Annotated in this window: 99 protein-coding genes, 1 tRNA gene and 1 pseudogene (2 of these 101 cut by a window edge); 36 read left to right on the forward strand and 65 right to left on the reverse strand. The window is 67.9% G+C overall.

The genetic code is table 11. The features are described from left to right. On the reverse strand, positions 1–172 hold the 5' end (the start) of the coding sequence (locus ACWDPV_RS09735; RefSeq protein ID WP_449742784.1) for an NADH:flavin oxidoreductase. The gene continues 908 nt to the left of window position 1, outside the view; only the first 172 of its 1,080 coding nucleotides appear in the window; it begins with the start codon at positions 170–172; its stop codon lies beyond the left edge, outside the window. 138 nt (positions 173–310) lie between these two features. Here ACWDPV_RS09735 and ACWDPV_RS09740 point away from each other — a divergent pair, with 138 nt between their 5' ends. The 3 genes from ACWDPV_RS09740 to ACWDPV_RS09750 all read left to right on the forward strand — a co-directional run bounded on the left by ACWDPV_RS09740 (position 311) and on the right by ACWDPV_RS09750 (position 4,439). Continuing rightward, positions 311–535, forward strand: coding sequence for a dodecin (locus ACWDPV_RS09740; protein ID WP_348806853.1), 225 nt, complete (start codon positions 311–313; stop codon positions 533–535). Positions 536–612: 77 nt separating this feature from the next. After that, complete coding sequence (locus tag ACWDPV_RS09745) at positions 613–1,734, forward strand: NAD(P)/FAD-dependent oxidoreductase (RefSeq protein ID WP_449742785.1); 1,122 nt, start codon at positions 613–615, stop codon at positions 1,732–1,734. A 467-nt stretch (positions 1,735–2,201) separates the two neighbouring features. Beyond that, positions 2,202–4,439 carry an NADP-dependent isocitrate dehydrogenase gene (locus ACWDPV_RS09750; RefSeq protein ID WP_449742786.1) on the forward strand — a complete coding sequence of 746 codons (2,238 nt, stop codon included), beginning with the start codon at positions 2,202–2,204 and terminating at the stop codon, positions 4,437–4,439. A 92-nt stretch (positions 4,440–4,531) separates the two neighbouring features. Here the strand turns inward: ACWDPV_RS09750 and ACWDPV_RS09755 are convergent, their stop codons facing one another. The 4 genes and pseudogenes from ACWDPV_RS09755 to ACWDPV_RS09770 all read right to left on the reverse strand — a co-directional run bounded on the left by ACWDPV_RS09755 (position 4,532) and on the right by ACWDPV_RS09770 (position 6,308). Next, the gene (locus ACWDPV_RS09755; protein WP_348806850.1) at positions 4,532–5,086 is read right to left on the reverse strand and encodes a hypothetical protein; all 555 of its coding nucleotides are present in this window, start codon (positions 5,084–5,086) and stop codon (positions 4,532–4,534) included. Positions 5,087–5,143: 57 nt separating this feature from the next. After that, complete coding sequence (locus ACWDPV_RS09760; protein ID WP_348806910.1) at positions 5,144–5,614, reverse strand: M15 family metallopeptidase; 471 nt, start codon at positions 5,612–5,614, stop codon at positions 5,144–5,146. 77 nt (positions 5,615–5,691) lie between these two features. Then, positions 5,692–5,838: pseudogene (locus ACWDPV_RS09765) on the reverse strand (X-Pro dipeptidyl-peptidase domain-containing protein); the annotation flags it as partial. A 329-nt stretch (positions 5,839–6,167) separates the two neighbouring features. Further along, a complete protein-coding gene (locus ACWDPV_RS09770; RefSeq protein WP_348806849.1) occupies positions 6,168–6,308 on the reverse strand; it encodes a hypothetical protein in 141 nt (46 codons plus the stop codon). A gap of 170 nt (positions 6,309–6,478) precedes the next feature. Here ACWDPV_RS09770 and ACWDPV_RS09775 point away from each other — a divergent pair, with 170 nt between their 5' ends. The 4 genes from ACWDPV_RS09775 (at position 6,479) to ACWDPV_RS09790 (ending at position 9,084) form a co-directional block, all read left to right on the forward strand. Then, on the forward strand, positions 6,479–7,099 hold the full coding sequence (locus ACWDPV_RS09775) for a TetR/AcrR family transcriptional regulator (RefSeq protein ID WP_449742787.1): 621 nt from the start codon (positions 6,479–6,481) through the stop codon (positions 7,097–7,099). A 172-nt stretch (positions 7,100–7,271) separates the two neighbouring features. After that, entirely contained in the window at positions 7,272–7,952 is a 681-nt protein-coding gene (locus ACWDPV_RS09780; RefSeq protein WP_449742788.1) for an MFS transporter, read from the forward strand. A gap of 202 nt (positions 7,953–8,154) precedes the next feature. Next, complete coding sequence (locus ACWDPV_RS09785; protein ID WP_348806847.1) at positions 8,155–8,508, forward strand: VOC family protein; 354 nt, start codon at positions 8,155–8,157, stop codon at positions 8,506–8,508. 159 nt (positions 8,509–8,667) lie between these two features. Beyond that, on the forward strand, positions 8,668–9,084 hold the full coding sequence (locus ACWDPV_RS09790) for a DUF5313 domain-containing protein (protein ID WP_449742789.1): 417 nt from the start codon (positions 8,668–8,670) through the stop codon (positions 9,082–9,084). Between the two features lie 145 nt (positions 9,085–9,229). On the opposite strand, the gene ACWDPV_RS09795 is transcribed toward ACWDPV_RS09790, so the two are convergent. The 3 genes from ACWDPV_RS09795 to ACWDPV_RS09805 are packed head-to-tail and all read right to left on the reverse strand — an operon-like array spanning position 9,230 to position 14,840. Continuing rightward, positions 9,230–12,571, reverse strand: coding sequence for an ATP-binding protein (locus ACWDPV_RS09795; protein WP_449742988.1), 3,342 nt, complete (start codon positions 12,569–12,571; stop codon positions 9,230–9,232). Next, positions 12,568–13,368 (reverse strand): DUF4194 domain-containing protein, encoded by an 801-nt coding sequence (locus ACWDPV_RS09800; RefSeq protein WP_449742790.1) that lies wholly within the window; start codon positions 13,366–13,368, stop codon positions 12,568–12,570. The genes ACWDPV_RS09795 and ACWDPV_RS09800 overlap by 4 nt, the downstream gene beginning before the upstream one ends. Then, positions 13,365–14,840: a DUF3375 domain-containing protein gene (locus ACWDPV_RS09805; RefSeq protein ID WP_449742791.1), complete on the reverse strand. Its 1,476-nt coding sequence runs from the start codon at positions 14,838–14,840 to the stop codon at positions 13,365–13,367. Before ACWDPV_RS09805 ends, ACWDPV_RS09800 begins: the two co-directional genes overlap by 4 nt. 387 nt (positions 14,841–15,227) lie before the next feature. Here ACWDPV_RS09805 and ACWDPV_RS09810 point away from each other — a divergent pair, with 387 nt between their 5' ends. Beyond that, on the forward strand, positions 15,228–16,220 hold the full coding sequence (locus ACWDPV_RS09810; RefSeq protein ID WP_449742792.1) for an isopenicillin N synthase family dioxygenase: 993 nt from the start codon (positions 15,228–15,230) through the stop codon (positions 16,218–16,220). 103 nt (positions 16,221–16,323) lie between these two features. Here ACWDPV_RS09810 and ACWDPV_RS09815 read toward each other — a convergent pair whose 3' ends face one another. Next, a complete protein-coding gene (locus ACWDPV_RS09815; protein WP_449742793.1) occupies positions 16,324–16,635 on the reverse strand; it encodes a hypothetical protein in 312 nt (103 codons plus the stop codon). A 78-nt stretch (positions 16,636–16,713) separates the two neighbouring features. On the opposite strand from ACWDPV_RS09815, the gene ACWDPV_RS09820 reads away from it, so the two are divergent. Beyond that, the gene (locus tag ACWDPV_RS09820; protein WP_449742794.1) at positions 16,714–17,121 is read left to right on the forward strand and encodes a nuclear transport factor 2 family protein; all 408 of its coding nucleotides are present in this window, start codon (positions 16,714–16,716) and stop codon (positions 17,119–17,121) included. A 1-nt stretch (position 17,122) separates the two neighbouring features. Here the strand turns inward: ACWDPV_RS09820 and ACWDPV_RS09825 are convergent, their stop codons facing one another. Then, positions 17,123–17,710 (reverse strand): PadR family transcriptional regulator, encoded by a 588-nt coding sequence (locus tag ACWDPV_RS09825; RefSeq protein WP_449742795.1) that lies wholly within the window; start codon positions 17,708–17,710, stop codon positions 17,123–17,125. Between the two features lie 159 nt (positions 17,711–17,869). Here ACWDPV_RS09825 and ACWDPV_RS09830 point away from each other — a divergent pair, with 159 nt between their 5' ends. Further along, entirely contained in the window at positions 17,870–18,910 is a 1,041-nt protein-coding gene (locus tag ACWDPV_RS09830; protein ID WP_449742796.1) for an LLM class F420-dependent oxidoreductase, read from the forward strand. Between the two features lie 55 nt (positions 18,911–18,965). Beyond that, the gene (locus ACWDPV_RS09835; protein WP_449742797.1) at positions 18,966–19,505 is read left to right on the forward strand and encodes an FKBP-type peptidyl-prolyl cis-trans isomerase; all 540 of its coding nucleotides are present in this window, start codon (positions 18,966–18,968) and stop codon (positions 19,503–19,505) included. A gap of 24 nt (positions 19,506–19,529) precedes the next feature. Here the strand turns inward: ACWDPV_RS09835 and ACWDPV_RS09840 are convergent, their stop codons facing one another. From ACWDPV_RS09840 to ACWDPV_RS09855, 4 genes are read right to left on the reverse strand one after another with little or no spacing between them, the layout of a single operon-like run. Then, on the reverse strand, positions 19,530–21,908 hold the full coding sequence (locus ACWDPV_RS09840) for an ATP-binding cassette domain-containing protein (RefSeq protein ID WP_449742798.1): 2,379 nt from the start codon (positions 21,906–21,908) through the stop codon (positions 19,530–19,532). Positions 21,909–21,936: 28 nt separating this feature from the next. Continuing rightward, positions 21,937–22,350, reverse strand: coding sequence for a VOC family protein (locus ACWDPV_RS09845; protein ID WP_449742799.1), 414 nt, complete (start codon positions 22,348–22,350; stop codon positions 21,937–21,939). A 13-nt stretch (positions 22,351–22,363) separates the two neighbouring features. After that, entirely contained in the window at positions 22,364–22,825 is a 462-nt protein-coding gene (locus tag ACWDPV_RS09850; protein WP_449742800.1) for a helix-turn-helix transcriptional regulator, read from the reverse strand. 18 nt (positions 22,826–22,843) lie between these two features. Continuing rightward, entirely contained in the window at positions 22,844–23,314 is a 471-nt protein-coding gene (locus ACWDPV_RS09855; protein ID WP_449742801.1) for a MaoC/PaaZ C-terminal domain-containing protein, read from the reverse strand. A gap of 521 nt (positions 23,315–23,835) precedes the next feature. Between ACWDPV_RS09855 and ACWDPV_RS09860 the strand changes: the two genes are divergently transcribed. From ACWDPV_RS09860 to ACWDPV_RS09875, 4 genes are all read left to right on the forward strand, one after another. Next, a complete protein-coding gene (locus ACWDPV_RS09860) occupies positions 23,836–25,341 on the forward strand; it encodes a class I adenylate-forming enzyme family protein (protein WP_449742802.1) in 1,506 nt (501 codons plus the stop codon). A 199-nt stretch (positions 25,342–25,540) separates the two neighbouring features. After that, positions 25,541–27,406, forward strand: a complete 1,866-nt coding sequence (locus ACWDPV_RS09865; RefSeq protein WP_449742803.1) for a DUF3556 domain-containing protein — start codon at positions 25,541–25,543, stop codon at positions 27,404–27,406. Then, complete coding sequence (locus tag ACWDPV_RS09870) at positions 27,403–28,869, forward strand: phytoene desaturase family protein (protein ID WP_449742804.1); 1,467 nt, start codon at positions 27,403–27,405, stop codon at positions 28,867–28,869. Before ACWDPV_RS09865 ends, ACWDPV_RS09870 begins: the two co-directional genes overlap by 4 nt. After that, positions 28,866–30,227 carry a PucR family transcriptional regulator gene (locus ACWDPV_RS09875; RefSeq protein ID WP_449742805.1) on the forward strand — a complete coding sequence of 454 codons (1,362 nt, stop codon included), beginning with the start codon at positions 28,866–28,868 and terminating at the stop codon, positions 30,225–30,227. Before ACWDPV_RS09870 ends, ACWDPV_RS09875 begins: the two co-directional genes overlap by 4 nt. Here the strand turns inward: ACWDPV_RS09875 and ACWDPV_RS09880 are convergent. Continuing rightward, positions 30,174–30,506, reverse strand: coding sequence for a hypothetical protein (locus ACWDPV_RS09880; RefSeq protein WP_449742989.1), 333 nt, complete (start codon positions 30,504–30,506; stop codon positions 30,174–30,176). The genes ACWDPV_RS09875 and ACWDPV_RS09880 overlap by 54 nt on opposite strands. 85 nt (positions 30,507–30,591) lie before the next feature. Between ACWDPV_RS09880 and ACWDPV_RS09885 the strand changes: the two genes are divergently transcribed. Then, a complete protein-coding gene (locus ACWDPV_RS09885; protein ID WP_449742806.1) occupies positions 30,592–31,851 on the forward strand; it encodes an esterase/lipase family protein in 1,260 nt (419 codons plus the stop codon). Between the two features lie 33 nt (positions 31,852–31,884). On the opposite strand, the gene ACWDPV_RS09890 is transcribed toward ACWDPV_RS09885, so the two are convergent. The 6 genes from ACWDPV_RS09890 to ACWDPV_RS09915 form a co-directional block, all read right to left on the reverse strand. Then, positions 31,885–32,241, reverse strand: a complete 357-nt coding sequence (locus ACWDPV_RS09890; RefSeq protein WP_449742807.1) for a hypothetical protein — start codon at positions 32,239–32,241, stop codon at positions 31,885–31,887. A gap of 40 nt (positions 32,242–32,281) precedes the next feature. Then, on the reverse strand, positions 32,282–33,049 hold the full coding sequence (locus ACWDPV_RS09895) for a VOC family protein (RefSeq protein WP_449742808.1): 768 nt from the start codon (positions 33,047–33,049) through the stop codon (positions 32,282–32,284). Then, positions 33,046–33,351 carry a hypothetical protein gene (locus ACWDPV_RS09900; RefSeq protein ID WP_449742809.1) on the reverse strand — a complete coding sequence of 102 codons (306 nt, stop codon included), beginning with the start codon at positions 33,349–33,351 and terminating at the stop codon, positions 33,046–33,048. The genes ACWDPV_RS09895 and ACWDPV_RS09900 overlap by 4 nt, the downstream gene beginning before the upstream one ends. Positions 33,352–33,451: 100 nt before the next feature. Then, positions 33,452–33,676: a DUF3263 domain-containing protein gene (locus ACWDPV_RS09905; RefSeq protein WP_449742990.1), complete on the reverse strand. Its 225-nt coding sequence runs from the start codon at positions 33,674–33,676 to the stop codon at positions 33,452–33,454. A gap of 251 nt (positions 33,677–33,927) precedes the next feature. After that, positions 33,928–34,746 carry an adenylate/guanylate cyclase domain-containing protein gene (locus tag ACWDPV_RS09910; RefSeq protein WP_449742810.1) on the reverse strand — a complete coding sequence of 273 codons (819 nt, stop codon included), beginning with the start codon at positions 34,744–34,746 and terminating at the stop codon, positions 33,928–33,930. Then, positions 34,743–35,009 (reverse strand): hypothetical protein, encoded by a 267-nt coding sequence (locus ACWDPV_RS09915; RefSeq protein WP_449742991.1) that lies wholly within the window; start codon positions 35,007–35,009, stop codon positions 34,743–34,745. Before ACWDPV_RS09915 ends, ACWDPV_RS09910 begins: the two co-directional genes overlap by 4 nt. Positions 35,010–35,264: 255 nt before the next feature. Here ACWDPV_RS09915 and ACWDPV_RS09920 point away from each other — a divergent pair, with 255 nt between their 5' ends. After that, complete coding sequence (locus ACWDPV_RS09920; protein WP_348803878.1) at positions 35,265–35,609, forward strand: RNA polymerase-binding protein RbpA; 345 nt, start codon at positions 35,265–35,267, stop codon at positions 35,607–35,609. A gap of 86 nt (positions 35,610–35,695) precedes the next feature. On the opposite strand, the gene ACWDPV_RS09925 is transcribed toward ACWDPV_RS09920, so the two are convergent. From ACWDPV_RS09925 to cobN, 5 genes are all read right to left on the reverse strand, one after another. Beyond that, on the reverse strand, positions 35,696–36,496 hold the full coding sequence (locus tag ACWDPV_RS09925) for a polyprenol monophosphomannose synthase (RefSeq protein WP_449742811.1): 801 nt from the start codon (positions 36,494–36,496) through the stop codon (positions 35,696–35,698). Next, on the reverse strand, positions 36,493–38,073 hold the full coding sequence (gene lnt, locus ACWDPV_RS09930) for an apolipoprotein N-acyltransferase (RefSeq protein WP_449742992.1): 1,581 nt from the start codon (positions 38,071–38,073) through the stop codon (positions 36,493–36,495). Before lnt ends, ACWDPV_RS09925 begins: the two co-directional genes overlap by 4 nt. A 248-nt stretch (positions 38,074–38,321) precedes the next feature. After that, on the reverse strand, positions 38,322–39,947 hold the full coding sequence (locus ACWDPV_RS09935) for an amidohydrolase (protein ID WP_348803875.1): 1,626 nt from the start codon (positions 39,945–39,947) through the stop codon (positions 38,322–38,324). Positions 39,948–39,983: 36 nt separating this feature from the next. Then, on the reverse strand, positions 39,984–40,484 hold the full coding sequence (locus ACWDPV_RS09940) for an FxsA family protein (RefSeq protein ID WP_348803874.1): 501 nt from the start codon (positions 40,482–40,484) through the stop codon (positions 39,984–39,986). 164 nt (positions 40,485–40,648) lie between these two features. Continuing rightward, positions 40,649–44,275 (reverse strand): cobaltochelatase subunit CobN, encoded by a 3,627-nt coding sequence (cobN, locus tag ACWDPV_RS09945; RefSeq protein WP_449742812.1) that lies wholly within the window; start codon positions 44,273–44,275, stop codon positions 40,649–40,651. Between the two features lie 234 nt (positions 44,276–44,509). Between cobN and cobG the strand changes: the two genes are divergently transcribed. Genes cobG through ACWDPV_RS09960 form a run of 3 tightly spaced genes read left to right on the forward strand, consistent with a single transcriptional unit; the run spans position 44,510 to position 47,862 of the window. Beyond that, on the forward strand, positions 44,510–45,703 hold the full coding sequence (gene cobG, locus ACWDPV_RS09950) for a precorrin-3B synthase (RefSeq protein WP_449742813.1): 1,194 nt from the start codon (positions 44,510–44,512) through the stop codon (positions 45,701–45,703). A 12-nt stretch (positions 45,704–45,715) separates the two neighbouring features. After that, a complete protein-coding gene (locus ACWDPV_RS09955; RefSeq protein ID WP_449742814.1) occupies positions 45,716–46,339 on the forward strand; it encodes a precorrin-8X methylmutase in 624 nt (207 codons plus the stop codon). Between the two features lie 2 nt (positions 46,340–46,341). After that, positions 46,342–47,862 carry a precorrin-2 C(20)-methyltransferase gene (locus ACWDPV_RS09960; RefSeq protein WP_449742815.1) on the forward strand — a complete coding sequence of 507 codons (1,521 nt, stop codon included), beginning with the start codon at positions 46,342–46,344 and terminating at the stop codon, positions 47,860–47,862. 12 nt (positions 47,863–47,874) lie between these two features. On the opposite strand, the gene ACWDPV_RS09965 is transcribed toward ACWDPV_RS09960, so the two are convergent. The 4 genes from ACWDPV_RS09965 to ACWDPV_RS09980 are packed head-to-tail and all read right to left on the reverse strand — an operon-like array spanning position 47,875 to position 51,491. Then, complete coding sequence (locus tag ACWDPV_RS09965; protein ID WP_449742816.1) at positions 47,875–48,630, reverse strand: cobalt-precorrin-6A reductase; 756 nt, start codon at positions 48,628–48,630, stop codon at positions 47,875–47,877. A gap of 13 nt (positions 48,631–48,643) precedes the next feature. Continuing rightward, positions 48,644–49,432, reverse strand: coding sequence for a cobalt-precorrin-4/precorrin-4 C(11)-methyltransferase (locus tag ACWDPV_RS09970; protein ID WP_449742817.1), 789 nt, complete (start codon positions 49,430–49,432; stop codon positions 48,644–48,646). Beyond that, positions 49,429–50,718: a precorrin-6y C5,15-methyltransferase (decarboxylating) subunit CbiE gene (gene cbiE, locus ACWDPV_RS09975; protein ID WP_449742818.1), complete on the reverse strand. Its 1,290-nt coding sequence runs from the start codon at positions 50,716–50,718 to the stop codon at positions 49,429–49,431. The genes ACWDPV_RS09970 and cbiE overlap by 4 nt, the downstream gene beginning before the upstream one ends. Beyond that, complete coding sequence (locus tag ACWDPV_RS09980; RefSeq protein ID WP_449742819.1) at positions 50,715–51,491, reverse strand: SDR family NAD(P)-dependent oxidoreductase; 777 nt, start codon at positions 51,489–51,491, stop codon at positions 50,715–50,717. The genes cbiE and ACWDPV_RS09980 overlap by 4 nt, the downstream gene beginning before the upstream one ends. A 68-nt stretch (positions 51,492–51,559) precedes the next feature. Here ACWDPV_RS09980 and ACWDPV_RS09985 point away from each other — a divergent pair, with 68 nt between their 5' ends. Beyond that, positions 51,560–51,961: a pyridoxamine 5'-phosphate oxidase family protein gene (locus ACWDPV_RS09985; RefSeq protein ID WP_449742820.1), complete on the forward strand. Its 402-nt coding sequence runs from the start codon at positions 51,560–51,562 to the stop codon at positions 51,959–51,961. Positions 51,962–51,995: 34 nt separating this feature from the next. Here ACWDPV_RS09985 and ACWDPV_RS09990 read toward each other — a convergent pair whose 3' ends face one another. Next, positions 51,996–53,117 (reverse strand): M24 family metallopeptidase, encoded by a 1,122-nt coding sequence (locus tag ACWDPV_RS09990; protein WP_449742821.1) that lies wholly within the window; start codon positions 53,115–53,117, stop codon positions 51,996–51,998. A gap of 137 nt (positions 53,118–53,254) precedes the next feature. Between ACWDPV_RS09990 and ACWDPV_RS09995 the strand changes: the two genes are divergently transcribed. After that, entirely contained in the window at positions 53,255–54,193 is a 939-nt protein-coding gene (locus tag ACWDPV_RS09995) for a 5'-3' exonuclease (protein ID WP_449742993.1), read from the forward strand. An 83-nt stretch (positions 54,194–54,276) separates the two neighbouring features. On the opposite strand, the gene ACWDPV_RS10000 is transcribed toward ACWDPV_RS09995, so the two are convergent. The 11 genes from ACWDPV_RS10000 to dop form a co-directional block, all read right to left on the reverse strand. After that, positions 54,277–55,284, reverse strand: coding sequence for a DUF4333 domain-containing protein (locus tag ACWDPV_RS10000; RefSeq protein ID WP_449742822.1), 1,008 nt, complete (start codon positions 55,282–55,284; stop codon positions 54,277–54,279). Between the two features lie 183 nt (positions 55,285–55,467). After that, positions 55,468–58,287 carry a DEAD/DEAH box helicase gene (locus tag ACWDPV_RS10005; RefSeq protein ID WP_449742823.1) on the reverse strand — a complete coding sequence of 940 codons (2,820 nt, stop codon included), beginning with the start codon at positions 58,285–58,287 and terminating at the stop codon, positions 55,468–55,470. A 75-nt stretch (positions 58,288–58,362) separates the two neighbouring features. Next, the gene (tatC, locus tag ACWDPV_RS10010) at positions 58,363–59,352 is read right to left on the reverse strand and encodes a twin-arginine translocase subunit TatC (RefSeq protein ID WP_449742824.1); all 990 of its coding nucleotides are present in this window, start codon (positions 59,350–59,352) and stop codon (positions 58,363–58,365) included. A 12-nt stretch (positions 59,353–59,364) separates the two neighbouring features. Continuing rightward, positions 59,365–59,631: a Sec-independent protein translocase subunit TatA gene (tatA, locus tag ACWDPV_RS10015; RefSeq protein ID WP_449742825.1), complete on the reverse strand. Its 267-nt coding sequence runs from the start codon at positions 59,629–59,631 to the stop codon at positions 59,365–59,367. 85 nt (positions 59,632–59,716) lie between these two features. Further along, positions 59,717–60,685: a helix-turn-helix transcriptional regulator gene (locus ACWDPV_RS10020; protein ID WP_449742826.1), complete on the reverse strand. Its 969-nt coding sequence runs from the start codon at positions 60,683–60,685 to the stop codon at positions 59,717–59,719. After that, a complete protein-coding gene (locus ACWDPV_RS10025; RefSeq protein WP_449742827.1) occupies positions 60,685–61,689 on the reverse strand; it encodes a helix-turn-helix transcriptional regulator in 1,005 nt (334 codons plus the stop codon). The genes ACWDPV_RS10020 and ACWDPV_RS10025 overlap by 1 nt, the downstream gene beginning before the upstream one ends. Before the next feature lie 16 nt (positions 61,690–61,705). Next, the gene (gene pafA, locus ACWDPV_RS10030; protein ID WP_348803854.1) at positions 61,706–63,064 is read right to left on the reverse strand and encodes a Pup--protein ligase; all 1,359 of its coding nucleotides are present in this window, start codon (positions 63,062–63,064) and stop codon (positions 61,706–61,708) included. 47 nt (positions 63,065–63,111) lie between these two features. Continuing rightward, positions 63,112–63,930: a proteasome subunit alpha gene (prcA, locus tag ACWDPV_RS10035; protein ID WP_449742828.1), complete on the reverse strand. Its 819-nt coding sequence runs from the start codon at positions 63,928–63,930 to the stop codon at positions 63,112–63,114. Beyond that, on the reverse strand, positions 63,927–64,805 hold the full coding sequence (gene prcB, locus ACWDPV_RS10040; RefSeq protein WP_449742829.1) for a proteasome subunit beta: 879 nt from the start codon (positions 64,803–64,805) through the stop codon (positions 63,927–63,929). The genes prcA and prcB overlap by 4 nt, the downstream gene beginning before the upstream one ends. Next, positions 64,802–64,993: a ubiquitin-like protein Pup gene (locus tag ACWDPV_RS10045; protein ID WP_348803851.1), complete on the reverse strand. Its 192-nt coding sequence runs from the start codon at positions 64,991–64,993 to the stop codon at positions 64,802–64,804. The genes prcB and ACWDPV_RS10045 overlap by 4 nt, the downstream gene beginning before the upstream one ends. A 258-nt stretch (positions 64,994–65,251) precedes the next feature. After that, on the reverse strand, positions 65,252–66,751 hold the full coding sequence (dop, locus tag ACWDPV_RS10050) for a depupylase/deamidase Dop (RefSeq protein ID WP_348808632.1): 1,500 nt from the start codon (positions 66,749–66,751) through the stop codon (positions 65,252–65,254). 160 nt (positions 66,752–66,911) lie between these two features. Here dop and glgP point away from each other — a divergent pair, with 160 nt between their 5' ends. Then, positions 66,912–69,470 (forward strand): alpha-glucan family phosphorylase, encoded by a 2,559-nt coding sequence (gene glgP / locus ACWDPV_RS10055; RefSeq protein ID WP_449742830.1) that lies wholly within the window; start codon positions 66,912–66,914, stop codon positions 69,468–69,470. A 153-nt stretch (positions 69,471–69,623) separates the two neighbouring features. On the opposite strand, the gene ACWDPV_RS10060 is transcribed toward glgP, so the two are convergent. The 3 genes from ACWDPV_RS10060 to ACWDPV_RS10070 all read right to left on the reverse strand — a co-directional run bounded on the left by ACWDPV_RS10060 (position 69,624) and on the right by ACWDPV_RS10070 (position 75,103). Beyond that, complete coding sequence (locus ACWDPV_RS10060) at positions 69,624–72,125, reverse strand: FHA domain-containing protein (protein WP_449742994.1); 2,502 nt, start codon at positions 72,123–72,125, stop codon at positions 69,624–69,626. A 184-nt stretch (positions 72,126–72,309) separates the two neighbouring features. Next, the gene (arc, locus tag ACWDPV_RS10065; protein WP_449742831.1) at positions 72,310–74,097 is read right to left on the reverse strand and encodes a proteasome ATPase; all 1,788 of its coding nucleotides are present in this window, start codon (positions 74,095–74,097) and stop codon (positions 72,310–72,312) included. A 175-nt stretch (positions 74,098–74,272) separates the two neighbouring features. Next, on the reverse strand, positions 74,273–75,103 hold the full coding sequence (locus ACWDPV_RS10070) for a tRNA (adenine-N1)-methyltransferase (RefSeq protein WP_449742832.1): 831 nt from the start codon (positions 75,101–75,103) through the stop codon (positions 74,273–74,275). Positions 75,104–75,248: 145 nt separating this feature from the next. Between ACWDPV_RS10070 and ACWDPV_RS10075 the strand changes: the two genes are divergently transcribed. Next, positions 75,249–76,136, forward strand: a complete 888-nt coding sequence (locus tag ACWDPV_RS10075) for a RecB family exonuclease (protein WP_449742833.1) — start codon at positions 75,249–75,251, stop codon at positions 76,134–76,136. Positions 76,137–76,142: 6 nt separating this feature from the next. On the opposite strand, the gene ACWDPV_RS10080 is transcribed toward ACWDPV_RS10075, so the two are convergent. Further along, complete coding sequence (locus ACWDPV_RS10080) at positions 76,143–77,768, reverse strand: PE-PPE domain-containing protein (protein ID WP_449742834.1); 1,626 nt, start codon at positions 77,766–77,768, stop codon at positions 76,143–76,145. Positions 77,769–78,040: 272 nt separating this feature from the next. Between ACWDPV_RS10080 and ACWDPV_RS10085 the strand changes: the two genes are divergently transcribed. Continuing rightward, the gene (locus tag ACWDPV_RS10085; protein WP_449742835.1) at positions 78,041–78,880 is read left to right on the forward strand and encodes a thioesterase family protein; all 840 of its coding nucleotides are present in this window, start codon (positions 78,041–78,043) and stop codon (positions 78,878–78,880) included. Between the two features lie 4 nt (positions 78,881–78,884). Here the strand turns inward: ACWDPV_RS10085 and hisG are convergent, their stop codons facing one another. The 5 genes from hisG to ACWDPV_RS10110 all read right to left on the reverse strand — a co-directional run bounded on the left by hisG (position 78,885) and on the right by ACWDPV_RS10110 (position 82,606). Continuing rightward, a complete protein-coding gene (hisG, locus tag ACWDPV_RS10090; protein ID WP_449742836.1) occupies positions 78,885–79,730 on the reverse strand; it encodes an ATP phosphoribosyltransferase in 846 nt (281 codons plus the stop codon). Between the two features lie 71 nt (positions 79,731–79,801). Further along, the gene (locus tag ACWDPV_RS10095; RefSeq protein WP_449742837.1) at positions 79,802–80,065 is read right to left on the reverse strand and encodes a phosphoribosyl-ATP diphosphatase; all 264 of its coding nucleotides are present in this window, start codon (positions 80,063–80,065) and stop codon (positions 79,802–79,804) included. 6 nt (positions 80,066–80,071) lie between these two features. Then, entirely contained in the window at positions 80,072–80,749 is a 678-nt protein-coding gene (locus ACWDPV_RS10100; protein ID WP_449742838.1) for an HAD family hydrolase, read from the reverse strand. A 7-nt stretch (positions 80,750–80,756) separates the two neighbouring features. Continuing rightward, on the reverse strand, positions 80,757–80,936 hold the full coding sequence (locus ACWDPV_RS10105; RefSeq protein WP_449742839.1) for a hypothetical protein: 180 nt from the start codon (positions 80,934–80,936) through the stop codon (positions 80,757–80,759). Between the two features lie 116 nt (positions 80,937–81,052). Next, a complete protein-coding gene (locus ACWDPV_RS10110) occupies positions 81,053–82,606 on the reverse strand; it encodes a hypothetical protein (protein ID WP_449742840.1) in 1,554 nt (517 codons plus the stop codon). 221 nt (positions 82,607–82,827) lie between these two features. On the opposite strand from ACWDPV_RS10110, the gene ACWDPV_RS10115 reads away from it, so the two are divergent. After that, a complete protein-coding gene (locus ACWDPV_RS10115) occupies positions 82,828–83,175 on the forward strand; it encodes a hypothetical protein (protein ID WP_449742841.1) in 348 nt (115 codons plus the stop codon). 103 nt (positions 83,176–83,278) lie between these two features. On the opposite strand, the gene metH is transcribed toward ACWDPV_RS10115, so the two are convergent. Beyond that, complete coding sequence (gene metH / locus ACWDPV_RS10120) at positions 83,279–86,890, reverse strand: methionine synthase (protein WP_449742842.1); 3,612 nt, start codon at positions 86,888–86,890, stop codon at positions 83,279–83,281. A gap of 50 nt (positions 86,891–86,940) precedes the next feature. On the opposite strand from metH, the gene ACWDPV_RS10125 reads away from it, so the two are divergent. Beyond that, positions 86,941–87,822: a PAC2 family protein gene (locus tag ACWDPV_RS10125; protein ID WP_449742843.1), complete on the forward strand. Its 882-nt coding sequence runs from the start codon at positions 86,941–86,943 to the stop codon at positions 87,820–87,822. Between the two features lie 33 nt (positions 87,823–87,855). Here the strand turns inward: ACWDPV_RS10125 and ACWDPV_RS10130 are convergent, their stop codons facing one another. From ACWDPV_RS10130 to ACWDPV_RS10155, 6 genes are all read right to left on the reverse strand, one after another. Beyond that, positions 87,856–88,164 carry a hypothetical protein gene (locus ACWDPV_RS10130; RefSeq protein ID WP_348803833.1) on the reverse strand — a complete coding sequence of 103 codons (309 nt, stop codon included), beginning with the start codon at positions 88,162–88,164 and terminating at the stop codon, positions 87,856–87,858. A 67-nt stretch (positions 88,165–88,231) separates the two neighbouring features. After that, positions 88,232–89,476, reverse strand: a complete 1,245-nt coding sequence (gene mshC / locus ACWDPV_RS10135) for a cysteine--1-D-myo-inosityl 2-amino-2-deoxy-alpha-D-glucopyranoside ligase (protein ID WP_449742844.1) — start codon at positions 89,474–89,476, stop codon at positions 88,232–88,234. A 99-nt stretch (positions 89,477–89,575) separates the two neighbouring features. Continuing rightward, positions 89,576–90,373, reverse strand: coding sequence for an SCO1664 family protein (locus tag ACWDPV_RS10140; protein WP_449742995.1), 798 nt, complete (start codon positions 90,371–90,373; stop codon positions 89,576–89,578). A 98-nt stretch (positions 90,374–90,471) separates the two neighbouring features. Beyond that, entirely contained in the window at positions 90,472–91,161 is a 690-nt protein-coding gene (locus ACWDPV_RS10145) for a DUF3090 domain-containing protein (protein ID WP_449742845.1), read from the reverse strand. A gap of 31 nt (positions 91,162–91,192) precedes the next feature. After that, positions 91,193–91,933 carry an MSMEG_4193 family putative phosphomutase gene (locus ACWDPV_RS10150; RefSeq protein WP_449742846.1) on the reverse strand — a complete coding sequence of 247 codons (741 nt, stop codon included), beginning with the start codon at positions 91,931–91,933 and terminating at the stop codon, positions 91,193–91,195. A gap of 32 nt (positions 91,934–91,965) precedes the next feature. Next, the gene (locus tag ACWDPV_RS10155) at positions 91,966–92,808 is read right to left on the reverse strand and encodes an undecaprenyl-diphosphate phosphatase (RefSeq protein WP_449742847.1); all 843 of its coding nucleotides are present in this window, start codon (positions 92,806–92,808) and stop codon (positions 91,966–91,968) included. Between the two features lie 111 nt (positions 92,809–92,919). Here ACWDPV_RS10155 and ACWDPV_RS10160 point away from each other — a divergent pair, with 111 nt between their 5' ends. Genes ACWDPV_RS10160 through ACWDPV_RS10170 form a run of 3 tightly spaced genes read left to right on the forward strand, consistent with a single transcriptional unit; the run spans position 92,920 to position 95,515 of the window. Beyond that, entirely contained in the window at positions 92,920–94,089 is a 1,170-nt protein-coding gene (locus ACWDPV_RS10160) for a YncE family protein (protein ID WP_449742848.1), read from the forward strand. Then, positions 94,086–94,418, forward strand: coding sequence for a DUF5703 family protein (locus ACWDPV_RS10165; protein WP_449742849.1), 333 nt, complete (start codon positions 94,086–94,088; stop codon positions 94,416–94,418). Before ACWDPV_RS10160 ends, ACWDPV_RS10165 begins: the two co-directional genes overlap by 4 nt. Next, positions 94,412–95,515, forward strand: coding sequence for a quinone-dependent dihydroorotate dehydrogenase (locus tag ACWDPV_RS10170; protein ID WP_449742850.1), 1,104 nt, complete (start codon positions 94,412–94,414; stop codon positions 95,513–95,515). The genes ACWDPV_RS10165 and ACWDPV_RS10170 overlap by 7 nt, the downstream gene beginning before the upstream one ends. A gap of 43 nt (positions 95,516–95,558) precedes the next feature. On the opposite strand, the gene ACWDPV_RS10175 is transcribed toward ACWDPV_RS10170, so the two are convergent. Further along, positions 95,559–96,104: a YbhB/YbcL family Raf kinase inhibitor-like protein gene (locus ACWDPV_RS10175; protein ID WP_449742851.1), complete on the reverse strand. Its 546-nt coding sequence runs from the start codon at positions 96,102–96,104 to the stop codon at positions 95,559–95,561. A 29-nt stretch (positions 96,105–96,133) separates the two neighbouring features. Continuing rightward, positions 96,134–97,480 carry a M20/M25/M40 family metallo-hydrolase gene (locus ACWDPV_RS10180; RefSeq protein WP_449742852.1) on the reverse strand — a complete coding sequence of 449 codons (1,347 nt, stop codon included), beginning with the start codon at positions 97,478–97,480 and terminating at the stop codon, positions 96,134–96,136. Positions 97,481–97,573: 93 nt separating this feature from the next. On the opposite strand from ACWDPV_RS10180, the gene ACWDPV_RS10185 reads away from it, so the two are divergent. Beyond that, positions 97,574–97,659: transfer RNA gene (locus tag ACWDPV_RS10185), tRNA-Leu, on the forward strand. A gap of 79 nt (positions 97,660–97,738) precedes the next feature. Here the strand turns inward: ACWDPV_RS10185 and ACWDPV_RS10190 are convergent. Next, the gene (locus ACWDPV_RS10190) at positions 97,739–98,665 is read right to left on the reverse strand and encodes a mechanosensitive ion channel family protein (RefSeq protein WP_449742853.1); all 927 of its coding nucleotides are present in this window, start codon (positions 98,663–98,665) and stop codon (positions 97,739–97,741) included. 71 nt (positions 98,666–98,736) lie between these two features. Between ACWDPV_RS10190 and ACWDPV_RS10195 the strand changes: the two genes are divergently transcribed. Both ACWDPV_RS10195 and ACWDPV_RS10200 read left to right on the forward strand, forming a co-directional pair. Next, on the forward strand, positions 98,737–99,780 hold the full coding sequence (locus tag ACWDPV_RS10195; RefSeq protein WP_449742854.1) for a nucleoside hydrolase: 1,044 nt from the start codon (positions 98,737–98,739) through the stop codon (positions 99,778–99,780). A 10-nt stretch (positions 99,781–99,790) separates the two neighbouring features. Next, on the forward strand, positions 99,791–100,744 hold the full coding sequence (locus tag ACWDPV_RS10200; RefSeq protein ID WP_449742855.1) for an LLM class F420-dependent oxidoreductase: 954 nt from the start codon (positions 99,791–99,793) through the stop codon (positions 100,742–100,744). 112 nt (positions 100,745–100,856) lie between these two features. Here ACWDPV_RS10200 and ACWDPV_RS10205 read toward each other — a convergent pair whose 3' ends face one another. Then, complete coding sequence (locus ACWDPV_RS10205) at positions 100,857–102,209, reverse strand: lysine N(6)-hydroxylase/L-ornithine N(5)-oxygenase family protein (protein ID WP_449742856.1); 1,353 nt, start codon at positions 102,207–102,209, stop codon at positions 100,857–100,859. Positions 102,210–102,483: 274 nt separating this feature from the next. Here ACWDPV_RS10205 and ACWDPV_RS10210 point away from each other — a divergent pair, with 274 nt between their 5' ends. Next, positions 102,484–103,695 carry an isochorismate synthase gene (locus tag ACWDPV_RS10210; protein ID WP_449742857.1) on the forward strand — a complete coding sequence of 404 codons (1,212 nt, stop codon included), beginning with the start codon at positions 102,484–102,486 and terminating at the stop codon, positions 103,693–103,695. Here ACWDPV_RS10210 and ACWDPV_RS10215 read toward each other — a convergent pair. The 3 genes from ACWDPV_RS10215 to ACWDPV_RS10225 are packed head-to-tail and all read right to left on the reverse strand — an operon-like array spanning position 103,634 to position 106,824. After that, entirely contained in the window at positions 103,634–104,983 is a 1,350-nt protein-coding gene (locus tag ACWDPV_RS10215; protein ID WP_449742858.1) for a cation:proton antiporter, read from the reverse strand. The genes ACWDPV_RS10210 and ACWDPV_RS10215 overlap by 62 nt on opposite strands. 45 nt (positions 104,984–105,028) lie before the next feature. Continuing rightward, positions 105,029–106,558 carry a tryptophan 7-halogenase gene (locus ACWDPV_RS10220; protein WP_449742859.1) on the reverse strand — a complete coding sequence of 510 codons (1,530 nt, stop codon included), beginning with the start codon at positions 106,556–106,558 and terminating at the stop codon, positions 105,029–105,031. Further along, positions 106,555–106,824 carry a phosphopantetheine-binding protein gene (locus tag ACWDPV_RS10225; RefSeq protein WP_348808637.1) on the reverse strand — a complete coding sequence of 90 codons (270 nt, stop codon included), beginning with the start codon at positions 106,822–106,824 and terminating at the stop codon, positions 106,555–106,557. Before ACWDPV_RS10225 ends, ACWDPV_RS10220 begins: the two co-directional genes overlap by 4 nt. 212 nt (positions 106,825–107,036) lie before the next feature. Here ACWDPV_RS10225 and ACWDPV_RS10230 point away from each other — a divergent pair, with 212 nt between their 5' ends. Both ACWDPV_RS10230 and ACWDPV_RS10235 read left to right on the forward strand, forming a co-directional pair. Next, complete coding sequence (locus ACWDPV_RS10230; protein WP_449742860.1) at positions 107,037–110,177, forward strand: amino acid adenylation domain-containing protein; 3,141 nt, start codon at positions 107,037–107,039, stop codon at positions 110,175–110,177. Then, on the forward strand, positions 110,174–115,343 hold the 5' portion of the coding sequence (locus ACWDPV_RS10235; RefSeq protein WP_449742861.1) for an amino acid adenylation domain-containing protein. Its footprint extends 2,438 nt past the window's final position; the window shows 5,170 of its 7,608 coding nt (coding positions 1–5,170); the start codon lies at positions 110,174–110,176; its stop codon lies beyond the right edge, outside the window. The genes ACWDPV_RS10230 and ACWDPV_RS10235 overlap by 4 nt, the downstream gene beginning before the upstream one ends.

Consider the following 115,343-nt stretch of genomic DNA (forward strand, 5'->3'; position numbering starts at 1 on the left):
ACGTCATCACCAGACCGAATCCACCCTCGGCGCGGCGAACCAGCCACCGGTATTCGTCGTCGGACAACGTTCCGTCGGCATTGCTCTGCAGGTTGGTCAGCGGTGCGAGCGCGACCCGATTGCGCCACGGGCGACCGTGAGCGAGCTCGAGGGGCGAGCCGAGATACTGCATGGACCTGTCCTTGGGTGCCGAGGGGATGGACCAATCAGTTGTAGCGCACCGACGGTGGCGCGGTGGCGGCGACCATGCCGGCGGACCGGATGGTCGAACTTCGCCCGCGTGCGATGGGGTCGGTGCCAGAATCGCGGTATGAGCGAACATGTATACCGGGTCATCGAGGTTGTCGGTTCATCGGCGGAGGGTACCGATGCGGCGATTGCCAATGCCATTGCGCGCGTGACGAAGACGACGCGGAACGTCGACTGGTTCGAGGTCGTCGGAACGCGTGGGCATGTCGTCGACGGCGCCGTCGCGCACACGCAGGTGACCCTGAAGGTCGGCTTCCGGATCGACGAGGACGACGCCGCGTCGTGAATTCGGCTCGCCCGGAGGTGGCGACGCTATCCTGACGGCGGGCGGACGAGCGGGCCGCGGCATCCGAAGGGAGTCCGGTGACAGACGAGGTCGAATGCGTGGTGGTCGGCGCCGGCGTCGTCGGGCTGGCGGTGGCGCGGCGACTGGCGCGCGACGGTCGCGAGGTGGTGATCGTCGAATCCGAGGACGCCATCGGGACAAAGACCAGCTCCCGCAATTCCGAGGTCATCCACGCCGGGATCTACTATCCGCGCGGCAGCCTGAAGGCACGTGCGTGCGTCGCGGGTCGCGAAATGCTCTATCGCTACTGTGCCGAGGCCGGTGTGGCCCACCGACGCATCGGCAAGCTGATCGTGGCCGCCACCGAGGATCAGCGTCCACAACTTCAGCGCATCATCGCCGCCGCGCACGCCAACGGGGTCACCGATCTCCGTCTCGTCGAGGGTCCCGAACTGGCCGAGATGGAACCGGACCTGTCAGCGGTCGCGGCGGTGCTGTCCCCGTCGACGGGCATCGTCGACGGGCACGGCTTGATGCAGGCGCTGCGCCGAGACGCCGAGGACGCCGGAGCCTGGGTGGTCGTCCACAGCCCGCTCGTCGCCGGCGAGATCGGCGCCGACGCGACGATCACGGTGGAACTCGGCGACTCGTTCCGGGTCCGGTGCACGACACTCGTCAACTGCGCCGGGCTGGGGGCGTGGGATGTCGCCGCCGCACTGGACGGGTTCCCGCCCGGGCAGATCCCGTCGCGCCGTTTTGCCAAGGGCAACTACTTCGGACTGGACCACGGCACCGCGCCGTTCTCCCGCCTGATCTACCCGGTGCCGGTGGCCGGCGGCCTCGGTATCCACCTGACGCTCGACCTCGACGGTCGGGCGCGATTCGGCCCCGACGTCGAGTGGCTGGGGGACGTCGATCCCGCGCAGGTCGACTTGTCCGTCGATCCCCACCGCGTGGATACGTTCACCGAAGAGATCCGGTGGTACTGGCCCGGACTCCCCGACCACGCGCTGCATCCCGATTACTCGGGCGTCCGCCCCAAGATCAGTGGTCCCGGTGACCGGGACGCGGACTTCGCGGTGCGCGGACCCTCGGATCACGGGATACCGGGCCTGGTCCACCTGTTCGGCATCGAATCGCCCGGACTGACGTCGAGCCTCGCGCTCGCCGACGAGGTGGCGGCGAGACTGCGGCCGTAATCGGACGGCGCTTTCTCCGACGTTGACGGCGCTCTCTCAAATCGCTAGTCGAGCCCGACGAGGCGCCGGCCGAGGAGGTGTCGAGGCCTGGTGGGGTGAGGCTGGAACGTGCCGGGGCGTCGGGTGCAACGACATCGAGCGCTGTCAACGGGAAAGCCGAGCGCTGTGAACGCGGAGACGGGCGAAGTCGATGTGAGCAGGAGCGCGGTCGACGAGCGGGCGATTGCGGCGTCTGAACAACCCGCTCGTTGATGTGATCCCTGTCGCCCGATCAGATCCGTGTGACGTGTCGGTGGCCGGAGCCGGGGTCGTAAGCTCGGAGAGGACCCCGACCCGCGGGCCGCGGATGCGGCGACAGCAAGACAACGCATCAACACGCACGATGTCGCCGCGACCGCGATACTGGTAGCGCCGAGACAACACGAATCCCGGTGCTGCGTGACCACGACTGGAGAGTAAGGCGGATTATGAGCGCGGAAAAACCGACCATCATCTACACGCTGACCGACGAAGCGCCCATGCTGGCGACCCACGCTTTTCTGCCGGTGATCCGAGCGTTCGCCGATGCCGCCGACATCAACGTCGCGACGACTGACATCTCCGTCGCAGCCCGCATCCTGGCCGAGTTCCCCGACTACCTCACCGACGAGCAGAAGGTTCCCGACAACCTCGCCGAACTGGGCAAGCTCACCCAGGACCCCAGCACCAACATCATCAAGCTGCCGAACATCTCCGCGTCGGTGCCGCAGCTGCTGGCCGCGATCAAGGAACTGCAGGCCAAGGGATACAAGATCCCCGACTTCCCGGGCAGCCCGAAGACCGACGAGGAGAAGGCGATCCGCGACCGCTACACCAAGTGTCTGGGTAGCGCAGTCAACCCCGTTCTGCGTGAGGGAAATTCGGATCGACGCGCCCCGAAGGCGGTCAAGGAGTACGCCCAGAAGCACCCGCATTCGATGGGTGACTGGTCGATGGCGTCGCGCACCCACGTCGCGCACATGCGCCACGGCGACTTCTATCACGGCGAGAAGTCGATGACCGTCGACGGTGATCGTGACGTCAAGATGGAACTGGTGACCACCGGCGGCGAGACGATCGTCCTCAAGCCGAAGGTGTCGCTCACCGACGGCGACGTCATCGACGCCATGTTCATGAGCAAGAAGGCCCTCATCGACTTCTACGAGGAGCAGATGGAGGACGCCTACAAGACGGGCGTGATGTTCTCGCTGCACGTCAAGGCCACGATGATGCGGGTCAGTCACCCGATCGTGTTCGGCCACGCCGTGCGCACCTTCTACAAGGATGCCTTCGCCAAACACGGTGACCTCTTCGACGAACTCGGCGTCAACGTCAACAACGGGCTCTCGGATCTGTACGCGAAGATCGAGTCGCTGCCGGCGTCGAAGAAGGAAGAGATCATCGACGACCTGCACAAGTGCCACGAGCATCGCCCGGAGCTGGCGATGGTCGACTCGGCGCGCGGCATCTCCAACTTCCACTCCCCCAGCGATGTCATCGTCGACGCGTCGATGCCCGCGATGATCCGCGCCGGTGGCAAGATGTACGGCGCCGACGGCCGGCCCAAGGACACCAAGGCGGTCAACCCGGAATCCACCTTCTCGCGGATCTACCAGGAGATGGTCAACTTCTGTAAGACCAACGGCGCCTTCGATCCGACGACGATGGGAACGGTCCCCAACGTCGGCCTGATGGCGCAGCAGGCCGAGGAGTACGGCTCCCACGACAAGACCTTCGAGATCCCCGAGGCCGGTTCCGCCAACATCGTCGACGTGGCCACCGGCGAGATCCTGCTGTCCCAGGATGTCGAAGAGGGCGACATCTTCCGTCTGTGCATCGTCAAGGACGCCCCGATCCGGGATTGGGTGAAGCTCGCGGTCACCCGCTCCCGTGATTCCGGCATGCCGGTGGTGTTCTGGCTCGATCCGTACCGCCCGCACGAGAACGAGCTGATCGGCAAGGTGCGGACCTACCTGAAGGATCATGACACCGAGGGTCTCGACATCCAGATCATGTCGCAGGTGCGCGCGATCCGGTACACGATGGAACGCCTGATCCGGGGTCTGGACACCATCTCGGCAACCGGCAACATCCTGCGTGACTACCTCACCGACCTCTTCCCCATCCTGGAACTCGGCACCAGTGCCAAGATGCTGTCGATCGTGCCGTTGATGGCCGGCGGTGGTCTCTACGAGACCGGTGCCGGTGGGTCTGCGCCCAAGCACGTGAAGCAGCTGCTGGAAGAGAATCACCTGCGCTGGGATTCACTGGGTGAGTTCCTCGCGCTGGCGGTGAGCCTGGAGGATCTGGGCCGCAAGAATGGCAATGCGAAGGCGACGATTCTCGCCAAGACGCTCGACGCGGCCACCGGCAAGCTCCTGGAGAACAGCAAGGGTCCGTCGCGGTCGACCGGTGAGCTCGACAACCGCGGAAGCCAGTTCTATCTCGCCATGTACTGGGCGCAGGAACTCGCCAACCAGACCGACGACGCCGAGTTGGCGAAACACTTTGCGCCGCTGGCGAAGTCGCTCGCCGAGAACGAGGACGCCATTGTCGCCGAGCTGAACGACGCTCAGGGCGGTGCCGTCGACATCGGTGGCTACTATGCACCGGATTTCGAGCTGACCGACAAGGTGATGCGCCCCAGCGCCACGTTCAACGACGCCTTGGCTGCCGTCAGCGGCTGACCGCCGGTCACAACGATCAGGGGTCGTCGCCGGATGCGACAAGCACCGGTGGCGGCCCTTCGTCGTGTTCGGGCGCTGTCGGTGTGGCGGGGCTACATCGATTCGAAGGCGCGGCCCAGCTCGGTGGCGACGTCGATGATGCGTGCCTTGGTGATGGCCGGATCGTTGATGCGCACGGCGACGTCGGCGGCGATGAACCGGCGGATCTCGTCGTCGACCTGGCCCACCATCCGGATGATCTCGCCGCGCAGGTTGCGGGCCGCCACACCCACTGTCACGTCCCGCGGACGTGGTTCGGCGACGTCGATGTGCAGTTCCAATGGCTCGATCGCCCGAGCGGTCAGGGCGAGGGCCACCGAGCCGTCGACGTCGTAGCGGATGCGATCGACCTTCAGATCGACCAGCAATCGGATACTCAGCGGTATCTGGACGGCAAAGGTGATGACGTCGGAGACCTCACGCACGATGTGGGGTTCGTCAATGCGCACCCGGGCGCGGACCTTGGCGATACCGCCGGGGCCCGACGGGATCGGTCCGACCTCGAAGGAATCACCCGTCAGCGTGGAGAATGCGCTGGCCACGCGGTCCTCGGTGACCGCCACCTCGAAGAAGCGGCGGCCGAACTCCTCGTACGTCAGCTCTGGCATCTCTCCATGGTGGCAAATCTCACCGAACTCGGGGGCGATCAGGGTCAACAAGCGTGGTCAGTGCCTGCCGTGCGCGTCGGCGCGGGCAGCCGCGTCCGGCCACATCCGGGGACATGGCGTGCCCGGGATGGTCGCGACCTCGAAGTGCCACCACTCGTTGGCGAATGTGCGGCACAGCCCCCACCGGTTGCCGTTGCGCTCGAGCCAGGCCGCCCCGGCCTGCGGCCCGACGTCGATCGCGTGACCGCCGACGTGGGTGGACTCATCCGGCGGTAGCACCCAGCGGCGTGCCGCCTCGGGGCTGCCGTAGGTGCCGATCGCGTCCCGCCACAGTTGCTGCTGCTCGGCCCGGGTGCGGGCGCCGGAGGTGATGTGCAGCGGAACCCCGTCGTCGTGTGCGGCCGCGGCGGCCTGCGCGTACGCGGTCGCCAGGACCGGGTCGAGGCCGGCGGTGCCCGACTCTGCGTGTGCCGGGGCCGCGGTCCCCGACCAGAGCAGGGCCAGCGCCCCGAGGACGGCCGACAGCATTGCGAGGCGGGCGGTCAGTGGTGTGCGACGGGCAGTTGGCGGCATCAGGGAGAACGACACCCGACCCAGTATGCCGTCTACTCTCGGCCGGTCGTGGTGAACGGCAACACCAACCGCGAGGGGTGGGCGGCGTCGCGGAACACCTTATGGGTGACCGGACGGCCGACCGGCAGGTGGAAGGCATCCGGTGGCAGCAGCGAGTTGTGGTCGTCGACCAGCGGCTCGTCGCCGCCGTGGGATTCAACGTCCCGGCGGCGGTGCCGGCATGTTCACCAGCACCTTGGCGATCTCGGGATGCAATGCCATCGCTCATGCCCCCGCGGTCTGGGATGTCGACTGTGCTGCCGGCTTCTGACCCGGGAAGGCGTCGTTGAGTTCACCCTCGGTCCAGCCGGACCGCGAAATACGTTGCAGCTCATCGGTGCCGGGCTTGCGGACGGCCTGATACTGCGCCAGCGCGGCCGGGACGGACGCCGCGTCACGCAGTGCGTTGGCGAGTTCGCCGGCATCGAAGATCGCCGAGTTCGCGCATCTCCTCGTTGGACACCACCGGTCACCAGGTGGGGATCCCGTTGTGGAACAGCGCTATCGAACAGGCGAAGGTGGCCGCGACGACGTTGCTGCTCGGCGCGGATGCGCCCGCGCTGGTGCATCGGCCGTACTTCTGGACCGAACAGTTCGGGCTGTCACTCAAGGCGGTCGGTGATCTTCCCTTCGTCGGCGAACCCGAGCGTCTCGACGGGGACCCGGACACCGATTCCGCGTCTGCGTCGACTGTGCGCGTCCTCGCGGGGCCGCGCCGGTGGACTGAGCAGGACGCGTGCCCAGGACCCCGATGGTCACCGGGCCAATACAGTAATGCCCATGACCAGTCTGCGCGAGGCCCAGAAGCAACTCACCCGCCGTCGACTCCTGACGGCCGCGCTGGAGACCTTCCAGGCCAAGGGATACGCAGCCACCACGGTCGATGACATCGCCAAGGCGGCCGGCACCACTCGGGTGACGTTCTATGCCTACTTCCCCAACCGCAGCGATCTGATGAGTGCCCTCGTCGACGAACAGCTCAACGAGTCATTGCAGCGCGATCGGTCCGATGACCACGGGTCGACCGCCACCGATCTGGTCGCGGTGGTGGCGGCGGGGACTCGCGACAGCATCGAGGCGTGGATGCGTGAACGCGTGACCATCTGGCCGGAGATCCGGCCGATCATCCGCATCGCCCGGCAGGCGGCCGGGGTAGATCCCGATCTCGGTGACATCGTCGAACGGTGGATGGAGGAGGCCGTGGCCGACATCGAGGAGGGACTCGAGCGGGCCGGCCGGTTCGAGAAACACCAACGCCACTTCCGGGGCGTCCTGGCCATCGCCGAACTCGACTACGTCGCCCAGAACTGGGGCAGCTCCGACTGGAAACTCGACGAGGAACAGATGATCACCGAACTCGTCGACAGTTGGGTTCGGCTGCTCGCACCGGCCGCGCACTGAACGTCCGCCGTGGTTGTGCCCGACGATCCGGACGAGTCGGAGTCTGGTGTCGGCAGGCGCGTCCTGGTGGTCATCAGTGCGCTGTTGGCATTCGGCCCGATCTCCACCGATCTCTACCTTCCGGCGCTCCCCCGGGCCATCGTGGGCCGATCGGTGTTCGGGATCGGCACTGGTGTCGGTCTTTGCGCTGCTCACCGTCGTCGTAGGGCTCGGCCCGGTACTGGCCCCGCTGCTGGGTAGCGCCATCCAGCTGGTCGGTTCGTGGCGCACGATCTTCGCCTTGCTCGCCGTCATCGGTGCGCTCCTCGTCGTGGCCACCGCGATGTGGATCCCGGAAACGCTGCCGCCGGGACACCGAGTGTCCGGCGGGGTGCTGGCCGGCGCCTCGGCGTCGTATGGGCGGCTGCTCAGCGATGGCCGTACCTGGCTGGTCATCACCACCGGCGCCGTCGGTTTCGGGGCGCTGTTCGCCTACATCACCGGCTCCCCCTTCGCATTCCAGGAGGTGCACGGACTGAGCCCCTCGGAGTTCGCGGTGGTGTTCGCGGTCGACGGTCTGTGCCTGATGGCGTGTGCACGGTGGGTGCGATTCTCCCGAGCGCTCCACCAGATCGCCTGTGGTGCTGCGTTTCTCGTAGCCGGTTCGGCGCTTCTGGTCGTGGCCGCGGGAACAGATGGCCTGGCGGCTGCTCGTCGGCTGTGCGGTCATCGCAGCGTTGTGGGGTGTGATCGGCCGAGCGTCACCGCCCTGGCATTGATGCGCCATCCCGAACGCGCCGGCGCGGCGGCGGCACTGCTCGGCGCACTGCAGTTTCGTGGTGGGCGCGGTGACGGGCTCGCTGGTGGGGCATAGAGCCACCACGGGGATCCCGTCATCATCCCGCGTCGCATGGGCCGATTGCATCGAAATGACAAGCCATGTCCGGCAGCGCTTCTCGTCGCCGGTCCGGGGACAGGCGAGGTTCCTGTCCCCGCGTCGGAGGCCTATGGTGGAGGTGCCTGCGAATGAAGTCGGAGGCCTATGCTGGGGGTGCCTGCGAGAAAAGGAGTCAGTGGTGAGTGAGCATGAGGTCAAGATGATCGTGCTGTCGACCGATGATCTCGACGCATCCATCGAGTTCTACAGCGAGACCCTGGGTTTCGCGCTGAAGTTCCGTGACGGTGCGCATTTCGCGGCATTGAACGGCGGGGCCGTCACCCTGGCGCTGGCCACCGAGGTCGATCACCCGATCCCGGGACAGGTGGTGGTCGGGATCAAGACCGACGACGTCGACGCGGCCGCCAAGGCCATCGAGGCGAGTGGCGGCGGCATCGTCAAGGGTCCCTACGACGATGCGCATGAACGTCGCGCCGTGGTCTACGACAACAAGGGCAACGGACTGGTGTTCTACAGTCCGCTCGCACGCTGATCGTGCCGACCGGGGGTAGCGCTTGCGCATCAAAGTGAATACAATTAAATCGTGCACTACTTATCGGCGCCGGGTGGATCGCCCGGTGTACGCGGGTAGCCGACACCCGAGCCGTACACCCCAGAGCCATACACCACAGCCGAGACAAGGAAGACCCCGATGAGCAAGACGTCCACGGTCACCACGACCAGCACGGCCACCGAGCGCCCGCACGGCTGGCAGTACGTGAAGTATTGCTACGGCGCTCGCCTGCCCGATTCGATGCGCGACTGGGTGACCAACGATCTCGCCGGGCCCGGCGCGGCCACCCGGATGGTCGCGCGCTGGGCGATACCCTGCATCATCGTTCTCGTCCCGCTGCTGTTCGCGCCCGCCGACTGGCTCGTGCGCGCGAACATGACGGTACCGATCCTCATCCCGTACATCTTCTTCTCGATCGCGTTGAACCGGGTGTACCGGCGTTTCCGGCTGACCCAGCACGGACTCGATGCCGATCTCGTCAACAAGCTCGAACGTGAGAAGAACGCCGACCTCTACGACGAGTACCGGCGCAAGTACCGCGGCACCGGACACTGAGCCCGGCGCTTCGGCGCAATCCCGACCCACGAAGTGGGGGAAGCATCGTCTTCCCCCACTTCTTCTGTTGTGTCGTCTTCTGTTGTGTCGTCGGTCGGCTGTTCTGGTGGGTCGGCGTTGTCAGATTTCTGGTGGGTCAGCCGTGTCAGATCAGCCGGTTGCGGCCCGATGACCGCCGCAGTTCGGTGAACGCACCGATCGACTTCGAGGTCGCGGTGGCGACCGGCCGCCCACCCGTCTCGGTCTTCGACACCATGATCACGTTGTCGATGTAGGGCTGGATGGTGCTGGTGTTCTGCACGGTGGCCACGATGATCAGCTGGAACCCGAACTTGCGGAACGCCGAGAGGGCCTGCTGGGCGAACTGCGGATCGGACTTGGAGAACGCCTCGTCGAGCATCAGCTGCGCGAAGATCGGCCGATTGTCGTCCCCGTCGGGACTCGCGAGGTTGAAGCTGAGCGCTCCGGCCAGACAGAACGCCATCAGTTTCTCCTGCTCACCACCGGAGTTGTCGCCGGCGTTGCTGTAGGTCCGGATCGTCTCGCCGGTCGTGGCGTCGTGCTCCTCGCAGTAGAAGTCGAAACGGTTGCGCACGTCGAGGGCATCGCGGGTCCACTGGCGATCCTCCGGGGTGGCACCCGCGAGACGTTCGCGCAGCAGCAGGATGTCGGCATACTGCTCGAGGATCGCCTGCTCGTCGCCGAAGGCGACCGCGGTCGACCGCCGGGAGATCTGACGGGCCTTCTCGGTCAGTTCGGCCGCGGCGGCGAGGTGCTTGCGCCCGGGCTGCAGACGCAGCCGGGTACCGCGGTTGAACGCGACGGCCCCGAGGCCGGTGTTGACGCGTTCGATCTGTTCGACGATGCGGCGTTCCTCGGCGTCTGCGGCCATGTGCAGGTTGAGGATCGCTCCCGGCGCCTGCTCGGTGATCAGTCGACGCATCCGTTCGTAGGCCGACGGCAGTTCCCGTTCGTCGATGCGGCGGCACATCGCGACGTAGTCGTAGACCCGCTCGTCGAGGTCGTCGCTGTCGTTGGGGATGGCGTCGGGGAACTCCTCGTCGTAAGTCCGCACGATCCGTGCGAGTTCGTCCCGGGAACGCCGGGCATCGGCGCGCATGCGGTCACGGTCCCGGCCGACCGCCTTCACCAGTTCCGCGCGGTACGGTTCGGGTGCGAGGACGTCGAGGATGGCCGGCGACTCCTCCCGGAATCCGTCGAGCGCCACCTCGATGCCCTCACCGACCTGTTCGGGCGTGAGTCGGTCGGTGAGGTCGAGCAACTGGGTGCGGCGCTCGTCGTGGGAGGCGATGCGGTCGCGCACCAGCGCCGCCTTGGAGATCGCCGCGCGCACCTGTTCCCAGATCTCTTCGGCCTTGCGTTGCAGGGCCTCGACGTCGGGATGCTCCTCCATCAGCAGTTCGTACTGGGCGGACAGGCGCTCGGCGCGGTCCTCGGCCGACTCGACATCGATCTCGGTCCACTGGGTGAACTGTTCGCAGACACTGCGATACGCGTCGCGTCGCCGTTGTTTGTCGGATCGGTCGGCCTCGATCGACGCCGTCGCCGCGCGGGCCGACTCATAGTTGCTCTCGTGCTGATCGAGTTCGTCGCGCAGGGCGGCGAGTTTGGCATCGACGTTGCCGACGAAGATGAACTGCGACGCCCGCAGGGTCTGACGGTCATCCTTGATGGCGAGTCTGGCCGAATCCTTGCGCAGCCCGCGATCGGTGACTGCCTTCGCGTGCCGGGAGAACTCGGCGGGATCGTCGACGCAGACGTAGTTGCCCAACCGGTTGAGGATGGTCAGGGCCTCCGCCGAACTGGGATGGGTGGGGTCGACCGGACGCAGCGTCGCGGCGAGCGTACCGGGATCGGCGGCCCCGGCGTCACGGGACTGGACCTGGTGCAACTGGATCCGGCCACGCATGTCGTGGGTATTGACGAAACGCAGTGCGGCATGGAAATGCCTGTCGGGCACCAGGAGTCGTAATCCTGCGGTGCGCAGTACCTTCTCGACGGCCGGCCGCCACCGTTCCTGACCGGGATCGAGTTCGACGAGTTCGGCAACGTAGCGCAGTTCGGTGTCGTCGACCTGCAGGGCGTCGGCGATCACCCGGCGCATCTCGTGCTCGGAGCGCGGCAGCGCCGAACCGGCGTTCTCGACGCGGGTGAGTTCGTCCCTCGCGGCGTCGCGCCGGGTCCGGGCGGCCACCTCCTGGGCGAGAACCTCGGCGTAGTGTCCCTTTCCGGCGTCGAGGAGCCCGTCGATCCGGGTGGCCTCCTCGATCAGGAACTCGCGTGATTCCCAGAAATCCTCTGCGGTGTCCGGGATCTCGACGTCGAGCGCGGACAGTTTCGCCTCATACGAGGAGAACCGGATCGACACCTCGTTGGCGGCCTTCTGGGCGGCGGTGAGCTGCTCGGACAGCGGGGCGAGATCCGCTGTGCTCGAAGCGATCCGGGACAGTAGGTGACTGTGATCGGTCCGCAGCTGATCGTGTTGGGCGGTCAGCGCCTCGAGGTCGCCGTCGAGGCGTTCGATCTGATCGTCGAGGTCGGCGATCTCCGGTTGTGCGTGCCGGATTCGCAGATTGGTCAGGTAGGCGCGTACGGCGGCGGTGTCGATGGTGTCGAGGACCGAGAACTTCGCCGCCTCGGTCGCGTAACGTTCCTGGATCGCCTCGATGTCACCGAGAATGGTGCGTTTACGCCGGGCGATGTCGAGGAGTTCACGTGCGTCGACCAACGGATCGATCTGCTCGAGAGCATCCTTGATGCCGACAATGCTCGTCGGTTCGTCGAGCATGAACTCGCGGACGAACTGCGCCAGGCCACCGACGCTCTTGAGCGACTTGGCCTTTCCGAGAAGTTGTTGGGCCGCATCGGATCCGCGGATGCCGATCAGTGAGTACAGGGATGCGAGGTACTTGCCCTCACCGGGACCACCGCGCCAGCCACGTTCACGGAGTCGGGCGGCGTTGTGATTGCCCTGCGCCCACTCGTTGCAGGCCTCGACGATGTCGGCGTCACCCTCGGTCAGGAAGTAGGCGCTGTGCGCATCTGTCATCTTGCCTGCGGCAAGCCATTTGAGCACCAGCCCGGTGATCGCGGCACCCGAATCGGAGGTGTAGGTGACCGCGATGGCCGCCCACGCCGGACCCGTGCCGCGCAGATACATCACCTCGCGGGTGGAATTGACCCCGTCGCGGCGCTCGCCCCACGCGCCGCGGACGTACTTGCCGACCGTGCGTTTGCCACTGGCCGAACCGGCGGCCGTGGCGTCGCCGGAGGCGTTGAAGTTGCGCCGATGATCGGGCAGGAAGGCCAGCGAGATCGCGTCCAGCAGTGACGACTTACCACTGCCGGACGAGCCGGTGACCAGAGACCCGTTGACGCTGAACGGAATCGAGTGGTACCCGTCGAAGACACCCCAGTTGATCAGTTGCAGCCGGGAGAGGTGGAACTGATCGACGCGGCTGCTCACCATTGGTCATCCCCCTCGTCGTCGATATCGTCGGCATCGAGATCCACCGGATCGGCGCCGTCGTGATCCGACGGCGTGTCCTCCGCGTCTTCGTCACCGACTTCGCCGGAACCGATGAACACCTCGAACTGGTGTTGGAGATCGGTGATGACCGAGGCGGTCATCACCGCGGTGATCACCGGGCTGACGGTGAAAGTGTCGGGGTCGTCGCGGTGACGACGCAGGAACTCGAGCTCCTCGAGTTTGTCGATGGCCTTGTCGATGCGCTTGTCGAACAGTGTCAGGTCCCGGTCGATCGTATTCGACACGCCCGCGAACAATTCGTGGATCTCCTCGTGGGTGATCAGCACTTGTTCCTCGCGCGCGGCCCGCATGTGTTTGGCCAGATGCAGAGCCAGGATCGCATCATAGGTCTGGATGGTCTCTCGTTTGAGAAGCCTTCTACCCCAGCGTGAGTCATAGCCCACCTGCTCGACGAAGGCGACCTCGAGTTCGGTGACCAGCCGCAGGCGCAGATCGAGTTCGGACAGCCGTACACGCAGCCGATCCTGATACTCGAGGACCCACGACCACAGCTGCGGGGTGCGATCGGCACTCACGTAGCGGCGGGTCACCAGGTTCTGCAACGCCCAGCACGCACGGTCGGGCATCTCGCTGAGGTCGCCGTCGAAACGCGGCACCTTCGGGCTGTCGTCGACGGTGGCGGTCCGGGCGACGGCGGGCAGGTCGTCGTAGCCGCGGAACTCGTCGGTGGTGGCAGGGTCGACGGCGGTGCCGTGGTCGCGATTGTCGGTCACAGGGTGTCGGCCTCCGCGGTCGGAATCGGTTCGGTGAAGGTGAGGCTCGGTACCTCGATGAAGCGGTCGTCGCCATCGAGCGAGCGGAAGCGGAGGACCGAGGTCGGCGTGGATGCGGTTGGGGGAGGCGCCGACGCCCCGGGTTGGCGCAACGCCCACGACCACAACACGATCACATGGGCCAGATACGGTTCGTCGAGCGAGTCGATGGCCTCGGCGAGGGTGACCGGACCGGTGTGCAGGGCGTCGTTGACGCGCTCGGTGAGTTCGACGGTGTCGACCTGGCCGGCCAGCGACACGAACGAGTCGAGATCGGCCTGTCCGTCGGCGATGAGCGCCGGGGTCGGTGGTTCGGGATTGCGGATCTCGAACGCCAGTCGGCCGATGGAGGTCAATGACGTTGTGGCCAGGGGCAATTCGTAGCCGAGGCGACGATCCGACAGCGATGTCGACAGCAACTCGTTCGCCGTCGACAACGCGTCGTTGAGCTGGCGGGCGATGCCGCGGCTCTGTTCGAGGGTGCCGGAGGCGACGAATCGGCGGATGCGGCGGGCGCAGCGCCGACGGATCCGGCCGACCTCACCGATCTGCTGGGTGACGAGGACGAAGAAGTTGTCCATCACCGACCGCAGCGCCGGATCGATACCGGGGAGACGGGCGATGACGGTGTCGATGTCGGCGATCAGCTTCGCGCGTTGTGCGGGGTCGCCGATCATCGTCGTGAAAGCGTGGTAGGAGGCGCTCTGTGACGACTCCAGCAGCGATTCGTAGTCGTCGAACATCTGCCGTTGCCGATCCCGGTAGGCGAGGTCGGAATCGCCGGGATCGTCGAGCAGCGCGGTGGTGATGCGATCGAGCATGCTGCCGTACTGACCGATGTCGGAGATGACCTGTTCCATCTGATAGGCGATGGCGCGGGCCTCGTCCTCGGCGGCGGCCAGGTCGGGCTCGCGCCGACGACCGGCATCGAGGTCCGCCAGTTCGGCGTCGAGTTCCTCGATCTGTTGGGTGAGGTCCTCGCGCAGTGCGTCCGCGTCGTCGCTGACCTGTCCGGCGACGCGCCGCAGGCCCGCGGCGATGCCGTTGATGGACCCACCGGTGGCCACCGAATCCTCACGACGCAACCGGCGGGTGTAATCGAGGACCGAGCGAGCCTCGGGCGTCAGGTGGCACAGATTCTGCCCGGTGACCGCCGGATCGGGCATCCGGTGCAGCCATCCGTTCTTGGCCCACAGTTTGATGAGGTCGAGTCCTTGGGGCTGGTCGGTGAGACCGAGGTCGGCGATGTCGCGATCGAGGCGGACCGCCAGGTCGGTCTCCGACCGTCGCGAGCCGAAGTCGAGGTGGCGCTCCATCAGGGTGACGTAGAGAGCGGAGTTGGTGGCCGCGAAGAGGCGCACGGCGGCAGACTTCTGGATCGAGCGATTGGCCTCCCACGCCTGCGCCAGCGCCGGCTGTTGCACACTCTCCATGGCCGCCTCGTGGGTTCGTCGGGAAACAGTTCGTCGGGGACACTTCGTCAGGGACATTCGGACCCGAGGTAGTGTCCCACGGCCGGGTCGCCTCGCCCGCGTCGCCCGGTGGCACGTGTGGAGGCATCGAGGTATCCGCAGGTCGATCGGCTGGGGTCGATGCCCGCGCACGTCGTTGACGGCGCTCTCGCCCGCATCGACAGCGCTCTGCCGGACGTTGACGGCGCCCCGATGACAGAAGCCAACGACGCACAGAGCGCCGTCGGTGAGGAAAGGGCGCCGTCAGTGAGGAGCAGAGCGCTGTCGGTGAAGCGGTGTTGACGCCGCGGTGGGTCGAAGGGGTCAGCGGCCTGGCATGGTTGCGACGGCGGTGCCAGAGTGGAGCACATGCTGCCGATCCTGGATCTCGCCGACGCCGATACCGATCCGGAGGGTTTTCGGCTCGCGCTGCGCGAGGCCACGCATGTGCACGGATTCTTCTACCTGACCGGCCACGGGATACCCGCCGAACAGATGTCGGCCGCGGTGGGAGTGGCCCGCGAGTTCTTCGCCCTCGACGATGCGGAGAAGGACGAGATCAGCCAGCTGGACAGCCCGCATTTCCGCGGCTACTCGCGACTGGGCGGAGAACTCACCAACGGGCGGGTCGACTGGCGTGAACAGATCGATCTGGGTCCAGATCGACCGGTCATCGACAACGCTGACGGCTATTGGAACCTTCAGGGCCCGAACCTGTGGCCGACGCGACCCTCGCGGTTTCGTGAGGTGTTCGGATCGTGGAGTGACTCCCTGTCCGAGGTCGGGCTGCGGCTGCTGCGGCAGTGGTCGTTGTCGCTGGGCGCCTCGGAGGACCACTTCGACGAGGCGTTTGCCCACGCGCCGGCCACCTTGCTGAAGGTGGTGCGCTACCCGGGCACCGCCGATCGTGAGCAAGGCGTTGGGGCGCACAAGGATTCGGGTGTCCTGACGCTTCTGCTCGTCGACCCGGGATCGGCGGGACTGCAGGTTGAGACCACCGGCGGTGAGTGGATCGATGTGCCGCCGGTGCGCGGCGCGTTCATCGTCAATGTCGGTGAACTGCTCGAAGTCGCGACCGGAGGCTATCTGCGAGCCACCCGTCACCGGGTGCGCGCACCGAAACCGGGAACCGATCGCATCTCGATCCCGTTCTTCCTCAATCCCGCCCTCGATGCGGTGATACCGATCATCGACCTGCCTCCGGAACTCGCCGCCCGCTCACGCGGCGTCGAAGCCGATCCGGCCAACCCGATCTATGCCACCTACGGGGAGAACGCGTGGAAGTCGCGTACCCGGGCGCATCCCGATGTCGCACAACGTCATCACGGGATCACCCCGACGGGCCCGGCCGCGTCGTACTGACCGGAGGGGGCAACTGTCGTCACGGGACGGACTCATCGGCAGCCACTCCGGACGGCAGGAACCACGCGGCACCAGGATGGTGCGTTCGCCCCGGGCGTGCCGCTCATCCGGACCTGATGGGTGACGCCCTGATAGGCACCGAGTGCGGTGTCGGCGGTGAAGGCCTCCGGATCGAGGTAGCGATGCGCACCGCCACCGGCGACACATGCACCCGATAACTGCCGCCGCGCTCTACCCGGCGGGCCAACGCCTCGGTGACCCCGGCGCCGTGCAACGCCGGCGCCCGCCCGACGCCCGCACTGGCGACGACGTCGCCCATCCCGAGCGCGCGGATGCCGTCGAAGGGCTGGTCTGCCCCGCCGGACAGCGGAATCGGGTCACCGTCTCCGATGCGGGTGATCTCGATCAATGGCATATCGGCGAGGACGTCACGGTAGTATCCCCGTCATACTCAATTTCATGACCATAGGTGTTCCATGATCAGGAGTGTTCGATGAAGGAATTCCGCGAGGCCGTCGAACGCGGCGACACGACGGCGATCGAGGCGTTGCTCGCCGACGACGTGGTGTTCACCAGTCCCGTGGCGTTCGCGCCGTACGAGGGCAAGGCGATCACCGCGGCGATCCTGCGTGCCGTGATGCGGGTGTTCGAGGACTTCGGCTACATCCGCGAGTTCGGATCTGCCGGTGTCGCCGACAGTGCGTTGATGTTCACCGCCACGGTGAGCGGGAAATCGATCACCGGCTGCGACTTCATCCACGTCGACGCCGATGGCCGGATCGATGACCTGATGGTGATGGTGCGGCCACTGTCCGGGGCCACCGCGGTGGCCGAGGCGATGGGTGCGCAGTTCGACCGGATCCGCGCCGAGGCGGCGGCCGCCGGCGGGAATCAGGGCTGAGTCAGGGCGCGTCCGCGCCGTCGCTCCGCGCCGTGGCGGTCATCCGGGCCGTCAGGACGTCGGCGGCGCGCCGGCACCATGCGGCATTCTCACGTTCGAAGGCGATGCCGCGCAGTCCGGTGAGATATGGTCCCACGGGCGAACTTTCGGCGAGAAAGCGATCTTCGGAGACGTCGCCGCGCACCTTGCACAACAACCCTTCGATGAGACGGGCCTTGGCCAGCGCCGACTCGGCGCGGCCGCGCAGGTCCTCGATCAGTGCGGGGGTGTCGCCGATGTCGCAGGCCCGCACACGCACGAGGAGCTCGTCGCGCATGAAGGTCGGTTTCGAGGCGCCCTCGACGAACACCCGCAACGCGTCCCGGCCGACGTCGGTGATCGCGTAGACCCGCTTGTTGGGACGGCCCTGCTGGATGACCTCGCGGCCGCTGATCAGACCGGCGGCCTCGAGGCGGGGCAACTCCGCGTACAACTGTTGCGGGGTGGCGAACCAGAAGCTCGCGACCGCGACATCGAAGGTCTTGGCGAGTTGATAGCCCGACGCCTCGCCGTTGATCAACTCGGCCAGAATCGCGTGACGCAAAGACATGACGATCCCCTCCTCGGTCGGCGTGGCCGCCGGGAGCGTTCGGTGGCGACGTACCTATGGTAAAGGAATTGACTGCCGATCCCTTGAGGATGGTGGACCGGGCGGTATAGGTTCGATGCATCGCTTCATCGCCGATGGTCGAGGAAAGGGCCCGCGAGAATGAAACTCGGTCTGCAACTGGGGTATTGGGGCGCGCAACCCGTGCCCGCCCACAAGGGACTGGTGGCGGCGGCCGAATCCGCCGGGTTCGACGCGATCTTCACCGCGGAGGCCTGGGGTTCGGATGCCTACACGCCGTTGGCGTGGTGGGGTTCGTCTACCGAGCGGGTACGCCTGGGCACGTCGGTGCTGCAGATGTCGGCGCGCACGCCGACGGCGTGCGCGATGGCGGCCCTGACCCTCGATCATCTCTCCGGCGGCCGACACATCGTCGGACTCGGTGTGTCGGGCCCGCAGGTGGTGGAGGGCTGGTACGGCCAGAAATTCGAGAAACCGCTGGCCCGAACCCGCGAATATGTCGACATCATGCGGCAGGTGTGGGCCCGTGAGGCGCCGGTCGAGAGCGCCGGCCCGCACTATCGGTTGCCCTACACCGGTCCCGGTTCGACCGGACTCGGCAAATCCCTCAAGCCGATCACCCATCCGTTGCGCGCCGACATCCCGGTGATGCTCGGCGCGGAGGGACCCAAGAACATCGCGCTGGCCGCCGAGATCGCCGACGGCTGGCTGCCGCTGTTCTACACACCCCGGATGGCCGACACCTACAACGCCTGGCTCGACGAGGGATTCGCGCGAGCGGGCGCCCGCCGCAGCCGCGCGGACTTCGAGATCTGTGCCACCGCGCAGATCGTGATCACCGACGACCGGGCGGCCACCTACGCGGCGATCAAGCCGTTCCTGGCGCTCTACATGGGCGGAATGGGCAGCGAGGACACCAACTTCCACGCCGAGGTGTATCGCCGCATGGGGTACGGCGAGGTGGTCGACGAGGTGACCGCGCTGTTCCGATCCGGACGCAAGGACGAGGCGGCGGCGATCATCCCCGACGCGGTGGTCGATGATTCGGCCATCGTCGGCGACCGCGAGTACGTTCGCGAGCAGATCGGGATCTGGGAGAAGGCGGGCGTGACGACGATGCTCGTCTCGCCGGGCAGCGTCGCCGAGGTGGAACAGTTGGCGTCGCTGGTGCAGTCGAGCTGACCGGCCTGCGGGTGTGCGCCGGCCGGCCGGCGCACACCCGGTAGCGTCGAGCACCATGCGTACAGTACGTGGAGTCCTCGGGATCCTGGCCGTTCTCGCTGTTCTGGTGGTCAGCGGGTGTGGCTCCGATGATGGCGGATCGGACGGGGGCGGCAGCTCCGCGCCGGGTGCCAGCTGGAAGCTCGATGGGACCACCGGCAGTGTGACGGTGGCCGCATCGCAGAACACGAGCACTCCACCCACCGTCAAGGTCACCACCCCGTTCGCGGTCGAACAGACTCAGGTGCACGTGCTCACCGAGGGCACCGGCGAGACCGTGTCACAGTCGACGATCGTCGAGGTCAGCTATGTCGGCGTGAACGGCCGGACCGGCATCCAGTTCGACAGCAGCTACCAGCGCGGCAGGCCGGCCAGTTTCTCGCTGGCCCAGGTGATCCCCGGGTTCGCCAAGGCCATCGGCGGGCAGCGGGTCGGGTCGACGGTCGCGGTGGCGATCGCCCCGGCCGACGGGTACACCACCGGCAACGCCGACGCCGGGATCGACGCCGGCGACACCCTCGTGTTCGCCCTCACCATCATCGACGCGCAGGGCTGACCGGCGCACCCGGCCGGGTCCGGGTCAGGCCCCGACGTAGTCGGCGAGGTGCCGCCCGGTGAGGGTGGATCGATCGGCGACGAGATCGGCCGGCGTGCCCTCGAACACGACCTGCCCGCCATCGTGGCCGGCGCCGGGACCGAGGTCGATGATCCAGTCGGCGTGGGCCATCACCGCCTGGTGGTGTTCGATCACGATCACCGACTTCCCGGAATCGACCAGCCGATCGAGGAGACCCAGCAGCGCTTCGACGTCGGCGAGATGCAGTCCTGAGGTGGGTTCGTCGAGGACGTAGATGTCGCCCTTGTCCCCCATCTGGGAGGCGAGCTTCAGTCGTTGGCGTTCGCCGCCGGACAGGGTGGTCAGCGGCTGCCCGATGGTGAGGTATCCCAGACCCACGTCGACCAGCCGCGTCAGGATCTTGTGTGCGGCCGGAACTTTCGCGTCCCCGTCGGCGAAGAACGTGTGCGCCGTGGCCACCGACATGCCGAGGACCTCGTCGATGTTGCGGTCGCCGAAGGTGTAATCGAGGACCTCGGCGAGGAACCGTTTGCCCTCGCAGACCTCGCAGATGGTCGACACCCCGGCCATCATCGCGAGGTCGGAGTAGACGACGCCGGCCCCCTTGCAGTTGGGACACGCGCCCTCGGAGTTGGCGCTGAACAGTGCGGGTTTGACGCCGTTGGCCTTGGCGAAGGCCTTGCGGATGGGTTCGAGCAGACCGGTGTAGGTGGCCGGGTTGCTGCGTCGCGATCCCTTGATCGCTCCCTGGTCGATGGTGACCACGCCGTCGTGGGAGGCGACCGAACCGCCGATGAGGGAACTCTTGCCGGATCCCGCGACGCCGGTGAGCACCACGAGCACACCGAGCGGGATGTCGACGTCGACGTCGCGCAGGTTGTGGGTGTCGGCGCCGCGGATCTCGACGGCGCCGGTCGGTTGGCGCACCACGTCCTTGCACGCCGACCGGTCGTCGAGGTGACGTCCGGTGAGGGTGTCGCTGTGGCGCAGCTCCTCGACGCCGCCCTCGAAAACGATGGTGCCGCCGTCCTTTCCGGCACCGGGACCGATGTCGACGACGTGGTCGGCGATCGCGATCGCCTCCGGTTTGTGCTCGACCACCAGGACGGTGTTGCCCTTGTCGCGCAACTGGATCAGCAGATCGTTCATCCGGGTGATGTCGTGCGGGTGCAGGCCGATCGTCGGTTCGTCGAACACATAGGTGACGTCGGTCAGCGACGAACCGAGATGCCGGATCAGCTTGGTGCGCTGTGACTCTCCACCCGACAGCGTCCCCGAGGGACGGTCCAGGGATAGATAGCCGAGGCCGATGTCGACGAAGGAGTCGAGCAACTCGGTCAGGGAGGTCAGCAGCGGTGCGACGCCGGGATCGTCGAGTCCGCCCACCCACTGCGCCAGGTCGGTGATCTGCATGGCGCAGGCGTCGGCGATGCTGACGCCGTCGATGGTCGAGGATCGGGCCAACTCGCTCAGTCGCGTGCCGTGGCAGTCCGGACAGACGGTGAAGGTGATCGCACGGTCGACGAAGGCACGGATGTGCGGCTGCATCGCTTCCCGGTCCTTGGAGAGGAACGACTTCTGGATCTTCGGGATGAGACCCTCGAATGTGACGTTGATGCCCTCGACCTTGATCCGCTTGGGTTCGGAGTACAGCAGGATGTCGAGTTGCCGCTTGGTGAACTTCGCGATGGGTTTGTCCGGGTCGAAGAACCCGGACTCGCGATAGATCCGCCCGTACCACCCGTCCATCGAATAGCCCGGGATGGTCAGGGCTCCCTCGTTGAGGGACTTCGTGTCGTCATAGAGCGCCCCGAGGTCGAAGTCGGAGACATCGCCGCGTCCCTCACACGTCGGGCACATGCCGCCGGTGACGCTGAACTCCTTGCGTTCCTTCACCTTTCGTCCACCGCGTTCGATCTCCACCGCACCCGCCCCGGACACCGAGGCGACATTGAACGAGAATGCCTGCGGCGAACCGATCCTCGGTGTTCCCAACCGGCTGAACAGGATCCGCAGCATGGCGTTCGCGTCGGTGGCGGTACCGACGGTCGACCGCGGATTGGCGCCCATCCGTTCCTGATCGACGATGATCGCGGTGGTCAGTCCCTCGAGCACGTCGACGTCGGGCCGACCCAACGTCGGCATGAACCCCTGCACGAACGCGCTGTAGGTCTCGTTGATCATCCGCTGGGATTCGGCGGCGATCGTCGCGAAGACCAGTGAACTCTTCCCCGACCCGGACACTCCGGTGAAGACGGTCAGCCGGCGCTTGGGGATCTCGACGTCGACGTTGCGGAGATTGTTCTCGCGGGCGCCGTGCACACGAATGATGTCGTGGGTGTCGGCGGGGTGGAGTGTTGACGCACGGGGCGTCCGGCTCATCGGATCTCCGTCTGTTCGGGGGTGGGGTTCAGGATGCCTGATTGATGCGCAGGAGGTTGCCGGTCGGGTCGCGGAATGCGCAATCACGGACGCCGTAGGGCTGGTCCATCGGTTCCTGGACCACCTCGGTACCGGCGGCTTCGAGTCGGGCGAAGAGGCCGTCGAGGTCGTCGGTGGCCAACGTCAGGCCGGCGCCGTAGGTGCCCTTGGCGATCAGGTCGAGGATGGTCTGGCGCTCGTCGTCGGTGATACCCGGGTCGGCGGCCGGTGGTTGCAACACGATCGAGGTCTGCGGTTGGTTCGGTGGGCCCACGGTGATCCAGCGCATGCCGTGGTAGCCGACGTCGTTGCGGACCTCGAATCCGAGTGTGTCGCGGTAGAAGCCCAACGCGGCGTCGGGATCGGTCTGTGGCAGGAACGCGTAGTGGATGGTGATGGTCATGCCGCTCACGCTACTAACTCGCGGGGCCGGGGACTTCTCGATTCCTGATCGGTTTGGTGACCTGTTTGGCGACACATGCGGGGATGCCGTCGGTGGACACCCCGGCCGCGAGGTCGGCGGCACGCCGGCGGTACTCACTCGGTGACATCCCGACCAGTTCGGTGAACCGGGTGCTGAAGGTGCCCAGCGATGAGCAGCCGACGGTGAAGCAGGACTCGGTGACCGATACGTCTCCGCGGCGGAGCAGTGACATGGCCCGCTCGATCCGCCGGGTCATCAGGTAGGAATACGGCGACTCCCCGTAGGCGCGTCGGAACTCGCGGCTCAGGTGGCCGGCCGACATGTGCGCGCCGCGGGCGAGGGCCTCGACATCGAGTGGTTGCGCGTAGTCACGGTCGATCCGATCGCGGACCCTGCGCAATCGCTCCAGATCCTGCCGACGTTGCGCGGTGGAGGAGTCGTCGCGGCGGGTCACCTCACCGATCCTGGCATATCACCGGGTCGTCGGACGCGCCCGAACGTAGGCCTGCACGCGTATCCGGAGCACGGTGATGCCGGACTGATTGATCACATCGCATCGATGGGTGACCAGCGCGCGCCCACGGTCGTCGAAGTCGACGCCCTCGATCTCGAGGAATCCGCCCAGATCGTCGTCGGGGCGGACCGGGGCGAGGAACTCCACCTCGGTGAGCCGACGTCCGGCGATCACATCCCAGGTGTGCAGCACCGCGTCAACCGACAGGCGCTGTGCGACGGCCAGGGTGTGGATTCCGCTAGCGATCAGGCCCCCGAACGCGCCCGCATCGGCGGCGGCGCGGTCGATGTGGAACGACTGCGGGTCCCACGCCGAGGCGTACTCGACGATGGCGGCCTCGGTGACGTGATGTGGGTCGAACTCGTATCGGGTGCCGACGGAGAGATCGTCGGCGTAGACGAGGGTGGGATTCGGGCTCGTATCGGTCATCGGCGGTGATCACTCCTCTGCGGGCCGCGGCGTGTCGGAAAGCTCTATGACCGTACCGCCCGGCGGACACCCGCCGTACCCGCGGGAGGCAGCCCCCGAATGTCTGAGGGCGCTGTCAACGGTGAGGAGGGCGCTGTCAACGGTGAGGCGAGCGCTGTCGACGCGGCCGACGAAAGGAATCTCTCGGGATGTGTAACACCCGGGTGGGTGGCGCCGAAGACATAGATAGCTCCGACCGAGAGTGCCAGACCCCCGACCCGGCATCCTCGGTCGGAGTTCTTTGTGCTCGGACAATCTGGTGGGCGCCCTGCCGGGACGGTGGTGTCGGACGTGGTCGTGATGCCGGTCGGGATCGACGGTGCGTCGCCCTTTGGCTCCCAGGCACAATTTGTCTCCCGGGCACAATTTGTCTCCCGGGCACAATGCGGCCGGAAAAGTCTGGCTCCCGAGGCCGTATCAGATCACATTCTTACTTTCTAGTGTCAGAGGTCACACCACCTCACACGGAAGGCCACTGCGCAGTGATCAGCTCCTCCTACTTCTCCTGGGATCTTCTCGACCGCGACGAGGCGCCCTGCGTCCGCGACGATGCCGTCGAGTTGTCCTATCGCGGGTTCGCGGAGGCGGTGGACGCGGCCGCCGGCGCCCTGCACCGGCGCGGGATACGCGCCGGCGACGTCGTCGCGACATTGCTCCCCAACCGCGTCGAACTGCTCGTCGTGCTGCAGGCGGCCTGGCGGCTGGGGGCCATCGGGACACCGGTGAATCCCGCATTCACCGCAACCGAGGCCGAGTACCAGCTCACCGACGCGGTGGCGCGCATCGTCGTCGTCGACGACACGACCGCAGCGACCCGGCCGGAGGTGGCCGGATGTGCGGTGATCGACGTGAACGATCTGAGCAGTACCGATGATCTGAGCGCCACCGGATCGCTTCCCGCCGATCTCGGTGGACCGGCCGACGACGCGGCCGACGTCGACGCCCTACTCATCTACACGTCCGGATCGACCGGGCGGCCCAAGGGTGTCCGGCTCACGCATGCGAATCTGCGCCACATGGCCACGGCCATGGTCACGCTCCTGGATCTGCGATCCGACGATCACGCACTGCTGATCCTGCCGCTGTTCCATGTCAACGCGATCTGTGTCAGCTTCCTCGCGCCGATGCTGGCGGGCGGGCAGCTGAGTATCACCGGGAAGTTCTCCGTTTCGCGATTCTTCGACGACGTGGCACGTCTGCGTCCCACCTACTTCTCGGCGGTTCCGACGATCTATGCGCTGCTGGCGTCGCACAACGATGTCGCGGAGAAGTCACTGGGGTCCCTGCGCTTCGCGATCTGCGGTGCCGCGCCGATCTCCAAGGAACTACTGGGCCGGGTCGAGAACCTGTTCGGCATCCCGATCCTGGAGGGGTACGGACTCACCGAGGGAACATGTGCCTCCGCCTGCAATCCGCGCCACGGAGTCCGCAAACTCGGGACCGTCGGACCGGCCGTCCCCGGCCAGCAGATCGCGATCGTCGACCCGGATGGCACCGACCTGCGGCCCGGGGAGGTGGGCGAGGTGGTCATCACGGGTCCGAATGTCATGCGCGGCTACCTGAATCGGCCGGAGGCCACCGAGGCGACGATCGTCGGCGGGCGGCTGCACACCGGTGATGTCGGGAGCCTTGACGCCGACGGTTACCTCACGCTGGTCGACCGGATCAAGGACATGATCATCCGCGGCGGAGAGAACCTGTACCCCAAGGAGATCGAGAACGCGCTCGCCACCCACGGCGACGTCCTCGAATGCGCCGTCGTCGGTGCGCCCGATGAGGTCTACGGCGAAGTGCCCATCGCCTTCGTGGTGGCCTACCCGGACCGGGAGATCTCCGCCGACGATCTCGCCCACCATCTCGAGTCCCGGCTGACCGCCGTCAAGCGGCCCGCGGTCATCCACGTCGTCGAGGCACTCCCCCGAAATCCCGTGGGCAAGATCGACAAGCCGGGACTCCGCGCCCGCCTGTCCACCCCCTCGCCCGCCTGACCCTAACCCCACAGCACTTTTCGTGTCCGTCGCAGTCCCGCGATGGGGGCTGTCCGGTCGTGCCGAGATGACGCGCGTTGCCGCCCACTCGCGGTGACCGAACCGATCACCGAGCCCTCAACCCACCCCCCCAAAAAAAAGAAAACCGAACCCCCCAAACCGAACCCCGCTGTTCTACCGAACCCGAGGAGGAGTACTCATGGGATTCACCCAACCCGATTTCCCGCCGGTCGATCCGGACACCTTTCTGGACAGGCCCTTTCTGGACCGGCTTCGTGTCCTGGGTGCGCACTGGGCCGAATACGGCTTCGGCACGCCGAAGATGGTGCACACGATCTATCTGCTGAAGGTGGCGATCCTGTATGTCGTTGCCGGACTGTGCATTGCCACCTTCACCTCGGGCTACAACGTCCTCGACGTCGGGGCGTGGTGGGATCAGCTGATCGTGTATCAGAAGATCGTGTTGTGGACGGTGCTGATCGAGACGCTCGGTCTCGGTGGATCGTGGGGACCCCTGGCCGGTCATTTCAAGCCGATGACCGGGGGATTCCTGTTCTGGCTGCGACCGCAGACCATCCGGCTGCCACCGTGGCCGGGTAAGGTCCCGTTCACCAGAGGTGACAATCGCACCGTTGTCGACGTCGCGATCTACGCCGCAATCCTCATCAACCTGGTTGTGGCGCTGGCACTTCCGTCGATCTCGTCGGACTCTCTCGATGCACTGGTCGCCGACAACCACGGCCTGGTCAACCCGGCGGTCCTTTATCCGCTGATCGCCCTGTTCGTCGTGATCGGATTGCGCGACAAGGTGATCTTCATCGCCGCACGTTCCGAGCAGTACCTGCCCGCGCTTGTGTTCTTCGCCGCCCTGCCGTACCTCGACATGATCCTGGCACTCAAGCTGCTCATCGTCAGCGTGTGGGTGGGAGCGGGCATTTCCAAACTCGGACATCACTTCTCGATGGTGATCCCTCCGATGATCTCGAATACGCCGTGGTTGCCGAGCAAGGCGATCAAACGCGCTCACTACCGCGACTTCCCGCACGACATGCGTCCGTCCCGGCTGGCCGGCGGCATCGGGCATGTGCTGGGCACCATCGTCGAGGTGGTCACTCCCCTGGTGCTGCTGTTCTCGACCAACAAGTGGCTCACCCTCGTCGCGGTGGTGCTGATGGTGTGCTTCCACCTGTTCATCTTCTCGACGTTCCCGCTTGCCGTGCCGCTGGAATGGAACATCCTGTTCGCCTACGCCGCGATCTTCCTGTTCTGGGGCCACCCGGCGTGGGATGGGTATGCGCTCACCGACACCACGATGCCGTGGGTGCTCGTCGCCATCGCCGCCGCGCTGTGTTTCTTCCCGGTCCTGGGCAATCTGCGCCCCGATCTGGTCTCCTTCCTGCCGTCGATGCGGCAGTACGCCGGCAACTGGGCGTCGGCGACCTGGGCGTTCGCGCCGGGCGCCGAGGACAAGCTGGACCAGTACGTCGTCCGGTCATCGAAGAACACCCGCACCCAACTGCTGGCCTCCTATCCGCCCGAGGTTGCCGACGTGGTGATGCATCAGATGTTGGCGTGGCGGTCGATGCACAGCCAGGGCCGTGCGCTCTACTCACTGATGCTGCGGCATCTCGGCTCCGACATCGACACCTACACCCTGCGGGAGGCGGAGTTTTCCTGTAACTCGTTGGTGGCATTCAACTTCGGCGACGGCCACCTGCACGACGAGAAGATGATCGCCGCGCTGCAGCGACGCTGCGATTTCGCCCCGGGTGAGTTCACCGTCGCCTGGATCGAGTCGCAGCCCATCCACCGCGGCACGCAGCGGTACAAGGTGATCGACGCCGCCCTCGGTGTCATCGAGACCGGCACGTATCGGGTGGCCGACGCCGTCGCCGAGCAACCGTGGCTCCCCAACGGACCGATCGACATGAAGGTCGACTGGACGCTCGACGTTGACGCCCGGCGCGCCCTGACCGATCCTGACATCGTGGCCGAACCGAAGATGCGCGCCGGCTCCCCCGCCGGACCGGCGCCCGATGTCACCGCCGGGCAGGTGCAGCAGTGACGACTGCGGTCGTCGTCGGCGGCGGGCCCAACGGGCTCGCCGCCGCCCTGCACCTGGCCCGCAACGGCGTCGAGGTGACCGTTCTGGAGGCGGCGAACGAGGTCGGAGGGGGTGCGCGCTCCGGTGAGCTCGCCGTGCCCGGCGTGATCCACGATCACTGCGCCGCGTTCCATCCGCTGGGAATGGGATCCCCGTTCTGGCAGTCGGTCGGACTCGAACGGTACGGCCTGTCGTGGTGCCTGCCACCCGTGGACTGTGCCCACCCGCTCGACACCGGCGAGGCCGGGCTGCTCTACCGGTCCATCGACGAAACCGCACGTGCACTCGGACGTGACGGCCGCCGGTGGCGGCTGGCCTTCGGCGATCTCGCCGCCGGTTTCGATGACCTCGCCGCCGACTTGCTGCGCCCGATCGTGCACGTGCCACGCCACCCGATCCGGTTGGCGGCCTTCGGCCCGCGGGCACTGCTCCCGGCGAGCACGATGGCCAGGCTGTTTCGCACCGACACCGCACGGGCGTTGTTCGGTGGGATCGCCGCCCATGCCTTCACCCGACTCGACCGGCCGCTGACGGCGTCGCTGGGCATGATGATCGCGGCCAGCGGTCATCGCTACGGCTGGCCCGTCGCCCGCGGTGGCTCCGGTGCGATCACCGGCGCTGCGGCTGCGGCACTGCGCGCCCAGGGCGGCAGGATCGAGACCGGTGTACCGGTCACGCGGCCGGCCGACATCCCGCCCGCCGATCTCGTGTTGCTTGATCTCTCTCCCGCGCAGGCGCTCGGACTCTACGGTGATCAGATGCCGTCGCGGGTGGCCACCTCGTTGAAGCGGTATCGCGTGGGTTCCTCGGCGTTCAAGGTCGACTACGCGATCGCCGGTGACATCCCGTGGCGCAACCCCGCGTGCGCCGATGCGGGCACCGTTCACCTCGGCGGCGACCTGACGGAGATCTGCCACACCGAGCGGCAGCGGGCGGCCGGAATCATGGTGGAACGGCCGTTCGTCCTGCTGGGTCAGCAGTATGTCGCCGACCCGTCGCGCAGCCGGGACGGAGTCAATCCGATCTACGCCTACGCCCACGTGCCACGCGGCTTCGATGGCGACGCCACCGAGGCGGTGACCGCGCAGATCGAGCGCTTCGCCCCGGGATTCCGCGACCGGATCATCGCCGTGCACAGCACCGGTACGGCCGAATTGCACCGGCACAACCGGAATTTCGCGTTCGGCGACATCATCGGCGGCGCCAACGACGGTCTGCAGATGTTGTTCCGGCCCCGCGTGGCGGTCAACCCGTACTCGCTCGGGATCAACGGGGTGTACCTGTGCTCACAGTCCACCCCGCCCGGAGCGGGCGTCCACGGATTGTGCGGGTATCACGCCGCGAGTTCGGCACTGGCCGAACTGCGGCGGCGGCCGACGCGATCGGCGGGATCGAACGGTCGAGGACATCGGGTGTCGCGATGACCTACATTCCGGCCGACGCCGAGGAGGCCCGGTCCCGACTGGCCCGGGTTCCGGCGATGGCCACCACCGATCTGCTCGAGGTGGTGGGCGTGCTCGCCGGTCGACTGCGGGAGCGGGAGGCCGAGATCGTGGCCGATCTGGCCGGAATGATGGCCCGGGAGATCGATCAGCTCGACACCGACCCCAAACTGGTGGAGATGCTCGAGGCGAGCGTGCACGGCAACGTGTCCACCATCATCCACGTCCTCGCCAACGACATCCCGGTCGATCATCTCCAACCCACCACGGCCGCAGTCGAGTACGCCCGACGGCTGGCCCAGCGCGACGTGCCCTCCAACTCCCTGGTCCGGGCCTATCACCTCGGTCAGAACAGCGTGATGCTGCTGTGCTACTCGATCATCGAGGAATTGGGTCTCGACGCGACCCAGGCGATGGCGGTGACCCGGCATGTGTCCGATGTGATGTTCGGGTACATCGACTGGATCACGCTGTTCGTGTTCGAGGCCTATGAGGACGAGCGACGTCGGTGGCTGGGTGCGGACGCGCATGTGGTCTCGGCCGCGATCCGCCGGGTCCTCGACCGCACCGACGTCGATCCGACGGCATTCGAGTCCGAGACACGGTATCGCCTCGACCGGGCCCACCTCGGCGGGATCATGTGGACCGACGACGCGGACGCCCACACACTCGGCCGCCTCGACCGGGCGACCCGTGAGCTGGCCGCAAGTCTGGGTTCCGACGGGCCCCCGCTGGTGATGGCCATGGACCGCTCGACCATCTGGTTGTGGATACCGCTGCGGGCACGCACGACGGTCATCGAGGAGTCGTTGTCGCCCTCGGTGCTGCCCGAGGGGGTGCGGCTGACTGTCGGATTGCCCGGCTCCGGTGTCCGGGGTTTCCGGCGTACCCACGAGCAGGCGTCGGCGGCATATTCGGTGGCCACCATGCCGGGAACGGCGGACCGCCCGGTGGTCGGCTTCGCCGACCGTGGTGTCGCCGTGGTGTCGCTTCTCGCGCAGGACCCGGACGGCACCCGCTCCTGGGTGCATGACGTGCTGGGATCGCTCGCCGAGGACACACCGTCGGCGGCCGTGCTCCGCGAGACGCTGTCGGTCTACTTCGCGACCAAGGAAAGCCACCTGCACACCGCGACGCGACTCAATCTGCACCGCAACACGGTCAAGTACCGCGTCGGCAAGGCGCTGTCGGAGGTGGGTCCCGATCGCGACCGACTCGACCTCGCCCTCGCGTTGACCGCGTGTGACCTGCTCGGCCCGATGGTGCTGAATCCGGCAGCGGGCGGGTCAGGCCCGCGGGTTGCGCCGGCCCGTCACCCCGGGGTCGTCGGCGGGGCGTAGCGCCCATGACGGCACCCAGTGGGTCACCGTCTCCTCGCGGTCGCGGGCATGCAGCACGTAGGTCACCTTGCCGTACCACTCGCCCCACTCGGATCGTCCCCATTCGGTGAGCACGCCGGTGATCACCTTGCGGACCTGCAGGCCGTCGGGGTGGTACGTGCCGCTGTGGTGCGGTGTCTGCGGATAGAGGGCATTGAGATCGATGAGGACGGCGCGATGCCCCACCCGAACGAAGGCGGGCAGGTGGGGTCGACCACTGTCCCCGCCGATGCGCGCCATACCCATGTATGGATCATATGTTCGAATACGGAGCGCACCAGATTCGAGGTGTGCGAGTTGAGTGGACGAATGTACACTCAATCACATGATCGCCACGACATCCGTCGACGAACCCGGCGAGGTCCGAGCCCTCGCCCGGCTCGGCCTGACCGAACTGTCGGCGGCCACGGTGGGCGTCGCGCGAGTCCATCAGGCGGTGTCGTCGACGGTTTTCGGCGCGATGCGGATCGCCGCCGGGCGGCGCGTCGAGCCGATCCGAATGCTGCACGACACCGTGAGCGAGACGGTGTACACGTCGATCACCGGAATCCTCGACTCCGCCCAGATCGTCGCCGACGCACTGCCGGAAACCGCTCGTCAGCCCAGCCGCACCGTGCGGGGCGCAGCGGTGATCGGGGTCCTCGACGGACTGATCGGCGACGCCCTGGTCGACAACGAACCGGCGCTGGCACCGGAGATGGCAGTCCGGGTCGACGGGGTCCCGGTGACCCTGTCGCCGTCGGCGCTGCGCGCGGCCTTCCCCGACGCGACCGGACATCTCGTGGTATTCCTGCACGGATTGATGGAGACCGAGCATGCGTGGCGGATGGGACACCGACCGTCGTACGGCAGCCGGATGGCTCTCGAGATCGGCGCGACCGAGATCCTGGTGCGCTACAACACCGGACGCGGCATCGCCGACAACGGCGCGTCGCTGGCCGAGTTGCTGAACGCGCTGACACTGCAGTGGCCGGTCCCGGTGCGCCGGGTCTCACTGATCGGGCACTCGATGGGTGGTCTGGTGATCCGCAGCGCATGCCACATCGGCGCCGTCGGCGACCCGGCCCGGCGGGCACCGTGGATTCCGCTGGTGACCGAAACAGTGAGCCTCGGCTCGCCACATCTCGGGGCGCCTCTGGCGCGGGGTGTACACGCGGCGTCGTCGGCCCTGCGAGCACTCAGCGTGACCCGGCCGTTCGGTGAGTTGCTGCGTCGGCGCAGTGCGGGTGTTCGGGATCTCTTCCACGGCACGGTGATCGCCGACGCGAACGCCGGCGCCGACGATCCGGACGGCTTCTGGCAGGCGCCCGGCGCCGACGTGGCGCTGCTCGCCTCGGCGCGGCACCTGTTCGTCACGGCGTCGCTGTTCGACGATCCGGACCATCTGCTCGGTCGCTACCTCGGTGACGGACTGGTACTCACGCCGAGCGGCCGCGGATTCCACCGGTCCCGGCACATCGGGTTCCGCGCCGAGGACGGCATGCACATCGGTCATGCCCACCACTTCACGCTGCTCAACAGTGAGCTGATCTATCCGTGGCTGCGCGACGCCCTCCGGCCGCTGCCGGCGCTGACGGCGGGATGATCCGACACCGGTATGCCGCCGTGGTGTGTCAGGCTACTGTGCTGGGTCAAGGACGACGCGGACGGTGACGCGGCCCTGCTCATCACGCCGCGCGGTACCGTGACCAGGCCGATCGACACCGTCGAGTGTGAGGCTCAACGGTGATCCCTCGCCGGTGAAGTTGCGCCACCAGGTCTTCTTGTCGGCGATGGCCACACCGATCATCACCTCGTCAGGAGATTCGGGCCGTCGCCGATAGGCGACGGGAAATCGCACGGTGGTCCCCGACTTGCGGCCCGTGTAGGTCACGACGGTCATCGAGCCGGCCAGGACGCCGCCGATCACCGGTAGCCCCAACATCGGGATCACCGCCCTGTTCGCGGCGGCTGCGATGGTGTGGAACGCGCTCACTGGTGAGTTCTCCTTGTCGTGGGATGTGTGACCGGGCGGGTCACGGCCGGGGCCCGATGATGACGGTCCGGGTGGCCAGGGCGTCATCGGCGACCGTGGCGATCAGGGTTCCGGGTTTGCGGCCGTCGCGGATCTCCGACACCTCGATCCCGGCCGAGATCAGCCGGTGCCGGGCGGCATGCACGTCGGGGCTGCGCCACGCAACGCCCCAGAGCGCCACCGGAGCGTCCTCGGGCGCCGCCAGCGGAGCGCTCCCGGGGACGTCATCGGGAACGACCACCTCGATCACGAGGTCGGCGACCCGGAAGAAGAGTTGCCGGACGCCGGCGACGACGCGGCGGTCGAGGCGAAAATCGAATCCCAGCGTTGCGCCGAACAAGGCCACCGCACGGTCCCGTCCGACGCAGCTGAACACGAGGTGATCGATCCCGGTGATGTCGCCGGGGTCGGTGTTGGGCGGCCCATCGCTTGTACCGGACACGCCGAAGGGAAAACCATCGGCATACCACTCGCCCGATGCGTGCGGGACCGGACTGAACGCGAGGCCGCGGCGCCGCAGCAGGCGCACCCGGGCATCCGGGTCGTCGGCGGTGACGAGGACGCGGTGTGCGTCATCGACGTCCTTGTGCTGCAACCGGATTCGGGAATTGCCCACGCACAGGTCGGCAGTCGGCGCGGCCGCGCCCAACAGGCGGGCGTAGGCCGGTGCCGACCGTTGCACGTCCACGACCGCCAGATCCACCACGACCGCCGGCGCGTCGGGATCGATCACCTCACCGCTCCCCGGATCTCGCACGATACCGCTCACCGCGCCCGGCTCCCGCGGCGTCGGCTCGAGCGCGGCGGCTCGTCGCGCGGAGGACTGCTGGTGATGTGCCAGGCGCCGCAGGCGCAGCGGTAGCACCGCAGGGCGAGCGAGCGACGACCCGACTCGGTGATGCGGTCGATGCCCTCCCGGGCGGACCGTTCCGACCCGAACGCATCCTTGTCCGGTGTCGGACACGGCGGGCGCGGTCGTGCCACTCGTCGTCGGCGCGGCGGAGTAAGATCGGTGCGCGCCTCGACACGGCGATAGAACTCCTCGAGATCGTCGTCGGAGAAACCAGGCATCGGGTATCAGTGTGCACCGGGATCCCGGAGTCCGCGCCATCGGTTGATCATGGCCATCGGTTGATCATGGTTGTGGACTCAGATCCGGTATTCCGCTGTCTCAGCGAGCCATCCACAGGCGGCGACGGATCACCTCACGCATGCGCCGCAGCTCGGAGTTGCTCAACTGAGCCGGCGGGGCCGCATCGACCAGGCGGTTGACCTCGGAGAAGAAGTCGCGATCCGACAGACCGAACTGCTCGCTGATCTCGCGCGACGATCCGCCGCCCAGCGAGTACCAGCTGGTCTCGAAGTCGACCATCTTCTGTTGTTTGTCGGTGCTCATCGTCATGGTGCCGCCCAGCCCTGGAAGTGTGGTGAACCGCACTCGAGCCACGATGGCCGTTGCTTGGCCACGTGTGGGTCGGTGTGCGCGTTGACGTCCTTTGTACACCGCCACGGTGACGCTGCACAGTCATTTGCGCATCGACGAGGTTAACGTGTCCGCACCCGGGATCCGGTGAACGAGACACCGTGTCGCACTGGACATTCCGTGGGCGGGTGTCGAGGTCCGGTCGATGTCCGGATCGGGCGTGCTCAGCCGTCGTAGCGCGGCACGACCGAGACCACCGTCAGTTCCCGCGGAACGCCCTTGGCCTTGAACCGGCGTCGACGCCGCACCGAGTATCGCGCGGGATCGACGAGTGCGAGCGTCGCATCGCTGATCAACAGTTCCCCGGCGCCGGCCGCGGCGGCCACCCGCGCGGCGATGTTGACGTCCACGCCGAGGAAATCGTCGCCGACCGCCCGCGGATTGCCGGTGTGCAGACCGGCCCGCAACTGCGGCCGGTATCCGTCGACGGTGAGCGCGGACACCGCCCCGATCACCTCGTGGGCGGCCGCGATGGCGTCGTCGGGATCGGCGAAGATCGCCATCACGCCGTCGCCGGGGTTCTTCACGATGCGCCCGCCGCGACGGCCGATGACCTCGTCGGTGGCCGTGTTGACCGCGGCGAGCAGGCGCAGTACCTCGTCGTCTCCCGCGGCCAGTGCCCAGGTGGAGAATGCGACGAGATCGGTGAACAGGATGGTGGCGGTGACCGGACCATCCTGGGCGTGTCGGCGTCGGGTCAACGACTGCCAGGCCTGCACCGCGGTCAGACCGAGTTCGCGGGAGGCGCTGGGCTGCTCGGGACGCGACTGACCGATGAGACGGGCCACCCGGTCGGAGGTCCGCGCCGTCGAGATCGCCGGCGTCGCGTCGGGCAACAGGCTACGCAGCGCGCGGATCGCGCGGACCGCGGTCGGGTTGGCGTCGGTGCGGGCGAGCAGGTCCGCGGCACGCCGCGTGGGTGGGCGGGCCGGCGCGTCGGAATCCGGGCCGGAATCCCGGTCTTGCGGTGTGGGGTCGCTCACCGCAGCCGTTCCGCGTCGCGGGCCAGTTCCAGCAGACCCTCCGCGAGCCCGGAGAGGGTCTCGGAATCGGCCGCCTCGGCCACCGCGGTCGCCAGATCCTCGGCGGCACACCGCAGGGCGAACATGCGATCGCCGAAATCGGCGACGTCGAGCGGGGTCAGGATCACCGCATCGTCAGGGATGGAAGTTCCGGCCACCAGGGCGCGTTGTTCGTAGGCGCGTTGACGGCAAGAACGTTTGCAGTACTTGCGGCGACGCCCCATGTCGGAATCGGCCACCGCCGAACCGCACCATGCGCAGGCATAGGTCCGCCGGGACCGGGTCGCATCCACGGGTCAGACCGTACCCGATCGGTCTCTCCACGGACACGATCTGCGGCGGGCGCCGGTGTCGGCCGGGGCCGACATGAGTTGTGGTTGATCTGTACGGCCACCGAGAAGAGTAGAATGGATCTGTTCAGCTGGTTGTGGTCGGCTCATTCCGGCCAGGACGCGAAGCCGAGAGGAAAGCAGTAGGAAATGGCAGATCGAGTACTTCGGGGTAGCCGCCTCGGTGCGGTGAGCTACGAAACCGATCGTGATCACGATCTTGCGCCGCGGCGTATCGTTCAGTACCGCACCGACAACGGTGAGATCTTTGACGTTCCCTTCGCCGACGATGCCGAGGTGCCGTCGAAGTGGCCGTGCAAGAACGGCATGGAGGGCACCATTCTCGAGGGCGCCGAGCCCGAAGAGAAAAAGGCCAAGCCGCCGCGTACGCACTGGGACATGCTGCTCGAACGGCGCAGCGAAGAGGAGCTCGAGGTGCTCCTCAACGAGCGTCTGGAGCTGCTCAAGCAGCGGCGTCGCGGTGTGACCAACTAACGGTGTGAATCACTGACGGCGAGTACGCCGAACGACACGGCCGGGTGGAGTCTTCACTCCCCGGCCGTGTCGTTTGTGCGGTCTGCTCAGCGACGGATACCGAGTTGGGCCATGCGGGCCTCGGCGCCCCAGCGCAGCACCTTGATGAACGCCTCCGACATCACGCCGCCACTCATCTTGGATTGGCCGATTTCGCGTTCGGTGAAGGTGATGGGTACCTCACGGACGTCGAATCCCGCCTGGATGGTTCGCCAGGCCAGGTCGATCTGGAAGCAGTAGCCCGCCGATTCGACGGTGTCGAGGCTGATCTTGTCGAGTGCGGCACGACGATAGGCGCGATATCCGGCGGTGATGTCGTGGATGCCGGCGCCCAGCGCCAGACGGGCGTAGGTGTTGGCGCCGCGGGAGAGGATCTCGCGCCGCCGGGGCCAGTTGACCAGCTTGCCACCGCGTACGTACCGCGAGCCGATCACCAGGTCGGCGCCGTCGTTGATGGCGGCGAGGAGCGCGGGCAGCTGTTCGGGTGCGTGGCTGCCGTCGGCGTCCATCTCGATGATGACCTCGTAGTCACGTGCCAGGCCCCACGCGAATCCGGCCAGGTAGGCCTTTCCGAGGCCGTCCTTGTCGACGCGGTGCATCACGTGGATGCGTCCGGCATCGTCTGCGGCGGCGAGCTCGTCGGCCACCTCGCCGGTGCCGTCCGGGCTGGAATCGTCGACGATGAGGATGTGGACGCCGCTCAGCGTGGATTGCAGCCGGCCGACGATTATCGGCAGGTTGTCGCGCTCGTTGTAGGTCGGGATCACCACCAGTGCGCCACCGCCGTCGGCGGCCACGAGTGGGGTACGCCCGACTCCCCCAACAGGTGATGGGTCACTGTTCGTCAACGGCGAACTCCTCCGAGTGGTCGGTGCTCCCCGCCACGTGCGGCGGCGGAAAATCTCTGTGTGAACCTAGTACGCAAAGCCAGCGCGGCCAAAAGCGACACCACGGCGATGATCACCGCGAGCCGTTCCGGCCATGGTCCCAGGCGAGTCGCGATCGTCTCGTCGGAACTCAACGGCATGCGATTCTGCAGGATCGCGGCCTCGAAGATGCCGGATTCGGCGGTGATCGTCCCATCCGGTTCGATCAACGCGCTGACGCCGCTGGTCGCGGCGACGATCACGGCCCGTCCGTGTTCGACCGCACGGAACTGCGACATCGCCAACTGCTGATACGTCATGTCGGTGCGTCCGAAGGTCGCGTTGTTGGTGGGGACGTAGAGGATCTGCGCGCCGTCGCGGACCGCATGACGTGCGGCGCGGTCGAAGGCCACCTCCCAGCAGGTCGCGATCCCGACGGTCACCTGACCCGACTGCACCGGAACCGACACCACCGACGGGCCCGACCCGGCCCGGAAGTTGCCCGCCATGTCGGCATAGGAGGAGAACTTCCGGAAGAACGGGCGCCATGGGAGGTACTCGCCGAACGGCTGGATGATGTGCTTGTCGTAGCGGTCGACGGGTCCCCGCGCCCCGTCCCACACCAGGACGGTGTTGGTGGGTCGGCCGTCCTCGCCCCGGATCAGTGTGCCGACCAGGATGGGCGCACCCACCGCCTCGGACGCCGCGGTGATCTCGGCGGCGGCATCGGGGTTGGCGAGCGGATCGATGTCGGAGGCGTTCTCCGGCCAGGCCACGAATGCGGGTTGTTCGGCGTGTCCGGTCCGGATGGCCGCGGCCAGGGCGTACGTCTCGCGGACATGGTTGTCCAGGACGGCGCGTCGCTGGGCATTGAAATCCAGACCCAGGCGGGGGACGTTGCCCTGGATGGCGGCGATCTGCGCCGACGACCCGGCGACATTGCGATCGACGGTGTCGGGAGTCAGGGCGATCGCCGACACCGGTGCCAGCAGTGCCAGTACCACCGCCAGCACCGCCGTGCGCAACACCGAGTCGGGGCATGCGCCCGGGGCCCGGCCCTGCTGAATGGTCAGCTGCACCACCCAGGCGACGCTCGCGCCGAACAGGGCCACCGCCCCGGACACGCCGGGGGCGCCGAGCACCGAGGCGAGCGGCAGCAGTGGGCCGTCGACCTGACTGAAAGCGGCTCGGCCCCAGGGAAATCCGCCGAAGGGAAAGGACGAACGCAAGAACTCGACGAGCACCCAGGACAGTGCGAACCAGATCGGCGGGACCGGCAGACGGGTGGTCAGCGTGGCACACACACCGAAGACCGCGAGATAACCGGCCAGGGCGGCCGCCAGGGCGAGCCACGGCACCGGGCCGACATACACCCCGATCCAGGGCAAGAGGGGGACGAAGAAACCCAGGCCGAACACGAATCCGATCCATGCGCCGGTACGTACCCGCACCCGCACCTCGCTCCCGGCGGCCGGCCCTTCGGTGAGGAGCGCATACAGCAGTCCGAGCGAGAGGACCGCCATGAACCACCAGTCGCGGGGCGGGAATGCCGCCGCCATGGCGAGGCCCGCAACCGCGGCCCCGGCGGTCCGCGCACCCCAGGTGACCCATCGGCGGGTGCGCGGCGACCATCGCTCACTGCGCGGCCACCATCGGATCCGGCCGGTTCCGGCGGCGGTGACGACGTCGTCGTGGCCGGAGTTGTCGTGGTGGGAGCCGTCGTGGCCGGAGTTGTCGTCCCCGGAGTCGCCCGCCACCCGTGCATCGTGTGCGGCGGTGTCCTCGGGTGCGGAACCGGGCCCCGGCGTCACCAATCGTCCCCGACGTAGACGTCGTGGCCGTCGCGGACGGTGCGCACGCAATGTGGCAGTCGCGCATCGGCGGACACATCGGGCAGTGCCGGGACCCGGGATCGCGGGTCGGTCGACCAGCGCTGGACGCCGGCGTGCGAACCGACCACCACGAGCTCGTCGACGTCCCAGATCGCGTAATGTGCCGGGGCGCCCGGTTCCAGGGTGCCGGTCAGGCCGTCATGGGTGCCCCCGGCCCGCCAGCCACCCCGCGTCGCGGCGGCGAAGGCCGCGCGCGCGGACACCGCATGCTCGGCGCGATGCGGATGGACCGCGGCCCGCACCGTCGCCCACGGGGTGATCGGGGTGACCGGGCTGTCCGACGAAAATGACAGGGCGACACCGGTCTTGGCGAGCATCGCGAAATCGTTGAGGGTCGCGGCACGTGCGTCGCCGAGACGTTGGGCGTACAACTGTCCGGGCCCCGCCCATTCGGCGTCGAACAGGGGTTGCATGCCGGCCACCACCCCGCACCGGGCCAGCACCGCGGCGTCGTCGGCGTCGAGCATCTCGGCGTGTTCGATGCGGTGCGCGCACCGCGCCACCGCCGGGGTGCCGAGGTCGTCGGCGACCGCGGCGAACCCCGCCACCACCGCCTTGGCGGCCGCGTCACCGATGACGTGGAAACCGGCCTGAACCCGGGCGACGGTGCAGGAGTGGATGTGGGCGCGGACCACCTCGGGGTCGAGGTAGGCGATGCCGCCGAGTTCGGGTGCGTCGGCGTACGGCGCGGACAGCCACGCGGTATGCGAGCCGAGGGCTCCGTCGACGAACAGATCACCGCCGAGACCGTGTGCCCGGGTGATGGACATCAGTTCGGTGGCGTGCTCGGCACTCTCGGCCGCCTGGCCCCAGTACCGGCGCACGTCGACGGGATGGTCGAGTTCGCCGAGCGCCAGGAAATCATCGAGTCCGGCGATCTCCGGGCCGCCGTTCTCGTGCACCGACACGACCCCCGCCGCGGCGGCCTCGTCGAGCGCCCGGCGCTGCAGTCGTGCGCGCATCTCGGGTGTGATCAGGGTGCGTGCGGCGGCCCGCACCAGGTGATGGGCGTGTGCGACCAGAGGCTCATCGGGATGGAACCCGTCGGCGGCGGCCAGGTCCGGGACGAGTCGGCGCAGTGCCGTCGACGCGACGGCCGAGTGTTCGTCGACCCGCGCGAGGTAACACGGTCGGTGCCCGACGACCGCGTCGATCTCCGCGGTGGTGGGTACCCGGCGTTCGTCGGGGTCGGTGCCGGTCCAGCCGGAGTCATCCCAGCCCAGACCCCAGATGAGGTCTCCCTCGGCGGTGTCGGTGGCGGCGGCGCGGATGCGGGCGAGTGCGTCGGAGCGGTGAGTGGCCTCGCCGAGTGTCAGACCGTCGAGGGCCAGGCCGGTGGAGGTCAGATGCACATGGGAGTCGACGAACGCCGGCGCGACGAAGCGGCCGCGCAGGTCGGTGACGTGTGCGTCGGGATGCAGCGAACGGCCGACGGCGTCGGATCCGACCCAGGTGACGATCCCGTCGGTGACGGCGAGTGCCGTCGCGTCCGGGACGCTCGAGGAGTAGACGGCCCCGCCCAGCAACAGTTCGGTAGACACGGTGGTCCAGTGTGCCCTGAGCGCGTGTCCGGTCCGTCAGTGGCCCCGCGGCAACTGACGTTCACCCGGGGTCCACGCGCCGGTGTCGGCCGAGACCACGTCACCGTCGACGACGGTTCCGTCGATGACCGTGCCGCGCCGGAAGCCGGTGGTGGCATACACCCCCGCGCGGTCCATCGCGACGACCATGCGGCGGGCACCGAAGGCGGTCACCGCGGGCCGGATCAGGCGTCGAGTCGGCGGTGCCAGCAGCAGCATGCCGAGCAGCGTGGACACCACGCCGGGGATGACCAGCAGGAATGTGGATCCGGCGAGCATCGCGGTGTCGGCCAGCGGGGCGCGCGCGTCGACCTCGTTGCGGGATGCGCGGCGCAACTCGCCGAACACCTTGGCGCCCTGCCACCGCAGCATCACGAATCCCAGGACGGCCGCGGCGATCGTGATCAGCACCGCCCAGCCGAAGCCCAGGGTCATCGTCAACGCGACGAAGACGCCGATCTCCACGGCGAGGTAGATGAGTACGTATGCGAGTCGCATGGCGGTGCCTTTCGGTGACGGCCTTTCGGTGACGGTCTACCCGATGCAACGAACGAGCGTCCGATTTTGCTCCGCGCTGACCGCAGCGGTCCCTGGGAAGTCGCTGAGACCTGCCGGCCCTGTCGTCACCGCCGACTCGCGCCGCCGGCCCAGTCGTCCCCGCGTCAGTCGTCCCCGCGTCCCTCGATGTCCCCCTCGGTCTGCAGGTACACCGCGCGCAGATCGGCGAGCATCTCGGCGGGCGGCTCCTGCCACATCCGGCGTTCCACCGCCTCGAGGAGTCGTTCGGCGATGCCGTGCAGGGCCCACGGGTTCGACTCCTGCATGAACTGCTGATTGGTCTCGTCGAGGACGTAGGACTCGGTGAGCTTCTCGTACATCCAGTCGGCGACGACGTCGGTGGTGGCGTCGTAACCGAAGAGGTAGTCGACGGTGGCCGCCATCTCGAAGGCGCCCTTGTATCCGTGCCGCTGCATCGCCGAGATCCACCGCGGATTGACCACGCGGGCACGGAACACGCGGCTGGTCTCCTCCGACAGCGTGCGGGTGCGCACGGCGTCGGGTCGGGTGGAGTCGCCGATGTAGGCCTCCGGTGAGCGTCCGGTGAGCGCGCGCACCGTGGCGACCATGCCGCCGTGATACTGGAAGTAGTCGTCGGAGTCGGCGATGTCGTGCTCGCGGGTGTCGGTGTTCTTCGCGGCCACCGCGATCCGTCGATACGCGCCGCGCATGTCCTCGACGGCGGCGACACCGTCGAGGTCACGGCCATAGGCGTAGCCGCCCCACTCGGTGTAGACGCGGGCCAGGTCCTCGTCGGTGCGCCAGTCGCGGGAATCGATGAGCTGCAACAGGCCGGCGCCGTAGGTGCCCGGTTTGGAGCCGAAGATGCGCGTGGTGGCCCGACGTCGGTCGCCGTGTTCGGCGAGCGCGGCACGCGCGTGGGCGGCGACGAAGTTGTCCTCGTCGGATTCGTCGGCGCCGGCGGCGAGGGCGACCGCGTCGTCGAGCATCGTCACGACGTGCGGGAAGGCATCGCGGAAGAATCCGGAGATCCGCACGGTGACGTCGATGCGGGGTCGGCCGAGTTCGGCGAGGGGGATGAGTTCGAGTGTCGACACCCGTCGGGAGGCGTCATCCCAGACCGGCATCACCCCGAGCAGGGCGAGGATCTCGGCGATGTCGTCGCCGGAGGTGCGCATCGCGCTGGTCCCCCACGCCGACAATCCGACGGATGCCGGGAATTCACCGTGGTCGGTGCGATAGCGCTCGAGCAGTGAGTCGGCCATCGCCCGGCCGGTCTCCCACGCCAGTCGCGACGGCACCGCCTTCGGGTCGACCGAGTAGAAGTTGCGGCCGGTGGGCAGCACGTTGATCAGTCCGCGCAGCGGGGATCCACTGGGTCCGGCCGGGATGAAACCGCCGTCGAGGGCGTGCAGGACCCGGGGGATCTCGCGGGTGGTCTGGCGTAGGCGGGGCACCACCTCGGTGGCGGCGAAGGTGAGGATGTCGGCGACGGCCTGCGGGTGACCGTCGGCCGCGGCCGCCACGGCAGCGGCCGACCAGTCGTCCTTCGCGCACGTCTGCACCAGCCCGCGGGCGAGGTGTTCGATCTCGTCGACCTCGCCGCGGGCGGCCTCGCCGCTGCCCTCGGTCAGGCCGAGCGCCTCGCGGAGGCCGGGCAGCGCGGCGCTACCGCCCCACAGTTGCCGGGCCCGCAGCATCGCCAGGACGAGATCGACCTCGGCGTCGTCGACGGGGGGCTCGCCGAGGACGTGCAGTCCGTCGCGGATCTGCACGTCCTTGATCTCGCACAGCCAGCCGTCCACATGCAACAGCATGTCGTCGAAGACGTCCTCGTCGGGTCGTTCGGACAGACCGAGATCGTGATCCATCTTGGCCGCGGTCAGCAGCGTCCAGATCTGCTGGCGGATCGCGGGCAGCTTCGCCGGGTCGAGGGTGGAGATGTTGGCGTGCTCGTCGAGGAGTTGCTCGAGCCGCGCGATGTCACCGTAGCTTTCGGCGCGCGCCATCGGCGGGATGAGGTGATCGACGAGAACCGCGTGGGCGCGACGTTTGGCCTGCGTCCCCTCCCCCGGATCGTTGACCAGGAACGGGTACACCAGCGGCAGATCACCGAGGGCCGCGTCGGTGCCGCAGTCCGCCGACATGCCGAGGGTCTTGCCGGGCAGCCACTCCAGGTTGCCGTGCTTGCCGACGTGGACGACCGCGTCCGCACCGAAACCCGGTATGTCCGCAGGGTTCTCGGTCCGACCGGCCACCCAGCGATACGACGCCAGGTAGTGATGTGACGGCGGGAGATCCGGATCGTGGTAGATGGCCACCGGGTTCTCGCCGAACCCGCGCGGTGGCTGTACCAGGATCGCGATGTTGCCGAAACGCAGTGCGGCCACGACGATGTCGCCGTCGGGGTTGGTCGCGCGGTCGACGAACAGGTCACCCGGCGGAGGTCCCCAGTGGGCGATCACCGACTCCCGCAGACCGTCGGGAAGGGTGGCGAACCACCGCGTGTAATCGGCCGCCGACACCCGAATCGGATTGGCGGATAAGGCTTCCTCGGTCAGCCAGTCCGGATCCTGCCCGCCGGCGGCGATGATCGCGTGGATCAGTGCATCCGAATCGTCCTCGGCGAGGCCGGGAATCGCACCGTCACCGGTCGCCGGGCCGGTGTCGTAACCGGCGGTGCGCATCGCCGACAGCAGGCGCAGCAGGCTGCGCGGGGTGTCGAGCCCCACGGCGTTGCCGATGCGGGCGTGCTTGGTGGGATACGCCGACAGCATGATCGCGATACGACGCTGTGGAGGGGCGGTGTGCCGTAACCGGGCGTGCGCCACGGCGATTCCGGCGACCCGCGCGCACCGTTCGTCGTCGGGCGCGTAGGTGGGCAGCCCGTTCTCGTCGAACTCCTTGAACGAGAAGGGAACCGTGATGATGCGTCCGTCGAACTCGGGAACCGCCACCTGGGTGGCCACGTCCAGTGGTGACAGACCGTCGTCGTTGGCCTCCCAGTCCGCCCGCGGACCGGTCAGGCACAGGCCCTGCAGGATCGGGATGTCGAGTGCCGCAAGGCGTTCGATATTCCACGCCTCGTCGTCGCCGCCGGCCGAGGCGGTCGCCGGGGTGGCCCCGCCGGCCGCGAGGACCGTCACCACCAGCGCGTCGGCGGTGCCGAGGAGCTCGATGAGGTCGTCGGGTGCGGTGCGCAGCGACGCGCAGAAGACCGGCAGTGCGCGTGCGCCCTTCGCCTCGATCGCCCGGCATAGTGCGTCGATGTAGCGGGTGTTGCCCGCGAGGTGTTGCGCACGGTAGTAGAGCACCGCGATCGTCGGACCGTCGTTGTCGGCGGCGGCACGCTCGAGCACACCCCACGGCGGGGTCTGCACCGTCGGTTCGAATCCGAGGCCGGTGAGCAGAACGGTGTCGGACAGGAAGTTGTACAGATTGACCAGATTGGGCACGCCACCCGCGGCGAGGTAATTGTGGGCCTCCTGCGCGACACCCGCCGGTACCGTCGAGAGGGCCATCAGGTCGGGGTCGGGTTGCTGCTCACCGGAGAGCACGACCACCGGGGAACCCACCGCCAGAACCGCATCGAGCCCCTCCTCCCATGCCCGACGGCCGCCGAGGATGCGGACGACGGTGAGGTCGGCGGCGGCGACCATGTCACCGACCTCGTCGACCAGCAGACGCGACGGGTTGGCCACCCGGTAGTCGGCACCACTGGCATGCGCGGTGATGAGGTCGGTGTCGGAGGTCGACAGCAGCAGGATCATGGTGCACTCCTCACCGGGGTTGCGCGCCCGGTCACGACGGTCGGGGCACCCAGTCGCAGGTCTGGCTTGTGGGCGTCGTCGGCCCGACACAGTGGCGCGACCGCGCCGGAATCGCACCGGCTTCTGCCGCACTGGGTGTGCCCGAAAGCCTAGTCGAGCCCTCCGGCGCCGGAACACCCACGTCGACGCCGCGGCGAGGGGACACACTCGTGTCCGCGACGAGGAGACACACTCGTGTCCGCGACTACCCTCGACGGTGTGACCGGCCACGACCAACGCCCCGCCCACGACCGCTGCCCGGGTGTCTTCGACCCCCATCCCGCGGCCGACGGTGCGCTGGCGCGCATCCGGCTGGTCGGCGGATCGCTGAAGCCGTCGGCGATGGGTGCCCTCGCCCGGGTCGCCGCCGACCACGGCGACGGTTTCATCGAGTTGACCGGCCGCGCCAACGTCCAGTTGCGCGGGATCACCGACGTGGCGGCCGTCGCCGACGCCCTGATCGCCGCCGACCTCGTCCCCAGCACCACCCACGAGAAGATTCGCAACATCGAGGTCAGTGCCCTGACCGGTCGGATCGGTGGTCGGGCCGCCGTTCGTGAGGTGGCGGTCGCCCTCGACCTGGCGCTGCGCGCCGAGGCCGCGCTGACATCGCTGTCGGGACGTTTCCTCTTCGGAGTCGACGACGGTCGCGGTGACATTCTCGCCCGACGTCCCGACGTGTGTGCCGTGGTGCGTGCCGACGGCCGTACCGACATCATGATCGACGGGACGGGCGTCGGGTCGGTGGCCGACTCGGCCGACGTCGCGCCCGCCCTCGTGGCCGTGGCGACCGACATGGTGGAGATCGCCGGGCCGCGTGGCGCGTGGCGTGTCCGTGACCTCGACGACACCTCGCGCGCGCGGTTGCTGACGGCGGCGGCCGCACGGCTGACGCCACCGGCCGGGGCGGCCGACGACGCCGAGCCGGTCGGACCGGCCGAGACGATCGCGCCGATCGTCGGATGGTTCACCCAGGACGACGATCGGGTGCTGCTCGGTGCCGTCGTCGAGGCGGCGCGAGTGCCGGCGCGGTTGGCGGAGTTCCTGTCCGCCATTGGCGCCCCCATCGTCGTGACGCCGAACCGGGAGATCCTGATCTGCGATCTCACCGAGGGCGTCGCCGAGACCGTGGTGCGGGTTCTGGCACCGATGGGCTTGATCTTCGACGCCGCCTCGCCGTGGGCCCGGGTGAGTTGCTGTGTCGGGGCGCCCGGCTGTGCCAACGCCCACGCCCCGGTACGCGCCGACCTGATCGCGCACATCGCCTCCGGTGCCGAGATCACCGACCGGCAGCATTGGGTGGGCTGCGCGCGTGGATGCGGGTCGCCCGCCGGACCGCATCTGCGGGTGGAGGCCGGGCCGGACGGATACGTGCGCAGCGCCCGCTAGGCTTGTCCCACCATGACTGACTATCTGCGCGACGGTGCCGCGATCTATCGGCGATCGTTCGCGATGATCCGCGAGGAATCCGACCTGTCAGCGTTCGCGCCGGACGTGGGTACCGTCGTCGTCCGGATGATCCATTCCTGCGGGCAGACCGACCTCGCCGGTGACGTCGTGGCCACCCCGGGCGTGGTGAGTGCCGCCCGCGGCGCGCTGCGGTCCGGTGCACCGATTTTGTGCGACGCGACGATGGTCGCCTCCGGGATCACCCGACGGCGTCTGCCGGCCGACAACGAGGTGATCTGTCACCTGAAGGATCCGCGGGTCGCCGCACTCGCCGAACGGATGCAAACCACGAGAACCGCTGCCGCGCTGGAACTCTGGGGAGATCGACTCGAAGGATCGGTGGTGGCGATCGGGAATGCGCCGACGGCGCTGTTCGCGTTGTTGGAGATGATCGACGCCGGGGCGCCGCGGCCGGCGGCCGTCGTGGGGGCGCCGGTGGGCTTCGTCGGAGCGGCCGAATCGTGCGCCGAACTCGCCGCCCGCACCGACCTCGAGTTCATCACCGTCACCGGCCGCCGCGGCGGATCGGCGATCACCGCCGCGGCCGTCAACGCCCTGGCCACGCCGGAGGAGTGAGGGTGTCGGCAGCGCCGGGAGTCGGCACGCTCTGGGGTGTGGGCCTCGGCCCCGGCGACAGCGACCTGGTGACGGTCAAGGCCGCCCGCGTCATCGAGAGCGCCGACGTCGTCGCCTACCACTGTGCGCGCCATGGCCGCAGCATCGCGCGATCGGTGGCCGAACCGTACCTGCGGGACGGGCAGATCGAAGAGCGCCTGATGTATCCGGTGACCACCGAGACGGCCGACCATCCCCGTGGGTACCGTGGCGCACTCGACGACTTCTACAGCGAGAGCGCCGAAGTGCTGGCGACCCACCTGAGCGCCGGGCGTGACGTGGCGCTGCTGGCCGAGGGCGATCCCCTGTTCTTCAGCTCGTACATGCACATGCACAAACGACTCGCCGACCGCTTCCCCACCGAGATCATCCCCGGGGTCACGTCGGTCAGCGCGGCGTCGGCGGCCACCGAGATCCCGCTCGTCGAGGGTGAGGAGACACTCACCGTGGTGCCCGGCACTCTGCCGGTGCCGCGGATGCGCGAATTGTTCTGTCGCGCCGATGCCTTCGTGGTGATGAAACTGGGCCGGACGTTCACCCGGGTGCGCGAGGCCCTCGCCGCGGCCGACCGGCTCGACGAGGCCTGGTACGTCGAGCGGGCATCGACGTCGGTGCAGAAGGTGGCTCCAGCCGCGGACGTGGATCCGGCTGCGGTGCCCTACTTCTCGATGATCGTGGTCCCCGGCCGCACCAACAATCCACGCGCCGACGTCGCCGGGCAGGTGCGTGGTGAGGTGGTGGTCGTCGGGTTGGGTCCGGGTGCCGACGACTGGACCACCCCCGAGGTCACCCGCGAGTTGGCGGCGGCCACCGACCTCGTCGGGTACAAGACCTACCTCGCCCGCGTCTCGGCGCGGCCCGGTCAGCGCGTGCACTCCTCGGACAATCGGGTGGAGGCCGAAAGAGCGGAATTCGCACTCGATCTCGCGTCGCGCGGGGCCCGCGTCGCGGTAATCTCGTCCGGCGACCCCGGGGTGTTCGCGATGGCGACGGCCGTCGCGGAGGTCGCCGCGGACCCACGCTGGGCGGACGTGGCGGTGCGGGTGGTGCCCGGGGTGACGGCGGCATCGGCGGTCGCCGCGGCCGTGGGTGCTCCCCTCGGTCACGATTTCGCGGTGATCTCGCTGTCGGATCGGCTCAAGCCGTGGGATGTGATCGTCGAACGGATCCGGCACGCGCTGGCCGCCGATCTGGTGATCGCGATCTACAACCCCGGTTCGGCGAGCCGCCACTGGCAGGTGGCGGCACTCAAAGAGATTCTGGCCGAGGCGGTCCCGGGTGATCGGGTGATCATCCTCGGGCGTGACGTCGGCGGGCCCCAGCAGTCGCTCACCGTGACCACCGTGGCCGCTTTCGACCCGGCCATCGTCGACATGCGCACCCTGGTGATGATCGGGTCGTCGGCGACGACGGTGGCCTCGCGGGCCGCCGGGGATCTGGTCTTCACCCCGCGCGACCATCCACGCGGCGGATCGACGCGGTGATCGGGGTCTGAATCACTCGGCCGGCAACTGATCGGCCACCCATTGGCCCGCGGTCGCGACATCGTCGGTGACCGGTGTGTCGGCCGGTTCGCCGGGACGATCCACCATCACCACGCCGACACCCAGCATGCGTGCGGCGTCGAGTTTCGGTCGGGTGAGCTCTCCCCCGCTGTTCTTGGTGACCAGCGTGTCGATGCGGTGCTCGCGCATCAGGGCCAGTTCGCCGTCGAGGTGGTACGGGCCACGCGAGCGCAGGATCTCGTGATGCGGTGGTACCGCGCCGGTCGGGGGGTCGACGACGCGGATCGCGAACCAGGCGGAGGAGATCTGGGCGAACGCCGAGACATCCTGTCGTCCGGTGGTCAGCAGAATCCGGCGCGGACCGTGTTCCATGGCGCGTGCGGCCGCCCCGATCGTCGGAACCATCCGCCAGACGTCGTCGGGTCCGGGCAACCACGCGCGACGACGCAACCGCAGCAGCGGGACGCGCGCCTCGGCGCAGGCCGTCGCGGCGTTGGTGGTGATGGTGGCCGCGAACGGATGGGTGGCGTCCACCACCGCACCGATGCGGTTGTCGCGCAACCACTCCCGCAGACCCTCGGCGCCGCCGAAGCCGCCGATGCGGACCTCTCCGACGGGTAGGCGGGGATTGGATACCCGCCCGGCAAGCGAACTGATGACGTCGTGGGGGCCGTCGTCGAGAACACGTGCCAGCGCCCGGGCCTCGGCGGTTCCCCCGAGAATCAGCACGCGGCGTCGCCTGTTCATGGGTGTCGACCGTTCATGGGTGCGGGTCCGCTCCGTCGACATCGGCGCGCAGCTTCGTCATCCGCGCCGTCGAGTACAGGTAGCTGTCGAGGCGGTCCGGGCTGTCGGCCGCGCCGAGAACCGCTCCGACGAAGATGACGGCGGTGCGTCGAATCGCGTTGGCCGCCAGCGCCCCGGGCAGTTCGGACAGCGCGCACCGGATGACCTGCTGTTCGGGTCGCGAGGCGAAGGCGACCACCGCGGTGGGACAGTCGGCTCCGTAGTGCGGCGTCAACTCGGCGGTGATCTGCTCGGCCTGATGCGCGGCGAGGTGCAGCGCCAGGGTCACGCCCGTCGCGGCGAGGGTGGCGAGGTCCTCCCCGGTGGGCATGTCGGTCGACAGGGTCGACACCCGGGTGATCAAGAGGCTTTGTCCGACACCGGGAATGGTGAGTTCGTTCTCGAGGGCCGCGGCGGCGGCGGCGAAGGCCGGTACGCCGGGCACCCACTCGACGGCGATGCCCAGCGCACGAATGTGTCGGACCTGCTCGGTGACCGCCGAGTACAGCGACAGATCCCCGGAGTGCACACGCGCGACGTCGTGTCCGGCGGTGTGGGCGTCGGAGATGTGGGAGATGATCTCCGGCAATGGCATACGTGCGGTGTCGATGATATGGGCGTCGGGTGCGCAGAGTCCCAGGATCTCGTCCGGCACGAGGGACCCGGCCACCAGAACCGTCTGACACCGCCCGAGGATGCGCGCCCCGCGCAGGGTGATCAGGTCGGCGGCACCGGGGCCGGCACCGATGAGATAGACGGTCATCGGTGGTTCCCCTGCCCGGCGGGTGTGTTACCGAACCACTGGACGATCGGCAACGCCGGGCGCCACGCGGAGAAACCACCCAGCGGCGCGGCCGTCTCGATACCGATCCGGCGCAGGACACCGGGATGGTCACGATGCCAATTGATCATCAGGGCCTGATTCTCGATGGTCACCGCGTTGACGACCAGACGACCACCCGAAGGTAGTGCCGCCCAGGCAGATTCGAGGATGTCGCGGGTGAGTCCACCGCCGATGAACACCGCGTCCGGCGGTGCGGCGGTACGCAGTGCGTCCGGTGCGGCGCCGCGGATGTCGATCCGCGTGGCGACGCCGTGACGTCGGGCGTTGGCCGCGATGCGTTCGGCGCGGTCCGGATCCTTCTCGAACGCCACCACCCGTACCCCGGGAGCGGCCCGCAGCCATTCGATGCCGACGCTCCCCGATCCGGAACCGATGTCCCACAACACCTGTCGCGCCGAGGGGGCCAGAGCGCAGACGGTGAGCGTGCGGACCGCGGACTTGGTGATCTGACCGTCGTGATCGAAGGCGTCGTCGGCGCGGCCGGGCAGCGTCGAGCGGTGCGGCCCCACACAGTCAAGCGCAATGATGTTGAGAGCGTCCACGTTCGCGGCGCGGTCCCAGCCGTCGACGGTACCCGAGGTGACGCGTTCGGCCGGGCCGCCGAGCTGTTCGAGCACGACCATGCCCGAGGCGCCGAATCCGTTGTCGGCCAGGATGTCGGCGACACGCGCGGGGGTGGCGGCGTCGCGGCTCAATACCAGCAGCCGACGGCCGTCGGTGATCTCGGTGAGCACGATCTCCGGATCGGCGGTGACCGCGCTGACGATGTCGGTCTGGGCCAGGTCCCAACCGAGCCGGGCGCAGGCCAACGACGCGCTCGACACCTGCGGTATGACGGTGACGCGATGGGCGCCGACGGCACGGACGATGGTGGATCCGATGCCGTGGAACATGGGATCACCGCTGGCGAGGACGTGGATCGTCGACGACCCCGCGGTACCGGTGGTCGAATCCAGGAGCGCGGCAAGGTGTTCGGACATGGGCGAGGTCCACGGGACACATCGGCCGGCCGGTCCGTCGAGCATGTCGAGTTGACGGCGGGAGCCGTGGATGATCGACGCCGACTCCAAGGCGCGACGGGCGGGCGGGGTGAGACCGTCCCACCCGTCGGCGCCGATCCCGACCACCACGAAATGCGGTCCGTCGGCCCGAGCGGATTCGGGTGCTGGGGTTCCGGGTGCTGGGGCTCCGGGTGTCGGGGTCATCGCGGAAGTCGTCGCCAGATCGCTCGTGGTAACAGCCGCATCCCGACGAACAGCGGACGCAGAGTCCACGGAACCCACACCTCGCCCTTGCCCTTCCGGTACGCCCGCGCCACCGCGGTGGCGACCTGATCGGCGGTCACCGACAACGGTGCCGGCGTGGTGCCCGCGGCCATCAGATCCGCGGTCATGTTGCCGATCACGAACCCCGGGCGCACGAGCAGCACGCGGGCACGGCTGTCATGCAGCGCGTCGGCCAGGCCCGAGGCGAATCCGTCGAGTCCGGCCTTGGTGGAGCCGTAGACGTAGTTGGCGCGCCGCACCCGGATCCCGGCCACCGAGGAGAACACGATGATGGTGCCCGAGCGTTGCGCCCGCAGTGCGGTGGCCAACGGCGTGAGCACACTGACCTGTGCGAGGTAGTCGGTGTGGGCGATCTGCAGGGCGTGGGTGACGTCGGTCTCGGCGCGAGCCTGATCACCGAGAATGCCGAAGGCCACGATGGCGACCTCGATGGGGCCGTGCTCACGCACGATCAGGTCGATCAGTGCCGGGTGGGAACCGGTGTCGTCGGCGTCGAAGGCGATCGTGGACACCGACGTCGCACCGGCCGCCCGAAGTGTCGCCGTCTCGGCGTCGAGGTCGTCGGGGCGTCGTGCCGCCAGCACAATCGGATGCCCCGGGGCCAACTCGGCCGCCAGCGCCACCCCGATCTCGCTGCGACCGCCGAAGACGACGACGCTGCCGGTCCGGTTCTGCCCACCATCATTTGTCACGTTCCGAGTATTTCATCGACGTGAGGTGGGGGCGTGAGGGTGGTGAGTCCCCCACTACCGTGGAGGCCATGTCACGATCGCGGTCCGACCTGGGTGCCGAGGCGCTCGCCTTTCTCACCGAACGACATCTGGGTGCCATCACCACCCTGCGTGCCGACGGCACGCCGCACGCGGTGGCGGTGGGGTTCACCTACGACCCGGAATCGGGGCTGGCGCGGGTGATCACCGTGGACGGCAGCCAGAAGGTCCGCAACGTCGAGCGCGGTGGATACGCCGCTCTCACCCACGTCGACGGGCCCCGGTGGTTGACCCTCGAAGGTCCGGCCCGGGTGCGGCGGGAGCCCGACCGCGTCGCAGAGGCGGAGAACCGCTACGCCGCGCGGTACCGCCGGCCCAAGCCGAACCCGCGGCGCGTCGTCATCGAGGTGACCGTCGAGCGGGTGATGGGGTCGCGCACCCTGCTGGGGTGAGCACTCCTGGAGCGAGGGCTCCTGGGGTGAGGACTCAGAGAACCCGCAGTTCATGGGGCCGGGTGTTCAGCGCCTCGTGACCGTCGTCGGTCACCACCACGATGTCCTCGATGCGCGCGCCCCAACGGCCGGCGAAGTACACGCCGGGTTCGACGGAGAACGCCATTCCGGATCGCAACTCGAGGTCGTTGCCGCCGACGATGTAGGGCTCCTCGTGCACCGAGAGTCCGATGCCGTGACCGGTGCGGTGGATGAACTGCTCGGCAAGTCCGCTCTCCCGCAACCGATCCCGTGCGGCCGCATCGATCGATTCCGCGGTGACACCGGGACGTACCGCGGCCACCGCGAGTGCCTGCGCATCCTGCAGCGCGGCGTAGGCATCGGCGATCTCCGATGAAGGCTCCGAAAAGCAGTAGGTGCGTGTCGAATCCGAGTTGTACCCGGGTTCCACGGGGCCACCGATGTCGATGACGACGATGTCGTCGGGCGTCACCACGCGATCGGACTGTTCGTGATGGGGGTCGGCGCCATTCGGTCCGGACCCCACGATGACGAATTCGGCACCGGTATGCCCCTCGGCGACGATGGCCGCCGCGATGTCGGCGGCGATGGCGCGTTCGGTCCGCCCGGGCCGCAGCCACTGCCCCATCTGCGCATGCACACGATCGATGGCCGCCCCGGCCCGACGGAGGGCGTCGATCTCGTCGGCATCCTTGATCATTCGCAGTTCGCGCAGCACATCGGTCGCCAGTTGTGGTGTCGCAGCGATCCGGTCGGCGATCGGAATGACATGGAGCGCGGGCATGGCGTCCGACACCGCGATCCTGGCGGCGGACGGCAACCCGGCGAGCGCCAACGCGTGGGCGTCCTGACCGTCGACCCAGTCGGCGACCTCGATGTCGAGGTCTCCCACCGCGGACTCACGCAACGATGCGGTCTCCAGACGAGCCACCACGAGTCGGGGCGTTCCGTCGGCGGGGATCACCAACGCGGTGAGCCGCTCGAAGGTGTTCGCGCGCGACCCGACCAGGTACCGGAGGTCGGGACCCGGCGAGACGATCAATGCATCCAGGCCTGCCTTCCCGGTGAGTTCGGCCGCGCGGGACACCCGCGCTCGATAGACGTCGGAACCGAAACGCGCTGCGGTGGTGCTCATGTGGGCAGCCTACGCGGGATTCACCCGAGTGTGACGCCGACGAACGTTGGCGAGTGGACGTGACACCGGGATGGATCGGCCCGGACCGGGATGACACAGTGGTAAGCGTGGCCGACACTCACCCGACCGGATCGCTCATGCTCCTCGACGGGGCCAGCCTGTGGTTTCGATCGTTCTTCGCCCTGCCGGAGAAGATGACCGCGCCGGATGGGCGCCCGGTCAACGCCGTTCGCGGGTTCATCGACACCATCGCGAATCTGGTCACCCGTGAGCATCCGACGCGGCTGGTGGTGTGCCTGGACCTGGACTGGCGGCCGACGTTCCGGACCGACCTCATTCCGTCGTACAAGGCGCACCGGGTGGCGCACCCCGCGACCGGTGGCACCGACGTGGACGTCGAAGAAGTACCCGACACCCTCACACCGCAGGTCGACATGATCGCCGATGTGCTTGCGGCGGTGGGACTGTCGACCTCGGGCGCGCCGGGATGTGAGGCCGATGACGTCATCGGCACACTGGCGTTCGCCGAAGCCACGGACCCGGTGATCGTCGTCAGCGGCGATCGGGATCTGCTGCAGGTCGTCACCGACGACCCGGTGCCGGTGCGGGTCCTCTACGTCGGACGTGGGCTGGCCAAGGCGGAGATGATGGGCCCGCGCGAGGTGGCCGAGAAGTACGGCGTTCCGCCGGAGCGGGCCGGCGCGGCGTATGCGGAGATGGCGATCCTGCGCGGCGATCCGTCCGACGGTCTCCCCGGCGTGTCGGGGATCGGTGACAAGACCGCGGCCAAGCTCATCTCGGCGTTCGGTGGTCTCGACGAACTCGAAGCGGCCGTCACCGACCCCGCATCGGATCTGCCGCCACGCAATCGCAAGGCCTTGGTCGCCGCCGCCGACTATCTGTCGGTCGCGCGCACCGTCGTTTTCGTGCGCACCGACGCGGAGACGATCGACAGCGGGAACGATCACCTACCGACGGCCCCGGCCGATCCGGCACGCCTGGCCGACCTCGTCGAGGAACTCGGCATCGGCGCGTCGATCACGCGGCTGTCCAAGGCGTTGGCCTGGGACGTCTGACATGCGCTGTGACACCACGGTGCCTGGGTGCGCAGATCTGGCTGCTCACCCAGGCACCGTAGGAGTCACCGAGATCGGGGCACTCAGCTGGTCGGCCGGGCCACCTGGTACTTGCCGTCGTCGTCGAGGAAGGTCACCTTCACGTTCTGCTGCTGACCGCCGACCTTGACCGTGCAGGTAAACGATGCGCCCTTCTCGACGCGCTGACCGGATGGGCAACTGACGCCGGTGACGTCACTGGCCTGATAATCCTCTGTGAGGACCTGCTTGACGCCACTCTCGGCGGCGGACTGATCGAGCGACCGCGGCCACCACCACAACCATCCGGTGACGACGATGACGATCGCGATGACGACGAGAGCGGCACCCACCCCGATGAGGATCTTCCACGGACCCTTCTTCTGGCCGGTGGCCATCCCACCGAACTGATCGGGCTGCCCGTAGGCGCCGTACGGTCCCGGCTGGCCCGGCTGACCCGGTTGCCCTGGCTGGGAGAACTGACCCGGCTGGCCGAACTGACCGAAGCCTGCCGTGCCCGGCTGGCTCGGCTGTCCCGGGGCGAATCCACCGCTGCCCGGCGCGCCGAACGGAGAGGTTCCCGGCTGTGCCGGCTGACCGTATGGGTTGCTCGCCGCTCCCGGTTGGGCCGGTGTGCCGTAGGGCGTGGTGCCGGGTTGCCCGTACTGACCGGCCGCCTGCTGAGTGGGATCGGCACCGTATCCACCGGGTTGCTGTGGGGTCGTCGGAGCCATCTGCGTCGGGTTGTACTGTCCGGGCGCACCCGGTGTCTGTGGCGGCGTTCCGAATCCGCCGGAGCCATATGCGGGCGGCGGCGTCTGCCCCGGGGTGGGTGTCGCGGTGGTCGGCGGTGCCGGTTGGCCGGTCTGTCCGAAACCGGGTTGCCCGTATGCCGGTGGTTGGCCGAATCCGGGTGTCGCCGGCGGCACCGTGGTGGGATCGCCCGGTGCCGGTGCCGGTGGCTGTCCCTGTCCGGGGATACGGACGATCTCGGTCTTACCGTCCTCGGGACCACCGCCCGCGCCATGGGGTGGCTGGCCGGCCTGTCCGTTCGGGTCGTTGGGGTAGCTCATGTGTGGTGTCTCCCGCCCTCTTCTCGGTCGCCGTGGCCACCGGATGTGCTGCTCGCTCAACCGGGTCGGCAGACACTGCGACACCGCCCGATGCTGTCCGAAACGTTACCTCAGGCACCACACACAATCACTTACTCACGCCCGATGCGCACAAGTGTCGGTCAGACGACCGAACGCGCGAGGTCACCCCAATTCGGCCGCGACGACGCCACGTCGGATGGAACCCACCGCCGACCGGGCCGGACGCGCCAGCGGGGAATCGTCTCCGACGCAGAGTCGGATCTGTTCGAGGAGGTCGACGACCTGCCGGTTCCACCGCACGAAGTCGCCCGGTGAGAGCAGATGGCCGCGTTCTCCGGCGGCGGCGAGACACTCGGTCAACGATCGGCCGCTCACCCACAGGGACACCGCCACGGAGAACCCGGTGTCGGGTTCGCGGGTCGGCGCGACCCGGTGACGGGTCTCGAGGGTGCTCACCTGTCGCCAGATGTCGACGGTGTCCATCATCGCCGTGCGCAGCGCCGGATTCCCGGGCAGGGCGTCCACCCCCGAATAGCTGTCACGCCGAGACTCGAACACCATCGACGCGACCACCGCGGCGAGGTCGGGAGGCGAGAGCGAGTCCCAGATGCCCGCCCGGATGCATTCGGTGACCACGAGGTCGCTCTCACTGTAGATACGGCCGAGCACCTCGCCGGTGGGCGTGACGCGCACGGTCCCGTGGTCGTACTCGAGGTAGCCGAGTTCGCTGAGCACGCCGACGATGTGGTCGAAGGTGACACCGAGTGTCGAGGTGCGCTCCCCGATCCGTTGCTCGGCGCTGACGATGTCGCGGAGCAATCGGTTGCGGCGTTCGGCGAGCCGGAACAGTTCGTCGGAACCGTCGATGCGGTGGGCGGGATGCGCGCGCAGTTCGTGTCGCAAGCGGCGCAGTTCGGCGTCGTCGGTGGCCTCCGCACGCTTCTTTCCGCGGCCACGCGGCATCTCGATCCCGGTCGATCGCAGCGCCGCGGCCAGATCCCGCCGGCCGCGGCCGGTGCGGCGGTCGACGTTGCGCGGCAACCGCATTCCCCCGAGCACCTCCGGCGGGTTGATGAAATCGCCGATGCCGACGCGACCACACCACGCATCCTCGGTGAGGACGAGGGGTTTCGGGTCGGCGGGCTGGGTGGCGGTTTCGAGGACCACAGCGAGGCCGCGGTGCCGCCCACTCGGGACACCGATCACCGCTCCGCGTTTGAGGGAGGTCAACTCGGCGGCGATCGAGTCGTGGGTGGTGACGCGGCGTCGGAACTTGAGGTCGCGTTCGGTTCGCCGGATCTCCTCACGCAGGGTGATGTAGCCGAGGAAGCCGTCGTGGGCGCCGTCGGCCGGGGTGCGATCGCCGGGTTCCAGCGGTCCCGGATCGATCCCACGGGCCCGCGCGGCCTCGGCGAGCGCCACGTCGAGCTTGCGGAGCTGCCGCCTCATCTCGTCGACCTTGCGGGCCTGCCCGACCACCGAACGGTCGGCCTGGAACTGGGCGAATGAGCGGTTGAGCAGATCGCGGGAGCCGTTGATGCCCAGGCGTCCGATGAGGTTGACCGCCATGTTGTATTCGGGTGCGAAGGAGCTGCGCAACGGGAAGGTGCGGGCGCCGGCCAGGCCGGCGACCTGTTCGGGGACCATGTCCGGCGACCACACGATCACCGCATGCCCCTCGACGTCGATGCCGCGACGACCGGCACGCCCGGTGAGCTGGGTGAATTCGCCGGGACTCAGGTCCACGTGCGCCTCACCGTTGAACTTCACCAACCGCTCGAGCAGGACCGACCGCGCCGGCATGTTGATCCCCAGCGCCAGGGTCTCGGTCGCGAACACCATGCGGACCAGCCCGCGGACGAAGAGCTCCTCGACGGTGTGCCGGAAGGTCGGCAGCATCCCGGCGTGGTGCGCGGCGAAACCACGTCGCAGCCCGGCACGCCACTCATCGACACCGAGTACGTCGGCGTCGGCGGGTGAGAGATCCATCAGGTGGCGGTCGACGACCTCGTCGACCGCGGCGACCTCGTCCGGTGCGAGCAGGCTCAGACCCGAACGCAGGCATTGCGCCAGCGCCCCATCGCATCCGGCCCGGGAGAAGATGAATCCGATGGCCGGCAGCAGGCCTTCCCGGTCGAGCTGTTTGACCACCTGCGGCCGGGACACGGTATTGCTGCGACGCGGTCGGCCGGACCGCCCTCGATGACCCCGCCGATCGTCGTCGTCGGTCAGCAGGATCCGGTGTCGGATGAAGCGTTTGAGGTCCGGATTGACCTTCGGTCGTTCGCCCGGTGCGTGGTGCGGATCGAAGAGATCGAACATCCGGTTGCCGACCAGCATGTGCTGGGTCAGCGGGACCGGACGATGCTCGTCGACGATGACGGTGGTGTCGCCGCGAACGGTCTGAATCCACTCCCCGAACTCTTCGGCGTTGCTGACCGTCGCCGACAGGCTGACGACCCGCACGGACGGTTCGAGATGCAGGATCACCTCCTCCCACACCGCACCGCGGAAGCGGTCGGCGAGGAAGTGCACCTCGTCCATCACCACATGCGACAGACCGGTCAGCGCCGGGGAGTTCGCGTAGATCATGTTGCGGACGACCTCGGTGGTCATCACCACGACCGGTGCATCGGAGTTGATCGAGGTGTCGCCGGTGAGCAGCCCCACCGATTCCTTGCCGTGCACGGCGACGAGATCGGAGTACTTCTGATTGCTCAGGGCCTTGATCGGGGTGGTGTAGAAACACTTGGTTCCCGACGCCAGTGCGAGATGTACGGCGAACTCGCCGACGATGGTCTTACCCGCCCCGGTCGGGGCGCACACGAGCACCCCGTGGCCGTCCTCGAGTGCGTGACAGGCACGGATCTGGAAGTCGTCGAGCGGAAAGCCGACGCGGGCGGCAAACCGGTCGAATGCCGAATGGGTGGGAGCAGGCCGGGAATCGACCGCAGGGTCGGTGGGAGTCATCGCCTCCAGCATGTCACTGTCGAGGACGTGCGGGGCAGCGACACGTCACGATCCGAGCGTGCCCGGCGCGATCGGAGCAGGTCGCGATCAGAGCACGTCGTCGAAGGTGTGTCCGTCCCGCGCGGACCGCCGGGGACCGGCAGGAGCCGATGACGCGGTCGGCGCCGTCGAGGGTGCGCCGACCTGCGAGGCCATCGGACGGGGAGAGGGTGCCGGGATCGTGGAGGCCTGATCGTCGGGCAGCGATTCCCACTCGGCCGAGCGTTTCGTGCGTCGCCGGTCGTTGAAACGGGCGATCTGGATCGCGATCTCCTGCAGCATGGTCAACGCCAGTGCCAGCGCCAGCATGGTGAACGGGTCCTGCCCGGGTGTCACGATCGCGGCGAAGACGAACATGGTGAAGATCAGGCCGCGTCGCCACGCCTTGAGACGCGCGTAGGTGAGAACACCGACGAGATTGAGGGCCACGATCAGCAGCGGCAACTCGAAGCTGACGCCGAAGATGATCAACAGATGGATCATGAACCCGAAGTACTGATCGCCGGCGAGCGCGGTGACCTGCACATCGTTGCCGACGGTGAGCAGGAAGTGGAAGGCCTTGGCGACGACCAGATACGCCAGCACCGCACCCGCGACGAAGAGCACCGCGGCCGAGGACACGAATCCGATCGCGTACTTGCGCTCGTGGGAATGCAGGCCCGGGGTGACGAACCCCCAGATCTGATACAGCCAGATCGGGCAGGCCAACACCAGACCGGCGGTCAGCGCGACCTTCAGTCGCAGCATGAACTGGTCGAACGGCCCGGTCGCCAGCAGGCGGCAACTGTCGTCGGGGGTCAGCGAGGCGCGCGTCGATGCAGGCAGGGAACAGTAGGGTTCGCGCAGCAGGTCACCGAGCGACGGCAACCCCAGAAACCCATGGGAATACCAGATGAATCCGACGATGGTGGTGACCACGATGGCCACCATCGAGACCAGCAGTCGGTACCGCAGCTCTTGCAGATGCTCGACCAACGGCATCGTGCCGTCGGGATTCAGTTTGCGTTGGCGCCGTCGCGGGTCGAGTGGGATCCGCACAGTGGACGAACCTCAGGCGGACTTCTTCGTGGTCTCGTCGGTGCTCGACGAGGCATGCGGTGCCGAATCCGGCGAGGCCGGCAGTTCGCGTGGCTTCTCGGGTTCGGGCTTGGCGGCCGCGGGGGTCTCGCCGTCCTTCTGCATCTCCTGGACCTCGCTCTTGAAGATGCGCAGGGACTGCCCCAGACCCCGCGCGGCGTCGGGGAGCTTCTTCGACCCGAACAGCAGAACCAACACGATCAGCACGATGACCCAGTGCCACCACGACATTGCACCCATGAAGAACTTCCCTTTCCCCGTCGTCTGGACCTCATCGTACCGCGCGCATCACACCCATCGTTGCGCGCGCGAAGAGTTGCCCCCGTCACCGATAGCGTGCACGCGCCGCCGCGGCCGCGGCGATCACCGAGTTCGCGACGTCGGCGTCGTCGATCACCCGCACGTGCCCGCCGAAGCCGAGGAGGAATCGGGTGAGCCATTCCGGCGATCCGTACACGATCCGGGCGCGAACCGGGGCCTGCGGATCCGTTCGTTCGTCGAGCGCCTCGACCGGAGTCATCGTGTAGTAGTCGAGGATCCACAACTCTCCCGGATCGATCTCGATCAACGCGGTCGGGAGATCCGGGTTCTCCGACAGGATCGGCGACTGCGACGAGACGGCGGCCTGCTCCGGCGGCATGGACGGTTCGTCGAGCAATGTCGCGTCGTCGATCCGGTCGAAACGGAACAACCGAACGCCCTCGCTGTCGCGGCACCACGCTTCCAGGTAGGTGTGACTGTCGACGGCCTGGATGCCGATCGGATCGACCACGCGTCGGGTGACGATGTCGCGGGTGGCCGAGTAGTAATTCACCGACAGTGCGCGACCGGTGCGGACCGCCTCCCGGACCGTGCGGTACTGCGCGGATTCGGTGTGGGCGCCCGCATCGCCGGATGTGCCCGCGACCCCCGGGATGGTCAGGCCCACGGCCTGCTCGATCTTGGCGATGGCCCGGGTGGCGGCCTCGCTGTCGACGACGCCCGGGGTGTCCACGAGGGCACGCAGGGCGATCAGCATGATGCTGGCCTCGGTCGGTGTCAGCCGCAGCGGCCGGTCCATCCCCGCGGTGAATCCGACGTGAACGTGTCCCTCGCTGAACTCCAGCTCGATCAGGTCATCCGGGTAGTACCCGGGGAGTCCGCAAACGAACAGTTGCTCGAGATCCCTGGTCAGTTGGGGGACGGTGACGCCGAGGTCGGCTGCCGCCTGCTCGACCGAGATCCCGTCGTGGGCAAGGAAATACGGAACCAAGGCGAGGAGTCTGCTCAGTCGTGAGGGTGCCGAGGCGGCCATCACCGGTTCACCTGCGCCAACTGATCGAGTGCGGAGACCACCGACTCGCGCAGTTCCGGTGGTGACAGCACGACGGCGTCCGCACCGGCGCCGAGGACCATTCGCGACAACGTCGACAGGGAGCGGATCTCGAGGTCGAGCAGGTCGCCCGGCTCCCCCGAACGGTCGAAGGACTCGCTGCGCTTGGCCGCTCGGCGCAGCCCGGCGGCCCGGCCGGACGCCACCCAGATCCGTGCGGTCCGCCCGTCCGACCCCGCGGCCGAGTCGACCGCGGCGGACACGATCCGTTGCAGGTCCGTGCCCTCGGGTGGCCGCGACCGGCCGGCCGGTCCGATGGCGTCGACGTCGGAGACGCGACTGAGCCGGAAGGTGCGGGTGTCGTCGCGGTCGCGGTCGTGGCCGACGACGTACCACCGGCCGTGGTGGGTGACCACGCCCCACGGTTCGAGTGTGCGACGCACCCCCGCGGTCCCCGACCCCGCGCGGTAGGTGAAGGTGATCGCACGCTCGGCCTGCAAGGCCGACAGCACCGCCCCGAGGGTCGCCTCGGTACCCATCGACCGTGTCGAGCCCCCCGCAGACATGCCGATCTCGTCGTCGGCCCGAACGTCGAAACCCGCGGCCCGCAGCTTCAAGACCGCGGTCTGGGAGACCGCTGAGATCTCCGGGGTGTCCCATAGGGTGGCGGCCATGGCGATCGCGGCGGCCTCGTCACGTTCGAAACTGATGTCGGGCAACTCGTAGCTGTCCCGGTTGATCCGGTAACCGTCGAGCCCATGGCCCATCGACGACGGTCCGGTGACCAGCGGGATCCCGAGGTCGCGGAGCTCTGTCTTGTCCCGTTCGAACATCCGGTTGAACGCCTCGACCGACTGGTCGTCGTCGTTGTAGCCGACGACGTTGCGGCGGATGTACTCGGCGGTGACGAACTGCCGTGTGGACAGCAGACAGATCACCAGGTTGAGCAGACGTTCGACCTTGGAAACCTTGGATGTTGGTGCCACCCGAGCAGCCTACGACTCACATGGACGCGATCAGGCGATCGACGCGCTCATCAACACTGCGGAACGGGTCCTTGCACAGCACGGTGCGCTGGGCCTGATCGTTGAGCTTGAGGTGCACCCAGTCGACGGTGAAGTCACGGCCGGCCTTCTGCGCCGCCGAGATGAAGTCACCGCGCAACTTGGCCCGCGTGGTCTGCGGCGGTTCGTTGACGGCGGTCTTGATGGCCTCGTCGGTGGTCACCCGACGGACCAGCCCCTTCCGGCTCAGCAGGTCGAACACGCCGCGACCACGTTTGATGTCGTGGAAGGCGAGATCGAGTTGCGCGATCTTCGGATCCGACAGATCCATCGAGTACCGGTCCTGATAGCGCTGGAAGAGTTTGCGCTTGATCACCCAGTCGATCTCGGTGTCGACACCGGAAAAATCGCCGCTCTCCACCGCGTCGAGCATGCGGCCCCACAGATCGACCACCATGTCCATCTCGGGATCCGGACGTCGGTTGACCAGGTGCTCGACGGCCCGCGCGTGGTACTCGCGCTGGATGTCGAGGGCGCTGGCCTGCCGGCCGCCGGCCAGTCGCACCGGCCGGGTGCCGGTCGTGTCATGACTGACCTCGCGGATGGCGCGGATCGGATTGTCGAGCGCGAAATCGCGAAATGCGACGCCCGCCTCGATCATCTCCAGCACCAGCGCCGCCGAGCCCACCTTCAGCAGGGTTGTCATCTCCGACATGTTCGAGTCGCCGACGATGACGTGCAGACGGCGGTACTTCTCGGCGTCGGCGTGCGGTTCGTCGCGGGTGTTGATGATCGGCCGCGACCGGGTCGTCGCCGACGACACGCCCTCCCAGATGTGTTCGGCCCGCTGCGACAAACAGAACGTCGCCGCCTTCGGTGTGGCGAGGACCTTGCCGGCACCGCAGATCAACTGCCGCGTCACCAGGAACGGCAGCAACACATCGGAGATTCGGGAGAACTCGCCGGCCCGGACGACGAGATAATTCTCGTGACAACCGTACGAATTGCCCGCGGAGTCGGTGTTGTTCTTGAACAGATAGATGTCGCCGCCGATACCTTCGTCGGCCAGTCGCTGCTCGGCGTCGACCAACAGGTCCTCGAGCACCAACTCGCCGGCCCGGTCGTGGTTGATCAGCTGGACGAGGCTGTCGCATTCGGCGGTGGCGTACTCCGGATGGGAACCCACGTCGAGGTAGAGCCGGGCCCCGTTCTGCAGGAACACGTTGGAGGACCGGCCCCACGACACCACGCGGCGGAAGAGATACCGCGCGACCTCGTCCGGACTGAGCCGACGATGTCCGTGAAAGGTGCACGTGACACCGAATTCCGTCTCGATGCCCATGATTCGACGCTGCACGTGATCAACCCTACCCGTGTGACCGGCCGCTGACCGGGCAGTGACGCTCACTCACCCGCGGTGTCACCCGACCCCGATTCGGCGGTCGATCCCGAGGCCGGGTCCGTGTCCTCACCGGTGGACGCGGTGGCCGGTGAAGACACAGCGCCGGCAGCGCCCAGGACCTCCTCGACCTGGGCACGCGAGAGTCGCTTGAACGCGCGTCGCGGCCGATTGCGGTCGAGGATCGCCACCTCGAGATCCCCGGGATCGAGGTCTCGCGGTGCCCCGGCGCTTCCGTTGCCCGACTCGATCGGCGTGGCCAGTGCCGTCACGGCCACCGACAACGCCTGCGCCAGTGGAAGATCCGGGCGATAGGTCTCCTTCAGGGCCGCGGCGATGGACTCCGTCGCACCACCCATCACCAGGAACCGCGTCTCGTCGGCGATCGAACCGTCGTAGCTGATCCGGAACAGCTGCGAGGGCTTGGGTTTGCCGGGACGCGACACCTCCGCCACACACAACTCCACCTCGTAGGGCTTCGGTTGCTCGGTGAACACCGAACCCAACGCGTTGGCGTAGGTGTTGGCCAGCGACAGCGCCGACACGTCGTTGCGGTCGTAGCTGTATCCGCGCATGTCGGCGAGCTGGATACCCGCCTTCCGGAGGCTCTCGAACTCGTTGTACTTGCCCACCGCCGCGAAGCCGATCCGGTCGTAGATCTCGCTGGTCTTGCGCAGCGTGTTCGACGGATTCTCCGCGACGAACAGCACACCGTCGGCGTAGGTGAGGATGATGACACTGCGTCCCCGCGCGATGCCCTTGCGAGCCAACTCCGAGCGATCCCGCATGATCTGCTCGGCGCTGGCGTAATACGGGAACGTCACCGTGACCCTCCTTCGTGTTCGGCCGCGCGACGTTCGACGATCGCCCGCGCCGCCGCCTCGATGGCATCCGACTCGACCTCACGGGCGCCGTCGGCACCGACGATCACGGCGAGCGGAAAGATCTTGCGGACGATGTCGGGGCCGCCGGTGGCGGTGTCGTCGTCGGCGGCGTCGTAAAGGGCCTCGACCGCCACCGCGAGAGCGGAATCGGCGTCGAGGTCACGACGGTAGAGCTTCTTCATCGACGACTTCGCGAACACCGAACCGGAACCGATGGCGGTGTACCCGCCGAATTCCTCGTGACGGTCTCCGGCGACATCGAAGGAGAAGATCCGTCCCGGCTCGGACGGATCGTCGTGGTCGATGTCGTAACCGACGAGCAGCGGGATGGCCGCGAGACCCTGCAGCGCCGCGCCGAGGTTGCCGCGCACCATCGACGCCAGTCGGCTGACCTTGCCGTCGAGGGTCAGTGGGACGTTCTCGATCTTCTCGTAGTGCTCGAGTTCGACCGTGAACAGGCGCACCATCTCGATGGCGATCCCCGCCGTCCCGGCAATGCCGGCGGCCGAGTACTCGTCGGTGATGTAGACCTTCTGCACATCCCGGGTGGCGATGAGGTTGCCCATCGTCGCGCGCCGATCGCCCGCGAGGACCACACCACCCGGAAAACTCACCGCGACGATCGTCGTTCCGTGCGGGATCTCGGATGTGTCGGCCGTGCCACCGAAGGCGCTCATGCGCTCAGCACGCGCCGCCGGAAGCTGATCCGGGGCGTGGGTCCTGAGGTAGTCGCTGAACGAGGAGATGTCCGCGCCGAGCGAGAGGGAGGGACGGGCTGTGGACGGGGAACTCAGTGAACCGAACGGATCGCTCACTGGCCGCCCTTCTGGACGTAGGCACGCACGAAGTCCTCGGCGTTCTCCTCGAGGACGTCGTCGATCTCGTCGAGCAGATCATCGGTGTCCTCGGCCAGCTTCTCGCGACGTTCCTGGCCCGCACTGCCGTCGGCACCGAGATCGTCATCGTCGCCGCCACCGCCGCGCTTGGTCTGTTCCTGCGCCATCTGCACTCCTTAATTCTGCGGCGGCTCCGCCGCCGCGTGTGTTCCGCGCTGTGCTGCACCGCTCTTCGTCGTCAGCGACGTTGCTCGCTTCGCTCGCTTGTCGCTTCCTCCTGCATCGCGGCGCCGCGCGGAACACCCCGGGGCCACATCACCGGGTCGGACACGTGGTGGAGCTGTGCCGCGTCGCCGGTGTCTCTCCACACTACCGGCGAGTGGCCGATCGCGAGGGGTGGAACACGAGGCGAACCCGGGCGTGTCTCAGGTGGTGAGCTGATCGACCAGATCGGCCGCCGAGGTCACCGAGTCGAGGAGCTTGCCGACGTGGGCTCGACTGCCCCGCAACGGTTCCAGGGTCGGGATGCGCACCAGCGAATCCCCGCCGAGGTCGAAGATGACCGAATCCCAGCTCGCCGCGGCGACGTCGGCACCGAAACGACGCAGGCACTCACCGCGGAAGTAGGCGCGGGTGTTGGTCGGCGGTTCGGTGATGGCCCGGGTAACATCGGCCTCGTCGACGAGGCGCTTCATCGAACCCCGAGCGACGAGGCGGTTGTAGAGCCCCTTCTCCAGGCGCACATCGGAATACTGCAGATCGATCAGGTGCAGCCGCGGCGCCGACCACCCCAGGCCCTCGCGCTGACGGAATCCCTCCAGGATGCGCAGCTTCGCCGGCCAGTCGAGGATGTCGGCGCACTCCATCGGATCGCGTTCGAGGCGATCGAGGACGTCGGCCCACGTATCGAGGACGTGGCGGGCGCGCGTGTCGTCGGAATGCTCACGCTCGTGGAATGCCACACACCGCTCGAGATATTCGCGCTGCAACGCCAGACCGGTCAGTTCCCGACCGTCGGTGAGCGCCACGGTCGCCTGCAGCGTCGGATCGTGACTGATCGTGTGGACCGCCTGCACCGGCCGTGCGAGCTCCAGGTCGGTGAAACTCTCCCCCGCCTCGATCAGATCGAGGACCAGTGCGGTGGTCCCGACCTTGAGGTAGGTGGCGGTCTCGGCCAGGTTGGCGTCACCGATGATGACGTGCAGGCGTCGATACCGTTCGGGGTCGGCGTGTGGCTCGTCGCGGGTGTTGATGATGCCGCGCTTGAGAGTGGTCTCCAGCCCGACCTCCACCTCGATGTAGTCCGAACGCTGCGACAGCTGATACCCGGCCTCGTCGCCGGATTGCCCGATACCGACGCGACCGGACCCGCAGATCACCTGGCGTGAGGCGAAGAAGGTCGTGAGTCCGGCGATCACCGCGGTGAAGGGGGTCTCCCGACTCATCAGGTAGTTCTCGTGGGTGCCGTAGGAGGCACCCTTGTTGTCGATGTTGTTCTTGTAGAGCTGCAACCGCGGTGCCCCGGGGACGCTGGCGACGTAGCGGGCGGCGGCCTCCATGACCCGTTCCCCCGCCTTGTCCCAGATCACCGCGTCGAGCGGATCGGTGACCTCGGGCGCGGAGTACTCCGGATGGGCGTGATCGACGTAGAGGCGCGCACCGTTGGTGAGGATCATGTTGGCCGCACCGATCTCGTCGGCGTCGATGATCGGCGCCGGACCGGCGCCGCGCCCGAGGTCGAAACCGCGGGCGTCGCGCAGCGGTGACTCCACCTCGTAGTCCCAGCGGGTGCGCTTGGCGCGGGGCACGCCCGCCGCCGCCGCATAGGCCAGCACCGCCTGGGTCGAGGTCATGATCGGATTCGCGGTCGGGTCTCCCGGGGCCGAGATGCCGTATTCCACCTCGGTGCCGATGATTCGCTGCATATGTTCGAGGGTAGATGTCCCTGTCCGCCGGCACCGATCCGACTCTGCGGAGGCGGCGGATCCGATCCCCGCGGGCGTTCGGTGTGTCCTGGGCAAATGGGTGATGAATGTCGCCGAACTCGCGGTGCACGACGGTCCCGGGCGAAGTACCGTCTACGCCGTGAAAGCCTTCCGCCGGTTCACCGTCCGGGTACCCTTGCCAGCCGCTCTCGACGACCTCGCCGTCCTCGCCCACAACCTGCGCTGGGTGTGGCACAGCGAAACCCAGGATCTGTTCGCCACGATCGACGACGACCTGTGGAGCACCTCGGGCGACCCGCTGCGCCTGCTCGCAGAGGTCGATCCCGGTCGGCTGGCCGAATTGGCGCACGACGACATCTTTCTGGCGCGACTGGCCACGCTGCGGGCCGAACTCGACACCTATCGCACAGCACCCCAGTGGTTCGGCAAGCAGCAACAGGCAGGCGCATCGATGCCGCGCGGGATCGCCTACTTCTCGATGGAGTTCGGCATCTCCGAGGTGCTGCCCATCTACTCCGGCGGCCTCGGCATCCTGGCCGGCGACCATCTGAAGGCTGCCTCCGATCTCGGTCTCCCACTGATCGGTGTCGGACTGTTCTACCGTTCGGGCTACTTCCGGCAGAGCCTGACCCACGACGGCTGGCAGATCGAGAAGTATCCGGTCAACGACCCGGGCCTGTTGCCACTGACGCTGCTCACCGACGGCGACGACCGTCCGGTGGTGATCTCCGTGTCGATGCCGGGCAGCCGGACGCTCAACGCACAGGTGTGGGTCGCCACCGTCGGCCGGATCCCATTGCTGCTGCTGGACTCCGACATCCCCACCAACGACATCGAGCTGCGTTCGGTCACCGACCGGCTCTACGGCGGCGACCAGGACCACCGCATCAAGCAGGAGATCCTGCTCGGCGTCGGCGGCGTGCGCGCGCTGCGTGAATACGTCGCGATCACCGGACGCGAGGAGCCGACGGTGTTCCACATGAACGAGGGGCATGCGGGTTTCCTCGCGGTCGAGCGAGTGCGTGAACTCGTCCAATCGGGACTGGACTTCGCATCGGCGGAGTCGGTGGTGCGCGCGTCGAACATCTTCACCACTCACACCCCGGTGCCCGCCGGAATCGACCGCTTCCCCAAGGATCTGGTGTCGTTCTATCTCGATGCCGAGAGCGACGGCGGATCGCGACTGTTGCCCGGACTCCCGGCGAGCACGGTGCTGGCACTCGGCAACGAGGGCCACCCCGGAGTATTCAACATGGCCCACATGGGTTTCCGGCTCGGGCAGCGGTCCAACGGGGTGTCCGAACTCCACGGTGAGGTCAGTCGCGAGATGTTCGCGGGCCTGTGGCCGGGCTTCGACGCCGACGAGGTGCCGATCGGGTCGATCACCAACGGTGTCCACGGCTTCACCTGGGTCGCCCGACCCTGGCGCAAGCTGGTCGGCCACGACGAGGATTCGGCCGCACCGGGTTATGCCGCACTGGGCGCCACCGCGGTGTGGCGGACACGCCAGGATCTGCGTGCCGAACTCGTCGCGGAAGTGCGCCGGCGAGCACGCGCCAGCGGTCATGATCGCGGCTTCTCCGATGTGGAACTTTCTTGGACCGCAGATCTTTTCGACCCGCAGGTACTCACGATCGGGTTCGCCCGCCGAGCCGCCACCTACAAACGCCTGACCCTCATGCTGCGGGATCCGGAGCGGCTCAAACGCATCCTCACCGATCCCGAGCGGCCGGTCCAGCTGGTGATCGCGGGTAAAGCCCATCCGGCCGACGACGGCGGCAAGTCACTCATCCAGCAGGTGGTTCGCTTCACCGAGGATCCCGCGATCCGCGACCGGATCGTCTTCCTCCCCGATTACGACATCTCGATGGCCCGCTACATCTATGCCGGTTGCGATGTCTGGCTGAACAATCCGGTGCGGCCGATGGAGGCATGTGGCACCTCGGGGATGAAATCGGCGCTCAACGGCGGACTGAACCTGTCGATCCTCGACGGCTGGTGGGACGAGATGGCCGACGGCGAGAACGGCTGGGCCATCCCGTCGGCGGAGGGCGTCACCGACGAGCATCGTCGCGACGACCTCGAGGCACAGGCGCTGTACTCACTGCTGGAGGACACGGTCATTCCGTTGTTCTATTCCCGCGACGAGAACGGCGTACCGCAGCGCTGGGTGGAGATGGTGCGTCACACGCTGTCGATCCTCGGGCCGAAGGTGCTCGCCTCCCGGATGGTTCGTGACTACACGACGAAGTTGTACTCCCCGGCCGCCCTGTCGTACGCCGCTGCCGTGGCCGACGACCACGCCGCGGCGAAGGATCTCGCCGTCTATCGGTCACGGGTGCAGAAGGCGTGGCCTGCGGTGACGATCGCGGGAATCGACGAGGCCTCCGAGACCGTCGCCGAGGCCCTCCAGTTGACCGCGCAGGTCGGTCTCGGCGGGCTCGACCCCGAAGAGGTGAAGGTGGAGGCGGTGCTCGGCCGCGTCGACGACGAGGGCAACATCCACGATCCGATCCTGACCGCGATGAGCCCGGTCGGCGACGTCGACGCCTTCGGCCGGCTGACATTCGCCACCGCCGTGACCCCCTACCGATCGGGTGTCCTCGGCTACACCGCACGGGTGCTGCCGAGCCATAGCCTGCTCGGTACCGACGCGGAACTCGGGCTGGTGCGCTACCCGGTCGATCCGGTGTCCTGACGCCTCAGACATGACACGACCCGCCATCGTCCCGATGGCGGGTCGTGATCGTTTGCGCCGTGTTTGTTTGTGCCGTGTTTGTTTGTGCCACCTACCGGCGACGCGCGTGCGCTGCAACACCGATCAGGGCAATAGCGATCAGGGCAACACCGATCAGCGCTTCTTGAGGCGCAGCCGGGAGTAGGTGAATCCCGCGAGCAGGATCGCCATCAGTGCCAGCACTCCGTACGCGATCGCGGAGTGCACGATCGATGTCTCCCAGAGTGTGATCATCTGGGGCGCGATCGGGTTGATCTCGACCAGGTCGACGGCGCCGGCGGCGGCGTTGTACCCCCAGAAGGACGGGAAGATCCACGACAGCTGGGTCAGGCCGGGGGCGTCGAGCTTGAACAGTCCGCCGCAGAACACCAGCTGCACCATCACGACGATGACCAGGGGTGGCATCACCTGCTCGTTCGACTTCACCGACGCCGAGATGGCCAACCCGACCAGCGTCGAGACGCACGCGAGCGCGGCGACCGCCAGCACCAGTGCGGCGGCCGGCGGCAGAATGGCGCCACCCATCTCGGGCAGGCCGCGACCGGCGAAGGTGATGGCCACCATCACCAGGCTCTGCAAGACGGCGGCGATGAAGAACACCACGATCTTGGCCCACAGGTAGGCGCCCGGGCGCAGTCCGACCGCGCGTTCCCGTTCGAAGATGTCGCGCTCTCCCACCAGATCGCGAACGGTGAGCGCGGCCCCCATGAAGGCGGCACCGACGACCAGGACGACCAGCACCTGGATCGCCTCGGCCCCGTCCTTGGGTGGGGTGCCCGGCGGCGAGCCCAGCGGGGGTGCGGCCTTTCCGAATCCGGTATCGCCGGGGATGACCAACGTCAACAAACCCAGCACCACCGGCAACAGCACCAGGAAGACCAGGTAACCGACGTCGGCGAAGATCAACCGGACCTGCCGCCGACCGATGGTGCTCGATTGCCGGACGAAACTGGTCTGCGGGACCGGAATCGGCGGACCGGGTGGTCGGGGTGATGGGGGCGGAGCGGGTTGTCCGCGGCCCTGCAGGTACCGCATGTGCGCGGTGTCGGGTTGTGCGGCGACGAACGCGAAGATCTCGGCCCAGTCGGAGGTGCCCATCGCAGCCCCGACGTCCCCGGGTGCGCCGCAGTAGGCGGTCTTGCCGCCCGGCGCGAGGAGCAGTACCTGATCGCACATCGACAGGTATGTCAACGAGTGGGTGACGACGAGGACGACGCGGCCGGCGTCGGCAAGTCGGCGCAATGTCGACATGACCTGCCGGTCGAGGGCCGGGTCCAGACCCGAGGTGGGTTCGTCGAGGATCAGCAGCGACGGCCCCGTCAACAGTTCCATCGCCACCGATGCACGTTTCTGCTGGCCACCGGACAGCTTCTCGACGCGGGTGTCGACGTGCTCGGTCAACTGCAACTCGGCGAGCACACCGTTGATGACGTTGTCGCGGTCGGCCTTCGACAGGTCCGGGGGCAGTCGGAGTTCGGCGGCGTACCGCAGTGCCTGGCGGAGGGTGAGTTTGTGGTGCAGCACATCCTTCTGCGGCACCATTCCGATACGGGTGCGCAGCGCATCGTATTCCTCATGGACGCTGCGGTTTTCGAAGGTGACCTGACCGCTGGTGGGCGAGTTGAGCCCGGCGACGATCCGCGACACGGTGGACTTGCCCGCGCCGGACGGGCCGATCACCGCGGTCAGCGATCCGGGACGGGCACTGAACTCGACGTTCTGCAGGAGCTGTTTTCCACCGTCGACGACGAGGCTGACGCCGTGCACCTGCAGACCACCGGCGACGACGTCCTGGGCCTGGCCGCGGACCAGGCTGCCCCGCGAGACCACGAAGTCGCTGTTGCCGATGGTGACGACGTTGCCGTCGGTCAGTCGTGCCCGCGAAACCCGTTGACCGTTGACGTAGGTGCCGTTGACGCTGCCGAGGTCCTCGATGTACAAACCGTCCGGCTGCGTCAGGACACGCGCGTGACGCCGCGAGGCCAGGACGTCGGAGACGACGATGTCGTTGTCCGGTGTCCGGCCGATCGTCTGGGCCCCGGCCAGCGAAATCGTCTCGCGCCCCGCCCGTTCCGGGCGTCCCGGCAGCTGGTAGATCGCGGACACATTCTGCTTCAGTGCCTGCAGGTGCGGGGCGTTCTGCAGTTCCTCGGGCATCGGTGCCACCGCTCCCGGGGAGTAGCTGCCCGGCGCGGGAACCCGCATCGGCATCCGGCCCGACCCGGGCGGTCCCGCAGGAAACCGTCCCGACGCCGGGGGCGGTCCGGCGACCGGACCGCTGCCGGGACCACGCGGCGGGCCCGTCGGTCCGGGTGCGCGTGGCGCGTCGAGCGCCACCTCCACCACCGGCCCGGTGGCGCCGTCACCGAGACGAAAGCTGGTCGAGCCGGTCAGCGGTAGCTCCGAGACACGGGCGCCACCGCTGTAGAAACCGTTCGTGCTACCCGCGTCGATGACCCACCAGCCGGTGCCACGCCACTCGATCAGCAGGTGATGACGCGACACGAGTGGATGATTGACGACCACATCGTTGTCGGGGGTTCGACCGAGGCGGACACGGTGCGCGTCGCCCAGTGGGTGGCTCACCCCGGCCACCGTCACCCGACCACGGATCATCGAGACGCTGCTGTTCATCACCGACAGACTCTAGTGCCTTGCGCCGACGGCGTCCTCGCACGTCCTCCACACGGTCGACGTGGACCGGTCCGGGCGTCGAACCAGTGACCCCGCACCGGCCGAAACGACCGCTGCCCGCCCCAGGTGGGGCGGGCAGCGGTGCTGTGGTGTGCCGCGAAGGGGGCTACAGATATTGGCCGGTGTTGGTCTCGGTGTCGATGGCGCGACTGGCACCCGAACTCTTGCCGGTGACCAACGTGCGGATGTAGACGATCCGCTCGCCCTTCTTGCCCGAGATCCGCGCCCAGTCGTCCGGGTTGGTGGTGTTGGGCAGGTCCTCGTTCTCGGCGAACTCGTCGAGAATGGAATCGAACAGGTGCTGGACCCGCAGACCCGGTGCGCCGGTCTCCAATTGGGACTTGATCGCGTACTTCTTGGCCCGGTCGACGACGTTCTGGATCATCGCACCGGAGTTGAAGTCCTTGAAGTACATGACCTCTTTGTCGCCATTGGCGTAGGTCACCTCCAGGAAGCGGTTGTCATCACTTTCGGCGTACATCCGCTCGACGACCTTCTCGATCATCGCGTTCAGGCATGCGGTGCGGTCTCCGCCGAACTCGCCGAGATCGTCGGCGTGCACCGGCAACTGCTCGGTCAGGTACTTGGAGAAGATGTCCATCGCCGACTCGGCGTCGGGACGCTCGATCTTGATCTTCACGTCGAGGCGGCCCGGTCGCAGGATGGCCGGGTCGATCATGTCCTCGCGGTTGGACGCACCGATGACGATGACGTTCTCGAGTCCCTCGACACCGTCGATTTCACTGAGCAGCTGCGGTACGACGGTCGTCTCGACGTCGGAGGAGACACCAGATCCGCGGGTGCGGAAGATCGAGTCCATCTCGTCGAAGAACACGATGACCGGGGTGCCCTCGGAGGCCTTCTCACGGGCACGCTGGAAGATCAGGCGGATGTGCCGCTCGGTCTCACCGACGAACTTGTTGAGCAGTTCGGGGCCCTTGATGTTCAGGAAGTACGACTTGGCTTCCTTGGCATCGTCGCCACGGACCTGGGCGATCTTCTTGGCCAGGGAGTTCGCGACCGCCTTGGCGATCAGCGTCTTGCCGCAGCCGGGCGGGCCGTAGAGCAGCACACCCTTGGGCGGACGCAGAGCGTAGTCGCGGAACAGGTCCTTGTGCAGGAACGGCAGTTCGACGGCGTCACGGATCTGCTCGATCTGACGGCCCAGACCACCGATGTCCTCGTAGCCGACGTCGGGGACCTCCTCGAGGACCAGATCCTCGACCTCGGCCTTGGGGACACGCTCGAAGGCGAAGCCGGCCTTGGTGTCGATGAGCAGCGAGTCGCCCGGCCGCAGTTTCCGGCGTTGCCCGTCCTCACCGTCGACCTCACCGAGCAGTGGCTCGGCGAGCCAGACGACGCGTTCCTCGTCGGCGTGGCCGACGACCAGGGCACGTTCCCCATCCCCGAGGACCTCGCGCAGTGTGCTGATCTCGCCGACCGAGTCGAATTCGCACGCCTCGACGATGGTCAGTGCCTCGTTGAGACGCAGGGTCTGCCCACGATGAAGGGTCTCGGTGTCGATGTTCGGCGAGCACGTCAGGCGCATCTTGCGGCCGGAGGTGAAGACGTCGACGGTCTGGTCGGGGAACACCTCGAGCAGTACGCCGTAACCACTCGGCGGCTGTCCGAGACGGTCGACCTCCTCGCGTAGCGCGACGAGCTGTTGCCGTGCCTCTTTGAGGGTTTCGAGCAGCTTGGCGTTGCGTGCGGTCAGGTTGTCGACACGATCCTGCAGGTCCGTGTCGGCCGACCGTGGACCCGCCGGGCGTTCACGGTCGGCTCGGGCCACCAGCGGCGGTGTGTAGGCGGGAGTGAACGAGTCACCGGACGCTCCCGTGGTCTCGCTGCCCGCGTCATCCGCCGAGGCACCTTGGCGATCAGATTCGGTCATTGCTGACTCCTCTCCCCGGCAACCACTCCGCATTGGAGTTCGTGCACCGTGACTCCACGCTACCGGCCCGGGGACCGATACGCCTCACACCGCGCATCCACCGATGTTGATGGTGTGTTAAATGTACGTCTTCCCTACGTATTCACCGTGTTTCGCGTGGATGTCCACGCTCGGCTCACCCCCGGGTCGGACGTCGTTGCGGCCGGAGTGTGGTGGTTCCGTCGGCCAGACGTCGAGCGGTGATCAGAAAGGCCGTGTGTCCTTGCATTTTGTGTTCCGGCCGCACCGCAAGACCGACTGCGCTCCAGTCGCGGACCAGGGATTCCCAGGCGTGCGGTTCGGTCCAGCACTCCTGCTCGCGCAGGGCCTCGATCACGCGCGACAACTGGGTGACAGTTGCCACATAAACCGTTAAGACCCCACCTGGTTTCAGGATCGAACGGACGACGTCGAGGGGCTCCCAGGGTGCGAGCATGTCAAGGATGACGCGGTCGAAGCGCTCGTTGGTGTCGATGTTGGCGAGGTCGTCGATCACCAGGGACCAGTTCGCCGGGTGTCCGGCGAAGAATGTCTCGACGTTGCGTTGGGCGTGCTCGGCGTGGTCATCCCGGATCTCGTAGGAGACGACCTCGCCGTCGGGTCCGACGGCGCGCAGCAGCGAACACGTCAGCGCACCCGAGCCGGCCCCCGCCTCGAGCACCCGCGCCCCCGGGAATATGTCACCCTCGGTGACGATCTGGGCGGAATCCTTCGGATAGATGACCTGTGCCCCGCGCGGCATCGACAGAACGTAATCGACGAGGAGGGGGCGAAGTGCCAGGTACTCGGTGCCACTGGTCGCCGAGACAATGCTGCCCTCGGGCGAACCGATGAGGTCGTCGTGCGCGATCGCGCCGCGATGGGTGTGGAATTGCTTTCCCGGTTCCAGGATGACCGTGAACTTGCGTCCCTTGGCGTCGGAGAGTTGAACCCGATCTCCCACTTCGAACGCGCCGCTCGCGGCCATCTGCTGGTCTCCTCGCCGGTTGGACCCGAGTCTCTCGGGGCTGATGTGACTGGTGTTATCTGCTGGTGACAGCGATATTCGCAGCCCCGGCTCAGTGGCCGCGTCGAGCGTCGGATTGTCACTGGTGGGTCCTACCCTGCCAAATGTGACGATCACCGTTTCCTCCGGGGCCGACAACGCAGCCGGCCCGGCCCCCGCTCACCAACTCGCCGGCACCGCGCGGGGTCTGGTGGGCAGACCGCTGGCGCTGTCACCCTCGCGTGCGGCCGACTTCAAGCAGTGTCCGCTGCTCTATCGCTACCGTGCGATCGATCGCTTCCCCGAGACACCGACGCCGGCCCAGACCCGTGGCACGGTGGTCCACGCCGCGTTGGAGAACCTCTTCGACATGCCCGCTGCGCTGCGAACCCAGGAGTCGGCCGATTTCCTCGTCGACGGCGCATGGGCGGCAATGTGCGAGGCCGATCCCGATCTCGCCGACCTGATCGGCGACGGCGACCATGCCGCGTTCCTGCGGGAGGCCCACAAGCTGATTGCGAACTACTACCGGATGGAGAATCCGACGGCCTTCGACGCCGACGCCGTCGAACAACACGTCGAGATCGAGTCCGACGAGGTGTTGATGCGCGGTTTCATCGACCGGATCGACGTCGCTCCCACCGGCGAGATCCGGGTGGTCGACTACAAGACCGGTCGCGCACCCGGCGAGGCATACGAGGCCAAGGCGCTGTTCCAGATGAAGTTCTACGCCCTGGCCATCTTGCGGCTACGCGGCGTGCTGCCGACACGTCTGCAGTTGATGTACCTCTCCGACGGTCAGACGCTGTCCTACACCCCCGACCGTGACGAACTCGAACGATTCGGACGTACCCTCGCCGCGATCTGGCGGGCCATCCGCGCGGCCGTGGCCACCGGCGACTTCCGGCCGCAGCGCTCGCGGATGTGCCGCTTCTGTGAGCATCAGGCACGCTGCCCCGAGTTCGGCGGCGAGATACCCGAGTATCCGGGTCCTCCCGCCGGTTTCACGCCCTAGCGACGATCACGCCGCGGGGGCCTGCGTCGAGTCCGCTGCGTCGCCGCCGGCCGACGGTGCCTGACCGTCGGTCGAGTGCCGCCCGCTGCCCTGCAGCCGATGCCGACCACCACCGGCGCTGTCGACGGATTCGGGCGCACCGGCACCCGCCGACGCATCGGTCGTCACCGGCGCGCGGTGGCGACCGCCGGTGGGAACCGAGGTCTGGGTCGGTGTTTCGGTCGTCACCGACGGCTCGGTGCTCTCCGATGTTTCTGTCCCCTCCGACGTTTCGGTGCCCTCCGATGTCTCGGTGGTCACCGGTGCCTGGGTCGTCGGCGGTGCCGGGGATTGCCGGGTGACCTCGACGCCTGCCTGCGGTGTGACCTCGGTGGTGGGTTGCGGGGTCACCACCCTGGGTGTGCCGTCGGGTGTCTCCGGGACGATCGATGATCCGTCGTCTCCGGTCCCGACCTCCGAGCCATCACCCTCGGTCTCCACCGCGGACCAGGTACGCGCCGCGACCAACGGAGCCGGCGCAGATGGCTGTGGCCCGTCCTCGACCGGGACCGCGGCGGTGTCGGCGCTGGGTGCCTGCAGCGGATAGAAGGCATTGTTGACCGCGTCCCACCGCTCGACATCGTCGCCGTCGTAGGTGATGCCGACGGCGTCGTTGAGCATCATCGCGACCATGGTCAGCGGATGGTGTTTCGGCGTGTAGACGACGTAGGTGGTGTTGCCGTCGGTGCTGTGCAGGATGGTCGGCGGCGTGTCGTAGGCGATCAGATTGCCGTAGTTCTCCTCCCCCAAACCCGAATGGATGGCGATGAAGCCCGCGCCGTCGACCAGTAGCGAACTGATCGGTCGATACCAGACCCACTGGAAGTTGCTGACCGGGTCGCCGACGACGATCACCGAGGTCACCTGGAGGCCGTCGGACGCACCGGGATCGCGCGCACCGTTCGACTCGGCGCCGAACAGTTCGAACAGTCCGCCGATCACCGGGTAGTCGGCTGCCCAGGCCTTCAGACCCCACGGACTGCGTGGATCGGAGATGAGCAGCAGCCGAGAGTTCTCGACGTCGATTCCGGTGCCATCCCCGTTCTGCGCGACCGCCTGCTCGGCGGCGTTGCCGAGGGCCTCGGCACCCTGTGAGTACCCGGTGTAGACGACGTACGGACGGTCCCCCTGCTGCGTGGCGAAGGCATGCATGACCGCCACGTTCCCGTCGACGGCGATGTCGCGGGACTCGTCGTAGGACGGAGCGAAGATCGACAGGGCCGCATCCGAGCGGCCGGACACCAAGGGCGCCAACGCTTCCGGGTAATCGATGATGAGCGTGGTCCGGCCCGCCCGGAGTTCCCGGATCCGGGGATAGAGGGTGCCGTCATCGGTGCCCGGCGTGACGACGAGGATCGCATCCGCGCTCGCCCCGTAGGGCGCCGACCCCAGCAGATCTCGGCTGATTCCGTCTTCGGCCTCGGCAGGACGGAAGACCCCGTCGTCGGTGAGTGCGTAGATCGTCTGCTGCGTCTCCGTGGACAAGGCACCCGCTTGGGCAACGGTCGCCGACAACGCCGTGGGAACCACGGCTCCCACACACAGTGCGCAACCGACGGCTGTGGTGCCGACGGCCCTTCGAATTGCGTACACGAACTTCTCCCTCTGGCATGCCTGGACGGGGCTGGTCATCCATGGCGGCAAGCGACGCATCGATCCCTGTGACGTGGCTGTGGGATCGTCATCACGCGATGGCCACTGGCGAACCGGATTCATCATGGACGTTTAACCAGCCGCACGACGAGCGCATTCAGTGAATTCGTCTGAACGAAGGAACAGGTCACCCCGTTCGAATGACCAGGTCCCCAAAGTGGGCGACACGGCCGAGCGCGGCGGGCTATGCACAGTGTCATAGAGTCGCTCGGGTGGATACCGCGTACTACCTTCCCGAGGTCCCGCCCGCCGACGATCGCGATTCGGGCCGCGAATACTTCCGCCCCACCGAGGCCACCATCAGTCCGTGGTCGAACGACATCCAGCACGGCGGGCCACCCACCGGACTGTTGATGCGGGCGCTGGAACGCGTGTCCCCCGACCCGTCACTGCACGTCACCCGGGTGACCACCGAGATCGTCGGTGCGGTCGGGCTCGGCCTCAACCGCGTCAGCTCACGGGTGTTGCGCCCGGGACGCCGGATCAGCATGGTCGGCGCCGATCTGGAGGTGCAGCAGCCAGACGGCAGTTTCCGGGTCGCCGCACGCGCCGTCGCCTGGCGCCTGCGCACCGGGGACACGTCGTCGATCAGTCAGCAGCCGTTCGCGCAATTGCGGCCGCTCCCCGAGGAACTGGGCACGACAACCGGCGTCACCTCGGACAGTTCACTGGGCGTCGACTGGGGCACCGCCGGCTTCATCGGCACCGTCGAGACGGCCGTTGCGCCGGGTCGTTTCGGTGACACTCCGGCAGTCTGGCTGCGCCCTGCGATCGATCTGGTGGAGGGCGAGACGATCACCGACCTCGAGGCCCAGATGACGGTCGTCGACGTCGCCAACGGGGTCGGCACACGCCTACGGCCCGATCAGTGGACGTGGATGAACACCGACACCACCGTGCACTTCTCGGCGATCCCGCACGGCATGTGGCTGGGGATCGACGCCCACCTGGCGACAGGGCCGGACGGATTCGGGGCCACTTTCGCCGAGCTGTACGACGTCGACGGGTTCATCGGCCGGTCGGCGCAGACAGTGCTGCTCGACGGTCGCTGAGACCTCAGAAGCGGCAGGACCGGATGTCGGAGGCGAGGATGGCGCGGGCCCCGAGTTCGGAGAGTTCGTCCATCAGGTTCTGGTGATTGCGGCGCGGCACCATGGCACGGACGGCCACCCAGTCGGGATCGGCCATCGGCGCGACGGTCGGCGATTCCAGGCCCGGCGTCAGGGCACTGGCCTGATCGAGAATGGCCCGCGGGCAGTCGTAGTCGATCATCACGTACTGCTGACCGAACACCACTCCCTGCACGCGCTTGATGAACTGCCGTGCGGCCTTGTCGACCTCGGCACCGGCACGACTGATCAGCACCCCCTCGGAGTCGCACAGCGACTCGCCGAAGGCCACGAGACCGTGCTGGCGCAGTGTGCGCCCGGACCCGACGACGTCGGCGATGGCGTCGGCGACACCGAGCTGGATGGAGATCTCCACCGCACCGTCGAGCCGGATGATGTCGGCGGTCATGCCGCGGGCGGCCAGGTCGGCGCGGACCAGATTCGGGTACGAGGTCGCGATGCGTTTGCCGGCGAGATCCTCGACGGTCCACGCCTGGTCGGCTGGCGCGGCGTAGCGGAAGGTCGACGAACCGAATCCCATCGAGATCTGTTCGTCGACCTCGGCGCCCGAGTCGCGGGCGAGGTCGCGGCCGGTGATGCCGACATCGAGGGTGCCCGCCCCGACGTAGATGGCGATGTCCTTGGGACGCAGGAAGAAGAACTCGACGTCGTTGTTGTTGTCGAGGACGGTCAGGTCCTTGGCATCGGTACGTTTGCGGTAGCCGGCCTCGGCCAGGATGGCGGCGGCGGATTCGGACAGGGCGCCCTTGTTGGGTACTGCGACTCGCAGCATCGGATGACTCCAGTGATCGATCGGGTGGGGACGGCGGGTGCGTAGGGCCGCGACCGGGGGTAGGCCGCGGCCTACAGATGGCGGTACACGTCCGCGAGCGTCAGGCCCCGTTTGATCATCATCACCTGCAGCCAATAGAGGAGCTGGGAGATCTCCTCGCCCAGGGACTCGTCGGACTCGTGTTCGGCCGCCAGCCAGACCTCGCCGGCCTCTTCGATGATCTTCTTGCCGAGGGTGTGGATCCCCGAGTCCAGCGCGGCAACGGTGCCACTGCCGGCCGGACGGGACTGCGCCTTGTCGCTCAACTCGGCGAACAGCTCCTCGAAGGTTTTCACGAGTTCCTATCCTCGCATGTCCGCAAGTTCGAGTTCGGCGAGGGTCAGGCCGACCAGCGTCGAGCGGAAGGACCGACGTGGACCGGCCGGCACCTCGGCCGTCGACGGCACCACCAAGGTGTGGCAACCGGCCGCGATGGCCGACTCGGTGCCGGTCGGCGAATCCTCGACGGCGCGACACCGCATCGGATCGACGCCGAGCAGCGTCGCAGCGCGCCGGTACGGGTCGGGTGCAGGCTTGCCCACCGCGACCTCGTCACCACACACCGTGGCCGTGAAGAAATGGCGGCCGAGGGTGTCCAGGGCCTGTTCGGTCAGCTCACGCACCGTATTGGTCACCAGTGCCATCGGAATTCCGGCGGCGGCCAGCAGGTCGAGCGCCTCGAGTGCTCCGGGCCGCCACGGTAGGTCCTCGGCAAAGAGCTCACCGACTCGGTCGAGCAACCATCGCTCGTCGAGTGCGTGTCGACGAGCGGCGGGCGGTACTCCGGCCGCGTCATAGACCTTGTCGAGTGCGTCGGCCATGGAGTTGCCCAGCGTCGACTCACGCACCTCGGGAGTCATGACGAAGCCGTGCCGCTCCGACAACTCGGCGACGGCGATGTCCCACAGTCTTTCCGAGTCGAGCAGGGTGCCGTCCATATCCCAGAAGACGGCGGCGGGACGGAAGGCGGTGCTGCTCACCACCGCATCATCGCCGACCGTCGGCCCGCGATGCGAATCCGGTGGCCGCCACCGTGACAGCCGTCACCGAGGGCGGCGGCGCCGGGTCGGCTCGGCGGGCGCCCGTGCGGCATCCGGGCGGCATCCGGGCGGCATCCGCGTGATGATCACCGGCGACGACGATTCCGAGCCGTTCCGGATCAGCCATTCGAGCCTCCTCGTCGATCTGTTCACCAGCCGATCGCGGCCGTTTCTCACGCCAACAATCACCAGAGGTGGATGGCGGAGACTTCGGGCCCTGCCGCTTCGTCGAAGGACACGATGTCACTCTCCGGGATCACCGGCCGAGCGCGTCGGCCGCATACGGCGGAAGGTGTCGATCACCGCATAGACCAGACCGAGGGCCGCCAAACCCATCATGGTGGCGTAGACGCCGAGTTCGGTGTCGCCACGACCGGAGGTGTAGCCGCCCGATCCACCGCGATCGCCCCCCATGGCGCCGCCCTGCCCCCCGTGAGACTGTCCGGCTCCGGACGGCGAATCACCCGGACTTGCGCCACCACCCGGACCACCGGTCGGTGGTGTTGCGCCGGAACCGTTGCCGCCCGGAATATTCGGCGCGCCACCGGTTCCACCGGTGCCGCCGCCCTGTGGTCCGCCGGCCTGTTGTCCACCACCGAATCCGCGGCCGGCGCCCCCACCGAATCCCTGACCCTGGTCACCGGACAGCGACGAGTGATACACACCGATGGCCGCGGCCTGGACGAGCACCGGGATGATCATGAATCGCAGGGGCAGGTAGAACGCCATCACCACGCTGAGAATCTCGGCGGTATAGAAGTAGCGGTCGTGCATCGCGGGCAGCAGGAAGGGCACGATGACGGCGCTGGCGGTGGCCACCACCAGGGTGGCGGCGGGCGTCACCGGAGGCTTCTTCCACAGCGACCAGGCGAGGAAGACCACGATCACCGCGGCCGCCATCCCGATACCGAGATGCGCCAACCACGTCGCATCCCCGGAGATCGGGATGAGCTGATACAGGTTCGCCGCGCCCAATGTGAGCTGCTTGTAGGAGTCGGTCTGATCCAGATAGACCGACAAGGCCTCGCGCCACGGCGCGCCGCCGAGGATGGCGGGAACGTCGAGCGCCAAGAACACCGCCGGAATGGCGAGCAGGGTGTACCAGGGCAGTCGCCGCCGCAGCAGCAGCCAGATCAGCACCGGCAGGACGAAGACCGCCTGCAGCTTGAACGAGAGCGACAGACCGAAGAACACGCAGGCCCACGTCGAGTTCATCACGTACGAGCGATGGGTGATCCCCTCACGTTGGGCGCGGAGCAGGAAATACACCCCGCCCAGCGCGAACGCCGAGTAGATGGCGTCGGCCTGACCCCAGTAGGCACTGTTCGCGATCACCGACGGGAGCAGCAGCATCACGCCGAAGGCCAAGGCACGCAACCAGAATCGTGGGGTTCGCAGACCCACGATCCGGTAGGCGAAGAACGCCAGGACGAGGTCGAAAACCATCGACAACGCCTTGATGCCGATCAGCGACGGCGCCTTGACGACGGTCAGCAGCCAGATCAGGTACAGATACGGATAGTTGTAATCGGCGAAGCGCTCCTTGAACGCGGAGAAGCCCTGCGTGTCGAGCGTCTCGTACCACCGGCTGAGGAACGCCCGGTAGTCCATGGTTTCCATGTCGATGAAGTGCCAACGCACCAGCGCGGCCACCACCACGAGGGCGGCGAGGACGCTCCAGCGCACCCAACGAGCCGGATGCGCCGCGGAGGCCGGGGCGCACTCACTGCTGCCGTGATCGTCGGTGTCGTGATCGTCGCCGTCGGCGCCGACCGGTGTGAGGGTCACAGAGGTCATGGCATCAAGACTGACCGGCGAAGCTGGGAACTCGATGGGTGGCGGCTGTCAGGTGGCGGCGACCCGGATTCGCCTGTGCGATCGGCGTCCGCCGGACGGTCGATCAGGCGAATGCTCTACCCGGTGGGACACGGTCCGTCGCGGATCTCGGGCTACGGTGACAGCCGGGCGAGGTCCGACATCTCGGACCCGATCGGAACGTGTCACGGGGGTGCGACGACATGCAGGAGCCAGATGCGACGTGGTGCGGGACGCCGGCCACACCGACATCGGTTCGGGTGCTGCGGGCGATCATCATCGTCGTCGCGGTCGTCGGTCTCGTCTGCGGTGTGCTCCTGGCGCTGCTGTTCTATTCGATGAGTTCGATGTGCATGGGTGACCTCGACGACAGCGACTGCCCGGCAGCCCAATGGGCGGCGGTCACGCCCGTGTTCACCGGGATCGCCGGGATGGTCCCGGCGCTGTTCACGCTGCGCACACGCAGCAGCAAGCTCGTCGTGTGGTTGGGCGTCGCCGTGCCGGCGGTGTGGTTCGTCGGTCTGGTCTATCTGCCGGGCTTCGTCGGGTGACCGGGTTCGTCGTCGACGGAAGTCAGGGCGCCGTCATCGAGATCCACGGCGCAGATCTTCTGGCAGCGCCCCCCGATCACGATGGGGCCGCCCCGAACTCACCCTATGTGTTGAAGTACTTCGCCTCGGGATGATGCAGCACGAAGGCGTCGGTGGACTGTTCCGGGTGCAACTGCAATTCCTCCGACAGATGCACGCCGATGCGTTCGGGTTCGAGGAGCGCCATCATTTTGACGCGGTCCTCGAGATCAGGGCAGGCGCCGTAACCGAAAGAAAAACGCGCACCACGGTATTCGAGGTCGAAGAAGCCCTGCGCACTGTCCGGATCCTCGGCGTCGCCGGCGTGGTCGGCGAAGCGCAGTTCGCTGCGCACCCGCTGATGCCAGTACTCGGCGAGCGCCTCGGTCAACTGCACCGAGATGCCGTGTACCTCCAGGTAATCGCGGTAGGCGTCCTTGGCGAACAGTTCGTTGGCGAAGTCGGCGATCGGCTGACCCATGGTGACCAACTGGAACGGCAGGACGTCGACGCGGCCGTCGGCTATGGCAGCCTCGCGTGAACGCAAGAAATCGGCGATACACAGGAACCGGCTCCGCTGCTGACGTGGGAAGGTGAACGAAAAGCGTACCGGTGCATCAGGTTTCGGTTCGGTGAGCACGTGCACCACGTCACCTTCACTGACCGCGGGGAAGTACCCGTACACGACGGCGGCGTGCGCGAGTATCCCCTCGGTGGACAGCCGTTCGATCCATTCCCGCAGCCGCGGACGACCTTCGGTCTCGACGAGATCCTCATACGACGGTCCGTCCCCACCGCGGGCGCCGCGCAGGCCCCACTGCCCGAGGAACAGGGCTCGTTCGTCGAGCAACTGGAGGTAGTCGGCGACCGGGACGCCCTTGACGATCCGGGTGCCCCAGAACGGCGGCGTGGGAACCTCGTTGTCAGCGGCCACATCCGAACGCGCGGGCACCTCGACCGGTGTCTCGGCGGCCTTGCGCTTCTCCGCGATCCGCTTGGACCGCTCATGACGGGCCTTGCGTTCGGCGGCCTTCTCCTGTGCGGCAAGGGCTTCCGGGCTGTCGGGGTCCGGTCCCTCCCCGCGCTTGCGGGCCATGATGTCGTCCATCAGCCGCAGCCCCTCGAAAGCGTCACGCGCGTAATGCACGTCGCCCTCATAGGTCTCGGAGAGATCGTTCTCTACGTAGGCGCGCGTCAACGCCGCGCCGCCGAGGAGGACCGGGTAGTCCTCGGCGAGACCGCGGGTATTGATCTCCTCGAGGTTCTCCTTCATCACCACGGTCGACTTGACCAGTAGTCCCGACATGCCGATGACGTCGGCGCGCTTGTCCTCGGCCACCTCGAGGATCGTCGCGATCGGTTGTTTGATACCGATGTTGACGACCTCGTAGCCGTTGTTGCTCAGGATGATATCGACGAGATTCTTGCCGATGTCGTGGACGTCGCCCTTCACCGTGGCCAATACGATCCGGCCCTTGCCGTCCTCGCCGGTGGACTCCATATACGGTTCGAGATGTGCGACAGCGGTTTTCATGACCTCGGCCGACTGCAGCACGAACGGCAGCTGCATCTGGCCGGAGCCGAAGAGCTCACCGACGGTCTTCATCCCCGATAGCAGGGTCTCGTTGATGATGGCCAGCGGCGGCTTCTGTGTCATCGCCTCGTCGAGGTCATCGGTCAACCCGTTGCGTTCCCCGTCGACGATCCGCCGCTCGAGCCTCTCGAACAGCGGCAGCCTGGCGAGTTCCTGAGCGCGTGATTCACGGGCGGACGCCGCCGAGACGCCTTCGAACAGCTCCATCAGCTTCTGCAGCGGGTCGTAGTCGTCGCGACCCTCGCTGCGTGTGCCCACCGCGCCCCGACGGTCGTAGACGAGATCGAGGGCGACCTCGCGCTGCTCGTCGGGAATCTTGTTCATCGGCAGGATCTTCGACGCGTGCACGATCGCGGTGTCGAGTCCGGCCTGCACGCATTCGTGCAGGAACACCGAGTTGAGCACCTGCCGTGCGGCCGGATTCAGGCCGAAGGAGATGTTGGAGATGCCCAGCGTGAAGTGCACATCCGGATGCGCCTCGTGCAGCCGTCGGATCGACTCGATGGTCTCGATGCCGTCGCGGCGCACCTCCTCCTGCCCGGTGGAGATCGGGAAGGTGAGGGTGTCGAGGATGATGTCCTCCTCGGACAGTCCCCAGTTGCCGGTGATGTCGGCGATGAGGCGTTCGGCCACCCGGATCTTCCAGTCGGCGGTGCGCGCCTGTCCCTCTTCGTCGATGGTCAGTGCGACCACGGCGGCACCGTGTTCGACGACCAGCCGCATGATCCGCGCGAAGCGGGAATCCGGTCCGTCGCCGTCCTCGTAGTTGACCGAGTTGACCGCACAGCGTCCACCGAGGGTTTCCAGCCCCGACCGGATGACTTCGGGTTCGGTGGAGTCGAGCATGATCGGCAGGGTCGACGACGTCGCGAACCGCGCGGCCAGCGCTGTCATGTCGGCGGCACCGTCGCGGCCGACGTAGTCGACGTTGAGGTCGAGCATGTGGGCGCCGTCGCGGGTCTGTTCCTTGGCGATGTCGAGGCAGCGTTGATAGTCCTCCGCGAGCATCGCCTCACGGAATGCCTTGGAGCCGTTGGAGTTCGTCCGCTCCCCGATCACCAGGAAGCTGGCGTCCTGATCGAAGGGAACGGCGGTGTAGAGCGACGAGGTCTCCGAGATGTGCGCGGGTCGGCGGGCGGCCTTGGTGGTCTCGCCGACCGCGTCGGCCACCTGCCGGATGTGCTCGGGAGTGGTACCACAGCAGCCACCGACAAAGGACAACCCGAAGTCACCGACGAAGTCACTGAGTGCGACCGCCAACTCGTCGGGCCGCAGCGGGTACTCGGCGCCGTTGGCACCCAGCACCGGAAGACCCGCGTTGGGCATCACCGACACCGGGATGCGCGCATGCCGCGAGAGGTAGCGCAGATGTTCGCTCATCTCGGCCGGGCCGGTCGCGCAGTTCAGCCCGATCATGTCGACCCCGAGGGGTTCGATCGCGGCCAGGGCCGCGCCGATCTCCGAACCGAGCAGCATCGTCCCGGTGGTCTCCACGGTGACGTGGGTGATGATCGGGATGCGGCGGCCGAGGTCGGCCATCGCCCGGCGCGCGGCGACGACGGCCGCCTTGACCTGCAGGAGATCCTGGCTGGTCTCGATGAGGACCGCGTCGGCGCCACCGTCGAGCATGCCGGCGACGCACTCGAAGTAGGCGTCGCGGATGACCGCGAAGGTGGTATGACCCAGGCTCGGCAGTTTGGTACCGGGTCCGATCGAGCCCAGCACGAAGCGGGCGGTGCCGTCGGCGGACGGCCCCATCTCGTCGGCCACCCCGCGCGCGATGGCCGTGCCCTTGTAGGACAGTTCCCGGATGCGGTCGGCGATGTCGTAGTCACCGAGGTTGGAGAGGTTGCAGCCGAAGGTGTTGGTCTCCACCGCGTCGGCGCCGGCCTCGAAGTACGCCCGGTGAATCCCCTCGAGCACGTCGGGCCGGGTGTCGTTGAGGATCTCGTTGCAGCCCTCAAGGCCCAGGAAGTCGTCGAGCGTCAGATCCGCGGCCTGCAGCATCGTGCCCATCGCGCCGTCACCGATCAACACTCGACGCGACATCGCGGTCAGCAAGGTCGTGTCGTGGTTACCGGTGGACGATGACGGTGTGGACATGGTGCTCAGGGTAGTTCGCTCTCTCTTGGGTTCGGTCGTAGGCTGGATCAGTGAACGCCGAGCAGATGTCGAACCTTCCCCGCCTGCGTAGACCCATCCTGCTGGCCGCCTTCGAGGGCTGGAACGACGCCGGCGACGCGGCCAGCAGCGCCGTCGAGCACCTCGCGCTGATGTGGGATGCCCGCCCGCTGGCCGACATCGAATCCGATGACTACTACGACTTCCAGGTCAATCGGCCCACGATCAAGCAGGTCGATGGCGTGACGCGCCGCATCGATTGGCCGACCACGTCCATCTCCTATTGCAGCCCCGTCGGGGCCGACCGGGACATCCTACTCGTGCGCGGGATCGAACCCAACATGCGCTGGCGTGGCTTCTGTGCGGAGATCGTCGATCTCGCCCAGGCGCTCGAGGTGGAGACCACCGTCATGCTCGGCGCGTTGCTGGCCGACACGCCACACACCCGCCCGGTACCGGTGACCGGCAGCGCATACAGCAGCGACGCCGCGGAGCGTTACAACCTGGCCGAGAGTCGCTATGAAGGCCCCACCGGGATCACCGGCGTGCTGCAGGATCTGTTCGTGCAGGCCGGCATGCCCGCGGTGTCGTTCTGGGCGGCCGTGCCCCACTACGTCTCCACCCCACCGAATCCCAAGGCCACCGTCGCGCTGCTGAATCGGGTCGAGGAGGTCCTGGACATCGAGGTTCCGCTGGGCACGCTGCCGGAGCAGGCCGAGGAGTGGGAGCAGGCCGTCACCGAGATGACCGAGGATGACGAGGAGATCGCGGAGTACGTCCGTGGTCTGGAAGAACGCGGCGACGCCGAGATCGACACCGACGAGGCGATGGCCAAGATCGACGGCGACGCGCTCGCGGCCGAGTTCGAGCGGTACCTCAAGCGGCGTGGCGGTCCGGGTGCGTTCGGCGGCTGATCCGCCGACGAGTGTGCCGTCCCGGAGCCCGGGTCAGCCGATGCGTTCGATGGACACGACCGGGGTGGTGATCCGCCAGGTCCGGACGTCCGGGTCGTCGGCGGCGCGCACCCAGAACTGGGCCGACTCCCCCACCCGGCACGACTTCACGCCGAGCAGCGGGATGTCCTCGGAGTCGCGGCGCAGCGTGCTCACCGCCCATTCCTCGCCTTCGGTGCTGCCCACCCCGGGAGCACGCAACAGCGTCATCTCGTCGAAGTCGATGAGATATGTCGAGGTCCGGGTCTGCACGGTCCACACCCCGGTTGCCGAGTTCGGATCGATCTCCTTCACGCGAGCCACGCGCAAACTGTACTAAGCCGCGGGCGTTGGCCCCCACCCGAGTCCAACCTCACCCGAGCGGGTGACCTCACGGCCGCAACCGCACGCCGAGCAGGGCATCCACGACGTGGCTCATCCGACCGGGCGCACCCGGGTCCTGACCGAAACCCTGCTCGACGTCGCGACACCAGCCGTCGATCGCGTCGAGGGCCTTCGGGGTGTCGAGGTCGTCGGCCAGATGCTGCCGGATCCGCTCGATGATCGGGGCGGCATCGGGGCCGGTCGCCGCGTCGGTGGCCGCGCGCCAGCGCGCCAGCCGGGCCTTCGCGGTCTCGAGGACCTCGTCGGTCCACATGCGATCACCGCGGTAGTGATCGGCGAGCAGGGCCAGACGGATCGCGGCCGGGTCGACCCCGGCCTCCCGCAGCTTCGACACGAAGACCAGATTGCCGCGGCTCTTGGACATCTTCTCGCCGTCGAGCCCCACCATCCCGGTGTGCACGTAGTGCTTGGCGAAGCGCCGGGCGCCGGTGAGGGCCTCACCGTGGGCCGCGGAGAACTCGTGGTGCGGGAAGATCAGGTCGTTGCCGCCGCCCTGGATGTCGAAATCGATACCGAGCCGGTTCAGCGCGATCGCCGAGCATTCGATATGCCAGCCCGGCCGACCCCGTCCGAAGGGGGCGTCCCACGCCGGTTCGCCGGGACGTTCGGCCCGCCACAGCACCGCGTCGAGTCGGTCGCGCTTGCCCGCCCGGTCGGGATCGCCGCCGCGCTCGGCGAAGAACCGTTCCATCGTGGCGCGGTCGTAGCCGGATTCGTAGCCGAACTGTTCGGTGGCGTCGATGCGGAAGTACACATCGGGGAACTCCGCGTCGTCGACGACGTAGGCCGCGCCCGATGCGAGCAGTTTGCCGACCATCTCGACGACCTCGCCGACCGACTCCATCGCGCCGATGTAGTCGCGCGGCGCCAGCACCCGCAGGGCGGTCATGTCGTCGCGGAACAGCTGGATCTGCTCGGATCCGAGTTCCCGCCAATCCACCCCGTCGCGTTCGGCACGTTCGAACAGCGGATCGTCGACGTCGGTGATGTTCTGCACGTAGTGCACGTCGTGACCCAGGTCGCGCAGCACCCGGTTGACCATGTCGAAGGTCAGGTAGGTGGCCGCATGCCCGAGGTGGGTGGCGTCGTACGGCGTGATCCCGCAGACGTACATCGTGGCGGTCGGGCCGGCTGCGACAGGCAGGACCTGACGCGCCGAGGTGTCGTAGAGGCGGAGTGCGGGACCGGCGCCGGCGACCGACGGCAGGGTGGGATCAGGCCACGAATGCATGTTCCCCACTGTATTGCGTACGCGTTCACGGGTTGTCGTCGCCTCGGGCATATCGCCCGGGCCCCGGTCTCGCCGAACCCGGTCAGAACGGTGACCCGGTCAGAACGGCGGCCAGGGAATCGGGCGATGGCCCGGCGGGTACGGCATGCGTTCGGATTCGACGAGCATGATCGCCCGGATGATCAGCGCATCGAGTTCGTCGACGGTGATGTGCGCCGTCAGCGCGTCGCGTACCGACGAAGCATCGGATTCGAGGTCATCGGCCAGGGCTGCGACATCGGCGATCAGGTGACCGGGGATGCGGTCACCGGCCCACCCCCACAGCACGGTGCGCAGCTTGTCCTCCTGATGCAGGCAGATCCCGTGATCCACCCCGTATACCGAACCGTCCAGACCCTCGAGCACATGCCCACCCTTGCGGTCGGCGTTGTTGAGGATCACGTCGAGCACCGCCATGCGCAGCAGGCGCGGATCGTCGGCGTGGACGAGTTCGACCGGCTCACCGCGACCGTCGAGCGCACGCAGCACCGACCGGTAGCCGGACGGAATGGCGTCCGGCGGCGCGAGATCCACCAGGTCGACGCGGGTGGCACACAACTCCGGATCCTCGTGGTCGGGGGTGTCGATCCAGCGTTGCACCATGCCCGGCCCGAGCGGGCCGTCACGGAGAACCGTCGTCGGGATGGACCCCCACCCCAGCGCCTCCGACACCAGATATGACGCCACCTCGCGACCGGCGAGGGTGCCGTCCGGGAAATCCCACAGCGGGATCTCGCCGCGGACGGGCTTGTACACGCACCGCACCGATCGGTCGCCGTCCACCGCGTCGCACACCAACGTCGCGTTACTCGCGGTGGGGATGCGACCGATGATGGTCAACTCGGCCGTCGCCAACACCGTGTCGCCGGAATTCGTGTCGCCGGAATTCGTGTCGCCGGAATTCGACGTGCCGGTTGGATCGAGGTCGTCGGGCAGGTCCGCGGCGTCGCCGAGACTCACGGGTCGATGTCGCCCGGGTCGGTGTCGGGCTCGTCGGGTTCGCCGTACTCGTCGCCGATGATCGGCGGACCGTCCCCGGTCAGGCCGCGAAAGACCTCCGGATCGATGAAGTCGAGCGACTTGCTCAGCTCGGCGTCACGCTTGTAGCCGTTCATCCGGGCGCACAGGTGCCCGTCGGCGTCCAGCGGCTGCCCGCACAACGGGCACGGTGGGCGGCCGGCGGAGATGACGCGTGTGGAGCGTGCGGCGAACTCGCGGGCGGCGAGAGTGGACAGGAACACCCGCACCGCGTCGGGCCCCTCGTCGGTGTCATCGAGGACGACGCTCTCATCGAACTCGCTTTCGGTGATGGCCAACAGTTCGACGACCACGGCCTCGGTTTCGGCGTCCCAGCCCAGACCCATCGTCCCGACCCGGAACTCGGCATCGACCGGCATCACGAGCGGACTGAGGTCGGCGACGTCGTCGGCCTCGGGTGGGATGGCGGTGCCGAACCGTCGGTGGATCTCTTCCAGAAGCGCGCCGATGCGCTCGGCGAGGATCTGCACCTGCTGCTTCTCGAGGACGACGCTGACGATGCGCGACTCGTGGACCGCCTGGAGGTAGAACGTCCGATCCCCCGGCTGTCCGACGGTCCCCGCGACAAACCGATCGGGGCTGCGGAACACATGTATCGCTCGGGACATCACACCTCCTCACATCTCACGTTGACTGCCATTATCCGTGGTGCCCGCCGGCCGCGGCCACCGCCGGCGCTTCGGCGGGCCCATCGGTGCCCCGATCACCGCCGACCACGGCATCGTCGGATTCCGGCTTACGCATCGGAATCGTCAGCGAGGCAGTGGAATTCACCGTATGTACGAACGGCCGGACGTCGGAGTAGCGGATGATGCTCACCGACGCCGGTTCGACGACGATCCGCTGGAACGAGTCCAGGTGTGTCCCCATCGCATCGGCGATCACCGACTTGATGACGTCACCGTGCGAACACGCGACCCACACACCCGCCCCGTCCGGACCGCCGTAGCGACGGTCGAGGTCGCGGATCGCGGCGACCGCGCGGGCCTGGACCGTGGCCAGCCCCTCACCGTCGGGAAAGACCGCGGCCGACGGATGCTGCTGCACCGTCTTCCACAGCGGCTCACTACGCAGTTCCCGAATCGTGCGGTTGGTCCACGAGCCGTAGTCGACCTCGGCGAGGTCGTCGATCACCACCTCGGGGACGTCGCGGCCGTCGGCCGTCAGCGCGGCCAGCAGTGGGGCGACGGTCTCGGCGCACCGCTGCAGCGGTGAGCGGGCGACCGCCGTGATGGTCGGCAGACACGACGTCAGGCGACCGACCAGTTCGGCGGCCTGTGCGCGCCCCTTGTCGTCAAGGGCCACACCCGGGCTACGTCCGGCGAGCACCCCGGAGGTGTTGGCCGTCGAGCGTCCGTGGCGGACGAGGATCACGGTCATCCCACAACCTTAGGCACACCCGCGCCTCGCGGTCAGGTCGCGCTGATGACCCCGGCCGTCAACAGGCCCATCACGGTCAGGCCCAGGAGCACCCGGTAGGCGCCGAACCAGTTCATCGAGTGGTGGCTGACGAACTTCAGCAACCACGCGATCGAGGCGTAACCGAGGATGAAGGCGACGATCGTCGCCACGATCAGCTGCGGAACCGTGGCCTCCATCCCCTCTCCGGTCGGATTGATCGCGTCGGGAATCGAGAACAATCCCGACGCCAGGACGGCGGGAATGGCCAGCAGGAAGGAGAACCGGAACGCGGCCTCGCGTTCGAGTCCGAGGAACAGGCCCGCGCTCGCGGTCGCACCCGACCGTGACACGCCGGGAATCAATGCCAGGCACTGGGCCAGACCCATGACGATCCCGTCACGCAGGGTCAGCTGCTCCATGGACCGCTGCCGCGTGCCGAATCGCTCGGCGAGCCAGAATACGCCGGAGAAGAGAATGAGGACCGTCGCCACCACCCAGAGGTTGCGCGCTGCGGTCCGGATCTCGTCCTTGAGGAGGAAGCCGATCACGCCGATCGGAATGGTGGCCAGGATCACGTACCACCCGATGCGGTAGTCGAGGCCGCGTTCGGTGCGGTCGAACAGGCCCCGGAACCACGCCACGATGATCCGCGCGATGTCGCGGGCGAAGAACACCAGCACCGCGGCCTCGGTGCCCAACTGGGTCACGGCGGTGAACGAGGCGCCGGCGTCCTCGCCGAACATCAACTCCGAGGCGATGCGCAGATGGCCCGAGGACGAGATCGGCAGGAACTCGGTGATGCCCTGCAGGGCACCGAGGACGATCGACTGCGTCCACGTCATGGTGTCGGTCACGGCGCCCGATGCTACCGGCCGGTCGCTGTGACGCCGCTGAACGCGTGCGCGGACGTCACGCCGCTCACCCCGGCGTCGTCCGCGCGTCCGGGTACGTCCAAGATGGACCCCATGCATGCCGACCGCCCGCGCCTCCCCTCCCGCATACGCGCCCGGCAGGCCACCGCCCTGGTCACCGCCCTGGTCACGGCCGGTCTCCTCGTCGCCGGTTGCGGGTCGGGAAATGATTCGCAGTCCGGTGCCACCGACGTGGCCACCGTCGTCCCCGCCACCCCGAGTCCGGCACCGGCGGGACCGGCGACCCCGGCCGGCGTGATCATCCCCACACCGGCGGGCGCGTCGGCGTCGGCGCTGTCCGGCAGCAAGCTGGGTGTTCTCGGTCCCGGCGGCACCAGCGTGCTGCGCTTCGACACCGCATCCATGTCGACGCCGCCGACGACGATCACCACTCCCCGGCTGCAGGCCCTGACCGCCGCATTCCCGGGTGCCTTCGTGGGCGTCGGCCCCGGCTCCTTGGTGCGGATCGCCGAGGACGGCACCGTGCTCACGACGCCACTGGACACCGATGACCCGACCGCCGTCACACGCACCACCGACGGCCGCTATCTGGTGGGCACCGGCAACGGTCATGTGCTGGTCATCGGCACCGACCTGAAGGTCCAGCGCGACATCGGCGGATTCGTCCGGGTCGACGAGATCACCGTGTCGCCGCCCGGCGCCGATCTCGGCTCCGAGCAGGTGGTCGTCCTTGATCGTGCGCAGTCGTCGGTCACCCCGATCGATCTGGCCACCGGCAATCTCGGACCGGCACTGCGGGCCGGCAACGGCGCCACCAAAGCCACCGTCGATCACTACGGCCGGGTCCTGGTGGCCAACACCCGCGACAACGAGATCCTGGGATTCTTCGGCTCGCCGCTGGTAATGCGATTCCGCTACCCCGTACCCGAGGGCCCCTACGCCGTAGACTACGACGACACCCGCAACCTGCTGTGGGTCACGACCACAGGGAACAACGAGGCGGTGGCCTATGACCTGGCCGGGGGCGAACCCATCGAGAAGCATCGATTTTCGACTGTGGCACAACCGGATTCACTCATCGTCGACGACAAGACCGGAGTCGTCTATGTGCTCTCCGCCCGCGATGGTGGCATCGAGGTCGTGCCACCGGCCCAGCAGACCGGGAGTGTGCCCATGAGTTCGGGGCCGGTGACATCCGCTCCTGCGACATCCGCTCCTGCGACATCCACTCCGGTGACATCCACTCCGGGAACCGCCCCGTGACGGCTCGCCCCGCCTCAGCCCCGATCCCGTCCGGGCGCGCCGGGATCCGCAACGGCGCCCGGTATCCCCGCGGCTGGGAGGTCACCTCCGAGGACTACGAATGCGTCCTGGTGCGTCTGCCCCCAGATGTCACGCGGGTCACCGCGTCGATGCGTCTGTCGCTGGAAGCCGAGTTCGGCGGCTGGGAGCTGTCCCGGGTGCGCCTGTACTCCGACGGCACCCGCAAGGTGCTCCTCAAGCGGCGCAAGCCACCGCGCCGGCCCATCACAACGGCCGGCGAACACGCGAGCGACGAGGCCCCCGGAGACGAGGACGCACAGGCATGCTGACACGACTCAACCGCCATCTCTACCCACCGATGCTGCGGCTGATGTTCCTGCTCTCACCGGAGCGGATCCATCGGATCGTTGCCGAGACCATCCGGATCTCCATGGGCCTCGCCCCGCTTCGCGCACTGTCGGCTCGCCTTCTGGCACAGCATGATCCGCTGTTGCGGCAGACGGTCTTCGGTGTCGACTTCCCCGCGCCCGTCGGGCTGGCCGCCGGATTCGACAAGTCCGCATCCGCCGTGAACGCCTGGGGCCAACTCGGTTTCGGCTTCGCCGAGATCGGCACCATCACCGGTCGCGCACAACCGGGCAATCCCGCCCCGCGCCTGTTCCGGCTCCCTGCCGACCATGCGCTGATCAACCGCATGGGATTCAACAACCCGGGCGCCGAGGTGGCCGCCGAGCATCTGCGCACCACCCGGTTCGGACCGGTCCACGCGCCGGTCGGGGCGAACATCGGCAAGACCAAGGTGGTGCCGGTCGACGAGGCCGTCGACGATTACCGGCTCTCCGCACGACTGCTGGGACCGCACGCCGACTTCGTCGTCGTCAATGTCAGTTCACCGAACACCCCCGGTCTGCGGGACCTGCAGTCCGTCGACGCGCTGCGTCCCATCCTGACGGCGGTGCTGGCCGAGGTCGAGGTGCCGGTCCTGGTCAAGATCGCGCCCGACCTCGCCGACGAGGACGTGGACGCGGTGGCCGATCTCGCGGTCGAACTCGGCCTCGCCGGCATCGTCGCGACCAACACCACCATCTCCCGGGCGGGCCTGCGCACGCCCGCCGACGAGGTGGAGGCGATGGGAGCAGGCGGCTTGAGCGGCGCCCCGGTCGCCGCGCGGTCGCTGGAGGTGCTGCGCCGCCTGTATGCCCGGGTGGGTGGCCGGATCTCGCTGGTGAGCGTCGGCGGTATCGAAACCGTCGACCAGGCCTGGGAACGCATCACCGCCGGGGCCGACCTGCTGCAGGCCTACACCCCGTTCATCTACGGCGGCCCGGTGTGGCTCAAGGAGATCCACGACGGCATCGCCCAACGTGTGCGTGCCGGCGGATTCACCGACCTCGCCGCCGCGGTGGGCAGCGACGCCGGCCGGTGATCCCTGGCGCGACCGTCTCGCGGAGCGCCAGGGATCCGGCGCGCTACAGATCCTCTGACGGCTGTTCGTAGGTGCCGATGAGGGTCGCCCGCGCGATGGCGTGGGAGAACAGGTTGAAGCCGAGATAGGCAGGGGTGGCGCCGTCGGGCAGGCCGAGGGACTCCACGTCGACGGCATGCACGACGACGAAGTAGCGGTGCGGTCCGTGTCCGGGCGGCGGTGCGGCACCGACGAACCGCTTCAGCGACGCGTCGTTGGCGAGGGTGAGGGCACCCGCGGGCAGGCCGCTGCCCTCGTCGTCGCCGGCGCCCTCGGGCAGGCTCGTGACCGATGCGGGGATGTCGGCGACCGCCCAGTGCCAGAATCCCGACGCGGTCGGGGCGTCCGGGTCGTACACCGTGACCGCGAAACTCTTGGTGTCGGTGGGGAATCCGGACCAGCTCAGCTGCGGGGACGCGTCGGCGCCACCGGCCCCCATCAGGCCGCTGACCTGAGGGGTGGCCAGCGGGGCGCCGTCGGTGATGTTCTCCGAGGTCACGGTGAAGGTGGGCAGGTTCGGCAGGGCCTCGTACGGGTCGAACGTCGCCATGTGCAGCGCCTTTCTCGAGTGCGGATCGATCAACTGTTGAGCAGGAAGTGTTCCAGGACCCGGGTGCCGAAGAGGACCGAGTCCACCGGGACGCGTTCGTCGACGCCGTGGAACAGCGCCGCGAAATCCAGTTCGCGGGGCAGTTGCAGGGGCGCGAATCCGAAGCAACGGATCCCGAGCTTCGCGAAGGCCTTGGCATCGGTACCGCCGGACATCATGTACGGCACGGTGCGCGCCTGCGGATCATGGGCGAGGATCGCCGCGTTCATCGCATCGACCAGGTCGCCGTCGAAGGTCGTCTCATAGGAATCGAGGTGGGTGATCCACTCCCGCGTCACGTTGGGGCCGATGAGGCGGTCGATCTCGGCCTCGAACTCCTGCTGACGCCCCGGCAGGACACGGCAGTCCACCACGGCCTCGGCCTTCTGCGGGATGACATTGGCCTTGTACCCGGCCCGCAGCATCGTCGGGTTGGCGGTGTCGCGCAGCGTGGCCCCGATGATGCGGGCCAGACTGCCCAGCTTGAACAGCGAGGTCTCCAGGTCGGGTGCGTCCGGACTCAGATCCAGTCCGCTCTCCTCCGACACCGCGGCCAGGAACTCCGCGACGGAATCGCTGATCACCAGCGGGAAGGTGTGCCGACCGATTCGTGCGACCGCTTCGGCGACCTCGGTGACCGCATTGTCGGCGTGCAGGAACGAGCCGTGGCCTGCGGTGGCGTCGGCGGTGAGCTTCATCCACGCCAGGCCCTTCTCGGCGGTCTCGACGAGATAGAGGCGCTTCTCCGAGCCGTCCGGGCGGTCGACGGTCAGCGAGTAGCCGCCGACCTCACCGACCGCCTCGGTGATCCCCTCGAACAGGTCCGGGCGATGCTCCACCAGCCAGTGCGCACCCCAGGAACCACCGGCCTCCTCGTCGGCGAGGAAGGCGAAGACCAGTTCGCGGGGCGGGACGGTGCCGTCGCGCTGGAATTGGCGGGCCAGCGCCAGCGCCATCCCGACCATGTCCTTCATGTCGACGGCACCGCGACCCCATATGTAGCCGTCCTTGACGGTTCCGGAGAACGGATGAACGCTCCAGTCGGCCGGTTCGGCCGGGACCACGTCGAGGTGGCCGTGGACCAGCAACGCTCCCCGATCCGAATCCGGCGGGCCGGGCAGCCGGGCGAACACATTTCCGCGACCCGGTTGACCGGATTCGACGTACTGGGTGGTGTAGCCGACCTCCTCGAGCATCTGCGCGACCCACTTGGCGCACTCCTCCTCGCCGCGCGTGGTCTCCAGTTCACCGGTGTTGCTGGTGTCGAAGCGGATGAGGGTACTGACGAGATCGACGACTTCGTCGACCGCGCGCGGGGCGAAAGGCTCATCGGTCACCCCTCACTCCTACGGGATTTGGGATACGGGGGCAACCTCGGTTAGTGTTATCGCCGCCGGTGTGAGAGGTTCACTCCCACCACGGCAACGCAAGTCCGAGTGGCGGAATGGCAGACGCGCTAGCTTGAGGTGCTAGTGCCCTATTAACGGGCGTGGGGGTTCAAGTCCCCCCTCGGACACACGTACACCGCAGGGCCCCAGGAATCTTCCCGGGGCCCTGCGGTTTTCGCCCATCTCGCGTCAGTGACGTCGATCGGCTCAGTCCGCGGTCCGACCGACGAGCACCTTGCCGTTCGGATAGGGCATGTCAATCCCGTTGCGCTCATATCCGCGCAAGATCTCGTGGCGCAGGCGGCGCGCCACCGCCCACTGCGCGTTGGGCCGGGTGGTCACCGTCATCCGCAGTGTCACCAGATCGGCGGCGACCTCCTGGATCCCGAGCATCCGCGGGTCGTCCAGGACATCACGGGCCAGCTCGGCGTCCTCGTCGATCGCGGCACGGACCGCCTCCACGGCCACACGCTGAGCCAGGTCGAGATCGGCGCGCAACGACACCGGCACCTCCACCCGGGCCACGGCGTAATCCTGACTCATGTTGCCCACCCGCACGATCTCGCCGTTGCGGACGTACCAGAGGGTGCCGTCGACGTCGCGGACCGTGGTGACCCGCAGACCCACACTGGCCACCTCGCCGATCGCCTCACCGAGATCGACGGTGTCGCCGACCCCGTACTGGTCCTCCAGGAGCATGAACACGCCACTCACGAAGTCGCGGACCAGATTCTGTGCGCCGAATCCGATGGCCAGGCCGACGACGCCGGCCGAGGCGATGAAGGGTGCGATGTTGACCCCGAGGACCGACAGGATCGCCAGGCACAACCACACCAGCACGACGATGGAGACCGTGGACTTGCACACAGAGCCGATGGTCTGGGCTCGCTGGGTGCGCCGCGCGATGATCGTCTCGTCCGGGATCGATCCCGGTGCCCGCTCACGCAGGTGCCGCACCACCGCGGGCATGCCGCGGCCATCACCACCGCCGCGCGTGGCGCGGTCGATCAGGCGGTGTGCGAGGTAGCGCACCACCAACGCCCCGATCAGATACGCGACGATCCGAACCGGGGTCTCCACCAACCACATTCGCGTGGTGTCCGTCCATTCGAAGGCCAGTACTCGATCAGTCATGCCCTCCGACCGTACGCATCTGAGCCGAGATGTCGAACCTGCTGGACAGGCCGGGCAGGCACAATGGCCCGATGACCGCGCGACTCTTCTTCGACTGCGACACCGGCATCGACGACTCCCTGGCGCTGCTGTATCTCCTTGGGCGCGACGACGTCGACCTCGTCGGGATCGCGAGTACCGCCGGGAATGTCCCGGCCGACGTCGTCGCCGCCAACAATCTCGCCTGGCTGGACCTGTGCGGCCGTGAGGACGTGCCGGTCCATCTCGGCGCCGCCGTCCCGCTGGTCGCGGATCTGATGACCACCGAGGACACCCACGGACCACTCGGCGTCGGATACGCCGAACTGCCCACCAGCACGCGCGCGGTCGCCGACGACGACGCCGCCGATGCGTGGATCGTCGCTTCCACCTCATATCCGGGTGAGCTGGTGGGTCTGGTCACCGGACCGATGACGTCGCTGGCCACCGCCATCCGCCGTGATCCGCAACTGCCCTACCGACTTCGCCGGCTGGTGGTCATGGGCGGTGCCTTCCATGTGCACGGCAACACCACACCGACCTCGGAATGGAATGTCGCCGTGGATCCGGAGGCCGCCGCCGAGGTCTTCGCCGCGTTCGGCGTCGACGGCACACCGGCGCCGATCGTGTGTTCCCTCGACCTCACCGAGGACATCGCACTGACGCCCGATCACGCGGTCCGGTTGGCCGCCGCCGCGGGCAGCGAACCACTCGAATGCCCCGACCCGGCCGACGAACCCGGCCTGCGTTCGGTGGCGAGCAACGCCGTCATCCGCCATGTCATGGACGCGCTGCGTTTCTATCTCGAGTTCCACCACGCGCATGACGAGGGGTACATCGCGCATCTGCACGATCCGTTCGCCGCGATGGTGGCGCTCGATCCGTCGCGCGTCACGACACGTCCGGCGCAGGTCGCGGTGGAGTTGACCGGCCCGCTCACTCGCGGCACGACGGTGGCCGACGAACGCGGAATGTGGGGCGGTGAACCGAATGTCGCGATCGCGACCACCACCGACGTCGAGGCCGTGTTCGACGATCTCATCGACACCATCGCCGAACTCGCCCGAACGGTCGGCATCCCCGGCGCCTCGGCGTAGCGTTGATGCGGTGACCCGCCTCGGCTATCAGATCCCGAACTTCACCTATCCCGGCATCGCGCCCGATCACCTGTTTCCCACCATCACCGCGCAGGCGGTCGAGGCGGAGAACTCCGGCTTCGACACCGTCCTGGTGATGGACCACTTCTATCAACTGCCCATTCTCGGCGAACCCGACGAGCCGATGATCGAGTGCTACACCCTGCTATCGGCGCTGGCCCAGCACACCTCTCGGGTCCGGTTGTCGGCGTTGGTCACCGGCAACACGTACCGGAACCCGACGCTGCTCGCGAAGACGATCACGGCGCTCGATCTGGTGTCGGAGGGCCGTGCCCAGCTCGGTATCGGCGCGGGGTGGTTCGAACTCGAACACGATTCTCTCGGTTACGAATTCGGTACCTTCACCGACCGGTTCGAGAAGCTGGAGGAAGCGCTGCAGATCATCTTGCCAATGCTGCGCGGTGAGCGTCCCACCCTCACCGGGAAGTGGTATCAGGTCGTCGACGCGATCAACTCCCCGGCGCCGGTGTCGCCCATCCCGGTGATGATCGGCGGCGGCGGTGAACGCAAGACACTGCGCATGGTCGCCCAGTACGCCGACGAGTCGAACATCATCTGTGCGCCCGACGAGATCGGGCGCAAACTCGACGCCCTGGCCGGCCACTGCGAGAAACTCGGACGCGATCGGTCCGAGATCACCGTCAGTCTGCAGACTTCGGCGTGTGTGGCACCGACGCACGATCAGGCCGTCCACGAGTTCGAGGCGTACCTGGCGCGTAATCCCCGCGCCCAGGTCCGGCGTGCGAGTACCATCGTCGGTTCGCCCGAGGAGGTGGCGGCCCGGTACGGCGAGTTGCTGGCCACCGGAATCGACGGCTTCACCGTCAACGCGCCGGCCAACGGGCACATCGCCGGCCGCGTCGGGCTGCTCGGCGAGACCCTGGCGCCCGTCGTCGGACACTGAGGCCCGTCGTCGGACACTGAGGCCCGTCGTCAGACACCGAGGCCCGTCGTCAGACACCGAGGCCCGTCGTCAGACACCGAGGCCCATCGGTCACACCACCAGGGCGTGCCCTCTAGAGTCCCGACGGTGTCGAGACCCGCACCGAGGTGGCGACACCGTCGGCTCCGTTGGGTGCCGTGCCTGTGCCTGGGCGTGTGCCGAGGATCGTGTCGACGATCTCCCCGGACCGGATCGCGACGTTGGACAACAGCGTCGACGTGAGACCGTGGGTGTGCTCGGAATTGCCTTGCACGAAGATCGACCCGGTGATCTCGGGATCGGTGCGCACGCGGTACTGCCGATCCAGGATCGGCCGCCCGTGGGTGTCCGAATGGCATCGCGCCGCGAGGCCGCCGACCAGGTCGGCGATCGGGGTGGGCTCGAATCCGGTGGCGAAGATCACGGCGTCGCAATCGATGTCGAGTTCCTCGCCGGTCAGTCGGTGGATCATCCGGACCCGCGCGGTGTCGTCGGTTTCGACGATGTCGACGACCTCGGTGGAACCGTGGACGAACAGCCGCCGGTCGCCGGCGACCCGCTCGGTGTACTCGCGCCGGTACAACTCCTCGATCAATTCCGGATCCACCGCCGAATAGTTGGTGCCGCGGTGATAGGTGAGCAAGCGTTCCCGCCAGGCCGGTTCGGCGGCAAAATACTCGTCGACGGTCGATGCGTCAAAGACCCGATTGGCGTACGGGCTGTCATCGGCGGGCGTGTAGCCGTACTTGGCGAACACGGCGTGCACCTCGGCACGTGTTTCGGCGTGCAGGTATGCGGTCACCTCGGCGGCGCTCTGTCCGGCGCCGACCACCACGAAACGACCGTGCGGCGTCGACGGCAACGCGGCGAGACGGATGAGCAGGTCATGGTTGTGAAAGACACGGGGCCCGGCCGACACGCCTGCGGGCAGTTTGCCGCGGATGCCGCCGCCGAGTACCAGGTTGCGCGCCCGGTGGGTACCCGAGGCGGTCACCACCTCGAATGCCCCGTCGGACCACCGGACGTCGGAGGCCTCCGTCGAGTACTGCACGGGGATCTCGACGCGCTCGGCCGCCCATCCGAGATAGTCGTGGAACTCCGACCGGAGGGGGAAGAAGGTGGCCAGATTGATGAAGTCGGACAGCCTCCCACGCTCGGACAGGTAGTTCAGGAAGGTGAACCGGCTGGCCGTATTACGTTGAGTGGCGAGATCTTTGAGAAACGACACCTGCATCGTCGCACCCGGCAACAGCATCCCCGGGTGCCACTCGAACCGGTCGCGCCGTTCCAGGAATCGCGCCGACAGTGGTCGCTGTGTGGGGGTGTCGGTGTGGAGGGCGCTGTTGTGGATCGCGCTGTTGTGTTCCTCGATGGCGATGGCCAGCGCCAGGTTCGACGGACCGAAACCGATCCCCACCACGTCCGTCGTGGAACTGTCACTGCACACGCGCTACTCCCTCTACGTTGACACCGGCGGTGGCTGCGTTGGCGCCGGGTCGGTGATGGCTTCGGTGACCGGGGCGGAACACCAGCCGCGTTCGGCGACCTGATGAGACCGTCGTCTCACGGCCCGGCCGTCGACCCCCGCACCAGACGCCCGCTATCGTGAAGGTAAGTCTAACCTAAGGTCCAACAGCGGGTTCATCGGGCACATACGGGCCGGATCAGCACCCATCCGACGGCCCGGGGCGAACCGCTGCCCTGCTCAGGAGAAGAACGAGATGAACCCTTCGATCGTCACCACCGGCGCCGCTGACGCCACCGCTGCCGCAGACCATCAGGGCACGCCGCCACACCCTGCTCACGGCGGGTTCCTGTTCTGTCGCAACGACTATCACGTGATCGCCGCGGGGGTCGAGCGGCCGTTCGCCGATCTCGCACGGGCCGCATCGGCCCTGCGTGACGGATCGGTGCGGGCGGTGGTGGGCGCGATACCGTTCGACACCGGTGACGACGCGGCACTGTGGGCGCCGCGGACGTTCTCGCGGCATGCGGGCGCCTGGGGTGCGCACAACGGACTCGACGTCCCGCACACCGGCGTCCCCCACACCGAGATCGCACGTGCCGAGATCGCGCGCGCCGATCCGGACGCCGCCGAGCACCGACGCCGGGTGGTGTCCTCGGTGCGACGCCTCGCCGACCCCTCCGACGAGCTTGCGAAGGTGGTGCTGGCCCGGGCCCTTCGCCTCAGTGCCCAGGGTGCGATCTCACCGTGGGAGGTCGCCGCACGGATGCGGGCGGCCGATCCGAACGGGTCGGTGTTCGTCACCGATCTGTCGGCCGCACCCGCCCACCTCGGCGCCCACCTCGTCGGCGCGAGCCCCGAGGTGCTGATCCGCAAACGCGGAAGCACCGTGACCGCCCATCCCCTGGCGGGCTCGTCGGCGCGTCACCCCGATCCGCGCATCGACGCCGAACGCGGTCGGGCCCTGGCAGATTCGACGAAGGATCGGATCGAACACCGCTACGTCGTGGACGCCCTCGCCGCCGCACTGACGCCGCTGTGCGACACCCTTCACATCCCGGAGCAACCGGTGCTGATGACCACCCCGACGATGTGGCATCTCGGTACCCCGGTCGAGGCGACGATCGCCGAGCCGTCCACCACCTCACTCGATCTCGCGCTGGCCGTTCATCCGACCCCGGCGATCTGCGGAACCCCGACAGCCTCGGCCCGCGAGCACATCCTGGACTTCGAGGGGCCTCGCGGCTTCTACGCCGGAGCGGTGGGGTGGTCGGAGCCGGTGGCCGAAGGCGGCGACGGCGAATGGTTGGTGAGCATCCGCTGCGCGGAGATCGCAGCCGACGGTCGCAGCGCCGTCACCTGGGCCGGCGGCGGGATCGTCGCGGAGTCGGACCCCGATGCCGAGGTCACCGAGACCGAGAGCAAGTTCGCGGCGGTCCTTGATGCGTTCCGGATCGATCGAGCGTAGGCATCGTCGGTGCCGGTGCCGGTGCCGGTGCCGGTGCCGGTGTCGGGGGCGGTGAGGCCGTGGGTGAATCACGTTCCGGCGCAGCCTCGACCGCCGCCGCACGGGTGCCGCGCGTGACGCAGTAAGCCACCCAGGGCCCGGCCATGATCGAGGTGACCACGGCCAACAGCACCACGATCATGTAGATCTCTTCGCCGAAGACGCCCATGTGCAGTCCCGCGGAGGCGATCACGATCTCGACGACGCCCCGCGCGTTCAGTCCTGCGCCCAGCGCGGCGGCATCCCACCTCGGGATCCGTGCAATGCGCGCACCGGCATAGGCACCGACGAACTTGCTCACCACCGCGGCCACCAGGAGCCCCGCCGTGGCGAGCAGCACCTGGGGATGCGCGATCAGGTGCAGATCCAGGTGCAGTCCCGCACCGGCCAGGAAGACCGGGGCCAGCACCCAGGTCGTGATCGCCTGCAGCGGCGCCATCACGGACTCGCCCCGGTGTCCGATGATCACCCCGGCGAGGAATGCACCCAGGACCGGCTCGAGGTGCACGGCCCCGGTCAGAGCCGCACCGGCGATCAGAGCCAACACCACGATCCCGCCGGTCTCCGAGCGATGGCGGGAGGTCTCCAGACGATCCAGCGCCCGGCTCACCGGTCGTCGCAACAGCCAGGTCGCCACCAGCAGGGCCGCCAGGGCTCCCAGGGTCAACGGCAACCGGAAACCCCGGAGCCCGGAGGTGGCCATGGCCGAGACGACCGCGAGGATGACCCAGGCGGCGACGTCGGTGAGGGTGCCGGTGGCCAGGGTCAGCTGACCGATTTCCTTGCGCATCAGGTCGAGCTCGGTCAGGATGCGGGCGATCACCGGTATCGCGCTGACCGACAACGCCGTTCCGAGCAGCAGCACGAATTCGGTGGTGCCGGCGGACTGCCCGCGCAGCGTGTGCGGAATCAGCAGTCCGGCAACCACTCCGGTGAGCAGCGGGATCACGAACGATCCGACGCCGACGGACGCCAGCACGGTGGTACGGCGGCGGAGGAAGGCACCGTCGAGGTCGACGGCGGCCAGACCGACGAGCAGGACGACGCCGAGCGTACCCACGGCCGACACCAGCGGCAGCGCATCGCCGGTACCGAAACTCCACGCCGGGGGCAGCACCGCCCCGAGCAGCGACGGCCCGAGAATCACTCCGGCCGCGAGTTGCCCGGTCATCGCCGGCAGCCCGAGTCGCTGCGCGATCATGCCGCAGCCGAGCGCGGCCATCAGGACCAGGGCGAGATGTCCGAGCATCAGGGCCGTCGGTGGTTCCCGGTCACCACCGACCGCGACACCCGATCAGACCGGTACATCGGCCGGCTCGGCCCACGACAGACCGTTGGCCGACGGTACGAGCCCGCCCGCCAGCAGCGGCGGCTCGGTGGCCCGATCACCCACCGCCCCGCGTGCCTGGAGTGCGTTCATCTCCTCCATCACGTCGCGGACCACCGGAGCGGAGAACATGTGCCCCATCCGCTGACCCGAATCGGTGTCCATACCACCGGTTTTCGCGGCGGCCCGGGTGAGGGCGTCCGACGATGCGCGGAAGCGTTCGATGATCTGCGACGGGTCGGTGAGAGCCTGCTCGCCGGAGAAGCCGCCGGCCACCAGGGATACGAAGGCGGTCATGTCGGTGCGATCGAAGTTGGTGACCCGGCGGGCCTTCCAGAAGTACGAGTCCTCGGACTGCTCCATGTCGTAGAACGCCGACAGGAATTCGTGGAACACCGCGTACTCACGCCGGTAGCGGCCCTCGAATTCGCCGAATGCCCGGTCCTCGCTCACGGTGCCGTCGAGCACGCTGTTGATGGATCGGGCCGCCAGCACGCCGGAGTATGTCGCGAGGTGGACTCCGGTGGAGAAGACCGGATCGATGAAGCACGCGGCGTCGCCGACGAGCACCATACCGTTGCCCCAGAAGCGGGTGTTGGCATACGAGTAGTCCTTGCGCAGCCGGATCTCGCCGTAGGTTCCCTCGGTCACCCGGGTGGCGTCGGACAGCATGTCGCGCACGATCTCGCAGCGATCGATGTAGTGCAGGAGGGTTTCCTCCTGCGCGTTGATCACGTGATCGGCCTTGTCCTTGGCGATGACGACGCCGACGCTGGTCAGCGTGTCCGACAGCGGGATGTACCAGATCCAGCCTTCATCGAATGCCGCGCACAGGATGTTGCCGCTGTCCGGGGCCGGAAATCGTTTGCCCCCTTCGAAGTACCCGAACACTGCGATGTTCTGGAAGAACTCCGAGTACACGCGTTCGGCGCCGGCGTGCCGGGTCAGTCGGGTGGAGTTGCCCGATGCGTCCACCACGTAGGCGGCGCGGATGTGATGCTCGACGCGATCGGCATCGACGTAACGCACACCCACGACGCGTCCGCTGTCGTCGGTGTCGACGCCGTTGACCCGACTGTTCTGCCGGACGTCGACGCCGTTGGCCGCCGAGTTCTCCAGCAGGATCTGGTCGAACTTCATCCGCTCGACCTGGTAGGCGTAGCTTCCCTCGCCGGCGAACTCGGGTGAGATGGCGAACAGGAAGTTCCACGGCACCGGATTGGTACCCCACCGGAAACTGCCGCCGCGCTTGTGCATGAATCCGGCGTCACGCACCTGCTCGTAGCACCCGAGGAGTTTGCACACATCGTGAATCGTGGACGGCAGCAACGATTCCCCGATCTGGTACCGGGGAAAGGTCTCCTTCTCGAGCTGGATCACCCGCCGACCGCTCTTGGCCAACATCGTGGCGGTCGTGGAGCCACCCGGTCCACCGCCGACGACCACGACATCGACGTCTTCGGTCACGGCGGGCGCCTGATCTCGCTGCCCGCTCATCGTGCCGAGTCCGGCGTCGACGCGGCGGCCGCGGTGAGTTCGCGCACCCAGGAGCCGACGACCGGGTCCGAGGCGAGGGCGACCAGATCTGCCTGTACCGCACCCGCGGCGCGCCACCGTTCGATCAGCGACATCAACCGCACCGAATCCAGTCCGATGTCGAGAACGTTTGTCTCGTCGGTGATCTCGGATGCGGGCAACTCCAGGATGTCGGCGATGTCCCCGATGATTCGTTCCCGGGTCAGCACTGCACCAACAGCGGCCATCTGGTCTTCCTCACTTCTCCGCCATCGTCGTGATGGCACGTCGCGCGCTCGGTGACGACTCCCGCCGATCCGGTGTCACCGCATCGGGCATACACTCGGCGTGAGCACTTTCCCTTGAGCTTAGCCTGCCCTAATGTAGACGCCGCCCGGTGAAAGCCGCGGACCGCCCCTCTTTGGAAAGTCTAACCAAATGAAGGGTAGGCTGCCCTACTATGTCTGTGGCCTGCGCTCCGTCCCACGAACCCTCGTTCCCCGCATCGGCGGCGGCGCAGGGCCTGTGGGCCGCGCAGTCGGTCATCGGGCCGTCGCCGGTGTTCACCATCGGCCAGCTTCTCGAGTTCGACACACGGCCCGACGCGGCACGACTGATCGCTGCGGCCACCGCCGCCGCGCGCGAGGCCGATCTACTCTCCGCGCGGTTCTCAGATGACAACGGCGAATTGCGCTTTCACCTCGGCGAGCCGATCGAGGTCAGACAGGTCGATCTCGGCCCGGACCCATCTGCACTGAACTCGGTGGCCACCACGGCGGTTGGCCGGCCGATCGATCCGGCCATCGGGCCGTGCGCCGAGATCTCGGTGCTCACCGCCGGGAACCGACTCGGTCTGCTCATCGTCGCCCATCACATGGTTCTCGATGCCTATGGGCTCGGACTCCTCGTTCGCCGCATCGCACGCCTGTACGACGACCTCACCGATCCGCAGACACTGCGCCCGATCACCGATCTGCCGGCCGGCGTGGACGACGCCCGCCCCGGTGATCGCGAATTCTGGGAGCGTGAACTCGCCGACGCGAGCGGTCCGGTCACGCTCGCGAAGGCACCACGCGGCCACCGCATCGCGCGACGCGTCCGGACCGAACGGGTCGTGGTCGGCGGCGCCGGATCACTCACCCGGACACCGGCGGTCCTCGCCGCTTTGATCGCGGCCCACTGCGCACGACTCGTCGATTCCGACGAGGTGATCCTGGGATTCCCGATGATGAATCGACTGGGATCGCCCGCGGCGATGTGCGCCTGCAGCACGGTCAACGTCATTCCGCTGCGGGTGCCGACGCACCGGCACTCGACCTTGTCCGAGGTGGCCACCGACGTCGCCGGCCGGATCGCCACCGTGAGCGCACACGCCCGCTACCGGGGCGAGGACATCGTGCGCGACCTGCGGCGCCGCGGGATCGACGGTGTCATCGGACCCACCCTCAACATCAAGCCCTTCTCCCCGACGGCCGCCATCGGCGGACACGTGGCGGTCATCCGTTCACTCGCCCGCGGCCCCGTCGTGGACGTGGCGATCACCTGCGCGGACCTCGACGGCGACCTCGAGATCGTGCTGGATGCCGACGCCGATCTCTACGACAACGCCGACGTCGCCGACATCTGCTCGGGCATCGGTGCTTTCGTCGCGGCCGCAACGAGAGCACCGACGCTCGACGAGGTATCGATCGGGGCGATCGCGCTGCCGGACGAACAGTCCGCGGCACGTGCCATCGCCGCCGCCGACGAGGCCACCCGGGGCCCGATCGATCCGACTCCGCTCGTGCAGCGTGTGCTCGCCCACCCCGACGACGCGGTCGCACTGATCTGTGGAGACGAGCGGATCGACGTCGCGACGCTGCGTGCGCGGGTGACGGCGCTGTCGGACGAACTCGGGGTCCTGGCGCCGGAGGATATCGTCGCGGTCGCCCTGCCGAGGGGTGTCGACATGATCGTCGCGCTGCTCGCCGTCCATCACAGTGGTGCGGCATTCCTGCCGCTGGATCCCGGTTTCCCGGCCGAACGGCTGGCCGCGACCATGGCCGCCGCCGCACCGGTGGCCGTCATCGAACCCGGCTCCGCCGCAACGGCCGTGGTGCGTGTACTGACGCCGACGACCGCACTGCCGTCGGATCATCGCGGTGTCGTGTCGCCGTCACCGGAGCACCCGGCATACGTCATCTACACCTCCGGGTCGACCGGCACCCCCAAGGGTGTGGTGATCGGCCATCGGGCGCTGGCCAACTTCGGCGGACACCTCGCCGGACTCGTCGGCTATCGTCCCGGCCGCCGTGTGCTGTCGGTGACAACCATCTCCTTCGACATCGCGATTCTGGAGACGCTGGTGCCGCTGGCCGCGGGTGCGACCGTTGTCCTGGCCACCAGCGACGATGTGCACGACCCGGCACGTCTGGCCGCGCTCATCGGCACCCACCGGATCGACATCATGCAGGCCACCCCGTCGCTGTGGTCGGCATTTCTGGAGTCCGGCCACGGCGAGGCGCTCACCGGCGTCGATGTCCTCGTGGGCGGCGAGGCACTGCCGGCCGACATCGCCGGCGAGCTGACGGCGCACGCCGCCTCGGTCCGAAACATGTACGGCCCCACCGAGACCACCATCTGGTCGACCACCGCCCCGCTGCGCCGCGGCGATACCGCCGAGGTCGGCATCGGCACGCCGATCGCGAATACCGGTGTCCGGATTCTCGATTCGGCGCTGCATCCGGCCTCCGAGGGCGATGAGGGCGAGCTGTACCTGTCCGGTGCCGGACTCGCCCGCGGCTACCACGGGCGGCCCGACCTGACCTGCACCCGTTTCGTCGCCGACCCGTTCGGGCCGCCGGGCGCCCGGATGTACCGCACCGGCGACCTGGCGCGCCGCGGCCACGACGGGATGCTGTACTGCCTCGGCCGCACCGACCACCAGGTCAAGATCCGCGGCTTCCGAATCGAACTCGGTGATATCGATGCCGCCCTGGCACAACATCATTCGGTCGAACGGGCGGTCACCGTCGCCGTCGACGGCCGACTCGTCGGCCACGCCGTACCGGCGCGTGGCCATCAGATCGACGCAGTGGCGCTGCGTCGGCATCTCTCCGATCGCCTCCCCGACTACATGATCCCGGCCGCCATCGCCGGAATCGACGTTCTCCCGTTGACGCCGAACGGCAAGATCGATCGAGCTGCATTGCCCCGACCCGATTTCGGTGCCCTCGCCGCTTCTTCCCGGGAACCGTCGACCGACACCGAACGCGCACTGGCGCTGGCATTCCGCCACGTCCTCGGCATTCCCGCGGTGGGAGTCGACGATGACTTCTTCGTCCTCGGCGGCGACAGCCTGACGGCGGTTCGCGTGGTGGCCCACGCCGCCCGGGCCGGTGTGACGATCACCCCTATCGATCTCTTCGACCACCCCACCGTCACGCGGCTCGCCACGGTCGCACGGGTCCCGGATCCGGACTCCACAGATCCGGACTCCACAGATCCGGGGCCGGGGGCATCGTTGCACTCCGAGTACGCCACCACCGCTGCCCAATCATTCACCACTGCCGAACTCGGTGTCGACGAACTCGACGACCTGGTGGAGGGAGACCTGCTGTGACCGCCACCGGAACCGGCGTCCCCGGCATCGACGACATCCTGCCGCTGACCGGGTTGCAGGAGGCCATCGTCTATCACTCGACCCGGCCGCGGGCCGGCGGCTCTCACGACCCCTACCTGATCCTCGCCGATGTGGATCTGACCGATCATGTGATGATCGATGCGTCCCTACCCGCCCGGGTGGTCGCCGCCGTCACCGCGGTGATGGCACGCCACGCGGTATTGCGGACTTCCTACACCCGCCGACGCAGCGGTGCACCGGTCGCGCGTGTCCACACCGACGTCGCCGCACCGGTGGAGTTCTGCACGCTCGCCGCCGCCCTCGACCTCGACGCACTGCGGCACCGCGAACGGAACCGCGGGATCACCCTGACCTCGCCGCCCCCGTTCCGTGTCATCCTCGCCGCCGCCGACAACGCCTCCACCGGCCACCACCTGCTGATCGTCGCTCATCACGTCGCCCTCGACGGCTGGTCACTGCACCGGCTCTTCGACGAGATCGTGCGGGCGCTGCGCGACGAGCCGCTTCCGGCACCGGCGGACGTGCGTGACTTCCTGCGCTGGCGGGCGGGCCGACCGGACGGGCTCGAGCGCTGGCGTACCGCCCTGTCCGGTGTGCGGTCCGCCACCCGGCTGCCGTTGCCGGAGATCGACCCCGCCCCACCGGTCGTGGGACACCGACTCGGGACCGCCCGGTCCGCCCGGATGCGTGCGGTGGCGCGTGATCACGGGGCGTCGGTGAACACCCTGATCCAGGTGGCCTGGGCGCTTGTCCTCGCCGATCACACCGACGCCGACGACGTGATCTTCGGTGCCGTCGTGTCCGGGCGCGATCCGGCGGTCGACCGTGTCGACGAGATGGTCGGTATGTTGATCAACACGATCCCGGTGCGGATCCGGATCGATCCGAATGAATCGGTGGCACAGCTGCTTTCGCGTGTTCAGCGGGAACAGCTCGCCCTCCTCGATCAGCATCAGAGCGCGCTGGGTGACATCCAGGCATCCCTTCGCCTCGGTGAGTTGTTCAACTCGGTCGTGGTATTCGAGAGTTTCCCGCGCGGCCCGGTCCGCCCGCACATCGAGGATGAGAACAGCTACGCCGCAACCATTCTCGTCGAGGATGATCCCGACATCCGTATCCTCCTGGAACGGCGGGCACAGGATGGGTGCACGGTGCCTGCGGCCCTTCTCGAACGCTTGATCCGGACGATCGGGGCGATCGTCGACACCCCCCAGGTCACCCTCGCACGGCTGCCCCGCAGCGACGCCGACGCGGACGCCACACGCGGAGTCGAAGGGCCGGCCCCGGCCCCGTTCGTGCCGGTGTCCGATCGGATCGCGGTCAGCGCGCAGCGGGTACCCGAACATGTCGCGCTGCGCGTCGGCGATCATCGCCTGACCTACGCCGAGCTCGAGGCATCCGTCGATCGGATCGCCGCCGCTCTGACCGCACGTGGTATTGGCGCCGAATCGATCGTCGCCATCGCGGTCCGGCGCAGCGTCGACATGGTCACCTCCCTGCTCGCGGTACTCCGGGCCGGTGCCGCCTACCTGCCGATCGACCCCGGATACCCCGCGGCGCGCATCGATTTCATGCTCGGCGATGCCGAACCGGATCTTGTCATCGACGACGTGATGGCCGCGGCTCTCGGCGCGGAGTCCACCTCCGGCACAGCAGGCCCGTATCCGGTGGCGGTCCATCCGGATTCGTCGGCCTATGTCATCTACACCTCCGGTTCCACAGGCACCCCGAAGGCCGTCGTCGGCACGTCTCGTGCGCTCGCCAACCGGATCGCCTGGGCCGCGGAATCCTGGTACGGCGCAGTGGTTCTCGCGAAGTCGTCGATCGCGTTCATCGACGGCAGCACCGAATTGCTCGGTGCTCTCGCCGCCGGCTCGACGGTGATCCTCGCCGACGACACCACCGCCCGCGACGCGACCGCAGTCGCCGACCTGGCCGCGGAGCACCGCGTCGACCAGATCACCGCGATACCGTCACTGGCACAGGCGATCACCGAGGTCGGTGCGACGCCCACACCCCGACGGTGGATCGTATCCGGTGAACCGCTCGTCGCGGCCACCCGGGACACCCTGGCCGCCACCGGCGCCGAGATCATCAACTCCTACGGCTCCTCCGAGGTGGCCGGCGACATCACCATGGGCCGGGTCACCGGCGGAGCGATCACCGCCGGAACCGCGGTCGCAGGCACCCGCGTGAGCATCCTCGATCATCTGTTGCGGCCCGTCCCGACCGGTGTCGCCGGCGAGATCTACGTCGGCGGTCCGCAAGTGTCGCGTGGGTATCGGGGTCACTCCGAGTGGACCGCGACCGCATTCGTCGCCGATCCGGGCGGATCCGGGAGTCGTCTGTATCGCACCGGCGATCGTGGCCGCATCGACACCGACGGGCGGCTGACGGTGCTCGGCCGCGCCGATCGCCAGGTCAAGATCCGCGGCGTGCGAGTCGAACTCGGCGAGGTCGAATCGGCTATCGCCGACGTCGACGCGGTGCGTGAGGCCACCGTCCGGGCGGTCACCGATGCCGCCGGTGACACCCGGATCGACGCCTACGTCAGCGGTCGGCCCGGGCTGTCGTCCCCCCAGATCACCGCGGCACTGGGCACCTCGCTGCCGGCCGCAATGATCCCGGCGTCGATCACCGTCCTCGACGCATTGCCGTTGACGCCGGGCGGCAAGGTGGATCGACTGGCCCTGCCCGATCCGGCCGACGCCGGATCGACCCGATTGTCACGCGGTCCGCGCACCGACGCCGAGACCGCGGTCGTCGCGGCGGCGACCGCAGTCCTCGGTCGTGACGCCGGCATCGAGGACAACTTCTTCGATCTCGGCGGCCATTCCCTATCCGCGACAAGACTTCTCACCCGACTTCGGGTGGAGGCCGGATCCCGGCTCGGCATCGGCGACGTCTTCGACCATCCGGTGCTGGCCGACCTCGCCGCGCTGATCGACACCGCACCGACAGACACCGATCGGAGCGGGTCGGTGACCGCCGGCCCCATGACGCCACCGGGGCCGGTGCCCGGGCCGCGACCCGATCCCCTGCCCTTGTCGCCGGCGCAGCGTCGGCTGCTCTTTCAGTCCGGTGTCGATGATTCCGCCTATACGGTGGCCTTCACGGTCCGTCTCGACGCACATCCGGGATCGTCGATCGACGCCGGCGCACTGTCTGATTCGCTCACCGGCATCGTGACACGACACGAGGTGCTCCGCACCCGCATCGTCGGCGAAGTACCCGTCATCGACCCCGCCGATCGGGCGACGGTCACAGTCGTCGAGCATCACGGCGGAAGCGGCGGTGGCGACACCGACGCCCTGATCGCGCGGTTGATGGCCCGTCCCTACGACCTCGCGGCCGACGCCGTTCTGCGCGCCGATCTGATCAGAACGAGCACCGCGTCGGCGATCCTGCTCCTCACCGTCCACCACATCGCCGCCGACGAGTGGTCGGCCCGCCGACTCTTCGACGAACTCGCCGCGGGTTACAACGGCATCACCGTGGCGCCGCCGACCGTCCAGTTCACCGATCACACCGTGTGGCAACTCGACCGGCTGGGCGACCCCGACGACCCGACGTCGCTGCGCGCGAGGCAACTGGGTCACTGGCGGGACATTCTCGACGGCATCGGTGACGAGATACGGCTCCCCACCGACCGGCCCCGGCCGATGGAACCGAGTCACCGTGGCGATCAGATCGATCGCACGGTACCCACCGAACTGGTTGCCGCACTCGACGACCGCGCCGCGACCACCGGCACCACCCGATTCATGCTCGTCCATGCGGCGGTGGCACTCGCACTGTCGGCCTCCGGCGCCGGCGACGACATCGTCGTCGGCACACCGTTCGCCGGGCGCACCACGGCCGCCGCCGAAGAGCTCATCGGCATGTTCGTCAACACCCTTGCATTGCGCACCGACCTGAGTGGCGATCCGACCCTCGGTGAGGTCATCGACCGTATCCGGCGTACCGATCTCGACGCCTACGAGCATGCCGATCTGCCGTTCGACGCCATCGTCGCCGCGTTGACGCCGCAGCGGACGCTGTCACGTCACCCGGTGTTCCAGACGATGGTCCAGTACCGGGACCCGATCGAGGCACCCGACTTCACCGGCCTCGACGCGACACCGCTCTTCCCGCCGACCCGGACCGCGAAGTTCGATCTCACCTTCGAATTCGTCGGTCTGACCGACGGATTGCGCCTGCGGCTGGAGTACGCGACCGACCTGTTCGACCGCGACACCGCCGAACACCTCACCGATCGTGTGCTGTACCTCCTGGAGATGCTCGCCCACCATCCCGACGACCGTATCGCTGCGCTGCGGATGCCGGATGCGCCCGATACCGTTGCAGCACTGCCGATGTCGGCGGCCACCGCCGCATGCGTGCAGCGCCCGACCCTCGACGGTGCGCGCACCCTGTGGGAGGTCTTCACCCGCACCGCCGCCGAACATGCCGACCGGGTCGCACTGACCGCCGGCGTCGACGTGCTGACCTATCGCGAGGTGGAGCGCCGCAGCGCGCACCTGGCCGCCGCACTGATCGCCGACGGGGTCCGCCCCGGTGATCTGGTGGCCCTGCTGCTGCCGCGCGGCGTCGACCAGGTGATCTCGATCCTCGCCATCCTGCGCGCGGGCGGTGCCTACGTGCCGATCGACCCGGACTACCCGGACGAACGCATCTCGACCATCCTCGCCGACGCCCGGCCGGTCGTCATCGTCGACGCCGGGTATCGCGCCCGGGTATCGGTGTCGGATCCCGGTGAACCCGTTGTCGCGCGGCCGGTCCCGGTCACCGCAGATCACCCCGCCTACGTCATCTACACCTCCGGTTCCACGGGCAGACCCAAGGGCGTGACCATCACCCACGGCAACGTGGTGTCCCTGCTGGCGGCGACCCGAGAGGCGATCCGCACCGGCCCGGCGGATGTCTGGACGATGTTCCACTCCTACGCCTTCGACTTCTCGGTGTGGGAGATCTGGGGAGCGCTGTCGAGCGGTGCACGACTGGTCATTCCGGATCGTGCGACCACCCGCTCCCCCGCCGACTTCGCGACCCTGCTGCGGGATGAGCAGATCACCGTGCTCAACCAGACACCGTCGGCCTTCTACGCCCTCGAGGCCACCCTCACCGAGGTCGACCATGCCGACC

Source organism: Gordonia sp. NPDC003504 (assembly GCF_053587995.1).

Coding starts and splice junctions, on each gene's coding strand:
- ACWDPV_RS09760 (WP_348806910.1), bottom strand. CDS start 5,614: ATGCTGTCGGCCGTCCTCGGGGCGCTGGCCCTGCTCTGGTCGGGGACC.
- ACWDPV_RS10230 (WP_449742860.1), top strand. CDS start 107,037: ATGTCTGTGGCCTGCGCTCCGTCCCACGAACCCTCGTTCCCCGCATCG.
- ACWDPV_RS10045 (WP_348803851.1), bottom strand. CDS start 64,993: ATGGCGCAGGAACAGACCAAGCGCGGCGGTGGCGGCGACGATGACGAT.
- ACWDPV_RS09840 (WP_449742798.1), bottom strand. CDS start 21,908: ATGAGCCGGACGCCCCGTGCGTCAACACTCCACCCCGCCGACACCCAC.
- ACWDPV_RS10195 (WP_449742854.1), top strand. CDS start 98,737: ATGACCGCGCGACTCTTCTTCGACTGCGACACCGGCATCGACGACTCC.
- ACWDPV_RS10105 (WP_449742839.1), bottom strand. CDS start 80,936: ATGGCTGATCCGGAACGGCTCGGAATCGTCGTCGCCGGTGATCATCAC.
- ACWDPV_RS09830 (WP_449742796.1), top strand. CDS start 17,870: ATGAAACTCGGTCTGCAACTGGGGTATTGGGGCGCGCAACCCGTGCCC.
- ACWDPV_RS10210 (WP_449742857.1), top strand. CDS start 102,484: ATGAACCCTTCGATCGTCACCACCGGCGCCGCTGACGCCACCGCTGCC.
- ACWDPV_RS09995 (WP_449742993.1), top strand. CDS start 53,255: ATGCTCCTCGACGGGGCCAGCCTGTGGTTTCGATCGTTCTTCGCCCTG.
- ACWDPV_RS09855 (WP_449742801.1), bottom strand. CDS start 23,314: ATGACCGATACGAGCCCGAATCCCACCCTCGTCTACGCCGACGATCTC.
- hisG (WP_449742836.1), bottom strand. CDS start 79,730: ATGCTGCGAGTCGCAGTACCCAACAAGGGCGCCCTGTCCGAATCCGCC.
- ACWDPV_RS09835 (WP_449742797.1), top strand. CDS start 18,966: ATGCGTACAGTACGTGGAGTCCTCGGGATCCTGGCCGTTCTCGCTGTT.
- ACWDPV_RS10005 (WP_449742823.1), bottom strand. CDS start 58,287: ATGCTGGAGGCGATGACTCCCACCGACCCTGCGGTCGATTCCCGGCCT.
- ACWDPV_RS10215 (WP_449742858.1), bottom strand. CDS start 104,983: ATGCTCGGACATCTCGCCCTGGTCCTGATGGCCGCGCTCGGCTGCGGC.
- ACWDPV_RS09990 (WP_449742821.1), bottom strand. CDS start 53,117: ATGAGCACCACCGCAGCGCGTTTCGGTTCCGACGTCTATCGAGCGCGG.
- ACWDPV_RS09885 (WP_449742806.1), top strand. CDS start 30,592: ATGATCGCCACGACATCCGTCGACGAACCCGGCGAGGTCCGAGCCCTC.
- ACWDPV_RS10190 (WP_449742853.1), bottom strand. CDS start 98,665: ATGACTGATCGAGTACTGGCCTTCGAATGGACGGACACCACGCGAATG.
- ACWDPV_RS10175 (WP_449742851.1), bottom strand. CDS start 96,104: ATGGCGACGTTCGACCCGTACGAGGCCCTGCCGAACCTGCCCACCTTC.
- ACWDPV_RS09845 (WP_449742799.1), bottom strand. CDS start 22,350: ATGACCATCACCATCCACTACGCGTTCCTGCCACAGACCGATCCCGAC.
- ACWDPV_RS09915 (WP_449742991.1), bottom strand. CDS start 35,009: ATGGGGCGTCGCCGCAAGTACTGCAAACGTTCTTGCCGTCAACGCGCC.
- ACWDPV_RS10160 (WP_449742848.1), top strand. CDS start 92,920: ATGCATGCCGACCGCCCGCGCCTCCCCTCCCGCATACGCGCCCGGCAG.
- ACWDPV_RS10150 (WP_449742846.1), bottom strand. CDS start 91,933: ATGACCGTGATCCTCGTCCGCCACGGACGCTCGACGGCCAACACCTCC.
- ACWDPV_RS09810 (WP_449742792.1), top strand. CDS start 15,228: ATGCTGCCGATCCTGGATCTCGCCGACGCCGATACCGATCCGGAGGGT.
- ACWDPV_RS09865 (WP_449742803.1), top strand. CDS start 25,541: ATGGGATTCACCCAACCCGATTTCCCGCCGGTCGATCCGGACACCTTT.
- ACWDPV_RS10060 (WP_449742994.1), bottom strand. CDS start 72,125: ATGATCCGTGGTCGGGTGACGGTGGCCGGGGTGAGCCACCCACTGGGC.
- ACWDPV_RS09880 (WP_449742989.1), bottom strand. CDS start 30,506: ATGGCGCGCATCGGCGGGGACAGTGGTCGACCCCACCTGCCCGCCTTC.
- lnt (WP_449742992.1), bottom strand. CDS start 38,073: ATGGCGGCGGCATTCCCGCCCCGCGACTGGTGGTTCATGGCGGTCCTC.
- ACWDPV_RS09875 (WP_449742805.1), top strand. CDS start 28,866: ATGACCTACATTCCGGCCGACGCCGAGGAGGCCCGGTCCCGACTGGCC.
- ACWDPV_RS09820 (WP_449742794.1), top strand. CDS start 16,714: ATGAAGGAATTCCGCGAGGCCGTCGAACGCGGCGACACGACGGCGATC.
- ACWDPV_RS10225 (WP_348808637.1), bottom strand. CDS start 106,824: ATGGCCGCTGTTGGTGCAGTGCTGACCCGGGAACGAATCATCGGGGAC.
- ACWDPV_RS10110 (WP_449742840.1), bottom strand. CDS start 82,606: ATGACCTCTGTGACCCTCACACCGGTCGGCGCCGACGGCGACGATCAC.
- ACWDPV_RS09775 (WP_449742787.1), top strand. CDS start 6,479: ATGACCAGTCTGCGCGAGGCCCAGAAGCAACTCACCCGCCGTCGACTC.
- ACWDPV_RS10115 (WP_449742841.1), top strand. CDS start 82,828: ATGCAGGAGCCAGATGCGACGTGGTGCGGGACGCCGGCCACACCGACA.
- metH (WP_449742842.1), bottom strand. CDS start 86,890: ATGTCCACACCGTCATCGTCCACCGGTAACCACGACACGACCTTGCTG.
- ACWDPV_RS09815 (WP_449742793.1), bottom strand. CDS start 16,635: ATGCCATTGATCGAGATCACCCGCATCGGAGACGGTGACCCGATTCCG.
- ACWDPV_RS09970 (WP_449742817.1), bottom strand. CDS start 49,432: ATGACCGTCTATCTCATCGGTGCCGGCCCCGGTGCCGCCGACCTGATC.
- ACWDPV_RS09740 (WP_348806853.1), top strand. CDS start 311: ATGAGCGAACATGTATACCGGGTCATCGAGGTTGTCGGTTCATCGGCG.
- ACWDPV_RS09790 (WP_449742789.1), top strand. CDS start 8,668: ATGAGCAAGACGTCCACGGTCACCACGACCAGCACGGCCACCGAGCGC.
- ACWDPV_RS10070 (WP_449742832.1), bottom strand. CDS start 75,103: ATGGCCGCGAGCGGCGCGTTCGAAGTGGGAGATCGGGTTCAACTCTCC.
- ACWDPV_RS10145 (WP_449742845.1), bottom strand. CDS start 91,161: ATGTCCCGAGCGATACATGTGTTCCGCAGCCCCGATCGGTTTGTCGCG.
- ACWDPV_RS09985 (WP_449742820.1), top strand. CDS start 51,560: ATGTCACGATCGCGGTCCGACCTGGGTGCCGAGGCGCTCGCCTTTCTC.
- ACWDPV_RS10220 (WP_449742859.1), bottom strand. CDS start 106,558: ATGAGCGGGCAGCGAGATCAGGCGCCCGCCGTGACCGAAGACGTCGAT.
- arc (WP_449742831.1), bottom strand. CDS start 74,097: ATGACCGAATCTGATCGCCAAGGTGCCTCGGCGGATGACGCGGGCAGC.
- ACWDPV_RS09750 (WP_449742786.1), top strand. CDS start 2,202: ATGAGCGCGGAAAAACCGACCATCATCTACACGCTGACCGACGAAGCG.
- tatA (WP_449742825.1), bottom strand. CDS start 59,631: ATGGGTGCAATGTCGTGGTGGCACTGGGTCATCGTGCTGATCGTGTTG.
- ACWDPV_RS10170 (WP_449742850.1), top strand. CDS start 94,412: ATGCTGACACGACTCAACCGCCATCTCTACCCACCGATGCTGCGGCTG.
- ACWDPV_RS09805 (WP_449742791.1), bottom strand. CDS start 14,840: ATGGAGAGTGTGCAACAGCCGGCGCTGGCGCAGGCGTGGGAGGCCAAT.
- ACWDPV_RS09965 (WP_449742816.1), bottom strand. CDS start 48,630: ATGAACAGGCGACGCCGCGTGCTGATTCTCGGGGGAACCGCCGAGGCC.
- ACWDPV_RS09905 (WP_449742990.1), bottom strand. CDS start 33,676: ATGAGCACCGACAAACAACAGAAGATGGTCGACTTCGAGACCAGCTGG.
- ACWDPV_RS09900 (WP_449742809.1), bottom strand. CDS start 33,351: ATGCCTGGTTTCTCCGACGACGATCTCGAGGAGTTCTATCGCCGTGTC.
- cobN (WP_449742812.1), bottom strand. CDS start 44,275: ATGATCCTGCTGCTGTCGACCTCCGACACCGACCTCATCACCGCGCAT.
- ACWDPV_RS10000 (WP_449742822.1), bottom strand. CDS start 55,284: ATGAGCTACCCCAACGACCCGAACGGACAGGCCGGCCAGCCACCCCAT.
- ACWDPV_RS09920 (WP_348803878.1), top strand. CDS start 35,265: ATGGCAGATCGAGTACTTCGGGGTAGCCGCCTCGGTGCGGTGAGCTAC.
- ACWDPV_RS10020 (WP_449742826.1), bottom strand. CDS start 60,685: ATGGCCGCCTCGGCACCCTCACGACTGAGCAGACTCCTCGCCTTGGTT.
- ACWDPV_RS09755 (WP_348806850.1), bottom strand. CDS start 5,086: ATGCCAGAGCTGACGTACGAGGAGTTCGGCCGCCGCTTCTTCGAGGTG.
- mshC (WP_449742844.1), bottom strand. CDS start 89,476: ATGCATTCGTGGCCTGATCCCACCCTGCCGTCGGTCGCCGGCGCCGGT.
- dop (WP_348808632.1), bottom strand. CDS start 66,751: ATGCAGCGAATCATCGGCACCGAGGTGGAATACGGCATCTCGGCCCCG.
- ACWDPV_RS09955 (WP_449742814.1), top strand. CDS start 45,716: ATGACTGACTATCTGCGCGACGGTGCCGCGATCTATCGGCGATCGTTC.
- ACWDPV_RS09825 (WP_449742795.1), bottom strand. CDS start 17,710: ATGTCTTTGCGTCACGCGATTCTGGCCGAGTTGATCAACGGCGAGGCG.
- ACWDPV_RS09940 (WP_348803874.1), bottom strand. CDS start 40,484: ATGCGACTCGCATACGTACTCATCTACCTCGCCGTGGAGATCGGCGTC.
- cbiE (WP_449742818.1), bottom strand. CDS start 50,718: ATGACCCCGACACCCGGAGCCCCAGCACCCGGAACCCCAGCACCCGAA.